The sequence below is a fragment of the Mycobacterium sherrisii genome (genome assembly GCF_002102355.1).
Taxonomy (GTDB): Bacteria; Actinomycetota; Actinomycetes; order Mycobacteriales; family Mycobacteriaceae; genus Mycobacterium; species Mycobacterium sherrisii.
Genome location: NZ_LQPT01000023.1, coordinates 1 through 115,343, shown reverse-complemented (window position 1 = coordinate 115,343; position 115,343 = coordinate 1). Strand labels below are relative to the sequence as shown.

The following is a 115,343-nucleotide window of genomic DNA, read 5'->3' as shown; positions in this document are numbered from 1 at the left end:
CAGCAAAGATAGGCGGGCGGAGGCCGTCGCTTGGTGTACTTAGAGCGTTGCTGGGGGTCGGCATTCCGGGTACCGTGGGCGAGCAGCCATCGCGATCGGCGCCCGTTCGAACACAAGGATGACGATGCTCGCCACTGACAGGGCACCCGCCGCGGCGACGGCGGTGTCGAGGGCCTGGCGGCTTCCGCGACGCACCCTCGTCCGGTCGGCACTGCTCACCGCGCTCTTCATCGCCCCCGCGGTCGTCGTGCGGATCATGGGGTTGCACCCGGACCCGGTGGCCGCCCTGTTGATCTTCGGCGCCGCCGTCGTATCCGCCAGCTTCCTGCTGGCCTGGGCGGCCGAGGCCGCGCAGATCGACGTCTCGGGTGGCCTGGCCATTGCGGCCCTCGCATTGGTGGCGGTGCTGCCGGAATACGCCGTCGACCTGTATTACGCATACGTCTCCGGCCACAACCCGAGTTACACGCAGTACGCGGCGGCCAACATGACCGGCTCAAACCGGCTGCTGATGGGGTTGGGCTGGCCGGTCGTGGTGCTGGTGAGCATCCTCGCCGCACGCAGGTTCGGCACCGCGAAACTCACCGGCCTGCGGCTCGAGCCGGCAAACCGCGTCGAACTCGGCTTCCTGCTGATCGCCGGTGTCGTCGCGTTCGTGCTACCGGTCACCGACGAAATCCACCTCACGATGGGGTTGGCGTTGCTGGCCTGGTTCGGTTTTTACCTCTACAAGGTCAGCCACGGCGACGTGGAGGAGCCCGACCTGGTCGGCACCGCCGCCGCGCTGGGTGAGCTCTCCGACCGGACCCGCCGTCTCGTCGTCGGCAGCCTGTTCGTGGTCGCCGGCGCAGTGATCCTGCTGTGCGCCAAACCGTTTGCCGACAATCTCGTCGCCGCCGGCACCGAGCTGGGTATCGATCGGTTCCTGCTGGTGCAGTGGCTGGCGCCACTGGCTTCAGAGGCGCCCGAGTTCATCATCGCGATCATTTTCGCCACGCGCGGTAAGGGCACCGCGGCCATCGCCACGCTGATCTCGTCCAAGGTCAACCAGTGGACCCTGCTGATCGGCTCGCTGCCGCTGGCCCATCTGCTGGGCGGCGGCGGCCTCTCGCTGGCGCTCGACGCGCGCCAGACCGAAGAGGTGTTGTTGACGGCGTGCCAGACCCTGATGGGCATCGCGGTCATCTTGGCGCTGCGCTTCAGCCGGATCTCCGCCTGGACGTTGTTGGCGCTGTTCGCCATTCAGTTCCCGATCACCTCGACCACCGGGCGCCTGGTGCTCTGCGGCAGCTATCTAGTGATCGCGGTCGGCGCGCTGATCTTCAACCGTCGTCACGTGGTCGCGACGCTGCGGGCGCCCTTCGTGGGGACCGCCGTCCGACACTCGGGCCACCCGCACCACGAGCCCGCACTGCCGGTGTGATTCGCCGCCCCCGTGGGCCGCAATTAATTTCGCACCGGTGACCCCACCACGATGCTGCCTACGCTGCACTCCTGCAGCTCGTCGACGCCGGTGGCGGCAGCAAATGCGGCGGTGTCGCTGTATCCCTGGGCGCAGGCCCCTAGCTTCATCGCCGTTGCGGCCAGATAGATCGTCTGCATCAACACCCCAACATCCTTGAGAATCGTTGCGTAACAGATCTGTTGGTAAGTCCAGGTGATCCGGCCGGAGCGCGCGGCAATGACGACGAGCACTTGCGGCTCGGCCCCACCAGCCAGCGTCGCCGACGCCGCCTTGATCAGCTGCGACACCGGCCGCGAATCCGCGGTGGCCACCGGGCGCAGCACGTGGTCGAACGAGTCGTAGTGGTACATGGCCGGCCGCAGTCCGGCGACATTGCGCACCACTGGATAGAGCTCGAGCTCGTACAGCCCGCCGCTCGAAGGGTAGGGACGGGAGAGCAGGTGCTCGCCGTCGCCGACCGGGACGATTCCGCGGGTGCGTGCCGTGCGGTAGAGCAACTCGGACAGCTGCTGCACCGTCATCGGACGGCTGTCGTCGAATGCCCGGGTCGAGATCCGGTCTTCCAGCACCGCCGTCAATGTGGGGTCCTGCGCCCGCGTGGTGGTGAGGTCCGGGGTGGACAGGACTATCGGTTCGCTGGGGTAATTCATCCGGCGTGCGGGAGGTTGCGGGAATCGGCCCCTTGCCCACCTGGTCGGACCGAAGTCCTCCCAGGCGACCGTGCGCTGCCCCAGCGTGCTGCGGCGATGGAACCACAAATCGGGCGCACTCCAGGCAATCGTGTCGAACTCGGCCTCGTCGGCGCCGGCCGAAACAAGGATTGCACTCCAGCGCAGATCCCGCAGGAACTGTGCCGCGACGGCCCCCGTCACGCCGTGCCGGTCTGGTATCGAACCGTCAAGTAGCGCAAGAAGATTCGCATCATGGATGCGTACATCGCACCAGCCCAGCGGATGCTCGAGGACGAAACCCGCCGAGTCACGGTGCAGCACAGCGAACTTCGACATCACCAGCGGCTGCACCGATTGCGCGGGCGGCCCCCCGGGTGGCCGGGATGCCGGTCGGGCGAAGGGTACTACCGAGTAGAGATCCCGGCCCTGGTCGCGCACCGTAATCGTCAGCCACCCTGCCGCGGCGAGGCGATCGAGCAGGGCGCCCACCTCATCGAGTTCAGCCGACGTGGACATCTCCGACAGCGTCGCCGGCCCGGAATTCAACGTCTTGAGTGCCTGCAGCCCGCCGGGCGCCAGTTTCGCCAGCTTCTCACTGTGCGGCGGGTCGAGCAACACCGCTCCCGTGGACGTCGTCACGCAGGTCACGCCCGTGCGGAACGCGAACCTCGTCTGCACCGGATACGGGGCTCCGGCCGTCAGCGCACCAATCCGATCCATCGCACGCCTTTCCATGCCGTGTCTATGCCAGGCCGCGAGCGATCGCGGTGATGCTGCGCCGCCAGCAGTGCGTCAGCCGGTCGATGTCGGACGCCGTGAACAGGGCATCGCCCCAGAGCAGGCTGGTCACCAGTTGCGGCCCCCGCGACGTGCGACGCACATGCGCGCTGATGTACACCGCGAAGCGCAGCGGCAGGTCCGGTTCGGCCGCCACCGGCAGCCCCTCGATGTCAGATCCCGTGAGCAGCGTCCAGGGCTGGTCGGTGGTGCTCGCCAGATCCAGGCGCCCCAGGTAGCTGAACATGATCTGAGGTTCGGGCGCGTTGCACAGCTCCGGAACCCGGTTCACATAACGCAGCAACCCGTAATCGAGGCCTTCGTGGGGGATCGCCGCCAGCTGCCCGACCACCGATTCGAGCAGCGCGCGCGCCGCTGCCGGGTCGACCTCGTCCCGCCCGGCCGCCGGGGTCGTGGGGCCCGCCGGAAGCCGCACCGGATAGGCCGTGGTGAACCAACCGACGGTGTTGGTGGCGTCGGTGCCCAGTACATCATCGCGGCGGCCGTGACCGTCGAGCGTGATCAACGTTCCCGTGGTTGCATCTTGGCCGCGTTCGCGCCGCCAGGCGGTCACCGCCAAGGTCAGTGCGGCCAGCAGGAATTCGTGCAGTCCGGCTTCCCGGGTCAGGCTGGCGAGCACCCGCTCGGTCTCGGCGACCGGTGTCGCCACCTCCCCCACCTGCAAACTCGACCAGGTGTCCCGGGTGGGGTCCGGATACCGGACTCCCAACGCCGGATCGGGGTCACGCACCTGGCCGGCCCAGTAGTCGCGCTGCACCAACACTTCCGGAGCCGACGCTCGCGCCCACATCAATTGCGACCAACGCCGGTAGGAAGTGAACTCGGGCAACGTCTTCGGCGCCGCGCCCATTTGCAAGGAGTTCCACGCCGCGGTGATATCGCCGAGGATGGTATGCCAGGAGACGACGTCGACCGCCAGGTGGTGGATCGTGAGCAGCAGCGCCGCACCGCTGGCGGCGCCGGTGAACCACACCGCCTGCAGCAGGGTGCCGGCACGCGGATCGATCTTGTCCATGATGCGCGGGGCGGCCTCGGAAAGGGCCGGCCCCAGTTCGCAATCGCCGGATAGCTCGACACGGGTGAGAACGTCCGCGGCAGAGACCACACCGGGTTCACGGGTGAGCAGCCGCGGCCCTTCGGCCGTGTCGGTCAGCACCGCCCGCAGCACGTCGTGACCGTCGAGCAGCGTCTGCAATATGCCTTCGATTGCCCCAAGGTCGACCTCGTCCGGCAGCCGAAGCACAGCGGTATTGGTGAACCGCCGGTAGTTCCCGTACTCGAACAACCAGGACACGATCGGCAGCGGGGGTACCACGCCGTATTCGGCGTCCGCATGCGCCGGTTGCGCCCCGGCCGCATCGATCGCACCCGCGAGCTGACGAATTGTCGTTGCTTCCAACACCATTCGGGGACTCACCGGCCATCCGTGCCGGCGCAGCTCGTGCACCAGCGAAATCGCGAGGATGCTGTCCAATCCGAGGGCGTACAAGTCGTCATCGACATGTGGCACCGCACCGGAAAACTGTTCCTTGAAGACCTCGCACAGCGTCCGCTCGGTGTCGGTGGACGCGCCGGTTCCCGGTGTGACGCGGACGAGTGCATCTTCGGCCAGCCGGTCCAGCGCGGCGAGATCGAGCTTGCCGTTGGTAGTCATCGGAAGACGCGGCAGCGCCACGATGCGCGCCGGAACCATATGCGGCGGCAGCTGATCCCGCAGCGCCGCCAGGTGGTCATCGGTATCCGGTTGTGCGACGACGAAGCCCACCAACACGGCACCGCCGGCACGACGCAGCACGGACACGGCCGCCGCTCGCACCCCGCGTTGGGCGGTCAGTGCGGCCTCGACCTCGCCCAGCTCGACGCGATAGCCGCGAATCTTGACCTGGCTGTCGTCCCGCCCCAGGAAGGCCAACCCGCCATGCGGTAGCCGACGCACCAGATCGCCCGTGCGATACATCCGCCATCCCCGGCGAAACGGATCCGCCACGAACCGACTGGCAGTCATCGCGGGACTGCCGAGATAGCCGCGGGCCAGCTGCAGGCCGGACAGATACAGCTCGCCGACAGCGCCGCCGGGAACCGCTCGCAACGCCGGATCCAGTACATAGCAATATGTTCCGGCGTTGGCGATGCCAATTGTCGGTGTTTCGTACTCCGCTACGGGTGCCACTACCGCCTCGACGGTGGCTTCGGTGGGCCCGTAACAGTTGAAGACCGCGCCGGCGGACGACGATCGCAGCTGCTCCCACAGCGTGGTGTTGATCGCTTCGCCGCCCAGGGCCAAGACCGGCAGGGCCCGCCGCAGCAGCCCGGCGGCGCGAAGTTGCACGAACATCGACGGGGTGGTGTCGATCATGTCGATCTGGTGATCGGCCATCCCGCGGACCAGTCGATCCGCGTCACGCATCTCCTCTGCGTCGAACAGATGCACCCGGTGACCATCGAGCAGACCGATCATCGGCTGCCAGGAGGCGTCGAAGCTCAACGACCACGTGTGGGCGATCCGCAGCGCGCGGCCCAGCCGCGCCGATACCGGACGGTAAACGCGCTCGCGGTGGTCGGCGAAGTAGGTCAATACCGCACCGTTGGTGCCGACGACGCCCTTCGGTTCGCCGGTCGAGCCCGAGGTGAATATCACATAGCAGCTGTGGTCCGGGTCGCGGTGGACCACCGGTGCAGCCGCGGGCAGCCGCGAAAGACGTTCGGCCACTTCCCGATCGTCGAGGATCAGGGCCGGTGCGCGGGCACCGACCAGTTCCGCGTAGGCCTGCTCGGTGATCGCCAGGACCGGTTCGGCCCGCCGGAAAATGGCCTCGATGCGGGCGGCGGGGAGCGTGACGTCGACCGGCACATACGCCGCGCCGGCCCCGAGCACCGCCAGGATCGCCACGATCGATCGCGCCGCGCGCGGAAGCACTAGCGCCACCACCGATTCCGGACCCACGCCGCGGTGTGCCAATTCCCCCGCCAGCCGGCAGGCGCGCGCGTGCAGTTCCGCGTAGGTGTACCGCTCGGAAGCGCCGGCCGACAGGGCGACCGCGTCGGGTACCGCGCGGGCCTGTCCTTCGAACATCTCCCACACCGAGTTGGCGACGGGGATCGGTTGGGCTGCACAATCTGTCAGTTGCGCATGCTCGGCCGGGGTGAGCACGTCGAACAGGGCGGGGGTGCCCTCGCCGATGTCGGGGAGTTGGCGCAGCACCGCAACCATCCGGGCGCAGATCTGCGCGGCGGGAAAAGTTGGCAACGCTTCCTGAATCGCCTCGACGACCACCACCAGTGCGTCGCCGGCCAGGTGCGACACCCCGGTCAACGGGTAGTGTGTCAGGCTCTCCATCTGCACCGGGCAGAACCGGGCACCGTCGGGCGTGGTGATCGGTTGGATCGCCTGATCGATCGGCGCGTTTTCGAATACGAACAGGGTGTCGAAAAGCGGCCCGCCGCCCTGGGGACGCTGCAGTTCGGACAGGCCCACATAACCGATGTCACGCATCACCGACAGCTCACGCTGCAGCTGTGCACACTGCTCGACCACGGGAGTCTGGTCGCTCACGCGGTGCACCACCGGCACGGTGTTGATGAACAGCCCCACCATGGTCTCGACCCCGGGCAGGTCTTCGGGGCGACCGGAGACGATGGTGCCGAACACCACATCGGGACGGCCGCTGAGGCGGGCGAGCACGACGGACCACGCGAACAGCACCGCGGTATTGAGGGTGAGGCCGTTTCGGCCCGCCCACCCGCGCAGCCGGGTTGTGTCGGCGGGCGACAGCACCAGTCCGGTCTGCTGGGGCACCACGGTGCCCGCCGCGACCGCCTTTTCGGCCATGATCAATGGTCCGGAGACACTCGACAGATACTCACGCCACCTGGCCAGCACGGCCCCGCGGTCCTGTTGGGCCAACCAGACGATGTAGTCGCGGTAGGGCCGGGCGGGCGGCAGCGCCGACAACGATCCCCCGGCACGATAGACGGCCAGCATCTCGGTGAAGAACACGGCGAGTGCCCAGCCGTCGACCAGGATGTGATGCGCGGTGAGGATCATCCGGCGTCGTGTCTGGCCGGGCACGGTCAGCATGACGATGCGCATGGCCGGCCCGCGGCTCAAGTCGAACGGGCGGTGTCGTTCCGATCGGGCGATGCGGGCGAATTCGGTTGCCGTCGCGGTCCTTTCGAACCAGGGAAACTCGGCCGCGGTCGGGATGATCTGCACGGGCTTCGGCACGCCGTGATCCCAGAACGCGGCACGCAAATTCGGGTGCCGTTCCAGCATGGCCTGCGCGCTGCGGCGCAGCAGTTGAAGGTCCACCTGTCCGTCAACGTCGAACTCGAACTGCATCGTGTAGAGGTCGACGCTGTCCTCGGCGAGCCGGTACAGCGCGAAGAGCCCTTCCTGCAGCGGGCTGAGGGCAAGGACATCCTCGATCGACGGCGGGGCCTGCGTCACGCGCGCCTCATTGACGATTCTCCCAGGCCGCGGTGAGGTCCGCCAACGCGTCGGTGCTCAGGCCCGACGCACTCATCGGCGTGTAATCACGTTCCGGTGTCGAATCGGCTGCCGCGGCAGGGGAATCGGTGGCCGCGTCGACGGCCGCGGCCAACTCGCCGATCGTTGCGTGCTCGAACACCATTGCGGGGGTCAGGGCCAATCCCCGCTCGATGACTCGTGCCGACCACTTGATCGAGATGATGCTGTCTCCGCCGAGGGCGAAGAAGTTGTCGGTCGCCGCCACACCGCCGATTTCCAGCAGTTCTTCGAGCACCTCGATCAGGACTTGCTGGGTTTGTGCGGCCGCCGCGGTGAGCGGTTGTGACCGCCCGCCGACGTTGGGCGTCGGCGCGCGGCGCAGCCGGTCCAGTGCGGCTTCCGGCAACAGCTCCAGCGTTGACACGGCGGCGTCGGGTGTCGTGGCGAAGGCCTCGATGACGGCGGTCAACGCGTCGGCGATGAGGGCGACGGTTGTGGGCTGGTAGAGGTCCGCGTTGCCGACGACCCGCACCTCGAGGCCCCCATCGGGGGTCACGTTGATTCCGACGTCCAGATCCAACAGCGAGACGTCGAACTCTGACCGCAGGGGCACAATCTTGGTTCCGCCCGCCTCGGTGAGGTCACGCTGCGCCAGTGCCCAGTCGTCGCCGTGGAAGTGAAGCATGTTCTGGAACAACGGGTTACGTGATCGTGTGCGGGGCGGATTGATCTCCTCGACCAGCCGCGCGATGGGCACTTCCTGGTGCGCGAACGCGTCGAGCACCACGTCGCGGCTGCGTGTGATGACGTCGCGCAGCGAGGGCGTGCCGGATAGGTCGGTGCGCAGCACCACCACGTTGGCGAGCAAGCCGATCACGTTGACCGTGCCGGGGTCGACCCGGGCAGCCACCGGAGTGCCGATGGCGATGTCGTTGCCGCCGCCGAGCTTGTGCAACACCACCGCAAGCGCGGCCTGATAGACCATGAACTCGGTGGCGCTGCTGTGCTCGGCGAGTTCGGCAAGTGCCGCCCGGCGCGCAGCCGGCACCAGCACGCTGGACACCGCGGCGTGACGGCCCAGCACCGGCGGTCGGACGTGGTCGAGCGCGACCGAGGTCTCCTCGGGCAGCCCGGCCAACGCTTCGCGCCAGTATGCCAGTTCGGCGTGACCCCATTCGCTGGACGCGTCGAAGGCGCGGTGCTGCCAAAGGACGTAGTCGGCGTAGTCGATGGGTAACCGATCCCACTCTGGCGCCGTCGATTTCAGCCGCGCACGGTATGCGACGGTGAGGTCGTGCAGCACGATTCTCAGGGAGGCGTGGTCGATGATGATGTGGTGCGCCAGCAACAGCAGCACATGCCGATTCGGGTCCTGCGCCAACAACGTTGCCCGGATCAAAGGTTCGGACTCCAGCTTGAACGCGTACCGGCACAGCTCGGTCACCGCCCCGTCGACTCCGGTCGAATCGACCGTGGTGACGGGCAGCTGCAGTTCCCGCGTCGGGGATGCCGATTGGTACGGCATGCCCTGGTGCTCCCGAATGTGCATGCGCAGTGACTCGTGCCGGCGCACCACGTCGTTGAGCGCGGCGTTGAGTGCGGCGGCGTCCAGCGGGCCCTCGATCCGGAGTCCGATCGCAATGTTCACACCCGCGCTCGGGCCCTCCATTCGGTACTGAAACCACATCGCAAGCTGGGAGTACGACAACGGAAGGCGTTCCGGCCGAGCGCATTCGACGAGCGCCGGGCGCTGCGACCGGGGCTCGGCGGCGATGTCGTCGTCGTCGAGCTCGTCCAGGTCAATGTCGTAGTCGGCGAGAAACTGTGCGACGAGTCTTTCCGCTAGCCCGGCCGGGGTCGGGGAATCGAACACGGCACGGACGCTGAGCTCGATACCGAACTCGGCGCGGATCTGCGCGACGAGCCGGGCCGCCAGCAGTGAATGACCGCCCAACTGAAAGAACGAGTCCTGCGCACCGACGCGCTCGCAGTCGAACAGCCGGGCGAAGATGGCACAGACCCGACGTTCGGTCGGTGTCGCCGGTGCACGATAGCTCGACGCAGCGATGGGCATGGGTGCGGGCAGCGCCCGCTTATCCAGTTTCCCACTATTGGTCAACGGGATGTCGGTGATTACCCCGAAGGCGCTGGGCACCATGTATTCCGGCAATGCCGATGCCGCAAAAGCGCGTATCTCGCCGAGATCGACGTCCGCGTGGGTGCGCGCGGGCTCCTCCGCCGCCGCGGCCGGCACCACGTAAGCCACGAGCGTGCGGCCCGCCACCGTGTCTTCGACGACGACCAGGCAATGCCGCACGGCCGGGTGCCCCGCAATCACGGACTCGATTTCGCCGGGTTCGATCCGGTACCCCCGGATCTTGACCTGTTCGTCCGCCCGGCCAAGAAACTCGAGGACACCAGAACTGTTGCGGCGTACTAGATCTCCCGTCCGGTACATCCGCGTGCCGGGGTTGAACGGGTCCGCGACAAACCGCTCCGCGGTCAACACCGGCTGGTTCAGATACCCACGCGCCAGCTGCACTCCACCGAGGTAGAGTTCACCGATCACGCCCGCGGGCACCAGCTGCAGATCCATGTCCAGGACATAGGCGAAGACATTGCGATTGGGAACACCGATCGGAACCACGCCAACGCCCTGCGGCCCGTCGACCGGCATATGGGTGGCGCAGACGACGGCCTCGGTGGGGCCGTAGTGATTGCGCAGCTCCGCGTCGAAATGCCGGGTGAACGTGTCGGCCACCTCGCCGGACAGCGGCTCGCCACCGACTGCCATGTGCCGCAGGCTGTTCCACTGTGCCGGCTCCGGGAGCAGCAGCAGCACGTTCAGCATCGAGGGCACCATCTGCAACACGGTGATGTGGTGGCGGTTCATCAGTTCGGCAACGTAGGCCATGTCCCCGAACGCATCCGGCTTGGGCACGACCAGCTTTGCGCCGAAGGCGAGCGCGCCGAAGATCTCCGCTAGCGACGCATCAAAGCTCACCGAAATCCATTGCAAAGCAATATCTTCGGGAGTCAATGTCCACTCGGTGAAGAAACTGTACAGATGCTCGGCCAGGGCGCGGTGCGACACCGCCACGCCCTTGGGCAGGCCGGTGGACCCGGAAGTGTAGATCACGTAGGCCAGGTGCTCGGGATGTAGTGGATGGAGCCGTTCGGCGTCGGTGAGATCCGAATCCGGCATCGGAGCGGCGGCGCGTTCTGCGGCGTCGAATTCCTCGCGCCCGAAGACCAGGCGCGGCGCGGCGTCACTGACGAAGTACTCGATGCGATCGGCCGGATTAGCCGGGTCGATCGGCAGATACGCGGCACCGGCCTTCAACGTCGCCAACACGGCGACCATGAACTCGACCGAAGTTGTCATCCGCAGTCCGATGACGTCGTCGGCGCCGATCCCCTGCGCAACCAGCCAGCGTGCCAACCGATTCGCCCGGCTGTGCAGCTGTTCGTAGGTCAGTTCCGCATCGTCGGAGATCAGCGCGACCGCCGTCGGCGCGGCGGTCGCCGCAGCTTCGAGTAGCGCCACCATGGTGCTTGCGGGTGGGTCGACACGCTCGCCCCGGGATTGCGTGAGGATGGCGGCCAATTCGTCCGACCCGAAAAACTGCAGACTCGCCAGACGTCGGTCCGGCTCGCACAGCGCGTTGTCCAGCAGTCGAAGGTAGTGGTCCTGCATCCGCTCGACGAGCTCGGCCGCCAGGACGTCGGTTTGGTATTCGAACTCGACGTAAACGCCGCCGGTGTCGAGCACCACCGCGACGGCAAGTGGAACCTGCGTGGTCACCGCGGGCACCTGCAGTTGCCGCACGGCGATCCCGTCGAGCGCCAGTGCGTCCGCGCTTTTGCGCAGGCTGAAACCCAACCGGACCAGTTGATCGGTGCCTCCGCCGCCGAACGTCCGTTCCGGGTTGAGCTCGCGGACCAACTGTTCGATGCCCACCGACTGGTGGGCAAATCCGCTCAGGCAGGTTTCCCGGACGGCGCCGACCAGCGATGCGAACGTGTCCGACGGCTCCGGCGCGATCCGCAGCAACAGGGTGTTCCCGAAATAGCCGATGGCCTGCTCGGCCGCGGCGCTGCGTTCGGTTACCGGCACCGAGACGACGAAGTCCGAGGCGCCGGTGTAGCGCCGCACCAGCGCACCGAAGGCCGCCAGCAACACCATGAATGGGGTGGCGGAGTGGTTGCGGCCGAAGTCTTCGACCCGGGTGAACAACTCCACGGGCAGCATGCGGGTTCGACTGGCGGCGCGTTTGGACGGCTGTGCCGCCGGCGGGCTGCTCGCTGTGCCCGGCAGCTCCAGCGGTTCGGGCAGCGGCCGTAGTGTTTTGCGCCAGTAATCGAGATCGTCATCGGACGGTGCGGCTGAATTGCCGAGAACTTCGACGGCGACAAACTGGGTCGCCGGCAAGGCCAGCCGACGATCTTCGTAGGCCACGCCCAGCTCGTGCAGGAAGACCGCCCACGAGTCGTCGTCCCAACAGATGTGGTGCACGACGAGCACCAGTGCGAACTCGCGCTCGGCCAGACGTCCCAGGGTGATCCGCAGCGGCAGTTCGTTGGCCAGGTCGAAGGGCCGGGCGAATTCGCGTCGCGCCGCCTCGACGAGGTCCGTGCCGGCCCGGCCGGTCCAATCGCGTACTTGCCACGGGGTCTCGACGTGATCGGCAAAGGTTTGGTACGGCTCGCCGTCGGCGTCCACTCCGTAGGTGGTGCGCAGGATGGCGTGGCGTGCAACGACATTGCTCACCGCGGCCCGCAGCCGCGCTTCGTCCACAGCGCCCGCCAGCCGGTAGGCAACGCCGATATTGAGGGCGGTCTCGGCGGGGTCCATGGCCTGCAGGAACCACATCCGCAGCTGACCCGACGACAGTGGGTAGCGTTCACCCGGCACAAGTTGCCGAGGTTGAGCGGGGGCCGTCGCAGCCAAGCCATTCTCGGCGATCCGCCGCCGCAGGAGTTCGAGTTGTTTCTCCTGCAGCGTTTTGGCGTCGTCCGCCACGACTTAACTCACTCTCCGTTCATCGGCGAGACCGCCGCCGGCCCGCCTGGGCGACCGCGCGATTCGGTTGGCACGACGCTTCATCGGCGCTCATCCGAGCGACAACTGGTCGCGGCTGAAGTTATGTTAGCCTTCGCTACGTTATCGTCTCGCGGACGCCCGCGGTACCCGGACGCCCCGGTGCATGCACGCGCGGGGGCGGTGCGGCCGGTGGGCACACGGTCCGTACGCCGCCGGGCGGGTTGACAGGATCGAGGTGGTTGCATGCCGCGCGGGCTGGGATGGATGCGGCAGTTCCACCCTGCGGAACCGGCGAAGGGCACCTCGCTGCTCGCTTTTCCCCATGCCGGGGCCGGTGCCTCCGCCTACCGTGAATTCTCCAAGCTTTGCAGTGCGCAGTTCGACGTCATCGTTTTCCAGTACCCCGGACGTCAAGACCGCGCGAACGAACCATTGCTCGGCTCACTGGAAGACATGGCGGCGGGGGCATTCCAGGAATTCTCGGCGTCCCAGCACGCCGGGCGCCCGGTCGTCGCGTTCGGCCACAGCATGGGCGCCATCGTGGCGTTCGAATTCGTGCGGCTCGCCGAAGCCAGCGGGATGGAGGTGCGGCGTCTCAACGTTTCGGCCGCGGTCGCCCCGTGCCGGGTGGCCGACAAGCCGCCCCATCCCGTCGACGATGACGATCTGCTCGACCATCTGGCAGCGCTGCAGGGCACCGACGCCGCCGTGCTCGCCAACCGGGAGATCATGAGGCTGGCGCTGCCGGTGGTCAAGGCCGACTATGCGGCGTTCGATGCGTACCGCTGCGCGCCGGGCGCCAGGGTCGCCGTACCGGTTCACGCCCTGGCCGGGGATCGAGACCCGAACGTCACGCTGGGCGATCTCTACGACTGGGGTAAGCACGCCGACGCGGTGGCGGTCACCATGTTCGACGGCGGACACTTCTACCTGGAATCCCACCTCGAAGCGGTCTCGAAGCTGTTGCTATGAGCGTCGTCATTTCCGGCATGGCCGTCGAGGCACCCGGCGGGATCGACACCCTGGGTGGCCTGTGGGCCGCGCTTGCCGAAGCGCGGGAACTCGTCGGCGCCCTTCCGCGCGACCGCGGTTGGCCCATCGACGATCTGCTGACCGTGTCACGGCTCGACGGCTGGGGGCAGGTGTGTGATGCGGGCGGATTTTTGGACAACGCAGCGACTTTCGACCCGTCCTTGTTCGGCGTCACGCACCGCGAGGCTGTGGCGATGCATCCCCAGCAGCGGGTTGCACTGCGGGTGGCCTGGAAGGCGCTGGAAAACGCGGGAATCAATCCCGATGCGCTGGACGGCGAGGACGGCGGCTGCTTCGTCGGCATGTCGCCGTATGCGTACGGGCCGCCCGGCACCGCCGCCGACGCGGTCAGTGGACATCGGGTCGTCAGTCTCGGGCAACTCGGGGCGGCGGCCCGCATTTCGCACTGCCTCGGCCTGACCGGCCCGTCGCTGTGCGTCGACTCCGCCTGCGCCTCGTCGTTGGCCGCACTTCAGTTGGCGGCCAACGCCGTTCGGAGCGGCGAATGCGAATGGGCGCTGGCCGGTGCGGTGTGCGTGATGGGATCGCCGCTGGCCTTCTACGAGTTCGCCCGCCTCAACGCCCTTTCCGAGGACGGGCATTGCCGCGCCTACGCCGACGATGCCACCGGCACGGTGTGGAGCGAGGGCGCGGGAATGCTGCTCGTCGAGACCGAAGCACGCGCGCGCCGGCTGGGCCACCGGATCTACGGGCGCATTCTCGCCGTGCGCACCAACCACAACGGAAAAGGCCAGCCGATCCTGGTTCCCCGTGCGCACGCGCAACAGCAGGTGATCCGAAAGACACTGGACGCGGCGGAAGTCGAAGCGACCGATGTGGGCATGATCGAGGGCCACGGCACCGCGACTCGCGCCGGCGACCCGGTGGAGTTGACCGCCCTGTTCGAGACCTACGGCGCGTTGGGATCGCAGGCTTTCCTGGGCTCGATCAAATCGAACGCCGGGCACGCCCAGGCGGCGGCGGGGATACTCGGGCTGATCAAGGTGCTGCTGGCCGGCCAACACGGTCACATACCGCCGACCCTGTTCTCGGACAATCCCACCACAAAGGTTGACTGGACCCGCACGGGTGTGCAGCTGGCCACGAAACTGCACCGCTGGCAACCGAAGAACGGCATCCGATACGGGGCGGTGTCGTCGTTCGGCGCCGGCGGCGCCAATGCCCACGCGCTCATCGCCATGCCTGCTGGTTCGCCGGGTGAGTAAGTGACCGTTTGCACCTACCGACTCCCGGACGGCACGATCCCCGTCCTGCTGTCGGCGAACACCCGGGAACTGTTGCGCGACGAAGCTGCCGCGCTATTGTCTTATGCCACAAACCATCCCGAGGTCGAGCCACAGGCCATTGCCGCGATGTTGTTTCGCACCCGCACCGCCCGCCCACACCGTGCTCTGGTGCTGGCCGGCGTCCGGGCCGACCTGCTGGCCGCGCTGCGCGCGATCGCCGGGGAGTTCGACCATCCTTCGGTGGTCCGTGCCGAAACACCCGCCACCCACCGACGACTCGCCTACGTCTTCCCCGGGCAGGGAATACAACATCCGGGCATGGGACGACTGTTCTATGACTCGGTCCCCGCCTTCCGTTCGGAAGCGGAGCACTGCGCCCAGGCATTCGAGGCCCGACTGGGCCGGTCGCCGCTGAATTACCTTATCGATCAACATATCCCGGATGACGGGAACGCGCTCACCATCCAGGCGGCGCTGTTCACCCAGATGGCCGGGCTGGCGGCGATGTGGCGGTCGTTCGGGATCACACCGGACATCACGATCGGGCACAGCCAAGGAGAGATTGCCGCGGCCTACGTAGCGGGCGGAGTTTCGCTGGCCGACGCCGTCACGGTGGTGGGCCTACGCGCGCGGGCGGCCGAGGAGTTCGCCCCCGGCGACTACGCCATGGCGGTCGTCGCCACCGACCGCCACACCTGCGCAGACCTGCTGGCACGCTGCTCGGGCTGGGCGGAGTTATCGGTCATCAATTCGCCTGGCATGCTGGGGATCTCGGGCGAACGCGCCACGATCCAGGGTGTCGTGGACACGTTGACCGAGCGCGGCGTCTTCGCCCGGGTCATCGACGTCCGGTTCCCCGCGCACACGAGCCGAATCGACACTGTCGGCGACACGCTGCTCGCCGACCTGCAACGACAACTGCAAGACCGCAGTTTTCCGCAGACCAGCACCGAGTGTTTCGGCTCCACGTTCGGCGCCGCCCTCACGGCGGGCACACCCACCGGACAGTACTGGTTTTCCAACCTGCGCAACATCGTTCGGTTCGACAAGGCAATCGCGGCCGCGATATCCCGTGGCGCCGATACCTTCGTCGAACTCGCCGAACACCCGACGTTGCAACTGCCCATGCAGGACAACATCGCAGCGGCCAGGACGAACGGTAACCCCCTGGTGGTGGGTACGTCGCAGCGCACGGTCACCGACTTGACCGCGTTCACCCGCAGTCTTGCGGTGCTGGCAGTTCATCACGCCGACTACCCGTGGTCGTGCCTGCGCACCGACACCGACGGGCCCACACCACTTCCGTTGCTCGACTTCCCCAACACCCGGATGAGCGAGACCCGGCTGTGGCTGGCCGGCGGCGAGCAGGTCACCGGCACATCGCCGGACCCCAACCCGGCCGCGCCGATCGCACGACCCCAACTGTTCGCCGAGGAATGGGTCCGGCTGTCGCGCCGCTCCTTGGTGCCGCCGCGCACCATCGGTTTCGTCGACTACACCCGGGCGCAGCCGGACTTAATTGCCGCTCTGTGCGCTGCGGCGACCGATATGGGCGCCACCGCTCACCCGATCGACGGTGAAGACACCGGTGCACGAGCAGATCTCGATACCCTGGTGATCTTGCTTCCCCGGTCGGCCCGCACGGACTACCGTGCCGCCGCCGAGGAGGTCACCGCGCTTTTCTCCGACCGCACCTGGCTACCCCGACTCGCCGGTGCCGGCGCCGACTGCTGGCTGGTGACGGTGGCCGGTGAGGTGGTGCTGGCCGACGACGCACCACCGAACCCGGTGCATGCCGCCGCGAGTGCGGGTTTTCGCAGCATCGGGGCCGAATACCCGGGCGTCGGTTTCAAGCATCTCGATCTGCCCGCCGATTTGACGACGCCGGAGTCGGCGAACGCGATCCTGGCCGCGATACATACCCGGGACGAGCCGGAGTTGGCCCGCCGCGGCGATGCCCTCTATGCAAAGCGGTTGGCGCACCGCGATATTCCCGTCGACTCCGCTGGTGTGCCGCCCGATCATGTGCTCATCATCGGCGGCACCGGGCACCTCGGCCTGAAGTTCTGTGAGCACTACCTGCGGCGCGGAGCGCGTCTGATCACGTTGGTCAGCAGATCAGGCGCGACGGCCGCGGTCGAGGCCGGACTGCGCCAGATCGGTTCGGCCCACGCGAACCGGACGCAGGTGCGGGTGACGCCCTGCGATGTGCGCGACCCGGCTGCGGTGGCCCAACTCGCTCGCGCGCACCACGACACCCCAGCGGATCTGATAATCCATGCCGCCGTGGACTATTCGGCCGCCGACTCCCCGGACCTCACCGCCGAACAGCTGGACCGGGCGCTGGGCGCCAAGGTGGTCGGAATCGCTCAGGTGCTGGAAGCCTACCCGCGGTCGGCGGGCTGCCGGCTGCTGTTTTGCTCTTCGGTGGCGGCGACGATCGGCGGTCGCGGACAGATCAGCTACGCGGCGAGCAACCGCATGCTGGACGCCATGGCGCACGAGCTCCGCGCCGGGGGCCTGGATTGTGTTTCCCTGCAGTGGGGTCAGTGGCAGGTACACCTCGACCTCGACGCCGACGTCATCGCCCAGCTGGCCGCCATCGGCGTCATCCCCATGCCGCCCGCCGACGCACTCGCGGTGGGGTTGGCCCCGCTGCGTCACAATGCCATCGTCATGGCCCTCGAGCTGGATCGCGCCCGGCTGATGCTCGAGCCGTACGGCTACGGGCCGCTGCTTTCGCAACTGACCTCACCCGCCCACCGGGCGGTCGTCGCCGGTGGGCCGACCGACGTCGCCAGCACGGTGCGCGGCATCCTGCTGGACACTTTCGGTGTGGCCAACCAGGATCCGGTCGACACCGACCTGCCGCTGGTTGCGATGGGCCTGGATTCGTTGCAGGCACTCGAGTTCCGGCGTCGGGTCAAGATCGCGCTGGACCACGAACTGGATGTCGCGGACTTGCTCGGCGGGGCGTCATTGACGGACGTCGTGTCCCGGCTGGCTCAGACCACGCAAGACCCTCCGTGACGCAAGCTGCTGCCTCGAGGAACTCGGTCCCGGCGCCCCGCTGCCGATGACGAAATCCTGGGCGGGTTGGGGGAACCCGCCTCGCTTCACCATCAGTCGGCGAAGCACGGGGGCGGAGATGAGCTCGATGCGCCCGGGTATTGGCCACGCGCGGCTGGACGCGGGGCGAGGGCCGGCACCGGGCTTCAGGTTGACCCGCGACGGTCCACAATCGCGCTGCGTATACCGTCCAGGTATGAATCGAGTGTCGGTAATCACCGGCGGCGCGGGCGGCATGGGCGTCGCCACAGCGAAGGTCGTCGGCCGCGACCACACCGTGGTGCTGTGCGACGTGCGGCAAGACCGATTGGCCGCCGCGGTCACAACACTGCAAGACCTCGGGATAAAGCCGACTGCCGTCCACTGTGACGTTACCGACCGGGATGCGGTTGCAGACGTGCTCGACACCGCCCGCGCACTCGGCCCGCTGGCTTCGGTCATCCACACCGCCGGGGTCAGCCCGAGCATGGGACCGGCCGACTATGTGCTGCGGACCAACGCCATCGGCACCCTCAATGTCGACGAGGCGTTCTACGCGGCGGCCGGCGAGGGCGCCGCGGTGGTCAACGTCGCCTCGATGGCGGCGCACCTGCTGCCCGCGGAGGTCACGCCGACGACACAGTTTCGGCTGGCGCTGCGGGATCGCGACGCATTCATCGACGCCATGCTGGCAGCGTGCGAAATCGCGCCGCAGGAGGCGCGATCGGGTCTCGCGTATGCGGTGAGCAAGAGTTTCGTCAAGTGGTACAGCCAGTCCCAGGCCGAGCGGTTCAGCGCGCGCGGCTTGCGTATCGTCTCGGTCTCACCGGGCTCGATCGACACCGAGATGGGCCGGCTGGAAGAACAGGCCGGGGCCGGCGCGATGGTGACCAACGCCGCCATCCCACGCTGGGGCACGCCCGCGGAGATGGGCGAGCTGCTGGCGTTCTGTGCCAGCGACAAGGCCGGCTACCTCACCGGCACCGACATCCTCAACGACGGTGGCGTGGTCGCCTCGATGACCGAGCGTGCCGGGGTAGCGGCCGGCGACCAGACCGGGTAGGTGCCTACCGGCTGCCGACAAGACCGTTCGGCTGTGCCCGCCACGCCGGCCCGGCGCCGGTGTAATGCAACCAATCTCGGGGCCGCAGGCGCCATGTGCGGCGGGCGTATTCCAGCTCGGTGTACGGCCACTGGGTGACGATGCGCCCCGTCGGCGAACGGAAGTAACTGTCGCAGCGCGTCCAGATCGTCCGTTCCAGATCCCGTGAGAGTCGGTCGTTGTAGCGTCTTTCCGCCTCGGGCCGCACCTCGAGGTAGCCGCCTCGACGGGCCAGTCGGGTCACCGCGCTGGCCACCAGCCGCGCACCCGCCTCCAGGATGTAGACGATCGAGTTTCCGCCCTGGTTCGTGTTGGGCCCGTACAGCATGAAGAAGTTAGGGAACCCGCCGACCGCGACGCCCAGATACGCGCGGGGATCATCGCCCCAGTGCTCGTGCAGCTGGCGGCCACCGCGCCCCACCACGTCGATGCCCGACAGGTAGCGCGCCGTCTCGAATCCGGTGGCCAGCACGATCACGTCGACGTCGACGGCACCGGTGCCGGCGAGCACCGACGTCGGGGTGATCCGTTCGATGGGGTCGGTGACGAGAGCGACGTTATCCTGTTGCAGCGCAAGGTAATATTCGTCGCCGAGCAGCACGCGTTTGCAGCGGAACGGGTAGTCCGGCGTCAAGGCGGCGCGCAGGCTGGCGTCGGCCACGGTGCGCTCCAAAAACGACGTGGCGACTTGGCTGCGTGCGGTGACAACCGGGTCGTCGGCGAAGGTCGCGGTGTTGTCGTGCTGGAACTTCCAGATCTGGCAGCGGGTGCGTGGCACCGCAAAGGGATTACGCCGGAACCGCGCCAATTCCGTTGCGCTGTAAGGTCGGTCGTCTTTGGGAACCATCCACGGCGGGGTGCGCTGGAAGACCACTACCCGGCCGGCGGTCTTCGCCAACTCGGGGACCAGTTGCACTGCGCTGGCTCCGGTTCCGATCACCGCCACCGTCCGGTCGGCAAGTTCGATGTCGTGATCCCACTGCGCGGTGTGCATGACGGGACCGGCGAAATCGCGCAGGCCCGTGAGGTCGGGAAATTTCACCGAACCGAACAGGCCGACGGCGCAGACCACCACGTCGACGCTCAATGTGCTGGCGTGCCCGTGATGTTCCAGCTGCGCATCCCAGCCGCAAGCATCGGCATTCCATGCCACGGAACGCACCCGCGTGCCGAGCCGCAAGTGGCGGCGCAGGTCGAAATCGTCGGCCACCGCCTCCAGGTAGGCCAGGATCTCGGGCTGGCGCGCATAGGTGCGGCTCCAATATTTGTTGGGGGCGAAGGAGAACGAGTACAGGTGGCTCTGGATATCGCAAGCGGCGCCGGGATAGGTGTTGCGCCGCCAGGTACCGCCGACGCCGTCGTCGGCCTCGACAATCACCAGGTCGTCAATGCCGGCGCGCCGCAACGCCACCGCCGCGGCCAACCCGCCGAAACCGGCGCCGATGATGGCCACCTTCGGCGGGCGCCGGTGTCGCGTCGCCGCCCGGACGCGCCCCAGCAGGTATGTCACGGCTCGGCCTCGGCGCCGCGAACCTCGAGACCGACCAGACCGCCGCCCCCCCGCCAGTCCCGCAGGATGTCGGCGTATTCGGTTGGCGCGCCGAAAAAGAAGCTGCCCTGCCGCGTCTTGGCGTCGGCCCGGCCTTCCCGGTTGTAATAGCCCGGTGTGCAGGTCTCGGCCCGCTCGGCGGAGGCGGCGGATCGGGCAACCACCGTGTCGACCCACGCGGCCTCGGCGGCCGGTGTCGCTTCGATCTCGGTGGCCTTGTGTTGCAGGGCCCAGGCGATGATCCAGGCCGCGTGGCGGGCCTGCACGTCGAGCAGGTACGGGAAGTTCACCGTCAACCCGGCCTGGGCGATGCTTTCGATGAAGCAGTTCGGAAAACCGTTGGTGCACAAGCCCTGGAAGGTTCGGACGCCGTCGCGCCACCGCTCGGTGAGGGTGACGCCGTCGCGACCGATCAGTTCGAACCCGGTGCGCCGACAGTAGTCGGTGCCCACCTCGAAGCCGGTGGCGAAGATCAAGCAGTCCAGCTCGTAGCTCAGCCCGTCGACCACCACCCCGGCCTCGGTGATCCGTTGCACACCACGACCGCGGGTGTCGACCAGGGTTACGTTGTCGCGGTTGAAGGTTTGCAGGTACTCGTCGTGAAAGCAGGGGCGTTTGCAAAAGTACCCGTACCACGGTTTGAGCGCCTCGGCGGTGGCCCGGTCGGTCACGATGGCATCGACCCGGGCCCGGATCTCCTCCATCTTGGCGAAGTCCGCGAGCTCGACGTCGCGGCTGCGCTGCGCCCCGTCCGCCGTCCCGTCGCTGTCGTGCCGCATCACCGGCAGTTTGCGGGTGATGCTCGTCCAGGCGTCGGCGACGAGATCCTCGGGCGCCTGGCCGCCCGCGGTCAAAATCTGGAAGTTCTCGATGCGCCGGCGTTGCCAACCGGGCCGTAACGTGCTGGCCCACTGGGGATCCGTGGCCCGATTGGCGCGCACATCGACCGACGACGGCGTGCGCTGGAAGACGTAGAGGTGCCCGGCGGCGGCCCCTACATGCGGCACACACTGGATCGCGGTGGCACCGGTGCCGATGATGCCGACCCGCAGGCCGCCCAGCTTCTGCAGCTTGTCGCCGGTGTAGCCGTAGTCCCACCGGCTGGTGTGAAAGGCGTGGCCGCCGAACGATCCGAGGCCGGGGATGCCGGGCAATTTGGGTTTCGCCTGATAGCCGTTGGCCATCGAGACGAACTTGGCGCGCATCACGTCGCCGCGGTCGGTGCGGACAATCCAGCGCGATTGGGTTGCATCCCAGCGGATTTCGCGTACCTCTGTGCTCAGGCATGCGTCGCGGTACAGGTCGTAGCGCCGGGCGATGCGCTGGCAGTGCGCGAAAATCTCCGCGCCCTTGGCGTATTTTTCGGTGGGCAGGTAGCCGAGTTCCTCCAGCAGGGGCATGTACACGTAAGACTCGACATCGCAGGCGATGCCCGGGTAACGGTTCCAGTACCAGGTGCCGCCGACGTCGGCGGCGCGGTCGATCAAGCGCACCTTCTCGACGCCGAGTTCGCGTAGCCGCGCACCGGTCAGCAGCCCACCGAAGCCGGCGCCGACGATCGCCACGTCGACTTCGTCGGTGCGCGGTTGGCGACTGAATTTCGCGTCGGCCCACGGGTCTTCGGCGAATGCGGCGAATTCGCCGGCGATCTCCACATATTGGTCGATGCCGTCGGGACGCAGGCGTCGGGCGCGCTCCTGCGCATACTTGCGCCGCAGCGCGTCGACGTCGAATGCGCTCCCAACAATTTCGGTCAAGTCCCCACTCCGCTTCGTCGGGATCAACTCTATAATCAATCGCTTGATCGTATCAAGGAAATCAACCGCTTGATCGCATCAAGGAGGAGGTTTGCCGGTCCCCAGCAGGGTGCCCCGGACCAGTACTTTTGCCGCGCCCAGCGCGGCGTGGTAGTCCTCGGCGGGCAGCGTGGCGGCCAGCTCCGTCAGGCCGTAGACGAGTGCATAAATCGCCGCGACTACGCCCGCCGGATCGGATTGAGCATCGAGCTCGCCGCGCTCGCGCGCCTGTCTGACCACCCCGTCGATAAGGGCGCGAAACGCCTCGAACCCCCGATCTTCGGGTTTGCCTCGAGGCTTCGGCTTCCGCGGCAACGACGCCTCGGCTCGGATCGCGAACTCGAACGCCGCCAGGTCCGGGTACTCGCGCATCAGCCGGCCGCATTCGTCGAGCACCGCTTCGAACCGCGCGACAATATTGCCGGGGTGGCCGGGATGGCCGGGGTCGCCCGGGTCACCGGGGCCATCAGCGGCACGGCGCAGCCGCGGCATCGCGGTGTCGGTCCTGGCCGCGACGGCCGCCTCGATCAACGCGGACTTGTTCGGGAAGTAGTTGTACAGCGTCGAGCTGGTCACCCCCGCCGTGCGGGCGATCTCACGGATCGTGGCCCGGGCATACCCCACCTCGGCCACGCATTTCATGGTCGCGGCGGTGATGCGCCGGCGGGTCTCGTCTCCGTCGGCACCAACGGGACGACCCCGTCGGTTGCTCGGTCGCATGGTTGCCCACCCTTCGACCCTGGGCGTAGTTCCGCAGTCGAATATATTTGATCCACCGATTGATTCCCGGAGGTGCGCGGTGGGTGAGCGTCCGTGAACCCCGCATTGGGCGAGCTTTCCCGGGCCATCGACCTGTCGGGTGTGTTCGTCAATGCGGTGCTCGGTGGCGTGGTGGCCCGCGAATTCCGCATGGACCCCGTGGGATTCGTCGCGCTCGCGATTCTGTCGGGACTCGGCGGCGGCGTGATCCGCGATACGCTGCTGCAGCACGGACCGCCGGTGGCCTTGACCGACACGCGTTACGTGGTGATCGCCCTGCTGGGAGCGGCCGTCGCGTTTCTGATACCGCTGCGCGCCCGACTCTGGTCACTGACCTATCCGGTCATCGATGCGCTGGCCTTGGGTACCTGGGCCGTGGCCGGTGCCGAGAAGACGCTTGCAGCCGGATTGTCTTGGCTCCCAGCTGTTTTACTCGGCACGGTCAGCGCCGTCGGCGGTGGGGCATTGCGCGATCTGGCGGTGCATCGCACCCCGGCGATCTTCGGCGGCAACACCCTTTATGCGACGCCGGCGGTGGCGGCCAGCGCCGCGGTGGTACTGCTGGCCCGCCACGGCCTGGCGCCCTACGGCGAGCTGGCCGGGATCGCGGTCGGCGCGGGGCTGTGTCTGCTGGCCAGGTGGCGCGGTTGGCGCCTCGGCGAAAGCCTCACGGCGGACTACTTCTTGACGCGGCGCAAGCGTATCTGGCGAATTCGTCGCGACAACGGCGTGCATCGCCCGGACGAGACATGACCACGCTGGGTCGCCCCGTGGGAGCGGATAGCGAGCAGACCCGGCGACGGATCATCACCGCCGCCATGCGCTGCGTGGCCGAGGTCGGCTACTCCCAGGCGACGATCCGCGAGATCGCGCGGGCCGCGGGCATGACCAGCGGCAGCCTGTACCACTACTTCCCGACGAAGTCGGCGCTGCTGACGGCGACCGGCGAGGAGATCGAGGCGATCGTGGCGCCCCGGCTGCGGTCGGCCGGTCAGCAGCACGACCATGTCGCCGACCGGATCGACGCGGTACTTGACGAGTCCGCCCGGTTGATCCGTGACTATCCCTACCTGACCGGTTTCCTGCGCGCGCTGCGCGCCGAGAGCACGGCCCAATCCCGTTGCGGCGCCGCAGAATACCCCGGATCCAGGGCCTTACACGACGTCGTCACCGAAATCGTCGGCGAGGCGCGCAGCAGTGGCACGCTCTGTGCCGAGACCGACACCCGGTCGGCGGCCGAGGCTATCTGCGCGTTGGTGCGGGGACTGTCCGAGCAGGCCGACAGCCTACGGCCGCAGGCCTACCGGGCCGCGCTGACCTCAGCCAAGCGGATGATCCGCGGAACGCTGTTTGCGCAGCGCCTCACCGAGCGTCCACACCGCGACGCCGATCAGCACCAGGTCCTTGAGCAGGAATTGCCCCGGCAGCGCCGAGAGCACCGGTAACCCGGCGGCGTGGTAGGCAACCACCCCCGGGGTGGTGAACAGAAAGCTCAGCGTGCCCAAAAACAGTACGATCGCCAGAGCGCTACCCAGCGCGGACACCCGCGGCCAGATCGGGTACAGCGCGATGAGAAGGGCCGCAACGATTTCCATCGTCCCCAGCGCGCGTGCAACCGCGGTGAAACTGAGAAAGTCGTAGATCCAGCTCATCAGGGGACTGTGCTGGATCAGGACACGGGATTCCATCTTGATGTACTTGCCGAACCCGATCCAGGCCAAGACGATCACCAGGCCGTAACGGCTGATCAGATGACCCGCCCGGGTCAGTGAATCCGACAAGTGGGGTGTGAGTGCGACGGTCCGGCTAGCGGTCATCGATAGACGTCCTTTCGACGGGGCAGGGGCTTAATGCCTACGACGCTTACGATTCCCCGCCGCGCCGCGTTCAGTTCGCCGGGTAACGATCCCGCAACCTGGCCAGCGTCGCCTCGATGCCCGACGCATTGGCCTTGGCGAATCCCATTCGCTCGTAGTACTTCAACTTTTTCTTCAGGGTGCCCGCGTCACGGAAGTCGAAGGTCTCGGTGACCCTGGTCAGGTTCGGGCCGAGCGGCTCGAACTTCCACCGCCAGCGGTGCCCCAGGGGATGGCGCCATTCGATCAGTTCGTGCGGTTTGAGCGCGGTCACCGTGCTGGTGATGCGATACGGCACGCCCAGCATCTTCATGCTGGTGGAGAATTTGGCGCCCTTTGTCAGCACCTCGGGTGCGGTGATGTTGCCGCGAACCGTGCCCGACCCATCCAGCTCCGGATGCCGCCGGGGGTCGGCCACCAATTCGTATAGCTGGGCGGCCGGCGCGGCCACGTCGACCGACCTACTCACTTGATGCGGTCCTGCTTCGACGATCAGGACGGTCATGAGAATCTCCTTCCGCTACCCGGCAGCGTAGACCCGCGCGGGGGTTGCAAACGTTGCGGTTCGGGCTCACCGGCGCGACTGCACCGGCGGGCGCGGCAAACCCGACGAGGGTGGCGCCGGTCGACCTTCACCCGTAGTACCGGGGCGCCGAATGCGCCGCCGGCTGGGTCCGATACCTGGGGCCCGACGGTGGGCGCCCGGCGCCCACCCGTGTCGTCCGGCGGGCAGAATCGTTTCGGTATCCGGCGGAGCGACTCTTCGACGCTGCCGCCCCGAGGGGTGTATAAGAGAGCTAGAGAAATTACCCCCTGGGGGTATTGGAAAGGAGCGCCATGGTGACGCGAGCGGTGGGCAACGTGGAGCTGAACATCAGCGGCATGTCGTGCGCCTCCTGCGCGGCCCGGCTGGAAAAGGCGCTCAACAGCCTCGACGGCGTGACGGCCGCCGTGAACTTCGCGACCGAACGGGCCACCGTCGCCGTGCCGCCCGGCTACGACCCGCAGGTGCTGGTCGACGAGGTCAAAAAGGCTGGATACTCCGCAGTGCTGCCGCGACTGCGCCAGGAGGCCGGCCGCGCCGACGACCGCGAGCTGGCGTCGCTGCGCAATCGGCTGCTTGCCGCGGTCGTGCTCGCGACGCCGGTGATCGCCATGGCGATGGTCCCCGCGCTGCAGTTCCGGTACTGGCAGTGGGTGTCGCTGGCGCTCGCCGCACCGGTGGTCGGCTGGGCCGGCTGGTCGTTTCACGCCGCCGCCTGGGCCAACCTCAAGCACCGCGCGGCCACCATGGACACCTTGATCTCGGTCGGCACGCTGTCGGCGTTCGGGTGGTCGCTTTACGCGCTGCTGTTCGGGACGGCCGGCCACCGGCACCTGCACCACGGCTTCGTGCTGACGGCCGCCCGCGGTGACGCGACGGGCAACATCTACCTCGAAGTCGCGGCCGGGGTGACGTTGTTCGTGCTCGCCGGGCGCTATTTCGAGAAGCGTGCAAAGCGCCGCGCCGGTGCCGCGCTGCACGCGCTGCTCGAGCTCGGCGCCAAGGACGTCGCGGTGCTGCGTCCCGACATGGACGGCGCCGAAAGTCGCATTCCAATCGAGCAGCTTCGGGTCGGCGACCTGTTCGTGGTACGTCCCGGCGAGAAGATCGCGACCGATGGGATCGTCGTGTCCGGCTCCTCGGCCGTAGACGCCGCGCTGCTGACGGGCGAGTCCGTCCCGACCGAGGTCGGCGAGGGCGACGCGGTCACCGGCGCCACCGTCAACGCGGGTGGACGTCTGGTCGTGCGGGCCACCCGCATCGGAGCCGACACCCAGCTGGCGCAGATGGCCAGGATGGTCGAAGCGGCGCAATCAGGGAAGGCCAGCGTGCAACGGCTCGCCGACCGCATCTCCGGCGTCTTCGTCCCGATCGTCGTCGGGATCGCCGGGGCCACCCTGGTGGCGTGGCTGGTGGCGGGGTTCGGTGCCGCCGCGGCGTTCTCGTCGGCGGTGGCGGTGCTGATCATCGCCTGCCCGTGCGCGTTGGGGCTGGCCACGCCGACCGCGCTGTTGGTCGGCACGGGTCGCGCGGCGCAACTCGGCGTCCTGATCAAGGGACCCGAGGTGCTGGAATCCACCCGCGCGGTCGACACCATCGTGCTGGACAAGACCGGCACCGTGACCACCGGCAGGATGAATCTCGTCGAGGTCATCACCGCGCCCGGCGTCGACCGCGCGACGGTGTTGCGCTACGCCGGAGCACTCGAGGACGCCTCCGAGCACCCCATCGGCCGGGCGATCACAAAAGCCGCCGCCGCCGAACTCGGCGCGCTGCCCGCGGCCGAAGGCTTCACCAATGTGCAGGGCAAGGGCGTGCACGGCGTCGTCGAGGGCCACACCGTCGTCGTCGGACGGGAGAATCTGCTGGCCGACCGGTCTGGGTGCCTGGACCCGGCACTGACGCCGGAGCTGGTCACCGCCAAGGCTCGCGCCGAGAGCGAAGGCAAGACCGCGGTCGCCGTCGGCTGGGACGGGAGCGCCCGCGGGGTGCTCGTGATCGCCGACACCGTCAAGCCCACCAGCGCCGCGGCCGTCCGGCAGTTCAAGCGGCTCGGCCTCACCCCAATCCTGCTGACGGGCGACAACGAGATCGTGGCCGACCGCATCGCCGGCGAGCTGCGGATCGCCCAGGTCGTCGCCGAGGTCCTGCCCGCTGACAAGGTCGCCGTGATTGCGCGCCTGCAGTCCGAGGGCAAGGTTGTCGCAATGGTCGGCGACGGGGTCAACGACGCCGCCGCGCTGGCGACCGCCGATCTGGGCCTGGCGATGGGCACCGGGACGGATGTGGCCATCGAGGCCGCCGATCTGACCCTGGTACGCGGCGATTTACGTGCCGCCGCCGACGCGATCCTGCTCTCCCGCAAGACGCTGGCCGTCATCAAGATGAACCTGTTCTGGGCGTTCGGCTACAACGTGGCCGCGATCCCGCTCGCCGCGGCGGGCCTGCTGAACCCCATGCTGGCCGGCGCGGCGATGGCATTCTCCAGTGTCTTCGTCGTCGCAAACAGCTTGCGGCTGCGCTCCTTCGCGAGCACGATCCGTTCCGGCGATATGGGATAGTTGGTCTGGCCTACCGGGTTTCACAGCTTCTGAGGTCTGCTCGCTTGCCCCAATTCGTCGGACAACTGTCCCTGCTGCACGGCTGGTCGCCGCTCGCCGCACAAGCACTGGCGCTGTTAGTTGCCGTGATCGTCATCGACTGGCGCCGGCGCGGCTGGTGGCAGCGCGCCCTGCCGGTGGCGCTGATCGCCGGGGCGGCCGTTGCGGCCCTGGCGTATTGGTACATCGTCTCGCTCGGGGTCGCCGGCGATCCGGCGCCGAAGACCCTGTGGCTGTGGATCGCGATGAGCGGAGTGACCGCCGCGGTCCTGCTGCTGGGCTGGAAGGGCGCGCGCTGGTGGCGCCGGGCGCTCGCCGTGGTGTCGGTTCCGCTGTGCGTGCTGTGCGCGGGCATGTCCCTGAACCTCTGGGTTGGCTATTTCCCCACCGTGTTCGCGGCATGGAACCACGTGACGAGCGGGCCGCTGCCCGATCAGATTGACCGGCTGCAGGTCACCGCCATGCAGGTCGCGGGGACCAAGCCGGACAAGGGCGTCGTGGTGCCGGTGAACATCGACTCCGACAAATCCCACTTCCCGCATCGGCAGGAACTCGTCTACCTGCCCCCCGCATGGTTCAACACCAACCCCCCGCCCCGGCTCCCGACGGTCATGATGATCGGCTCGGCGTTCAACCTTCCGTCCGACTGGCTCGGGCCCGGCGGCGCCTTCACCGCCATCGACGGATTCGCCGCCCGCCATCACGGTTTCGCGCCGGTCTTCGTCTTCCCCGATCCCACGGGCGCATTCGACAACGACACCGAATGCGTCAACGGACGCCGCGGCAACGCCGCCGACCACCTGACCAAGGAGGTGATCCCGTTCGTCGTGTCCAACTTCGGCGTCAGCGCCGAGCGGGCGAACTGGGGTGTCGCCGGCTGGTCGATGGGCGGCACCTGCGCCGTCACCCTGGCCGTCATGCATCCGGAGCTGTTCAGCGCATTCGTCGATATCGCCGGCGATTTGCGGCCCAACATCGGCGGCAAGGACCAGACCATCGCCCAACTGTTCGGCGGCGACACCGCCGCCTGGATCGAGTTCGACCCGCTCACCGTCATGACCCGGCACGGCCGCTACACCGGGCTGTCCGGATGGTTCGACATCCCCACCCCACCGGGCGCGCACAACGTCGCCCAGGCGGCCGACCTGAGCCTGGCAAGTACGGCCGCGGCCAACCCGGAAGGTCAAGACGCGGCCGCCCACGCGCTGTGCACGATCGCCAAGGCCAACGGAATCAGTTGTGCGGTGGTGACCCAGCCGGGCAAACACGACTGGCCGTTCGCCGCCCAGGCATTCGACGCATCATTGCCATGGCTCGCCTCGACACTGGGGACGCCCGGTGTCGAGCCGACGCGGTTGCCGCAACGAGCTACCGGCGAGCCGCACTGATCCGTGACCGGTTCGAGACCACACCGTGACCATCGCAGCTCGGCGCCGCTTCTCGCCAAGAATTCACAGCTGACCCTCCCGTAACGAAACCGACATATCCAGGGTGGCGGTGATACGGTTCGCTGCTGTGGCTGCGAAGTTTGGCAAGGTAGGCGATCCGCAGGCGGACCCGCCCGAGCACCGCCGCCCCGCAAACAAGGCCGTGCCATGGACGAGATGAGGCGCCGTCGTTTCCTGGGCTCGCTGGCCGCGGCCGCCGTCGCCAGCGTCGGCCTGGCCCGCCTCATCGTCGATCCGCAACCGCGCACCTACGCGCAAGCCCCGCTCGGGTCGACCGCGACCTCCGGTCCGGCGGCGCCCTCGCCGGCCGGCCTGTTACCGCCGCCCCCGCTCAGTGCCCGCATTCCGCTGCCCGGCGGCGGTGCGTTGATGAAGCTCCCCGGCGACGGCGATCTGCTCGCACTGACCCTGGACGACGGCGTCAATAGCGACGTCGTGCGGGCCTACACCCAGCTGGCCAAGGACACCGGCCTGCGGATGACGTTCTTCGTCAACGGCATCTACAGCTCCTGGACCGAGAATCTGGATCTGCTGCGGCCGCTGGTCGAGTCGGGGCAGATTCAGCTGGGCAACCACACGTGGTCGCATCCGGACCTGACTTCCGTGCCCGAAACCAAGGTCGCCGAGGAACTCAAACGCAACGACGACTTTCTGAAGAAGACCTACGGCGTCGGCGCGAAGCCGTATTACCGGCCGCCCTACGCCAAGCGCAACGCCACCGTTGACGCCGTCGCGTCCTACCTCGGGTACACCGTCCCCACGCTGTGGTCGGGTTCGCTGTCGGATTCCACGCTGATCACCGAGGAGTACATCCTCAAGATGGCCGACGAGTACTTCACCCCCCAGTCGATCGTGATCGGTCACCTCAACCATCTGCCGGTCACCCACGTGTATCCGCAACTGGTCGACACCATCCGCGATCGGAATCTGCGGACGGTCACGCTCAACGACGTGTTCCTCAGAACGCCCTAACCACAGTCGACTCGTGCACCTTTTTCAGCGTCTTTCAGCGTCGCCCTTGATCGTGCGCAGCGTGGCACGCATGATGTGTGCGACGAACGGACGAATCAGCCACCAGTACCTCAGGAACTTTTGACGGCTGCCCGGATCGGTTGTGACAGTTCGGCATTGGTAGCTCAGCAGGGTGTGACGTTCACCGTAGGGCACTACCGAGAAGTTCGCGGCGATCTTTCCCCAACCGGGTTCGGCGAAACCCCGGAAATCCGCGGACGCCACGTCACGCCATTCGATGACGGGCTGCCAGAACTTGCCCACCGCGCCGAAGGCGAGCTCACGGTCGGGGAGTTCGCCCAGCAGTAGCCAGCCCGGCAGTCCGGCGTTGTCGGCTATCACCAGTCGCGGTGGCGCCGGGGCGGCCTTGCCCCGCAATCGCGCCGGCACGACGCGGATCCACATCGATGCGGCTAGCAGCGGCGTACGCACGGTGAGCAGGTCCAGGCCCCGTGCGGCCCGAAAAACGGTCGCCGGGTCAGCGGCGACCACCACGTGTTCGGCGATCATCGCGTCGAACGTCGGAACGGCCTCTTCGATGAGCATGCGTTCGCCACCAACTGTTGACATGGTGCGATTGTCGATTCGAGTGCCGCCCACGCCTAGGGTCACTGGTCCTCTGTCCCAGGGCTCCCGCACGGCCACGACGCACTGCGTCGCGTTCGCGGACCAGCAACCGAGTGCCGCTTTCACCCAGCAGTATGAGCGCCCAGGGGGCCGGTCTGAACTCAACGTGTCGGGTCGTGCAGCATGCCGTCGATCAACCGGTGCAGTACTTGGCGGGTGTCGCGCCGGGCCCGCTTCGGATCATCGGAAGTGGCGATGAACATGGCCGCCTCATCGAGTGCACCGATCAGCACCTGCGCCAGCGGTCGCACCGGTTGCCGCGCCAGTTGGCCCGCCTTGATCGCTTCGCTGAGCATCTGCTCGGTCATGCCCAGGCTGTAACGCTGGGCGACGTCGCGGAATCCGGCCCACCCCAGCACGCTGGGTGCGTCGAGCAGGATCAGCTGGCGCACCTCGGGATCGGCGGAGACGTCGAGCCACGCGTCGAGCGCGGCGCGGAGCACGTCAGCCGGTGTCGCCGCGTTCGATTCGGCCACCACGCCGGCCATCCGCGCCATCACGTCCTGTTCGACGACTTCGACGACATCCTTGAATAGCGCTGCCTTGTCGGCGAATTGGTGATACATCGCCCCGCGGGTAACGCCGGCGGTCAGCGCGATCTCGGGCGTGCCTACCTCCGCGTAGCCCCGCTCGCCCCACAGGCGACGGGCAGCCGCAATCAGCGCGTCGCGGGTCGCCGCGGAGCGCTCTACCTGAGTCCGTCTCTTGCTTTCCATACAACCTGTTGGTAACTTACGAACAGACAGCCTGTTTGTAACTATATATCCCGACGAAGGAGCCTTTCATGTCGACGATCGACATTAGTGCCGGAACCATCCATTACGAAGCAACCGGACCCGAAGACGGCAGGCCGGTCGTGTTCGTCCACGGCTACATGATGGGCGGACAATTGTGGCGCCCGGTCAGCGAACGCCTGGCCGACCGCGGCCTGCGATGCATCGCCCCCACCTGGCCGCTCGGTGCCCACCCACAACCGCTGCGCCCCGGCGCCGACCGCACCGTCGGCGGTGTCGCGCGCATCGTCGCCGACACGCTGGCCGCCCTGCGCCTCGATGATGTGGTGCTGGTCGGCAACGACACCGGCGGTGTGGTAACCCAACTGGTCGCGGTGCATCACCCGCAGCGCCTCGGTGCGCTCGTACTGACGAGTTGCGATGCGTTCGAACACTTTCCGCCGCCGATCCTCAAGCCGGTCATCCTGGCCGCCAAGGCGAAGACCACGTTCCGGGCCGTCGCCCAGGCCATGCGGGTGCCCGCGGCGCGCAAGCGCGCCTACGACGGACTCGCGCATCGCAACATCGACGACCTCACCGAGGCGTGGGTGCGTCCCGGTCTCGCCGACCGCGCCATCGCCGAGGACCTACGTCAACTGACCCTGTCGCTGCGTCCCGAGGTGACCCTGGACGTCGCCGCCCGGCTCCCTGAATTCGACAAGCCGGCACTCATCGCCTGGTCGCGCGACGACGTGTTCTTCGACCTCGCCTACGGTGAACGGCTGGCCGCGACCATTCCGCACGCCAAGCTCGAAGTCATCGACGGGGCGCGGACCTTCTCGATGCTGGACCGGCCGGACGCGCTCGCCGATCTGCTCTCGACGATCGCGGTGCACACCTAGCCAGCTTGTCCCGGGATAGTGAGCGTTGTGCCGGCCGTATACCGTTTCGGCCATGTCAGACGTGACGCAGCCGCTCGACGGTCGGCGAATCCTGGTGACCGGCGGCGCAACCGGAATCGGTGCGGCCGCCGTCGAAGTGCTCGCCGCAGCGGGCGCCGGGGTGGCCGCGACGTATCACCGGACGCCGCCGCCGGATGGCCTCGCGGCCACCTGGATCCAGTGCGACGTCCGTGACGCCGACGCCGTCACGGCCATGGTCCAGCACGCCGCCGCGCAGCTCGGCGGGCTCGACGTCCTGGTGAACGCGGCCGGGCTGTGGCAGGCGGGCATACCGGGATACGTCGGTGCCGAGGATATTTCGTTCCTGCTGGACACCAACGTCAAGGCCACCATCCTGACCAATCAGGCGGCCTACGCGGTCATGAAGGACCAAGAACCCAGGGGCGGCAGGATCATCAATTTCGGCTCCTCCGAAGCCGTTATGGGCAGCCCCATTTCGGCGGTCTACGCCGCGACCAAGGGCGCGGTGCAGGCGTGGACACGTTCGGCGGCCAAGGCCTGGGCGTCCGACGACATCACCGTCAACGCGCTGGCACCGGCCGTGCAGACACCGGGCGCCGACCGGCTGCGCGAGTTCCTCGGCCCGGACGCCGCCGCGCTCATCGACCAGCAGATGAAGATGATGATCCCGCTGGGCGGGACATTGGGCGAACCGGCCCGCGATGTCGGGCCGATGCTGGTCTTCCTGGCCGGACCGGGATCGGGCTTCATTACCGGCCAACTGCTGGCCGTCGACGGCGGCCTGATGATGGTGGGCGGCTAGCCACCCGGGCTTCCTCAACTCCGGCATGGCGACATCCGGATTTCCCGGCGGCGCCGACCGCTAAGATAAGACGGACCGTCTCGTCTCGTAGGTAACGCAGGGTGAAGGTGGATCTCGATGACTGACGACACCATGCAGGCGTTCCTGCGCCGCCGCCGGTCGGATCCGGCCGTCGCGGTGAAGCACCGTGACCTGCAATGGAGTTGGCGTCAGCACCTGGACCAGGCCGCGACCCGGGCCGCCGCCCTGATCGGCGCCGCGGACCCGGGGCGTCCCATGCACGTCGGCACGCTGCTCGGTAACTCACCCGAGATGCTCACCCAGATGGCGGCGGCCGGGTTGGGTGGCTACGTGTTGTGCGGGCTGAACACCACCCGCCGCGGTGCGGCACTGGCCGCCGACATCCGCCGGGCCGACTGCCAGTTCGTGGTGACCGACGCCGAACATCGTGAGCTGCTGGTGGGTCTGGACCTCGGCACTGCGCGGATCCTGGACACCTCCACGCCGCAGTGGCCCGAATTCCTCGCTGCCGCAGGGGAACTGGTGCCGTATCGTGAGGTTGCCGCCACGGACCCGTTCATGATGATCTTCACCTCGGGAACCAGCGGAAACCCCAAAGCGGTTCAGGTGTCGCACCTGATGGCCATGTTCGCCGGCACCAGCCTGGTGCAGCGGTTCGGCCTCACCGCCCGGGACACCTGCTATGTGTCGATGCCGCTGTTTCACTCCAACGCGGTCGTCGCGGGGTGGGCACCCGCGGTGTGTTCCGGCGCCGCGATGGTGCCGGCGAAGTTCTCGGCGACGAACTTCCTCGACGACGTCCGACGCTACGGTGCGACCTACATGAACTACGTCGGCAAGCCGCTCGCCTACATCCTGGCCACACCCGAACGCGACGACGACGCGGACAACCCGCTGCGGGTCGCATTCGGCAACGAGGCCAACGACAAGGACATCGAGGAGTTCGGTCGTCGATTCGGCGTGCGGGTGGAAGACGGCTTCGGCTCGACGGAGAACGCGGTGATCGTGATCCGCGAAGAGGGCACCCCCAAGGGCTCGATCGGCAGAGGCGTCGACGGCGTCGCGATCTATCACAGCGACACGGTCACCGAGTGCGCGGTGGCCCGCTTCGACGCCAGCGGTGCCCTGATCAACGCCGACGAGGCCGTCGGCGAGCTGGTCAACACGGCGGGATCGGGATTCTTCACCGGGTACTACAACGACCCCGCGGCCAACGCCGAGCGGATGCGCCACGGCATGTACTGGTCCGGCGACCTCGCCTACCGCGACGCGCAGGGCTGGATCTACTTGGCCGGGCGCACCGCCGACTGGATGCGGGTAGACGGCGAGAACATGGCGGCGGCACCGATCGAGCGAATTCTTTTGCGCCACAACGCGGTTAACCGCGTCGCGGTGTACGCCGTCCCGGACGGCCGGGTGGGCGATCAGGTGATGGCGGCCATCGTCGTCAACGACGGCCATACCCTCGAGCCCGCCGAGTTCGAAGCCTTCCTGAGCGCGCAGCCCGACCTGTCCCCCAAGGCGTGGCCCCGCTATGTGCGCCTGGCCGCCGACTTGCCCAGCACGGCCACCCACAAAGTGCTCAAGCGGCAGTTGATCGCCGAGGCCACGACGATCGGCGCCGGCGAACGCCTCTGGGTGCGAGAGCCGCGCGGCACCGCCTATGCCGCTAACCCCGGTGTTTACGACGGCGCATCTGTCCCTTCGTCCGGGGCACCCGTCTGACCGGGTCTCGGCTGGTGCCGCCGGCGATCTCGTCGCGCAGCTGTGCGATATTGGAGATCTCCGCGTACAACCCGCGGATGGCGTAGTCCAACACGGCAAACGAAAAGCGTTGTCCGGGTTCCTCGGTGATGCCGAGTTCGCGGGAACGCTGCCGCGACCAGAGCGCCTCGTCGAGCCGCGCCCGCGTCGCGTCGAGATGGCGGTCCAGGGTGTCGACGATGCGTTCCGGATCCTCGCCCCGTGCCAGCCAGGTGCGCAGAATCACGGGGTGCTTGATAACGACCTGTTCATCGCCCGGAAAGTGCTGCACCCACCGGCGCAGCGCATCCAGTCCGGGTTCGGTGGTTTCGTACAACGTGATCGCGCGCCTGCCGGACTGGGCACCGATCTCGCTGACCAGGCCGCGCGCCAACAGCCGATTCAGTTCGCGTCGCACATGACTGACCGACGGCGACCAGTAGAAGTGGCCGACCGACAGCTCGGCCCGCATCTTGATCTCCCCGGCGGTCAATTGTTCATCGTTGGCGGCCAGCACGCCCAGCACCAGGTAGGCCGTCGCCGGTAGGCCGTCGGTACTACGCCGAGGACTCACGGTGGACTACCTCGCGCTGGTGAAGCAGGGCAGCGTCAGATCCGGGCCGACGACGTGGAACCGTACCCGCACGCGCATACCGATCGCCAGCTCGTCGGCCGCCACGCCGACGATGTTGGTGAGCATCTGATACCCCTCGTCCAGGGTGATGATCGCCGGGGCGTAGGGCGGTTCGAATTCGGGCGTGACCGGCCGGTAAACCACTGTCCAGCTGTAGATTTCGCCGAGTCCGGCGCTGCGCGCCCAGTGCAGCCGGGTGGACAGACAGCCGCGGCAGTGCTCGGTCGGGGGGAAGTTGGCCTGCCCACACGCGCCGCAGTGTTGGTAGCGCAGTTCTTGCGCCTGACACCCTTGCCAGAACGGCACACTGAGCGGGCTGCTCGCGTGCGGCAGTGGACCGGTCTGCGGTCGCAAGAGCGTCACCGCGGCTCGTCTCCGAGCAGCAGCACGGTGGTGAACAGGGCACCGGCTCCCCCGTTGCTGCACAGCGCGATGTGTGCATCCCGGACCTGAAGCGGCCCCGCCTCACCGCGCAATTGCTGAACAGCCCGCACGGCCCGTTGCATCATCTGCGGGTTGGACCCGGCATGACTGAACGACATGGTTCCTCCATCGGTGGTGATCGGGTGGCTGCCACCGATCGCGATGTGACCGTCGGCGACGAACGGCCCGCCTTCGCCGTCGCCGCAGAACCCGAAAGCCTCCAGCTGACGAATGATCTCGAACGAGAACGGGTCGTAGAGTTCCAGCACGTCGACATCGTCGGGCCGAATTCCGGCGTGCCGGAACGCGCGTGCGGCCGCCCGTCTGCCGACGACGCCGTTCACATGGTCGCCCCGGCGGCCGGTGAGGTCCCAGGCAGGTGGGTGCTGATACGACGGGCCGTGGAAATCGGCGCCACTGCCCAGCACGTAGATGGGGCGGCGTGCCACGTCCCCCTTGTCCAAGACTTTGTCGATGTTGGCGACCACCAGCGCGCAACCGCCTTCGGAGGTGGTGGCGCAGTCGAGCAGGTGGAACGGATCGGCAATCGGGCGCGAGGCGGTGATGTCGTCGGGGGTGAACGGACCGCGTTGGTAGTACACCGCTTCGGGGTTCTGTGATCCGTTGTTGCGGATGGTCGCCGCCACCATGGACAACTGTTCGCGGGTGGTGCCATAGACGTGCATGTGCCGCCGCGCGATCAGTGCGAACTCCGCGGTGGTGAACATGCCCCAGGGCGCGACGAACTCGTTCTCGGGGCGGGTCCACGGCGCGGTGGCCTCGTGATCACGGTATTCGCCGGCTTGGGCGGCGACGAGCACCACGACGTCGGCCATCCCGTGTTCGATCGCGGTGACCGCCTCGGTGATCATCCCGACGCCGAAGGCCAGTCCCTGCCACGCCGGGCCGAGGCGCAGGTCATAGATCAACGCCGTCGAGTGTGGGCTTGCGCTGATCCCGTCGACGTCGTCGAGGGTGAGCCCGGCATCGTCGAGGGCACCCCGGATCGCCTGGACGGCCAGGCTTCGCGACGTCTCACCGTCCAGGCGCCGGCCCTGGCGGGTGTTGTGCACGCCGACGATCGCGGCGGTGCGGGTCGCGCTCACCCGTGCGGCTCTTCAGTTTTCATCTGCTACTACCCCTAGATAGGTGCCGAGTACCTCATAGTCCTTTCTGTCGCGAACGACGGTGCCGATCATCCTGGTGCGCGTGTCGGTGGCACGGGTTCCGGCGATGACCACGTCGATGCGCACGTCGACGGGCCGCGACGTTTGCGGGTCGGTGATCTCGACGACCATCGCCACCGCGCGCTCGCCCTCATCCCACTCGACGCGGGTGATGCGGTGCCGCGCGGTCAGTTCCATCACGACCGACTCGCGGCGCACCAGAAACCGCACCGGCGCGCACAATTCGCCGGCGCGCGGCGGTACGCACAGCGTGACCGCCATGTCACAAGCCTGCCGGTCGGTCACTGGTCGCGCCCGCCGCCCGCAACCGGGCCAGTTCGTCCGGGCCACGTCCCAGCACCTCGGCCAACACCTCGCGGGTGTGCTGCCCGTACCTCGGTGAGGCTCGGCGGATCCACCGTCGCGGCTTCCCGGCGAAGGTGAAAGGCATTCCGGTGCATAGGAATTCACCGACGACCGGATGGTCGACGGATTCCCAGAATCCCCGGGCGAGCAGGTGCGGGTCGCTCAGCAACGACGACGCGTCGGTCACCCGCGCGGCGGCCAGCTGTGCCGCCCGCAGGGCGCGAACCGCCTCGGCCGCCGGGCGGCGTGCGGTCCAGGCCGAGATCAGCTTGTCGATTTCGTCGACACGTTCGGCCCACCTCGCCGCGTCGCCGCCAATGTCTGGCTGGTTGAGGAGCCCGGCCAGGCCAGTGCGCGCGGCGTCGGTCAGCGCGGCCAGGGCGATCCACTCGTCTTCGCCCTGGCAGCGGTACAAACCCTGGGGCATTGCCCCCGGGCCTCGATTGCCCCGTCGGCACATGCGAATCCCGTTGCGGGAGTACTCCAGCAGCATTTCGGCCGCGACGTTGAGGGCCGACTCCACCATCGTGGACTCGACGTGCAGCCCGATGCCCTCCCGATCCCGGATGACCAGCGCCGCGATGGCCGCGAAGGCCGCGTGCAACCCGGCGAGGGGATCGCATACTCCGCGCGGAATGACCGGTGGGCCGTCGGCATGTCCGGTCATCCACGCCATACCGGTCGCCTGTTCCATCGTCTGTGCGAAACCCACTCGGTCTCGCCATGGACCGTCCAGGCCGAAGGCCGGCATCCGGACCATGACGGCGCGCGGATTCGCGGCGTGCACCGCGTCCCACTGCAACCCGAAATGCCGCATCACCCTGGGGGAAAAGTTCTCGATGACCAGATCGCTGGCACCGATCAGGTCTAGCGCGAGCGCGCGCCCGGCGTCGGTGCTGAGCTCGACGCTGATGCCGCGCTTGTTGTTGTTGCTGCACAAGAAGACCGGGCCCCATTCCCACCACTGGTCCCAGTCCGGAGGCCGGCCCGCGGAGAATCGCATGCCGTCGGGGCGGCGAACCCCTTCCAGCTTGATCACGTCGGCGCCGAGTGCGCCGAGAAATTGGGTGGCCACCGGGCCCGCCCAGAATGCGGTGAAGTCGGTGACCCTGATGTCGGAGAGCGGAAGTGCATCCGGGTCGGCGAGTTTCGGACCCTGCGGCCGTGCCGGCCACTGGACGCGACCGTTGTCGGCACCCGGCAGCGGTGGCCGTCCGGGCGCCCGGGTCACAATGGCCGCGCTGCGGTAGGGTACGCGCGGCTGCAGGACCCCGAGCTCGGACTCGACGAACACGCCGCGCTCGACGAAGTGGTCGACGGTGGGCAGGGTCGCGGGCATTCCGATGGGCGCCACCGGGATTCGGAAGGCCACCGCGAGATCGACGATCTCCTGTGTGGTCCTGGCTTCGGTCCACTGGGTGACCATGCTTAGGAACTCGTCGCGACGCTCGACGCGGCCGGTGAACGAGGCCAGGTCGGCATCGTCGATCAGGTCGGCACGGTCGATCATGACCAGGAAGTCCTGGAACTGCTGGGCGGTGATCGTGCAGAAACCCACCAGGCCGTCGGCCGTCGGGACGATCGACGGTAGTTCCAAACTGCGTTGCCGCAGCAGCGAATCCGCGCCCAGGACGCTGGCCGACATGGCGGACAGCCCGCCCATCGCGATCGCCATCGCCTCGTAGGTGGAGACGTCGATGACCTCGCCCGGACCGCCGCGGACGCTGTGCCGGGCCGCGGCCACAGCGACGGCTGCGGCGAACGAGCCCGCCAGCCACTCCCCGAGCTGACCGCCCGCCTGCACCGGCTCGTCGCCCGGCCAGCCGCGCCCGGCCGTCGAGCCGCACATCGCTTGCAGGATGAACTCATTGGCGACGACGCGGTCGTCGACATAGGGTCCCGCGGTCCCGAACGGGGTGACGCTGACGACCACCGCCGACGGGCCGGTGTGCGCCGTGATGTCGCCGAGCGTCCAGCCGTCGGTCAGGTCGGTGAGCACGATGTCGGCGCCGGCCAGCAGCGCGGCCGCTGCCGCGGGATCGTTGACCGATCTCTTGCCCGCGGCCAGGTATTCGAACAGGGCCCCGGGCGGCCCGCCGGCCGATCGGGATCGCAGTGAATCGCCTTGCGCGGATTCAAATTTCACCACCTCGGCGCCGCCGTCGGCGAACATCTTCGCGGCGTAGGACACGGCGATCCCGTTGGACAGCTCCAGCACCCGCCAGGTGTCGAACGGTGCGTGCGCCACGCTCAGTTGCCCAGCGTCGTCGCGCGGCCGGCGATCCCGGACGCCTCGGCGGTCACCGGCGTCTGCGCCGCGGCCTGGGCCTGCAGGGCAAATTGCGTCATCCGGGTCCACGCGTCGCGGTCGCGCTGGCTGGCTTGCCGGCCGACGTGGGTGACCACGTCGACGTCGGTGGCCTGCGCGCGCAGCCGGCCGACCCGGGCGTGTTCCTTCGGTATGTGCCGGAAGGGGTCGAATGAGTATGCCGCCATGGCATTTTCGTGGGTGATCTTGTTGATGGTCGCGTCGTCGAGGTGGCCCATGTTGGCGATGATGTCCTCGGGCGCGAACGGCCAGTTGCTGTCGGAATGCGGAAAGTCCGATTCCCAGCACAGCATGTCCTCGTTGAACCACTCCATGTTGCGCACACCGACTTTGTCGCTGATGAAGCAGGTGAAGAAATGCCGCTTGAACACGTCCGCGGGACCGTCATAGCCCGGCGGAAAGGTCGCGAGCGTCCACCCCGAGTGCCGGTGGTAGACATGCTCGGCCCGCCACAGGAAATAAGGGATCCAGCCGACGTCGCCCTCGGTCAGCGAGAATTTCAGGTCGGGGAAGTCGGCCCAGAACTCGGCCCAGATCAGCTCGGTGAAGGTGAACATGCTCATCATCGACGATGCCGTCATCTGCACGCTGGGTGGCGCGTCGGTGGACACCTGCGGGGATCGGGATGCCGACCCGACATGCGTACACAACACCGTCTTGTTCTCGCAGACCGCCTCGAACAGCGGATACCAATACTTGGTGTGAATGCTGGGCATTTGCAATGCTTCCGGATTCTCCGAGAACGTCACGGCATGACAGCCCTTGTCGGCCAGCCGCTTGACTTCCCTGGCCGCCTCGGCGACGTCGAACAACGGCAGAATGCCGCACGGAATGAACCGGCCCGGGTAGGCGGCACACCATTCGTCGACGTGCCAATCGTTGTATGCCTTGATCATCACCAGGTTGACGTCGCGGTCGGGACCCTGGTTGAGGACTTGCCCGGAGAACCCGGTGAAGTTCGGGAAATTCAGGCCCGCCAATTGTCCGCCGGCATTCATGTCCCGGACACGCTCGTCGACGTTGAAGCAGCCCGGCCGCATCTCGTCGTAGCGCGAGGCGTCGATGTTGTACATCTCGCGCGGCTTGCCCGCGACCGCGTTGAGGCCCATGTTCCGCCCCCGCAGCTGGCCGTAGTACCACTGCTGGATACCGTCCGGTTCGAGGACCACCTGGGGGGCGAGGTGCTTGTACTTGGCGGGCACGTGCGCATCGAACATGTCCGCCGGTTCGGCGATGTGGTCATCCACACTGATCAGGATCAGATCGTCTTTGTCCATGCCACACTTCCCTCGCTACAGCGACTAGTAGACAATGATCTTCCCGCACCCGTCAATGCCGTCCGGCGGACCGAATCCGTAATCACCGCCCAATTTGCCGGCCGCGATTCAATTGATGCTGTGGACTATTAGTCCATAGAAATGGGCGGTGCAATCCGGGCGGATATTTGCCGGATCTCGCGTAATCGGTCGTCGCCGCGTGCCACCATGAGGCATGACCGGCCCGGAAGGTGACGCGATGACCGCGGATAAGCCGGCGCGGCCCACCAACGCCGATGTTGCGCGGTTGGCCAGCGTGTCAACGGCGACGGTCAGTTATGTATTGAACAACGCCGAGGGTCGTCGCATCTCGGCCCGCACCCGCGAGGCGGTCCACCGTGCCGCCGACCTGCTTGGCTACCGACCCAATCTCGCCGCGCGCAACCTCGCGCGGGGGCGCAGTGGTGTGGTCCTCTACGTGGTGCCCCAGGTCGCGGTGGGCGAGCTGCCGATGCTGGCCGGCAGCCGGATGACCACCGAACTGGCCCGACGCGGTCTGCTACAGGTGCAGGTCTTCGAGACCGACGACGATCAGCATGTCGTCGACGCGATCGAGAACCTCGATCCGGTGGCGGTGATCAGCCTGTTTCCGCTGAGCGTCGCCGCCTCGAACGTGGTGCGGTCCGCGGGCATCCCGACCATCGAGATAGGCACCCTGCCCGCCCTCGGCGATCCGCGCCGGTCCATCGGAGAGCTACGGATCGCGCACCTGGTCTCCCGCGGCCACCGACGGATCGCGTTCGCCTACACCGCGATTCAGCGATGGCGGCAATTGGGCGACTACTGGTACCACGGCCTGTTGCGCGCCGCGAAAGCGCGCGACCTGCCGCCGTTGGCCGTGGGCGAGGTGACGGTGGACAACGCCGCAGACATGGTGCGGGAGTGGGTGGGCGCCGGGGTGACGGCGGTGTGCGCCCAAAGCGACGACATCGCCTGCCTTGTGCTGCACGGGATTCACGAAGCGGGACTGCGCTGCCCGCGCGATCTTGCGGTCATCGGCGTGGACGCCAGCCCCATGGGGTTGGTGAGCAGTCCGCCGTTGACCACGGTGCAGTTCGACCCGCGCGCCGTCGCCGACATCGCCCTTGCGGCACTCTTCGAACGGATCGGGTATCGCGGCGCGCCATGCGGCGAACCGACGGATATCGGTCGCCTGATCGTGCGGGCCTCGACCTGACCAACAGCTAGTCGACGGTGATTGCCGCCAATCCGCGGCGCACCCGATCGGGTAACGATCCCCCGTCGCGCAACCAGTCGTCGAGCGCGAGGCGCACCGCCGCCATGGCCAGCGCCCCGATCAATCGTGGCCGCGGATCATGTTGTGCCACACCGAGCATTCGCGGCGCAATGAGCTCAGCGATCGCCGCCTCGTAGCGCACATAGATGCGTAGCGTCCACGCGTCGAGGGTCTCCGAGGAGCGAGTCAGGGTGGCCAACTCGCGCACCTGTTGCTCGATCTCGCCGAACTCCCGCCCGAGGTCACCGAAAGCGCCCGCGACGGCTTCCACCGCGCTCAATCCCGGGGGTTGGGCAGCCAGCGCGGCGGTGATCCGGTCCAGCCAGTGCTTGTTCATCCCCTCGGCGACGGCGTCTTCCTTCGAATTGAAGTAACGAAAGAACGTCGCCCGGCTGATCGCGGCCGTTTCTGCGATGTGATCCACGGTCGCACCGGCCAGGCCGCGACTGAGCACCAGCTGAGCGGCGGCCTGCGCGATGCGTTGTCGCGTCGCGGTCCGTTTTCGTCCCGCGACGGACATCGACGTGGCTGACACAGACATCTGCCCACCATATCCGTGCCGGCCGGACCCGCACCCGAGTCCGCGAATTCGGCTCGCCGCCGGCCGAACTCGAATGTAATGTGCGCCACCATCAGGAAATCGAATGGCGCTCATCACGAATTCCTATTGGCTCTGCCGATTCATGACTGCAAGGCTCCGTGGAGCACGCCGAGTGATTGGACAAGCCGGAGATCGTCAATGGACCAGAGTTTTGCACAGAGCGCACACGACACCGTCGTCGCGGGAGTCGGCCGGCCCGATTTCGACCATGCCGTTGCGGCCCTGCGTCGCGGCGTCGGCGTGGTCGGTGAAGCCGGGCCAGCGGTGGCCGGTTCGGGTGCCGTCCGGGTATTGCAGCCGGGCCAGGGAACGATCGCGGGGCAGCATTATTTGCAGTCCACCCCGGACCAGGTGCTGTGGGGTTACGTCCCGAACGTGCATGCCACCCCGGTACTGCAGATGAAGTCCGGCGAAACCATCACCATCGACGCGGTTTCCCATGAGGGCATCCTCGAGGATCAGGGCCGCGATCCCGTCGCGTACTTCGGCGCAAAGGGTGTGCCGCAGACCGACGTCCTGGCCGACGCCATCGCTATCGCAGGCGAATATCGGCGCACGCTAAGGGATTTTGACAGAGACGGGCCCCACGTGGTGACCGGTCCAGTGTTCGTCGAGAGTGCCCAACCCGGAGATGTGCTCAAGATCGAGACCCTGGAGGCGACACCGCGGGTGCCCTACGGTGTCGTCTCGAGTCGGCACGGTAAGGGTGCTTTGGCCCAGACCGCCGAGGGCAGGGCCCCCGCGGGCATCACCCTCGACGAGGTCATGCCCCCGGTGAGTCAGGACCATCGCCCCAACCCGGACCCCGCGAACTACGGCCACGTCTGCACCTTCACCGCCATCGAAAACGGTCGTGGCGTCATGCGCTACCGGAACACCGCAGTCCGATTCCCGCTCAATCCGTTCATGGGCATGATGGGTGTCGCGTTCTCACAGGATTCCGATCTCACTGCGGCGAGCGCCAATTCGGTGCCGCCCACGCTGGGCGGCGGCAACATCGACATTCGATTGCTCAACGTCGGCTCGACCTTCTACCTTCCCGTGTTCGCCGAGGGCGCGCTGTTCTATGTCGGCGACCCGCACCACGCGATGGGCGACGGTGAGGTCGCTCTGACGGCGATGGAGGGATCGCTGCGCGGCACCTTCCGGCTCACCGTGTGCAAGCCGGGATCCGGCGATGCCCCGTCGGTGGCCTATCGCTACCCCTTCGGCGAAACCGCCGATCTCTGGGTGCCGATCGGGCTCTCCAGCCCCGACGCCGGGCGGGACGGGCAGCCCGCCGATCTCGACGTGGCGATGCGCCGAGCGGTCGTCAATGCGCTGGACTTCCTGGAGACCGACAAGGGCATGGATCGCGCGACGGCATATGCGTACCTGTCCGCCGCCGCGGACTTCACCGTCTCCCAGGTCGTCGACCGCACGGTCGGTGTGCACGGGCAGATCGCCAAGTCACACTTCGAGTGATCGCAAGCCCCGACGGGATTCGATCAAAACGACGTGTGCGGACCGCCCCGGCCCTAGCATGAGACTATGTCTCAAAATCTGGCGGCGGCATCCTCGGGTGACCTAGCGCCGCAGTCGCGCGCCGCCTGGCAGTTTTTCCAGCAGATGATCAGCGACGTCACCAAGATCGTGACCGAGGATGCCGAATCCGAGCGTGAGCTGCTCGAGGGCCTGCGGGTGATCGCCCGGGTCTCGTCGCTGTGTTCCCAGATGGCCGTGGAGGCCGACACCGCCCGGCCGGCGTTTTTCGACATGTGCTCGGACACCAGGATGATCGGGGGGCCCAACCCCGACGGCAATTACTTCCTGGCGATGATCCGCGGTGACCGCCGCTACCGGATCACCGGGACCCGCGGCACGACCGCCTATCTCGGGTTTCAGATCCTGGCCGGCACCGGTCTGACTCCCCGGCGGATGTCGAACTATGTCGGCGACGCCAACCTCGAGCTGGACTCCGGCCGATTCGCGCTGGTGCTCTCGCCCGACGAACCGGTCGATCGCCCGGATCTGCAAGGCGCGCAATGGGTCCAGATTCCCGACGACGCGTCCTCGGTCGTGGTTCGCGAGTACATCGGCGATCGCGACACCGAACATCCGGCCACCCTGCGGATCGAGGCACTCGATCCCGACCCGGTCGTGGTGCTCGGCGACGGCGAGCTTGCCGAGCAGTTCACCGCAATGGCGTGGTCCCTGATGAAACTCACCACGCTGCACCGCTGGATCAAGCCCGAATTGCTGCAGACACCCAACACGTTGCTCACCGCCGAGGCGGCCGATCTCGGGGCGGCCGACACCACACCGGACAATCTGTACATGTTGGGCACATTTCGGCTCGAGCCCCATCAAGCGCTGGTCCTCGACATTGCGCCGCCGGACACCCGGTACTGGAACGTCACGCTGGAAAGCATCTGGCACGAGTGTCTGGAGCCGCGCCGGCGACACAGCTCGGTGACCAATCGCGCCGTACGGCCGGACGCCGACGGTCGCGTGCAGATCGCGATCTCCGCGCAGGACTTCGGGTTTGGGCACTGGTTGGACACCGGCGGTCGGCACCGCGGGTTTGTGGTGGTGCGCTGGCTGGACAACCCCAGCCCGCCCGATGTCGCGGTCACGGTGCGCAGCGCCCGCGTGGGCGGCGCACCCGCATGACCCTCGAGCAACGATTCGACCCGGACGCCCTCGTGGCGCTCGCCTGCGAGCAGGCCGACAGCGACGACTTCGGCGAGCCGGGGTGGCGGCCCGGACTGGAGCGGGTGGCCGACGGTTTGATCAACGAGGCGCGGCTGTCGCCGATCGGTGTGGAGATCGCGCATCTGGATCTCCTCCGCGCCTTGGCGAACCGGCTCGGGGTGATCGCGTGGCGCAAGGAGCATCCCGAGATCGCGGCCAAGCCAATCACATCGCCGATCTTCATCGTCGGTCAGCCCCGCACCGGGACGACGATCCTCTACGACCTGCTGGCCCAGGACCCCGACCTGCGCGCCCCGCTGACGTGGGAGGTCGACGCGCCCTGTCCGGTGCCGCAGCCCGAGACTTATCACACCGATCCACGCATTGCGCAGGCCCAGGCCAGCATCGAGATGTCCGAGCAGATCATCCCCGGATTCTTGAAGTTTCATCCGATGGGAGCTCTGGTGGGCCAGGAGTGTGTCCGCATCACGGCCAGCGAATTCACCAGCATGATCTTCTCGGTGCAGTACCGGCTGCCGAGCTACTATCGCTGGCTGCTGTACGACGCGGACCACACCGGCGCCTACTGTTTCCATCGGATCTTTTTGCAGCACTTGCAATCCGGTGTTCCGGGGCAATGGCTGCTGAAATCACCGGCACATCTATGGCAGCTCGACAAACTGATCGCCGAATACCCGGACGCGTTGATCGTGCAGACGCATCGCGATCCGCTCAACGTCATCTCGTCGATCGCCGCCCTGACCCATCACTTGCGGCGGATGGGCAGCGACGAGTCGAACATCGCCGAATGCGCGGCGCAGTCCTATGAGGAGATCGTCGTGGGGCTGGAACGCGGAATGGCGTGGCGCGACAGCGCGGTGGTGCCCGCCGACCGGATGATCGACGTTCAGTTCGCTGATTTCATGCAGAACCCGTGGACCACGATCGGTGGGATCTACCGCAAGCTGGGCCGCGAGTTGCGTCCGGAAACGGAGCAGAAGATGCGCGACTTTCTGGCCGCCCACCCCGGCGACGGCGGACGCGGGCGCTACACCTGGTCGGACACCGGCCTGGATGCCGGTGAGGTACGCGAGCGAGTGCGCGCCTACCAGGAGCGCTACGGGGTGCCGACCGAGGAGTTGCGGTAGCCGCCGGCCCGGTGATCGTTACCGGGCGGGCGCGTAGCGCAGCATCGTCACGTCGTGTTCGGGATAGTCGAAGAACACCGGGCGTACCCGCATGCCGACACGAAGGTCGTCCGGGTCGACGTTGACCATCTCGGTGGAAAACCTTGGCCCCTCGTCCCATTCGACGATCGCCAACAGCTGGGGAACGGCGTTGGCGAAGTGCGGGCTGACCGGCCGGCGCGCCACCGTGAACGAATACAGCGTTCCCAGCCCCGATATTTCGCGCCACTGCAGGTCGTCGGCCAACGTGCGCGGGGCGCGTACCCGGGGATAGAAGACGTAGGAGTCCGACGACGGCGAATACTGGATGACGATGCGATGCTGCGCCAGCGCATCCCAAAACGGCGCGGTGGTAGGCGTTTTGACGGGCATCGGGCGCTCGAAGTTCATCGGTCAGTCTCCCTGCAGGATGAGGGCCGTCTGCTCGGACAGGATGCCACCGTTGCCGGACACAAAGGCACGGTTGCAGTCGGCAACCTGCGCCGCGCCGGCGCGGCCCATGATCTGGCGGGTGGCATCACACACGTGGTGCATCCCGCCCGCGAGTCCCGCTTGACCGAAACCCAGCTGACCGCCGGCGGTGTTGAGGGGAAAGTCGCCCCGGAAGGTCAGGTCGTGGTTGGCGACGAATTCCATACCGGTGCCCTTCTCGCAGAACCCGGCGTCCTCCAGCGACAGCAGCACGGTGATCGTGTAGCAGTCGTAGATCGAGACCATGTCCATCTGGTCACGGGTCAGCCCGGTCATGGCGAAGGCGGTGTCGGCGGCGGCCGCGATGGGTGTGGCCAGCAGGTCTTCGGCATAGGTGGGTGTCTTGAACGGGACGTGTTCGCCAAAACCCTTGATCCACACCGGCCGATGGCGGGATCGGCCGGCCAGCTCGGCGTTGGCGACCACCACCGCGGCGCCGCCGACGCACGGCATGACGATCTCCAGCATGTGCAGCGGGTCGGCGATCACCGGGCTGTCCAGCACGTCCTCGACGCGCAGCGGCTTGTCTTTCCAGATCGCGCCGTCGGTGTGGTTTGCGTTGGTACGCGTATCGACGACCATCTTGGCCATCGCCCGTTCGTCGTACCCGTAGATCGCCGCATACCGCTGCGCCACCTGGCCGTACGGCCCATTCTGGCCGAGGTTGCCGTAAGGGATTTCGAATTCTGCTTGCGGCGAACCATATTGGTTGCTCGACGAACCGAAGAACATCGCGTCGACCATCGGGCGTGGCTTCTTCTTCGACGACGGTGTGATGTAGCGGGCCGGCAACGCGCACAGCACGGCGTCACAGATCCCGAGCTCGACCGCCGCGGCCGCCCGCCACACCATCGCCGCGGCGCTGGCTCCGCCGAGATCCACATGCTCAGCGAATCTCGCCCCCACGCCCAGGTATTCGGCGATGGTGGACGGAACGAAAATCTCCGACTCGGCCAGGTGCGAGGCGACGATGCCGTTGACGACATCGCCCGGCAGCCCGGCATCGTCCAGCGCGGCCGCGGACAGCTCGGCCCATTGTTCGAGGACGAAGGGCGCCGGCGAGGCCTTGCTCAGCGGTTCCGGCGGCAGCTCGACATATCCGACGATTGCGGCCTCTCCGCGTAATCCCATGGCGCGTCCTTAGGTTCGTTGATCACTTGCGCGGCAGCCCCAGGATCATCTGAGCGATGATGTTGAGCTGGATCTCTCTGGTGCCGCCACCGAGCAGCTCGGCGGGGAGGTGCAGATAGGGCTCCACGACGGCAGGGTCGGCGTCGGCCTCCATGGCCACCCGGCCGGTCAACTGCAGGGTGGCCCGAAACGTCCGCCGCAGCAGCACATTCATCGCCACCTTGGCAATGCTGGACGTGGGTCCGGCGGCTTGCCCGTCCAGCAGTCGGATGGTTTCACGCACCCCGAGCGCCCGGATGGCGCTGGTGTACGCGTCGAGCTCACCGAGCTCGCGTAGCGCGTCGTCGCGGTCGGGCCCGGGCTCGGCCGCGAGCCGCCGGATCGCGACCGCCCGGTCGAACTTGACGTAGCCGCTGATGGCGGACCGCTCCTCGGCCATCGTGGCGATCGCCAGCGTCCAGCCGTCGGTGGGGGCGCCCAGCAGCATCGAGTCGGGAATGAAGACGTCGTTGAGGAAGACCTCGTTGAAGTGCGCGTCACCGGTCGCGGTCTTGATCGGTTCGATCTCGATGCCCGGAGTTTGCATGTCGAGGATGAAGTAGCCGATGCCGCGATGCTTGCTAGCCTGCGGATCGGTACGCGCGAGCAACGCCCCGAAGTCCGCGCGGTGCGCCATGGACGTCCAGATTTTGTGGCCGTTGATTTTCCAGCCCCCCTCGACCCTGCTCGCTCTGGTCGCCAACGACGCGAGGTCTGAACCGGCGCCCGGCTCGCTGAACAACTGGCACCAGGCCAGCTCGCCACGCTGGGTGGGCTGAATAAGCCGTTCCTGCAATTCCTTTGACCCTGCCCTCAGTATCGACGGCAGGATCCATTCGGCGATGCCCAACGACGGCCGGACCAGTGCGGGTCGTTTGGCGAACTCCTCGTCGATGATGAGTTGCTTCAACGGGCCGGCGTCTACCCCCCACGGTGCCGGCCAGTGCGGCGCAATGAGTCCGGCCTCGGCGAGCAGCGTACGTTGCGGGCCCGACTCGAAGTATTCGTAGTCGCCCTGGCGTCCGGGCTTATCATTGCGCAATTCGAGTGCCGCATCCAGGGTTTCGCCGACCCAGGACCGGAACTGCGCTTCCGCGTCACCGAGATTGACCGACATGTCCCGGGTCTGGGTGCAGGTCAATGCCCCCAATCGTCGGGCCCAGCGGTTGGCCGGGCCGATGGAGGCCGCCAGGCTGATCGCCCGCCGCCAGTACAGGTGCAGCTCGTGCTCCCAGGTGAAGCCGATCGCGCCGAACATCGTCAACGCGTCCAGCACCAGGTCTGGCATCGGTGAAACCGTCAGCACGGCCGCGCCGGCGGCCGCCAACCGGTGCTGATCGATCGACTCGTCGACGGCCCGGACCGCATCCCAGGCCGCCGCGGTGGCCAACTCACTGTTGACCAAGAGCATGGCGGCGCTGTGCTGTAGGGCCTGGAAAGTGCCGATCACCTTGCCGAACTGTTCACGGATCCGCAGGTGCGCGGTGACCGCCTCGACGCACCACTGCGCGATACCGGCGGCGGCGCTGGCCACCAGGCTCACCGCCACGCACTCGGCGCGTTCGGCGTCGATCCCGGTGAGGATATCCGACTCGTCGGCGACGTACTCGTCAAGTCGCAGTATGCCGACATCGGTGACCAGGTCGGTGCCGGCAACGGATTCGATCCTGGCGTTGGGCTTTTCGGTGCGCACCAGCACCCAGATCACGTCGTCGTGTTCGTCGCGGGCGCCCACCAGGATCACCGCCGCCGCCCCCACCCCGGCGCTGACCTCCGAAGCGCCCGACACCCGCCATCGCCGGCCGTCGGTTTGCACCCGCAAATCGCCGTCGTCCGGCAGGACCAGCGCGGCCGGAGACCCGGCGGCGAGTTCGGTCAGCAGCGCCTCGGCAGCCGGCGTCGGATCTGCGAGCAGCGCGACGGCGCCCGTCTGCACGGTGGGCAATAGCGGCCCGGGCAGCAGCGCCTTGGCGGCGGATTCGATCACGCACCCGGCGTCCAACAGCCGGCCACCCTGACCGCCGATCCGCTCGGGCAGGTGCACCGCGTGAAAGCCGTTGGCGGTCAGCGCATCCCACCATACGGGTAGGTCACCGCCCGCCAGCGCGTCGAAAGTGTCGCGCGTCGCCGCGATCGGAGCGTGGCGCCCGGCGAATTGTCCGACGGCCGTGCTGAGTTCTTGCTGCTCGGGGGTCAGTCCCAGCGTCATGACCGGGACCGCGCAGCAGCGGTCATGGGCTTCGGCCGCACCGGCTGATATCCTTTCGTCTTACAAGACGAACCGTCTCGTCTTGCGGAAGATTACCGGCGCGGGTCAGGCGTCGCAAAGTGGCCCCCTCCCCGGGGCCGACCGGGGCCGCTGGGGGCCGACCGATGGCGAGGGACCCGATGGACGAGGATCAGTAGATGACAACCGATCTCGGTCAGGCGAACCCGCGGTCCGGGTCGCCACGGCGCCGCAGCGAGAAGTCGCGGACGGCGATCGTCACCGCCACACGCGAACTGCTCCTCGAGCGCGGCTTCGATGGACTGACGATCGAGGCGGTCGCCGCACGCGCCGGGGTGGGAAAGCAGACGATCTACCGCTGGTGGCCCAGCCGTCCGGCATTGGTGGCCGACGTGATGCTGCAAGACGCCGACAAGATTTTGTCGTCGGTGGAGCACACCGACGATCTGGTGTCCGACCTGATCGGCTGGGTCCGGAGGTTGGCCACCACCCTGACGACGGAACGCGGTTCGGCCATGCTGCGCACGTTGACGGTGGCCGGCATGGAACACGAGGAGACCGCCGTCAAGTTGCGCGCCGGCTTCAGCGTGCCGCTGCACGAGAGCGTGCGCACCCGGTTGCTGGCCGACGGTATCGACGCGCACACGGCCACGTCGGCCGCGGACGCCATTGTGGGCGCGGTGGTATATCCGATTCTTTCGGACGCGAAGCAATACTCGCGCCGGCGGGCCGAGCTAACCACGCGACTCATCGTTGAGTCTTTGGCGCGCAAACTCTGAACTGCTCCGTACTGCGCGATCAAATGCACGATGGGTGAGTCATTCTCGTACTCCGGGCGTAAATTGACGGCCCCGCAAGGCATCACGCCTGTCGACGTCTTTGACGCGCGCGAAAATTACTGAGCTACAGCATCATCAATCCCGATTGCCGCCATCACAAATTCGGATTGGACCTCGTCGAGGACGAATGTAAAGATCCGATCAATGCGTCAACCGGACGGCAATCCAGGAGTCCAGCAATGGATCTATCTATTGGTCAAGCGTGGAATTCACACGCCACCACGCGGGATTGGACCCCAATGCGCGTCGGCAATTACCTTCGCGCCGAAGGTGGTAGTGCCACGACCTCCCACGCGCGTCGGCAACCGAAATAGGCTCCGGCATATGATGAATCGGCCGGCCTCGTGGGGAAGTGAGCGAGGGAGACTCGCGCATCAACTGGACATGCGCGGCGAAGTCCTCGGCCGCCGGCGGGCGCGAAAATTGTGTGCCCGCTTCGCGCGCGTCGGCGTCCAAACCTCCCCGGATCGGCTCCGCGCGATGTTGGCCGGCGCCCCGGTCGCGGCGAGTGAAGAAGCGGACGTCAGATTTGCGTTGATCGCGGCCCAAATCGACCGGGACGCCCGCAGCGCGAAGTACCGCGAGATGAGGCGGGAGGGTGTGCGCTCGTTGTTGATCGCCGGGATGACGCTGCTCGCGTTGAACTTTCTGCTGTGTGCGGCCTACGCGCTGCTGAACCTGGCCCAGCAGACCTCACCGTACTAGTCGCGATCGCGCACGGCGCCGCAAATCATGGCGTGGGACAGATGGATTGGCGCAGCGATCGGCGCTGCCCCGCGTTGCGTAACACGTCGTCGAGATGGTCGAGGTCGGTGGCCGTCGCCACCAGCTCGGCGAAGGGGTAGCGGTCATGGTGTGCGGCCAAAAAGTCGACGGCCGCGCGCAGATGCCCGGGACGGTAGTTGTGCACCCCGGTGATCGTCGTCAGGTTGCGCACGACGCGCTCGGGATCGATCGTGATGGGCGGGCCGGTGGCCACCGATCCGGCGAGCACGGCCCGACCCCCGACGTCCAGGTGCGTGATGCAGGCCTGCACGGCGGCGGGGTGGCCCGACAGTTCCAGGGCCACGTCCACCAGCGGCACCTCCGTGTGGTTGCCGACCACAAGGTCGGCGCCGAACCGGGTTGCCGTTTCCTGACGCGCCGGGTCCGGATCACAGACCGCAACCCAGGCGCCGAGCGCATCGGCCATCGCGGCCGCGGTCACCCCCAACATCCCGGCGCCGGTGATCAGGACGCGGGCGGGATCGCGGTGCCGATCGAGTTCGGCGGCGTCGAGCACGGCCGTGACCGTCGCGGTCGCGCACGAGGCCGGAGCCGCCACCGGGTCGGGGACGCGGTCGGGCACCGCAACGATGGTGGTGCCGGGCAACAGCACGCAGTGGCTGGCGAAGCCGCCATTGAGCGGCCAGCTGCTGTCCAGCGCCTCGTGCCCGTATTTCTTCAGGTGCAGGCACTTCTGTTCCAAGCCCCACGCGCAGTTGCGGCATTGCCCGCAGGACGCAGTGATCGACCACACCACCCGGTCGCCGACTGCCACGTCCACACCGTTCGGATAATGGGGCCGCGGCCCGGATCCGATCGCCACCACATGGCCGACTTGTTCGTGGCCCAGGATGCCCGGGTGCGGTGAATTCCGGCGTCCATGCACCGTGTGCAGGTCACTGCCGCAGACGGTGGCCAGGTCGATGGCGACGAGGACGCGGCCGGGGCCGGGATCGGTCGCCGCGCTGGTCGATACCACGGTGATCGGCTCGCCCACCCCGTCCCACCGCGCGTACCGGGCTTGCACCGCGCCGCTGACCGCTGTCATGCCGACACCGGCTGCGAGCTCGACGACGTGATCTCGTTGCCGGCGCGCCGCGTCGGGTCCTCGGTCCCGGCGCTGTCCAGCGCGACACCCCTCGGTTCGGGAAGCAACATCGTGGCGACGATGCCCAGCACAAAGCTTGTGCCGGCGATCAGAAGAGTGGGCCGTAACCCGAGGTGGGCGAGGGCGACCGGGGTGATCAGGGCGCCGAGGAACGCGCCGAGTTTGGCAGTGCCGGCCGAAATCCCGTGTGCCGTGCTGCGGATCGCGGTCGGAAAGGACTCCGCGGCCAGCAGCATGGTCGTGTAGTTCGGTCCCACGGCGATACCGAACAGCGACAAGCCGAAGATCACCGCAAACGGGGCGACCGTCGACGTCAGCCCCGGTATCGCCGCGATCAACCCCATCGACAGCGCCGAGAGACCAAAGCCAAACATTTGCAAGGGCTTACGGCCGACCCGGTCCAACAACGCCAAACCGACCAGCGCGGCGACCAGACTGAAGCATACGACCAGCGCGGCATTGATCGCCATGTTCGCCACGATGCCGGTGGCCGGCGCGATGCTCTTGATCAGCAGCGGCTGGCTCACCGAGTTCCCGTACACGGCGACGTTGAAGAAGAACCAACCGCCGGCGGTGCCCAGCAGCGTGAGTCGAAAAGAGCTCGAGCGCACCGCGTTCCGCAACGTGACCGCCGGCGGGGCGTGGTCGGCATCGCCGGCCTGGACGGCTTGGCCGGAAAAGGCGCTGAGATCCTGGGCAGCCTTGCCGACGTCGCCGGCGACCACCAGCGTCCAGCGCGGCGATTCTGGCATATGCCGGCGATTCCACAACACCAGCAGCGACGGGATCGCCCCGAACCCGAGGATCAGACGCCAGGCCAGTCCGGGCGAGGTGCCCGCGGCCACCACGGCCAGCGCGACCAGGTACGCCGCAACCTGGCCGAGAACGTAGAACAGGAAGGTCAATCCGACCAGGCGACCGCGGTTACGCCGGTTGGCGTACTCGGTCATGATGACCCCGGAGGCGGGGTAGTCGCCGCCGATGCCGATCCCCAGGACGACGCGGGCAAGGAGCAGGCCGGTGAACGTCGGGGCGAACGCCGAGGCGAGTGCACCAAAGATCATCAGCACCGCTTCCAACCCGTAGACCCGCCGGCGCCCCAGCAGGTCACCCAGGCGGCCGAACAGGAACGCCCCCACCGCGACCGCCAGCAGGGTCGAGCTGGTCAGCGCGCCGACTTGGCCTGCCGACAAATGGAATTCGGGTTTGACGAGCAGGGTCACCGTGCCGATGACGTTGAGATCGTAGGAGTCGGTGAAAAATCCCATGCCCGCGGTCACCGCGGCCTTGAGGTGAAACCGGCTCACCGGCGCATCGTCGAGCCGAGCCCGGACCCCGCGGGTAGTGTGCGTCGTCATCGCGACGCCCCCTGATTGTGCGCGTCGATACAGGCGACCAGGTCGGCGACGGAGTCCAGCACGTGGGTGTGCGGCACGGTGGCGAAGTCGGTGTCGGAGTGCGCGCCCGTGCGAACCCCGGCCACGATCGCCGCGCCCGCCCGGCTGCCGGCCAACAGGTCGCTCGTGGTGTCGCCGGCGACCGCGATCTGGTCGACGGCCTCAATGCCGGTGCGCAGCAATGCGGTGAGCACCATGTCGGGAAACGGGCGGCCCCGTCCGGCGTCCACCGGGCACAGCGCCAGCGTGATCAGCTCGCCCCACCCGAGCGCCTCGATGATGTAGTCGCGAGTGGTCGGCGAGAACCCCGTCGAGAGTACGACGGCGCAGCCCGAGGCGCGCAGCTTCTCGACGGTTTCGGCGGCCTGCGGGATAGCTGCCACGCGGTCGTTTCGGATGGCCTCGAGATAGGCCGCCTCGAACGCGGCGTTGGCCGTGTCGGCGCGACCCACGTCGCCGGGGAAGATCTTCCGGAAGACCTCGATCTTCGACTGCCCCATCGTCTCGTGGACATAGCGGACGGCGGCCTGGTGGGCGGGGGTCCCGGCGCGCAGACCCGCCGCAGAGAGCGAAGCGTCGAACGCATCTGCAACGGCCCCGTCGTCGAGCACCGTGGTCCCCGCCATGTCCAGGCAGGCCAATTTGATCATGTCTGTCCCCTGTCGTCCGTACGCTGCTCAACCGTCTGGCCAGGTGCTAGCGCGTTGGCTTCGTGCAGGTGGATCAAAGGTGAATATTGACAGCCGATCTCATCGCAGTTGTCCGAACAACTTGGCGGGCCTGGCGATGGGGCCCGTCGTCGATCAATCGGCCAGTGCCGAGAGCTGCTGAACCACTGCCTCAGTGGTGAGAATGGAGCTGGCGTAGTTCGGGATGTTGACTTCCAGCGCGGCACGCATCTCGACCTCGGAATAACTTGCCGTCGCGTCCTTGACCATTGTGATGTCGTAGCCGAGCTCGGCGCCGAATCGCACGGTCGCCTCGACGCAGGTGTGGGCGATCAGGCCGACGACGATCAGCCGCTGGATGCCGTGTCTCTTGAGAAGTAGGTCGAGGTCGGTGTTCGCGAATCCGCTGGAACACCAATGCTCTTGGGCGACAATGTCTCCCGGTTCCGGCTCGAAGTCCGGATGAAGCTCACCGCCCCACGTTCCGTACTCGAAAGTCTTGCGGGACCATGGCGCCCGCTGAATCGGCGCCACATAAGTCCAGGTCTCGTAGTGGCCCGGCCGGTATCGGCGATGCAGGGCGTAGCAGACCCGGATCCCTGCGCTGCGTGCGGCGGCCAGGGTTTGACGCATATGCGGCACACACCCGTTTGCCTCCGCGACGGCCCGCAACCGATCCCAGACCTTGCCGCCTTCGCTGATGAAGTCGTTGTAGGGATCGATGACCAGAAGGCCGGTGCGGCCCTTGTCCTGCGACATGCTCACATGCTGACATGCCGGCCCGGGCGCCGCCTAGCCCGAATGCACGGTGATCAGCATTTCCGCGGCGCGCCGGTGCGTCAGAGCGACGGCCGCGGCTCGACAAGGGTGGACAGCAATCGGAGCCTGTCCTCGGTGGTACTGCCGGGTTCGGCATAGTAGGTCACCAGCACCTGCCCGTTCTCGGGCAATACGAATGTGCGGTATCGCATTTCGAGCAGCCCCACTTGCGGGTGGTCGCCGATGGCCGGGCCGCTGGTCTTCTGCCGTACATCCTGACGGGCCCACAAGGTGCGGAACCGTTGGCTGGCGATGCTGAGCTCACCGATCAACGCCTGAAGCTCGGGATCGTTGGAATTGTCTTCGGCAATGTTGAACCGTAACGACGACACCAGGATCGCGGTGACCTCTTCCCAATTGACGATCCAGTTGCGCAACGAGGGCTCCAAGAAAACCGCCCGCAGATGGTTGACGCCCCGGGCGAAAAACGGCGTCAGCGCGCACGCCATCGCGTTGGACGCCACGATGGTCAGATTCCGGTTGTGCACATACGCCGGGGTCAAATGCCAGTTGTCGATCAACGTCTGCAGACCGGGATCGACCTTCTCGGCCGACGGCGCGGCCCGGCGCCGCCGCCGGGGCGCGGGCCGGGCCAAGTTGCGCATGTATTGGGTGGCATCGTCATTGAGCTGTAGGGCACTGGCCAAGCTCTCCAGTACCTGATCGGATGGTTGACGTTCCCGGCCTTGCTCAAGCCTCAGGTAATACTCGGCGCTGATGCCGGCCAGCATCGCCACCTCCTCGCGGCGCAGCCCCGCCACCCGGCGGCGTTCTCCTTCGGCCAGACCGACATCGGCCGGCTTCAGCAAATCGCGGCGGGCCCGCAAAAACGTTGCCAGCGACTGACCCTCGGGCATACAGCGACGATAGCGCGAGCCTTGTTGCACTGGGTAGCCGCGACGCTACCAGGAAGGACGCTGCCCAAGTCTCGCCGACCGTCGTTCACGCACCGTTCAAGTTTTCGTCATCTCGCGGGCCACTGAATCGACTGGGCCACAGTGCCATTCGATCGAGCAATCGGTCCCGCAACACGAGGGTGTGGAACAGGACGGCCAACATGTGCGCGGTGAACGCCGCGAACAACAGGAAGGCGAAGACACCGTGGCATTCCCGCAACACCGCGTAGAGGTCGACATTGCGCGGCGCGATGGCGGGCAGGCGAATCGGACCGACCAGGGTGACCGGCAGCCCGGCGGCTGACAGTGTGGCCCAACCGATTACGGGCTGGGTCAGCAGCAGCGCGTACAACGAATATTCCGACAGCGTCGCGATCTTGCGCTCGGCTCGGCTCATGGTCGCCAGGAACGCGGGCGGGCGGTGGGTGAGCCGATTCGCCAGCCGCACCACGGCGAAGAGCAGAATCGCGACGCCCAGTGGACGGTGAATCGCCAACAGCAACGGGTAGTAGGCCAGCGACGCGATCATGATCACACCGATCAGCAGCTGCGCAATGACCATGGGTGCCATCGTCCAGTGCAGGATACGGGAAGGGATCGTGAATCGTGTTGCGGTGGAGGCGGTCTCAAGCTTTTCTTCGGTCATGACAGCACCTGGCCGACGTTGACTTCGCTGGGCGACTTGGACTCTTCGGCACGGCGGGTGTACGACCGCGCGTACACCGCCGAGCGCGCAGCCAGCAACGGGTCGTCGGAGACGGTGATGCCGTCGGGAAGCACCGTCGGGTCGAAGTTGACGTCGCGCGCGTTGCCGGCCGCCTCCGTCTGCACCGCGCTGATGTTGATGGTGCCGGCTTCGATCGTCCGCCGTGATTGCGGCCAAGGCTTGGTGGCGTCGTTGGTCGGGTCACCCGGTTCACCGATGGTGAGAACGAGCTTCCACGCCAGTGGCCGCTGCGCGACGGCGCGGATGAGGTCGTCGAACAAGTAATCGTTGCCCTTCGACGCCGGCTGGCTGGTCTGCTGCGGCACGGCCGTCCAGCGCACCGGAACCGTCTCACCGGCACTATTGGTGAAGTGGAACGCGTTCAGGCCGTGAAACGTGCTGTCCGCGAACCCGATGCTGGGCGGTGTCTGCTTGATGATCTTCAACGCCGCGGCTGTCTCCGGGTGCTGTTGCAGGAATGCGGCCATCTTCTGCGGATCCGGTTTGCCCGTGCCCGCAACGGGTTTCGATGCAAGCAGCCGCTCATAGAAGCCGTGCGGGGTGCGGTCGGTGAACACCGGGAAGTTGACCATCGCGGTGCGCCACTGCTGACCGTCGGAGGTCTGAAACATCAGCCCCAGACCGCGGACCGTGTCCGGCTTGTCGGCCTGATTGGGCAAACCGCCGCCCAGCGAGAACCGCCCGACCACCGGGACGGTGCCCGGCCGAAAGACCGCGGCCCGGCAGATGGCTGCGCCCGCACCGGTACTAGCAAACGAACCGGTCGCGCTGAGGCCCTTCGCGTGGTTGCGACGAAACCCCTCATGCCGGCCGAAGACCTGTTCGAAACGGTCGGCGAAGCGCGGCGGTGTCAGGTCGTCGGGCCGCAGCCATCCGCCCGCGTAGGCGAATCCGCCGACGTCGACGGCGGCCACACCGGCGACCGCCCCCATGCCCAACAGTGCGCCACGGCGGGTCAGCCAGAAGCGGCGCTGCTCGGGTGCTGCTTCGCCGGGCCCCTCGGCCGGCTCGTGATCGCGATCAGCGGGCCCCATGCCCACCGTCCTTTCCATTGCGCCGCACAGCGTGGAACTCAGTGGCTGTGGGCAATTCATCCATGCACTTGGTGAGGGCGCAACCGGTACAGGGCTGTCGGCGCATCCATCGGCGACCACGATGCGGTGGCCGGATTGGTTCAACTCGTGCGCAGATCTTCACTATTTACGCAACGAGGCGTAGCGTAATGAGCTGACCGAGACCGGGCGCACCCCGGTCTCGCGTCCACCAACTCCGGCCTGCCAGCCCGTGGCGACCCCGAACAGACTCGGAGGAGACTCGTGTTCGACCTCAAGATCACCGGTGGGACCGTCGTGGACGGAACCGGTGCCGAGCGCTACCGCGCCGACATCGCCATCAAGGACGGCCGAATCGTCGACGTCGTCCGCCGCGGGCCCGGCCCCGAGACGGGCGGACTGGACGGTGCGCAGGCCGCCGAAACCATCGACGCGACAGGGCATCTGGTCGCCCCGGGGTTCGTCGACATCCACACTCATTACGACGGGCAGGTGAGCTGGGACAGCTTGCTCGAACCGTCCAGCGGCCACGGCGTCACGACGATCGTGACCGGCAACTGCGGCGTCGGCTTTGCGCCGGTGCGGCCCGGCAGCGAGCAGTGGCTGATCGAGTTGATGGAGGGCGTCGAAGACATCCCCGGCACCGCGTTGACCGAGGGCATCACCTGGGGATGGGAGACCTACCCGGAGTACCTGGACGCGGTCGGCAAGCAGCAGTTCTCGATCGACGTGGGCAGCCAGGTCGCGCACGGCGCCATTCGCGCCTACGCGATGGGCGAACGGGGCGCGCGCAACGAGCCGGCGACACCGGAGGACATCGAGGCGATGGGCCGGTTGGTTCGGGAGGCGATCGAGGCCGGCGCGCTCGGCTTCTCGACGTCACGGACGATGGGGCACCGCGCGATGGACGGCGAGCCGGTTCCGGGCACGTTTGCCGCCGAGGACGAATTGTTCGGGCTGGGCCGGGCCATGGCCGCGGGCGGACAGGCGGTCTTCGAGCTCGCCCCGCAGGGGTCTGCCGGCGAGGACATCGTCGCGCCCAAAAAAGAACTGGACTGGATGCGGCGGCTCAGCGGCGAGATCGACCGGCCGGTGTCGTTCGCGCTGATCCAGGTCGACGCCGACCCCAATCTGTGGCGCGAGATGCTGGACATTTCCGCGGACGCGCACGCCGCCGGCAGCCGGCTGTACCCACAAGTCGCCGCGCGCCCGTTCGGCATGATGATCGGCTTCCAAGGCCACCACGGGTTCAGCCACCGGCCCACCTATCGCCGGCTGCAGGCCGAATGCGGGCGCGAGGAGCTGGCGCAGCGCCTCGCCGACCCCGCGGTGAAATCCGCCATTCTGGCCGAGGACGACCTGCCCGCCGACCCGACCCTGCTGTTCGACGGCATGTTCGCGCTGGTGCAGCACTCCCTGGGGCGGCTCTTCGCCCTCGGCGATCCGCCCGACTACGAGCCCACACCCGACCGCACCGTCGCGGCCATCGCCAAGGCGCGCGGGGAGGATCCGCTGTCGACGCTGTATGACCTGATGCTGGAGCGCGACGCGACCGCGATGCTGATGCTGCCGCTGTTCAACTACGCGGACGGCAACCACGACGCGATCCGGGAGATGCTGCTGCACCCCGCCGGGGTGCTGGGTCTTTCCGATGGCGGCGCCCACTGCGGCATGATCTGCGACGCCTCCTATCCGACCTTCCTGCTCACCCATTGGGCGCGCGACCGGCGCCGTGGCGACAAGCTGGCGCTGGAATACGTGATCCGCAAGCAGTGCCGGGATACGGCCCACCTGTTCGGGCTGACCGACCGCGGCACCATCGAACCCGGCAAGAAGGCCGACATCAACGTCATAGATTTGGACGCGCTGACGCTGCACCCCGCGGCGATGGCCTTCGACCTGCCGGCGGGCGGTCACCGGATCCTGCAGGGCGCAACCGGTTACGCGGCGACCGTCGTCAGCGGCATCGTGACCCGGCGCAACGACGTCGACACCGGGGCCCGGCCCGGCCGGTTGGTGCGCGGAGCACGCTGAGGGTCGGGCCGGTGACCGCGGCGGCCGGCAATTCGGCACGCACCCGCTTTCCCGCCGGGGAGGATGCGATCGGCACCCCGCCCGCGAGTCCGACCCTGGTCCCGGCCGAGCGCTACTACTCACCCGCCTTCGCCAAACTCGAGACCGAACGCATGTGGCCCAAGGTGTGGCAGCTCGCCTGCATGGTCGACCACGTCGCAAAGCCGGGTGACTACTTCGAGTACCGCTGCGGCCCGTACGCGGTGCTGATCGTGTGCGATCCGGAGGCCCCGGGCGCCGGGCTGCGCGCATTTCAGAATGTCTGCCGCCATCGCGGCAACTCGCTGTGGGTGGGGTCGGGGTCGGGACTGCGCGAAATCAAATGCGGCTATCACGGGTGGACCTGGGACCTGGGCGGCACGCTCAAGCGGGTGCCCAACCGCAAGGGTTTCGGCGCGTTGCGCTTGTCCGACTTCCCACTGGTGCCGGTGCGGGTCGAGGCCTGGGCGGGGCCTGGTCTTCGTCAACCTCGATGCCGACGCGATGCCGTTGCTTGACTATCTGGAAGCGGTGCCCGACGACATCGCCTGGTGTCGGCTGGAGGACTTCCGCTGCTACGCGACGCTTACCGTCGAGGTCGAGGCGAATTGGAAGACGATCGCCGACGGCTACAGCGAGACCTACCACATTCAGACCTTGCACCCGGAGTTGCTGCGCTGCGTCGACGACATCCATGCACCGCAACAGATCTGGGGCCATACGGGTAAGTCCGATCAGCCCTACGGTGTGCCAAGCCCGCGCTTCAACGGTGCGTTGTCCGACGAAGAGGTATGGGAAGCATACGTTTACACGCAAGGGGCGCTGATGGGCGCGACCGAAGGGACACCCTTCCCGGCCCACCAGCGCCGGACCGGTCAAACGGTCCCGGATCTGATTGCCGAGCACACCCGGGCATTTGCCGCCAGCCGCGGGGTGAACCTCGACTGGGCCGACACCGACCGCATCACCAGACTGCACCAGTACAACGTGTTCCCCAAAATGACCCTGCTGGCCAACGCCGATCACCTGACGGTCATGTGCTCGCGCCCCGACAACCTCAATCCCGACGACCTCAATCCCGACAGAGGGGAGTTGGTCGTGTTCTTGATGACCCGCATGCCGCCCGGTGCGGCGCGCATTAAGCCGACGGACGTCCGGGTGCCCGCCGAACAGTCCGAGCCCGGGGTGGTGCTGACCCAGGACATCCGCGTCCTCGCCGGCGTGCAGCGTGGCATGCATCAGCCCGGATTCACCCACCTCGTGCTCTCCAGCGAGGAGCGTCGGGTGATCAACATGCACCGCAATCTGGAGCGCTATCTGGACCTGCCGGAGGCCGACCGGATGCGTGGCGGCATACCATAACCCGGCGAATTCACCCGGCTGAATTAATCGGCGAGCGGGCCGCGAAAAGTCACGATCGGGTCTAGACTTCCGGCTTGTGACGACCGCGTCGAATCCCTGTGGTAACGGACGAGGACAGCTGCCGCATCGGTTGCATATGCGATATCAGATTGTTGGCGAGCGCCGGGCGCGGCGCATGTGCCGGTCTTTCGCGGACGTCGGTGTGGACACCGGACCCGTTCGCCTGCAGCAGATGCTCGCGGGCATGCCGGTGAGCGACGAGGAAGTCACGGATGTCAATTTCGCCCTGATCGCGACCCGGATTAAGCGCGACGAGCGCAACGCGAAGCTGCGGCAACTGCAACGCCAAGGCACCCGCTCCCTGATGTTCGCCGGGATGATCCTGCTGGTGCTGAACTTTCTGTTCTGCCTCGCCTACGTGATACTCAACCTCACCGATCAGGCGCCGCTGTAACGCACCAGCGAAATGATCGGGCGTTTCACCGGTCATGCTGTGCTGCTTTGAAAACGCACCACGGTGTGCCAACGACTGCCGCTCGCCCCAACGAACTCGAACCCCTCGGGCTCGGCCAGCTTGCGCAGATTTGGAACACTCATCCGGTCCGGATCCGACAGTGTCTCGGCGAAGACCAGCGCCTTGCCCGGCTTCAGCACTCGGCGCAGCGAGCGGATGCAGGCCGACCTGTCGGGCACCTCGCCGATCACCGCGGCCAGGAAGGCGACATCGAAAGTGTGGTCTGGGTAAGGGAATCCGTGGCTCGCCTCGCCCGTCGTGAAACCGACGTCGTGGAAGCCGGCCCGCTCCAGTCGCCGCCGGGCCTTGTCCAGCATCTCGGGTTGCAGGTCGAACAGGTCGAGGCGGCCGTAGGTGAGCCTCTTGGCGATCTGCACGCTGTAGAAGCCCGGGCCGGGGCCCACCTCCAGCACGTGTTCGGTCCCGATGAGGCCGATGGCGTCGACCCTGCGCGCCGGATTGGCCCACGCCCGGCGGATCGGATTGTTCAGCAGGAAGGCCGCTTGGTGAGGGAAAGCGGCAGGTGCCTTCTGACGATGCTTGTGCAGCAAGGCATCCACCCAGGTTGTGGACATCGGATCTCCTGCAGCGCTGCTCATTTCGATCATGCCCAGTCGGCGGGACCACGACCGTCACCTGCCAGCTGCAACAGCAGCCGCGTCCCGCCCAGCGGGCTGGCATGCAAAGATGCCGTCCCGCCGTGCAATTCGGCTTGTTGGGCTACCAGCGCCAACCCCAACCCTGAACCCGAACGCGACGCCGTGGAGCCTCGAGAGAACCGCGCGAACACCGCGGTGCGTTCGTCCTCCGGAACGCCGGTGCCGTCGTCGTCGATCGCGATTTCCACGCCCCGGCTGGAGCTGCTCACGGCGAGTTGGATTTTGGACGCACCCCCGTGCTTGACGGCGTTGGCAATCGCGTTGTCGATCACCAGCCGCAGACCCGTGGGCAGGCCCACCATCAACACGGTGGGCGACGGCACCAGCGACACCTCCACGTCGGGGTAGATGCGCAGGGCGTCGTGCGCGGCGCGATCCAACAGCTCGGTGATGTCGAACGGGACGAAGTCGTCGACGGTCGTCAGCTCGCCCTGCGCCAGGCGTTCCAGTGCCGTCAACGTGGCCTCGATACGGCTCTGGGTACGAATGACGTCGCCGATGACCTCCTGGCGCTGCTCGGCTCCCAGCTCGAGCGTGGAAAGCACCTCCAAGTTGGTGCGCATCGCCGTCAGGGGGGTGCGCAATTCGTGCGAGGCGACGGCGGCGAAGTCGCGCGCCGACTCCAGCGCCGCCCGGGTGCGCTGTTGCTCGTTGCCGATGCGGGCCAGCATCTGTTCGACCGCCTCGGCGATCTCGACGGCCTCCCGCACGCCACGCACCTGGACCTCGTCCGGACTCGATTGGGCGTTGATCGCGCGGGCTTGCCGGGCGAGCAGCACAAAAGGATTCACCATGATCAACGAGATGACCCAGCCGACCAAGAACGTCCCACCGATGACGCCGGCACAGATCAACAGGACACGTAAATGCAATTCGTTGATGCGATGCTGGGCTTCGGCCAGGGGTGCGGCCAGCGCGATCGAGGCCGGCCCGGCCTCGAACGTCCGGACGCGGTACTGCACGCCGTTGATGGTGGTGTTGGCGTACCCGTTGGCGAGTTTGGGCAGGACGATGTTGCTGGGCAACGACACCGTCATGGGCCCGACACGCGCCGTGCGCACCAGGTTGCCGTCCGGCGTGGGCCGATCGGGGCTGGATGGCTGCGGACTGTTGAGCAGCGAGTCGATATCGCCGAGGCTGCTGACGGAGTCCAGCCGGCGATCGAGCTGGCTGTATTGGTCATTGGTGACCCCGACCCAGACCCAGACGCCCAGCGTGACGACCAGGGCGATCACACCCAACTGCGCGACGATGACAATCGTGCGCAACGACAGCACACGCATCGGCAGCCGGATCTTCTTCAACGCGCGGATGTTGGGCTCCCTTGCTGATCGACGGCCATCACGGCCATTATCGTTGTTGCGTCCCAGCGACTCTCGTTTCATTCCAGCGTCAACTCGCTGGGCAGCCCGTCGCCCAGAGCAGCTTGCGCGAGCAGTTCGCCCAGCACTGGCCCGAACTTCATCAGGTTGCTACCGACGAAGCCGACCACTCGGCCGCGGCGAACCGTCAGCCATCCGTCCCCTCCCGCGTCGAGCCACGGGGCGCGGACCGTGACGCAGTCCACCTGCCCCACCGGGGACAGCGACGGGAACAGCGCGCGCACCCCGGCCGGGTCCGGCGACTCTTGTCCGAACGCCCAACGGCCGGTGCTGCCCAACGGCAGCCCGTATCCCTCGGGCGCCGACAGGCAGGCCGCGCCCACAGCGTCGCCGCCCTGGTAGGTGAATCGCGTGTGCGGTGCGAACTCGACGTCGAGCGGCCCGAGCAGTTCCGTGGTGTGGGCGCCCGCGCAGACCACAACCCCATCGCCGCGGGTGACCGTGCCATCGGCCAGGCGCACCGAGCCGTCATCGCCGAGCGAGACGACGCGGCCGCGCCGGATCTCGACCCGGGCGGCCAGCGCCGTCAGGGCGCGGCGGATGCGCAGGCTGCCACCCAGCGGATCGAAAATCCCGGTCTGCCAGGCGGGCGCCACGAACGGGATGCGGGCCTGGATGCCACGGCCGTCGAGCCAGGAGAATTCGGCGCCCGCCTCCGTCATCGCGGTCACCGTCGCCGCGGGCGGGGCGGCCGCGATGAAACCTTCGGAGCCAAGTAGCCGCCCGGTGTCCAGCTCGCTTTCCCAGCGCCGCCAACCGTCGCGCGCCCGCAGCGCGAGCCTGCACAGCGCGGCACGGCGGTGGGCGATCCGAAAGATGCGCGCCAGTCCCGCGGACTGCTCGGCGAAGGGCTCGCCCCGCTCGAAGACGACGACGTTTTCCCCGCGCCGGGACAGTTCGTAGGCGGTGGACAGCCCGCATATCCCCGCCCCGACGATGACGATCATCCGGCGGCCTCGCTGCTAATCCGCAGGGCGACAAGCAAACTCAAACTCATCGCACCACCTCGCGGTGGCCGGCGTCCAACCGCCGGGTCCAGCCCCGCGCGTCGAGGTGTTCCAGCAGCGGAATCGCCACCCGCCGAGTGGTGCCCAGCGCCTGCCGGGCCTGGCTGGTGGTGAACGGTTGCTCGAGGCGGGCCAGCTCCCGCATCGCCAGCGCGGGCGCGGTGGGCAGCAATACCACTCCGTCGCGCAGGCGCAGCACCCGTCCCGCCCGCTCGGCCGCCGCCAATTCGCGGGCGGACAGCCGCCAGGCCGCCAGGTCGTCGGCCTCCGGTGCGTGGAAGGGATTGACACCCAGCCGCTGCTCCAACTTCCGCACCGCTGCTTCGGCGGCGCCGAGATCGCCGGGCGCACCGGCCGCCCGGATGTGGCCGCCTTGCTGTTCGAGCCCGGCGTCGCGGATGACGGCATCGAGCAGCGACGCGTCCGGCAGGGCCAGCAGATCGCGGGCCGCGCCGCGAGAAACCCCTTCCGCCAACGGGTCTCGAGCGTGCAGCTCCTCGACTGCGCCGCGCAAGCGCTGCTGCCAGGCTTCGTACGTCGCGCCGTGCACCCACCAGCCGTCCAGAATCCGTACCCCCGCGGGCGTCGTGCCCCGCGACGCCAGCAACCCCAACCGGCGCAGATGGCTCGCCCGCACCGCACCGCGGCGGGCCACTTCGGCCGCGAGGTCGCCGGCGGCGTCCATCCCGCTCAGGGCCACCGCCCGGCGGGTGCCGTCACCGCGTCGGCGCAACGCCGGGGGGTCGGCGTCGAGCACTTGGGCACCGCCGAGGATCCGATGGCCGCCCGGGTCGCGCAGCACCAACCGGTCGCCAAGCACCAGCGGCAATTGCCGGCCGAACGTGAGCCGGCCGTGGTCCGCGTCGAACGGCCGCAGCCGTGCGGGCACGGCCGCGGTCCCGACGTGCATGACGAGCTGCGCCGGCGCCTCGGTAAGCGGGCCGCCGGTGGTGCGGCGGACGTCGAGCGTGCCGGTGCTCGGCCAGGCGTCCGGGGTGACCAGCGCGTGCCCCCGCTGGACGACCTCGCGCGGTACGCCCCGCAGGTTCAGCGCGACCCGCGCCACCGGGCCCAGCGCGGGACGAGGCTCGCCGAGGCATTGCAGGCCCCGAATCACCACCGACTGGCCCTGCTCGGCGCCGAGCAGATCGAGCCGGTCGCCGCGGGCGACGGTGCCGGCCGTGAGCGTTCCGGTCACGACGGTGCCCGCGCCGGTGATGGTGAAGGATCGGTCCACCCACAACCGCACCCGCGCGGTGGCCTCCGGCGCGGGCAGCCGCGCGAGCACCCCGTCGAGGGCCTCACGCAATTCGGTCAGCCCGGTCCCGGTGACGGCCGACACCACGACGCCGGGCGCGTCGCGCAGTCCGGTGCCGGCCAGCTCGTCGCGGGCCTGGGCCAGCACCGGGGCGGCGCGGTCGGGGGCCCGGTCCGCGCGGGTGACCGCGATCAGGCCGTGCTGGATGCCCAGGGCGGCGAGCGCGTCGCGGTGGTCGCTGGACTGTGCCTGCCAACCCTCGTCCGCGGCGACGACGAAGCAGACCACCGGTGTCGCCCCGAGGCCGGCCAGGGTGTTGGCCAGGAAGCGTTGGTGGCCTGGCACATCGACAAAGGCCACCTGTCGGCCGGACGGCAAGGTGGTCCACGCGAAGCCCAGGTCGATGGTCAGGCCGCGGCGCTGCTCCTCTTCCCACCGATCCGGCTCCATGCCGGTCAGCGCGCGCAGCAGGGTGCTCTTGCCGTGATCGACGTGCCCGGCGGTGGCCACGACACGGGAGACGGGCGGGAGAGGAGAAGCCGTCGTGCTCAGCGGTCCGCCTCGGCTATCCCGGCCAGCGCGGCGGACACCGCGGCCAGCAGGCGGTCGTCGTCGGACTCGGGGATGCAGCGCAGATCGACCAGGCATGCGCCGTCGTGCACGCGCGGCAGCACCGCGGGCTCGCCGGCGCGCAGAGCGGCCGCCGCGGCCGCGGGGAGGCGGACCGCCCAGCCGGGCAGCGGGACGCCGGGAGCGCCGCCGCCCCCGACCCGTCCGTCATGTGCGACGACGGAGGCCCCGACCGCCGCGGCCAGTCGCTGCGCCCGGGCGCGAAGCTGTCCGGGATCGGCGTGCAGCGCCCGCGTGACCGGCGACGCGCCGGCCCGGACCGTGGCCTCCAGCGCGGCCAGGGTGAGTTTGTCGGCGCGGACGGCCCGCGCCAGCGGATGCCGGGCCAGCCGCTGCAGCACCTCGGCGCGGCCCAGCACGATGCCCGCCTGCGGCCCGCCCAGCAGCTTGTCCCCGCTGGCGGTGACGATGTCGGCGCCGTCGGCCAGCGCGGTGGCGGCGTCCGGCTCGCCGGGCAGCAGCGGCTCGGGTGCGAGCAGCCCGCTGCCCAGGTCGACAACCAGCGGCAGCTGTTTCGCGGCGGTCAGCGCCCGCAGCTCGGACACCGAAACGGCGCAGGTGAATCCTTCCACCCGGAAGTTGCTTTGATGCACCTTGAGCACGCATCCGGTCTGCGGGCCGATCGCCTCGGCATAGTCCTTCAGGTGGGTGCGGTTGGTGGTGCCGACTTCGCGCAGCCGGGCGCCGGTGGATGCGATCAGGTCGGGCAGCCGAAACCCGGCGCCGATCTCGATCAGTTCGCCGCGACTCACGACGACCTCGCGGACGTCGAACTCGGCCTGGCCAGCACCGGCCAGCGCGGTGGTCGCCAGCACCAGCGCCGCGGCGCCGTTGTTGACCACCAGCGTATCCTCGGCCGCCGGGCAGGCCTGCAGCAGCGCCTCACGCAGGGCGACCCCCCGCTTCGACCGGGTGCCGCTGGCCAGGTCCAGTTCGACGTCGACGTAGCCACTCGCCGAAACCAGCGCCTCGACCGCGGCGGCGGCCAACGGCGCCCGCCCCAAATTGGTGTGCACGACGACGCCGGTGGCGTTGAGCACGGGCCGCAACCTCGTGCTGCGCCGGGCCGCCAGCGCCGCCACCACCGCGTCAGGCACCTGGTCCGGTGGCAGGGCCCCACCGCGAGCCCGGTCCTGAATTTCGCGCACCACGGCCCGGACGGCGTCCTCGCCCAGCCGGACTCGCGCCTCCCGCACCGGCGGGAGCGCCAGCAATCGATCGGTGCGCGGGATCAGACGGCGCGGGTCGACCTGTGTCACTTACCTCCCGACCTCCTCGGTCTGCGTGTGGCGGAGGCGGACGGGAATCGAACCCGCCAGACCGAGATACTCGACCTCACCGGTTTTGAAGACCGGGGGGACCACCAGGAACCCAAACGCCTCCATGGACAACGTAGCTGGTCAGTAGTAATACCGAGCCGTCCCGTAGCGGTCTTGTCAGATCCGCCACATCCGCGGGGTGGGGTGATCCCGCACTCGTAGGCTCGAGCCATGGCTCAGATCGATACCCCGACCCGGTTGACCGGCTACGCGCACGGCGGTGGCTGTGCCTGCAAGATCCCGCCGGGCGATCTGGAGGAGGCCGTTCGCGGCCTGACCGGCCAAGCCGGGGAGCACGTGCTGGTCGGGCTGGACGACGGCGACGACGCCGCCGCGGTGTTGGTCGGCGATCTGGCGGTGCTGTCCACCGCGGACTTCTTCACCCCCGTTGTCGACGACGCCTACGACTGGGGACGGATCGCGGCGGCCAACGCCCTTTCGGATGTGTACGCCATGGGCGGCCGCCCGGTGGTCGCGATCAACCTGGTCGGCTGGCCGCGGGACGTGTTGCCGCTGGAATTGATGACCGAGGTGCTGCGCGGCGGCCTGGCGGTGGCGGCGGAGGCGAACTGCCCGGTGATCGGCGGCCACTCCATCGACGACCCGGAGCCGAAGTACGGCATGGCGGTGACCGGCGTGGCGGACCCGACTCGCTTGCTGCGCAACGACGCCGCCGAGCCGGGCCTGCCGCTGACGTTGACCAAACCCCTCGGGGTCGGGCTGCTCAACAATCGCCACAAGCAGACCGGTGAGGTGTTCGCCGAGGCGATCGCCACGATGACTCGGCTCAACCGGGCGGCCGCCGAGGCCGCGCTGGCCCACGGTGTGCGTGCCGCGACGGATGTCACCGGCTTCGGGTTGCTCGGCCACCTGTACAAGATGTGCCGGGCGTCGAAGGTGGGCGCCGTGATCGACCGCGCGGCGGTGCCGGTGATCGACGCGGCTCGGGTGGCGCTGCGCGACGGGTTCGTCTCCGGCGGGACGAAGCGAAATCTCGATTGGGTCCGCCCGCACCTGCGGCCCGGTTCGGGGGTGACCGAAAACGATCTGCTGCTGCTCGCCGACGCGCAGACCTCGGGCGGCTTGCTGGTGGTGGGTGAGCTTCCCGGTCACCCGGTGATCGGGCACACCACCGCGGCGGCGGGCGTCGAGATCCGCTGAGCTCAGCGGGCGGTGGTGATCGAGTCGTCGGTGATGCCGGCCGCGCGCCGAGCGGCCAGCCGCCGCTTCTGCGGTTCGATCGTGTAGCGCGGGTCCCGGGCCGATTCCTTGCCGGCCTCGAACACGCCGAAGCGGGTCAGGGCCGACGCGGTCAGCAACGCCAGACCCGACGCCGCCGCCACGCCGCGGTGCCGGCCGGCCAGCAGTGTGCCCAGTCCCCCCGCGACGGCGAGGCGTTCGCTCCAGCGCAGCATCCGCCCGGGCTCGCCGTGATGCAGCGGCTCCGCGGCGACCGGGTCCATCCGGCGTTCCATCAGTTTGGTGGCGACGAGGTCACCGGCGACACCGAGCACCGCCAGCGTGCGCGCCGGCCCGGCCTCGGCGACCGGGGTGGTGATCATCGCCAACCCCGAGGCGGCCAGGCTCGCCGAGCTGACGAATACGAACGGCAGGTCCTTATGCATGGCATTCCAGGTCGGAGTCGCGGTGTCGCCCAACAGCACCGCGGTGTAGACCGCCAGCGGGGCGGCGAAGGCACCCGCCGCGACCCCGGCCGGCGCCTCGACGGTACGCAGCACCGGACGCAACGGGCCCAATGGGATTCGCTCGCCGGTCATCTTGTCGATTTCCGCGACGGCCGCCACCCCGATGCCGCCGCTGAACAGGCTGAGGATCCACGAGCCGATGCTCATCGGCGACGTGAGCTTGATGGTGCGCAGCATGTTGACGAACCGCTCGGGCCGACCCAGATCCAGCACCAGGGCGACCGCGCCGAGGGCCACCGCGATCAGCGCGGACAGTCTGGTGTTGCGGCGCAACGTGTTTCGGCCGGTGAACTGCGCACCGGCTGCCAGCAGGCCGGATCCGCCGGCCACGCCGCCCAGGAACAGGTAGGCCGCCACCTCGTGGCCCCAGGGCGCGGGCTTGACCACCGGACGCCCGTAGTAGGAGGTGAACTCGGCGTCGGGCACCATCGGCATCTCGCGGGAGCCGTCATTAACGCCGCGTCTGTTGCCGCGCTTCCCTTTTCGGCGCTTGCCGCCCGTGGGCTGCGGCGGCCGGAAGCTGTCGAATTCGGAGGTGCTCACCGATTCCTCCAGAAGGCCAACGCGGCCGCACCGATCATGCCGGCCGCCGCGATGCCGGCCCGCCTGAACATGGTTGGCAGGTCGGCCGTGCACACCCGGGGGTCGGGGGGCAGGCCGTAAATCTCGGGCTCGTCGAGCAACAAGAACACCGACCCGGTGCCACCGACGCCGTCGTCCTCGTTGGCGCCGTAAAGCCTTGCCTCCGTGCGTCCCTCGGCGTGCAGTTGGGCGACCCGCTGCCGCGCTTGGACCACCAACTCGTCGTGATTGCCGAATTTGATCGACGTGGTCGGGCAGGTCTGCGCGCAAGCGGGCGTCTGGTCTTCGACCAGCCGGTCGTAGCACAGCGTGCATTTTTGGGCGACCCCGGTGACGAATTCCTCCTTGGGCCGGCCGGGGCGTTCCACGGGCGTCGCGTAGGTGCCGTCGCTGCGCCGCTCCACCACGCCGAACGGGCAGCCCGCCACGCAGGTGCCGCAGCCGTTGCAGACGTCGTGCTGCACCACGACCGTGCCGAACTCGGTGCGGAACAGTGCCCCGGTGGGGCACACGTCGAGGCAACCGGCGTGCGTGCAGTGCTTGCACACGTCCGAGGACATCAGCCAGCGAAACTCCGGGGTGTCCGGCGGCCTGAGATCGGGCTCGCTGTCGACCTGTCCGGCCGAACCGGGCATTGCCGGCATCCCCAAACCGATGAGCGCACGGCCGGATTCGCGCGCCTCCTTGATGCGGTCTCGTCCCTGTTCGATGAAGGCCACGTGCCGCCAGGTGCTCGCACCGAGCGCGCCGGTGTTGTCGTAGGACGAGCCCAGCAGTTCCAGCTCGCCGTCGCGCGGGTTGCGGTTCCACTCCTTGCACGCCACTTCGCAGGCTTTGCAACCGATACAGATCGAGGTGTCGGTGAAAAAACCCTTGCGCGGCTTGGCATCTGACCAACCAGCAGCCACGGCCGGGTCACTCGGTCCGGTCAGCTGGCCCATCGGCGTCCTTCCTGTGCTGGCCACCCGCGGATTCGAGGGCGTCCCAAACCTGCGGCGTGACTCGTACATTGTCCGTCTCGACCGTGGCGCCGGCGCGGGACTGGTATTCGGCCACCAGCCGCAGCAGCGCCTCGCCCTGCGGCCGCCGGCCGGGCCGGATGTCGCAGGACCCCGCCTTGGACTCCTGGATTTGCACATTCGGGTCGAGGGTGATGCCCAGCAAGTCGTTCGCCGCGTCCCCGCTGACCACCGCGTCGTTGCCCACGCCCCAGTGGTAGGGCAGCCCGATCTGGTGCACGGTGTGGCCCCCGATGCGCAGCGGGGTCATCCGCTCGGTGATCAACACTCGCGCCTCGATCGCCGCACGCGGCGAGACGATGGTGGCCCACCCGTAGGGCTGCAGACCGCGTTCGTCGGCCAGCTCCGGTGAGACCTCACAGAACATCTCCGGCTGCAATTCGGACAAGTAGGGCAACCATCGGCTCATCCCTCCCGCGGTGTGGTGCTCGGTGAGCCGGTAGGTGGTGAACACGTACGGGTACACGTCGACGCCGGGGTCCCCCGCGCTCGGCGCACTCAGATTGTCCTTGCGCGGGAACATGATTCGCGAGGGACTTTGCTGTTGCGGGTAGAGCGCGTTGGCGACCGGCGACTCCTGCGGCTCGTAGTGTGTGGGCAGCGGACCGTCGACGACGCCCTTCGGGGCGAACAGCCACGCCTTGCCGTCGGCCTGCATCACGAACGCGTCGTCGCCGGCCAGCGCGTCCGGTCCGCCGACGTCGGGGTCGGGGCGACTGCCCGGTGCGCGGTCCACGACGAAGTCGGGCTGGTCGTAGCCGACCCAGCGGCCGCTGCCGCCGGCGGCCTCGGGATCCCACCAGACGTACTTCTTGCGCTCACTCCACGGGCGGCCGTCGGGGTCGGCGGAGGCGCGGTTGTACAGGATTCGCCGGTCCTCCGGCCAGGCCCAACCCCACTCCGCCTGGTTCGGGCTGGTGCCGCCGTGCGGCACCCGGCGGGCCGACTGGTTGGCGCCGCCGGCGTATACCCCCGCGTAGATCCAGCAACCGCACGCCGTCGTCCCGTCCGCGCGCAACTCGTTGAACGAGGAGACCGGCCGGCCGGCGTCCGGCCCGGTGAGGTGATGGCCGTTGTATTCGGCCAGCACCGCCTCGCTGTCGATCTCGCCGTGCTCATCGGTCGGGTAGTCCCACGTCAGGTCCAGCAGCGGCCGGTCGCGTTCGTCGGTCGAACCCGCCAACCGCTCCTTGATCCTCCTGCCGAGCTCGTAGAAGAACTCGAGCTCGCTTTGGCATTGGCCGGGCGGATTGACGGCCTTGTGCCGCCATTGCAACAGCCGTTGCGTCTGGGTGAACGACCCGGCCTTCTCGACGTGGGTGGCCGCCGGAAAGAAGAACACTTCGGTCTCGATGTCCTCGGTCTTCAACTCGCCGGACGCGATCTCGGGGCCGTCCTTCCACCAGGTGGCCGACTCGATGAGGTTAAGGTCGCGCACCACAAGCCATTTCAGGTGCGCCATGCCCAGCCGCTGCATCCGGCCGTGGGCCGATCCGACGGCCGGGTTCTGGCCCAACAGGAAGTAGCCCTCGACCTCGTCGTCAAGCATCCCCACCACGGTCTGGTAGGTACCGTGCGGTCCGGACAGCCGCGGCAGGTAGTCGTAGGCCCAGTCGTTGTCCGCGGTCGCCGCGTCCCCCCACCACGCCTTGAGCAGGCTGACCAGGTAGGCGTCGGCGTTGGCCCAGAAGCCTTTCTGGTCCTTGGAGCCCACCCCGTCCAGGTAGTCGGCGAGGGTGTTGTGCGCGCCCGCCGACGGCATCGGCAGATACCCGGGCAGCAAGTTGAACAGCGTCGGGATATCCGTGGAACCCTGGATGCTGGCGTGGCCGCGCAACGCCATGATGCCGCTGCCGGGGCGGCCGACGTTCCCCATGAGCAGCTGCAAGATCGTTGCGGTGCGGATGAATTGGGCGCCGAGGGTGTGTTGAGTCCACCCGACGGCATAGGCGAAGCAGGTGGTGCGCTCGCGGCCGGAGTTCTCGACGATGCTGCGGGCGAGGTAGTCGAAATCCTCGCGGCTGATGCCGCACAGGCTGGTGACCATCTCCGGGGTGTAGCGGGCGTAGTGCCGCTTGAGGATCTGGAACACCGTCCGCGGATGCTGCAGGGTCTCGTCGCGCAGCACCCGGGCGTGCGCCAGCGCGGGGCCGCCCATGCCGTGCTGGTCGCCCGCCGCGCGCGCCGAGGCCGACGAGCCGTGCTCGTGCCGGTCGTCCGGGCCGGCGATGCCGTGTTCGGCGCCGTCACCGTCGGCGGTGGCATACGCCCACGTCGACGGGTCGTACTGCCCGGTCGCGGGATCGAAGCCGGAGAACAAGCCGCCGAGGTCCTCGGCGTCCCGGAAGTCCTCGTTGATCAGGGTGGCCGCGTTGGTGTAGGCGACCACGTACTCCTTGAACCACAGGTCGTTGCGCAGGACATGGTTGATCAGCGCCCCAAGCAGCACCACGTCGGAGCCCGCCCGGATCGGTATGTGCTTGTCCGACACCGCCGAGGTGCGAGTGAAGCGCGGGTCGACATGAATCAGCTTCGCGCCGCGCGCCTTGGCTTCCTCAACCCATTGGAATCCCACCGGATGGCACTCGGCCATGTTGGAACCCTGGATGATGATGCAATCGGCGTTGGCCATGTCTTGCAGTGGTTGGGTGGCGCCACCGCGCCCGAACGAGGCTCCCAGACCGGGAACCGTGGAGCTGTGTCAAATACGAGCTTGGTTCTCGATCTGAATCGCGCCGGCCGCGGTGAAGAGTTTCTTGATCAGGTAGTTCTCTTCGTTGTCCAGCGTCGCTCCGCCGAGGGCGGCGATCCCCATGGTGCGCCGCAGCAGGTTGCCCTTCTTGTCGATGTCCTGCCAGGTGTGGCGGCGGGACTCGAGGAAGCGATCGGCGACCATGTCGATCGCGGTGTCGAGGTCCATGCGCTGCCATTCGGTCGCCCGCGGCGCCCGGTAGAGCACCTCCAGCTGGCGCCCCGGCGAGTTGACCAGCTGCTCACTGGCCGACCCCTTGGGGCAGAGCCGGCCGCGCGAGATCGGCGAGTCGGGGTCGCCCTCGATCTGCACGACCTTTTCGTCCTTGACGAACACCTTCTGGCCGCACCCCACCGCGCAGTAGGGGCACACGCTCTGCACGACCCGGTCGGCCGTCGTGGTGCGCGGCGTCAGCGCGCGGGTGTGCTTGGAGGTGACCGCCGGGCCGCGACCGAACACGTCGCCCGACCGGAACTGACGCAGCGCGGGCCATTCCAAAACGATCTTCGGCGAGGGCAGCTTTCTAGGCATGACCAGCAGCCTAACGGTCGAACCTAAGTGATGGACGCCACGTAGATGTCCTCGATATTGGATGCGAGTTTGGCGTCGAATTCGGCGTCGCTCTGCTGGGCGGTCAGCCCCTCCGTCAGGGCCCGCGAGAAGCTGGCGATCAGGTCGTGGTTACGGCTGAGCACCTGGCAGCTCTCGGCCAGACTGTAGCCGCCGGACAGCGCGACCACCCGCAGCACCCGCGGATGAGCGATCAGCGGCGCGTACAGATTGTCCTCGTCGGGCAGGGTCAGCTTGAGCATGACCTGCCTGTCGTCGGGCAGCGTGTCGAGCCGGGTGTGCAGCGCGGCGACCAGCAGATCGTCCGCTTTGGGCTTGTCGGGACTGTGGATGCTGACCTCGGGTTCGATGATGGGCATCAGGCCGCGGGCGGCGATCTTGTCGGCGTACTCGAATTGCTGTTCGACGACGGCGTCGATGCCCTTCTCGTTGGGTTCGTGAATGAACGAGCGCATCTTGGTGCCGAAAATGCCCTTGCCGACGGCGCGCTCGAGCAGCGAGTCGAGCTTCGTCATCGGCTTCATCAGCTGGACGCCGTCGATGACGTTGTCGGCCTCGCTGAGCCCCTGGTCCACCTTCACGAACGGCACGATGTGCTTTTGCTTCCACAGGTACGCGGCGGAGTCCTCACCGTTGATGGTGCGGTCCATGGTCTGCTCGAACAGGATCGTCGCGATCACCTTGTCGCCGGAGAAGCTCGGGCTGGCGATCAGCCGGCTGCGCATCTGATGGATCAAGTCGAACATCTGCTCGTCGCCGTCGTAGGCGTCCTCGCCAATCCCGTACAGCTTGAGCGCTTTCGGTGTGCTCCCGCCGCTTTGATCCAGAGCGGCGATGAAGCCCCGTCCCGACGCCATCGCGTTGCGCTGCTCTTCGTTCATTGCGATGTTCATTGCGATCCCTCCGTCGTCGCTCGGCGCGGGCCGGGTGCCGGACCGTGCGCCCACGCCCCAGCATTGCGCACCGCCGGCCGTTCCGGCTACCGCCGGTCGGTACGGCCGCCGCCGGGGACGGGTTTGCCAACCCCATGGTGAGTGAGTACTCTCTCACCATGGCTGATTCGGGACGCGATCGCCTGCTGGCCGAGGCGCTGAAGCTGTTCGCCGCCAAGGGTTACGCGGCCACCTCGGTCGCCGACATCCAGCGGGCGTCGGGGCTGGCTCCGGGATCGGGCGCGTTGTACAAGCACTTTTCCTCCAAGCGGAAGCTGCTCGAGGCCGCGGTGACGCACCGGATCGACAGCATCGTCGCGGCCCGCGAGCAGTACGACGCCGGTCAGCCGGGCAGCGTCGAGCAGGCAGTGCGCACGGCGGGCCAACTGATCTGGAGCAATTTGATGCACAGCGAGGATTTGCTCAAGGTCATGCTGCGCGAACCCGAAGAGCTCGGCGACCTCGACGAGAAAACCTGGCAGGTCATCACCGACAACGCCTATCAACGGTTCGCGGACGAACTGACGGCGACCAATCGCGCCGGCCGCACCAGCATTCCCGATCCCGAGGCCGCGGCGGCCGTGGCGATCGCGTCCCTGTCGTATGCGGCCACGCTGCGGGCACTGTCGGGCCGCCTGCCGGGCAACGTCGACGAGGACCGCTACTTCGAGGCGTGGGTCGACCAGACGGTCAGCGTCCTCGCCCAGCACACCAATACCGAAACCACCGACCGCAACCGCCTTTAGGAGCCAACCGTGACTTTCTCCCTGCAATTGAGCGACGACGTGATCGCGGTGCGGGACTGGGTGCACCAATTCGCCGCCGAGACGATCCGGCCCGCCGCGGCCGAATGGGACGAACGCGAGGAGACCCCCTGGCCGGTGATCCAGGAGGCCGCGAAGGTTGGCCTCTACTCCCCCGATTTCTTCGCGCAGCAGGCGGCCGAGCCCACCGGGCTGGGCTTTCTCACCGCCTTCGAGGAGATGTTCTGGGGTGACGCCGGGATCGCGCTTTCCATCATGGGCACCGGGCTGGCCGCGGCGGCGTTGGCGGGCAACGGAACTCCCGAACAGCTGGGTGGTTGGCTGCCCGAGATGTTCGGCACCACCGGCGACCCCAAGCTCGGCGCATTCTGTTCATCGGAACCCGACGCGGGGTCGGACGTCGGCGCCATCCGCACCCGAGCCCGCTACGACGAGGCCAGCCGGGAGTGGGTGCTCAACGGCACCAAAACCTGGGCGACCAACGGCGGTATCGCCAACGTGCACATCGTGGTCGCGTCGGTGTATCCCGAACTCGGCGCGCGTGGTCAGGCGTCCTTCGTCATTCCGCCGGGCACCAAGGGTTTGAGCCAGGGCCAGAAATTCAAAAAGCACGGGATCCGGGCTTCGCACACCGCCGAGGTGGTCCTCGACAATGTCCGGTTGCCCGAAGATTGCATCCTCGGCGGGCGGGAGAAGTTCGAGGCCCACATCGCGCGGGTCAAGTCTGGCGCGTCGACGGGTGGGCAAGCCGCGATGAAGACGTTCGAACGGACCCGGCCTACCGTCGGCGCCATGGCCGTCGGGGTGGCCCGAGCGGCCTACGAGTACGCGCTCGACTACGCCTGCCAGCGTGAGCAATTCGGCCGCAAGATCGGCGAGTTTCAGGCGGTGGCGTTCAAGCTGGCGGACATGAAGAGCCGGGTCGACGCCGCGCGGCTGCTGGTGTGGCGGGCCGGATGGATGGCCCGCAACAACCAGAACTTCGACTCCGCCGAGGGCTCGATGGCCAAGCTCGTGGCCAGCGAGGCCGCGGTCTACGTGACCGACGAGGCCATTCAGATCCTCGGTGGCAACGGCTACACCCGGGACTATCCGGTGGAGCGGATGCACCGCGACGCGAAGATCTTCACGATCTTCGAGGGCACCAGCGAGATTCAGCGCCTGGTGATCTCGCGGGCCCTGACCGGGCTGCCCATCCGCTAGTTTGAGCATCATGAAGGGTGCGCTCGTCGCGGCAACCGGGATCATCGTGGCGGGCTGCTGGATCGCCAGCTTGACCACCGAGCCCACGGCCGCGGCGGACAATCCGGCCTGCACGGCCTCGACGTGTGCGTTCCTGTCCCCGTCACGCACCATCAGCTGCGAGATCGACTACCAGCGTGAGCCCGCGGTGGGCGACGAGGCCTACTGCCAGACGAGTGATCCGCCGCAGTCGGCGCGGCTGTCCGCGGCCGGCGTCGTCACCAGCTGCACGGGGGTGTCCTGCCTGGGCAACGCGGGCGAAGGCACACCCACCCTGGCCTATGACCAAACCGCCGGTCTCGGCCCGTTCAGTTGCACGTCGAAGCCCGACGGAGTCACCTGCACCGTGTCCTCGGGCCACGGCTTCACAATCGCAGCGGCGGGTATCAAGACCCTCGGATAGGGTTGCGCGCCAACCGGATCCATCCCCCGCCGCAAATGTGAAACGCGGTAGCGCACCGGCACTTCGCTTTTTGTCTTTTCTGACGACGTAAACCGTCCCGGCCCCAATAGTCCCGCGCGCCCGCTCCGTATCCCTTCATGCAGGTATCCGCGTTAGAAAGGCCGATCATGCCCCGCGCCGTATCGACCAGAGTCGGGCTCTATTTCGGGTTGCTCCAGCTCGTCTTGGGGCTCGCCTGGGTGGAATACGTCATCTACCTCCCGCGCCTGGCGGCGCAGGCCGGCATCAAGCCCGGCCTGGTCGGCTGGCTGTTGGTGGTCGATCAACTCATCTTCGCGGTGTGCGATTGGGCCGCCGGTGCGGCGACCGACCGGGTGGCCCGGGTGATCGGGCGGGTCGGCCGGCTCGTCGCGGCGCTGACGGCGATCTCGGCGCTGGCGTTTTTGCTGCTTCCCTTCGTATCCCGTTCCAGCGCACCGTTATTCGTCGCCCTGATCGTGGTGTGGGCCATCACGTCCGCCGCGTTGCGCGCGCCGTCGCTGACACTGCTCGGGCGCTACACGCCGCCCGGCCGGCAACCCTGGGTGTCCGCGCTGTTCGTCGCCGGCGGGGGCCTGGCCACCGCCTCGACGCCGTTGCTCACCGAACGCATCGCGGGATACGACCCGCGGATTCTGTTCGCCGCGTCGGCCATCGCCGTGTTGGTCGTGACGCTGTCGATCGTCTGGGCCGAAAGGCGCCTCGCCCATTCGGCGCCACGTGCACCCGAGCGCACCGAGTTCTCCCCGGGCCTGCTGGTCACGTTCTTGGCGGCGGTGTGGTTGGCGCAGACCGGCTTTCAGTTGCATAACTCGGTCAACTCGCCACTGTTGTTCGCCAAGTTCGCCGGTCCGGGCCAACATCGCGGCCTGTTGTTGGTGTTCTGGATCGGCTTCGCGTTGTTCACGCCGCCGGCCTCGTTGCTGGTCGCCCGGTTCGGCGGTGCTCGCGCGACACTGGCGGGGTCCGTGGTGGCCGCCGTCGCCGCCGCTACCGCCGCACTGGCCAGCAACGTGGTCTTGCTCGCGACGGCCCAATTCATCTGCGGCGCGGCCTGGGGCGCCGTGATGGTAGGCGCGGTGGTTGCGGCGTTGGCGATCGGCCGCCGCGGCAGGGCGGGCACCGCAGCCGGGGGCCTGTTCGCGGCGGTCGCACTGGCGACGATGACGCGCATCGCGCTGGTCACCGCGCACGGTGATCGGCTGCCCGCGGTGGCCTCCGCGTTGCCCTGGCTCCCGGCGGTGGCATGGCTGACGGCAGCGCTGCTGCTCCTGCCGGTGCTGTCCGCCGGACCACGCCGCGCCCCTACCGGCGGGCCCACTCCTCGGCCAGCAGCCGGTAGGACCGCACCCTGTCCCGGTGGTCGTGGGTAATCGTGGTCACGATCAGTTCGTCGGCCTCGGTCGCGTCGCGCAGCCGCTCCAGCTGGTCGGCCACGTGCGCCGGGGATCCGACGAATTGGGTCTCGACCCGATCCGCGACCAGCGCGCGCTCGGCGTCGGTCCAGCGGTGTGCCCGCGCCGCGCGTGGCGTCGGGAACGGGATCGCCCCCGCGCCGGTGCGGATGCTATGCACCCACAGCCCGTACCCGGCGGCCAGCTCGCGAGCGGCGGCGTCGTCGTCGGCGACGACGACATCGGCCGACACCGCGACGTAGGGCCGGCCGAGCTCGGCGGAGGGCCGGAACGCGGCCCGGTAGGCGTCGACCGCGTCCAGGATCGACGAGGGGGCGACGTGGTAGTTCGCGGCGAACCGCAGCCCGCGGCGGCCGGCGACGGCGGCGCTCTCGCCGCCGCTGCTGCCCAGAACCCACACCTGCAGGTCGGCACCGCCGCCGGGCACCACATGCGCCTCCTCACCATCGGCGGAGTAGGTGTCCGCGATCAGCGCCAAAATGTCGTCGACCTGCTCGGCGTAGCCCTGCGACTGTGCGCCGGGCAGTTGCAGCAAAGCTTGCTGCAGTGCGAAGCGCGGTGAGGCCAGCAGCGGCCCCGGGTCGAACGGCGCGGGTATCTGCAATCCGGTGGAGGTGCGTCGGTTGCTCGCCGGTCGCGGTGCGATCGGCCCGGCGGATCTCGGCTCGCGCGGCTTACCGTTGGAGCGCCCGAGGCCGAGGTCGAACCGCCCGGGGTACAACGCGTCGAGCAGTCCGAATTCCTCCACCGTGGCCAGCGCGGTGCGATGTCCCATCTGCACCGCGCCCGAACCGAGCCGGATCGACGTGGTTTCGGCCGCGGTCAGCGCCAGCAGCACGGCGGGGGAGGTACCGGCGACACCGGGATTGAGATGGTGTTCGGCGAACCAATACCGAACGTAGCCAAGGCTTTCGGCGTGCTGAGCCAGGTCGATGCTGTTGCGCAGTGCCTGAGCCGCGGTCGATCCCGACGAGATAGGCACCAGGTCGAGAACCCCCAGTTGCGTGGTCACCGCGCGCGGCCCGTCATGAGGCCACCCCGGTCGAGGCATTCGAACTCCCAGACCGCCGCGGGGCCGGCAGCGGGGCCAGGCCCAGGTGCTCGCGCAGCGTGGCGCCGGTGTAGTCGGCGCGAAACACTCCCCGCTCCTGAAGCAGCGGCACCACCCGGTCGACGAATGGATCGAGTCCGCCCGGCGTGATGTGCGGGACGAGGATGAATCCGTCGCTGGCATCGGCCTGCACGAAATCGTTGATCGTCGCGGCGACGGTCTGGGGTGAGCCGATAAACGACTGGCGCCCCGTCACCTCCACGATGAGGTCGCGTGTGGTCAGGTTCTCCGCCTCGGCCTTGGCCCGCCACTCGTTGGCGATGGCGATCGGATCGCGGAACATGCGGACGCTGGCCCGGCCGCGTGAGATGGCGTGCTCGCCGACCACCGGATCGACGGTGGGCAACGGCCCGTCCGGGTCATGGTCGGACAGGTCCCGGTTCCAAAGTTGCTCGAGGAACTTGATCGCCGTTTGGGGCGACACCTGGGCAAGCCGGACCTCGTAGGCGATGTCGGCGGCTTCGGCATCGGTGTCGCCGATCACGAAGGTCGCGGCGGGCAGGATCAGGAGGTCGTCGCGTCGGCGACCGTACCGGGCGAGACGGTCCTTGACGTCTTCGTAAAACGCCTGTCCGGCACCGAGAGTGCTGTGCCTGGAAAAGATTGCATCCGCGGCGGCCGCGGCGAATTCGCGGCCCTGCTCGGAGTCGCCGGCTTGGAAGATCACCGGCCGGCCCTGGGGACTGCGCGGAACGTTGAACCGGCCCCGGATGTCGAAGTGCGCGTCGCGGTGGTCGAACGCGCCGGCCTGCGGGTCGGATAGGAACACCCCGGTCTGTTTGTTCGCGTCGATCTCGTCGCCGCGCCAGGAGTCGAACAGTTCGTGGGCGGTCTGCAAGAACGTCTTGGCCCGCTCGTATCGTTGGTCTTCGGCCAGGAAGCCGCCGCGCCGAAAGTTCTCCCCGGTGAAGGCATCCCACGAGGTGACGACGTTCCAGGCGGCCCGGCCGTTGGACAGATGGTCCAGGGAGGCGAATTGCCGAGCCACCTCGTAGGGCTCGTTGAAGGTCGAGTTGATGGTGCCGGTCAGCCCGAGCCGGTCGGTCACCGCGGCGAGCGCGGCAAGGATGGTGAACGTGTCGGGACGGCCCACCACATCGAGGTCGTAGATCTGGCCGTTCTGCTCACGCAGTCGCAGCCCCTCGGCGAGGAACAGGAAATCGAACTTGCCGCGCTCCGCGGTTCGGGCGAACTGCGCGAACGAACTGAACTCGATGTGACTTCCGGCCGCCGGGTCGCTCCACACCGTCGTGTTGTTGACGCCGGGGAAATGCGCGGCGAGGTGAATTTGCTTGATGGGCTTGGGCATTCGAAGGTCCTTCGGCTATCTCAGGCGGTCGCGTACCGGTTATCGGGCCGGGGCAATCCGAGCAGCCCGCGAAGTGTGCTCGCGCCGTAGCTGTCCCGGAACCGCCGCCGCCGGCGCAAGTGCGGTACCAACGCTTCGGTAATCTGGATAAGGTCATGGGGCAGTGCGGCGGGCCGTAGCCGGAACCCCGAGAGTCCGGCCGCGTGCCAGTCGGTCAGCAGGTCCGCCAGTTGCTCCGGCGTCCCGACGAAAGTTTCGGCGTCGCTGTGGTATTCGCTGCCGGCGCGGGCGTCGAGTCGGCCGCGCCGGGCCTGCGCCGTTGCGGCAGAGTCGTCGAGGAATACCAGCAGATCCGCGAAGACATGTACGGGGTCCGTCCGGGAGCCGCGGCCGAGCGCACCGATCTCGCCGGTGATGTCGGCCGCCTGCGTCGCGGTGCGCGGGGTGACGAAGCCGACGTCGGCGCCCTCGGCGATCAGTTGATAGGACGCGGTGCCGTGTCCCAGCGCGGCGACGATCGGCTGGCCCTGGGGTGGGCGCGGCGTGATCGAGGGGCCCTTGACCGAGAACCATCGCCCCGCAAAGTCGATGTAGTGCAACTTGTTCCGGTCGATGAACCGTCCGGTGGCGACGTCGCGGATTTCGGCGTCGTCCTCCCAGCTGTCCCACAGCCGGCGCAGCACTTCGACGTAATCGGCGGCCTCGGCCAACAATTCGTTGATTTGCCGGGCTGCCGCGGGATCGTCGACGGCACCGGCGGACACGTGACGCAGCGTGCGGCGCCCGAAATGCGCGGCCACGTCCTGGCGGCCGGACACCGCGATACTGACCCCGGCCCGTCCGGTGCTGACATAGTCCAGGGTCGCGATCGACTTCGACAGGTGGAACGGCTCGGTGTGGGTCACGATGGCCGTCGGTATGAGCCCGATTCCCTTGGTGTGCGGCGCGATTCGGGAGGCGATGAGTACCGCGTCGAGGAGGCCGCGGACCCGGTCGGTGCGGTTGTCGGGCTCCGAGGGGTCGTCGGACTGCAGTGCCAGTGCATCCTCGATCGTCACGAAGTCCAGGGTCGCGCGTTCGGCCGTCGTGATCAGGTCCGCCCAGTAGCCCGCGCTGAACAGGTCCTGGGGACGGGCGTCGTCCTCTCGCCACGCCGCCGGGTGCCAGCCGGCACCGTTCAGCGCTACGGCAAGGTGGATGAAATTCGACGAATCGGGCATCGGCGGAACCGCTTTCGTGATCGATGCGACCGGATCCCCCGGCGGGGTCGTCCGTTGGTGCTAGCTAGCCGCCGCGCACGCGGGGCGTGCCGGCGGCCGACAACACTGCGCAATCCGCATCGGTGCCTCCCGCCGTTTCGGCTTGTCGCTGCCGCTGCGCCCAACTGTAGTCAGGACGACGGGATCGCGCCGGGGGCCGCGAGCGCCGCACCCGCCCGCTACGCAGCGGCGGCGTTGAAATCATGCGGATCGCAACTGGTGCCCGGCGGGCCCCCGGGCGTGTTCCCGCTACGCCGAGGCGCGCCGGCGATCCTCTTCGGCCAGCAGCGGGCGGACACCCTCGGCGAACCAGTACGCCTCCTCCAAATGCGGGTAGCCGGAGAGGATGAATTCGTCGAAACCCAGCGAGTGGTATTCGCGGATCAGGTTGGCGACTTCTTGATGGCTACCCACCAGCGCGGTCCCGGCACCGCCACGGACCAGGCCGACTCCGGCCCACAGATTCGGATAGATCTCCAGCTTGTCGAGGCGCCCGCCGTGCAGTGCCGTCATTCGCCGCTGGCCCTCGGATTCGGATTTGGCGTGCAGCGCCGTGGCTTTGCGAATTTGCTCCGCGGTCAGGTCGGCGAGCAACTGGTCGGCGACGGCCCAGGCCGCCGCGGAGGTGTCGCGGCTGATGGTGTGCAGTCGAATCCCGAACCGGATCTTGCGGCCCCGCGCGGCGGCCTCCGCCCTGACCTTGTCGATCTTGGCCGCGGCGGCCTGCGGCGGCTCACCCCAGGTCAGATAGACATCCGCGAATTGGCCCGCGATCGGCAGGGCGGCGGGCGACGAGCCGCCAAAGTAGATCCCGGGCAGGGGATCCGGCGGGGCCGACACCCGCGCATCCTCGACGGTGTAGTACTTGCCGGTGAAGTCGACCGATTCTTGCGTCCACACCGAGGTGACGATTTCGAGGAACTCGGCGGTGCGGGCATAGCGCTCGTCGTGACCGAGGTAGTCGCCGAAGCGGCGTTGCTCGGCATCGTCGCTACCGCTGACGACGTTGAGCAACACCCTGCCCCCGGAAAACCGTTGCAGCGTCGCGGTCTGCTGCGCGGCCAGGGTCGGCGGCACCAACCCGGGTCGAAACGCAACCAGAAACTTCAGCTTCTCGGTCTCGGCCAGCAACGCGGCCGAGGTCAGCCACGCGTCCTCGCACCAGGTTCCCGTCGGCGTCAACACGCCCTCGTACCCGAGCCGGTCGGCCGCGCGAGCGACCTCGGCCAGGTAACGCCGGCTCGGTGCGCGATACCCGGTGGGGAGATCGCGGTTCGACGAAGCATGCGACCCGCCGACGATCGAACGGCTGTCGCCGGTGGTCGGCAGAAACCAGAAAAATTTCGGAGCCATCAATCGCCAAGCTAGGGGTCGGACGGGCGGAGAACAAATTGGCTCCGCGGCCGGTCCGCGGCGGCTTGCGGGGAGATCTTTGCCCGCCGTAACCCGCGCGACATGATTGCCCAATGACGATCGAGATCCGCGTTCTCGACAGCGAAGCAGACCTGGTGGCCGCAGCCAACGTGTTTCGCGCGGCGATGGTGGGCTTCCCGCCCATCTCTGATCTGCCGCCCGGCCAGATCACCAAGCTGCTGGACCCGGGCCGGACCATCGGCGCATTCGTCGACGGACAACTGGCCGGCACCGCCGACGCCGTGACGAGCACGATGACCCTGCCCGGCGGCGCCGTGGTGGAGCACGCCGCCGTGACCCACATCGGGGTGCTGCCGATGTTCACCCGCAGAGGCATCGCCACCGGCCTGATTCGCCATCAGCTTCACGACATCGCGGCACGCGGTGAGGTGGTGGCCTCGTTGCGGGCGTCGGAGGCCACGATCTACGAGCGATACGGCTACGGCGTGGCCAGTTCGGCGCAAAGCGTTGAGATTCAGACGGCGCGGGCGGTTTTTCGCCCCGGTGTCGGTTCCGGCGGTCCGGTCCGGTTGTTGTCGGGTGCCCAAGCCTGGGACCACCTGCCGCGCATCTACGACACGCATCGTCCGTCGCGGCCGGGCACCATCGCCCGCCCCGCCGCCTGGTGGGAGGGGGTTCGGCTGCGCACCGAATCATCCTCGGGCGCTTGGTACGTCGCGGTGCACGGCGCCCCCGGCGCCGAGTCGGGATTCGTCCGTTACCGCCCGGTCGACACCGAGAGATGGTTCGTCAGCGACCAGCGCACCATCGTCGTCGAGGACTTCTTCGCCCCCACCGCCGACGCGTATCTCGGTCTGCTGCGCTTCCTGCTCGGGCTGGATCTCATTGATCGGGTCAAGTTTTGGATGCTGCCAGTCGACGATCCGCTGCCTTCGTTGCTGGTCGATCGCCGCGCGGTCGCGGTAACCGCGATGCTTGACGAAACGTGGCTGCGTATCGTCGACGCCGAGCGGGCACTGGCGGCACGCACCTACGCCGGAGACGGGACCGTCACGATTGCCGTCAACGATCCGTTGCTGCCCCGGAATTCGGCGGCCTTCGCGATCAGCGGCGAGGGTGCCGAGCCGACCGCCCGGCGGGCCGATGTACGCGTCGGCATCGAGGGCCTGGGCGCCGTGCTGCTCGGCGGCGCGACCTGGCGCAGTCTCGCCTTGGCCGGGCTGGCGCGGGCCGACGACGAGCACGCGTTGGCCGTAGCCGATCGACTGTTCGCGGTGCCCGGCGCCCCCCACGCCGGGACGTTCTTCTGAACTCGATCTTGCTCGGATGCCTCAGGGCGCAGCACGCTGCATCACCAGACGCACCCCGGCGACGACCAGGTCGGGCTGGTGAATTTGGATGAAGTGGTCGCTGCCCGTCGCGATCAAATGCGGTGTCTGCGGTCGCAGTCCGATCAGCGCCGACGTGCCGCCCCGCCACGCGTCTTCCAATTGCGCGCTCTGTTCGGCCGAGACGGTGCCGGGAACCGCGAACGGCTCAGTCCGGGTCAACACCACGGTCGGGACGGGCGGGAACGGCGGTGCCGCGGCAACCTGCGCGACGCTCTTGTCGATGTCGATCACTTCGAACGTGGGCGCAGTTGCGAACTGCGGCAACGGTTCATCCAACTGCTGGCGGTAGACCGGCCAGGCCGATCCCAGCAGCCCGGGTATCTCGGCGCCGAAGGCGTCCACGAACACCACACCTCTCACCTGCTCGGGGTAGGTCTGCGCGTAGAGCCGGACGAACAGCCCGCCCAACGAATGCCCGGCCAGGACATACGGCCCGGGGATATGGGCCGCGGTCAGCAACGCATGCAGGTCTTCGACCACGTCGTGTGCGGTACGTGGCATCGGGACCGGGGAACTGCGGTCGGTGATGCTCGGGTCGGGGTAGCGCAGCGTGCCGGGCCGGTCGTAGGCGCAGACGCGATGCTTGTCGGCCAGCGCCGGCAGCACGGCCGGCCCAACCGCCGGCGCGGCGGCGTCGGACTGGCCCCAGGGATCCGACGAATTGTGATAACCCGAGTCCAAAATGACTGTCGGCGAACCTCGCCCGTGGCATTCGAGGTAGAGGTGGCGTCCGTTGCCGATCTCGATCGGGCCGGCGAAGTCACCACCACCGGAGGCCGATCCGCCGCGCTGGTATGCCGCGGAGCAGCCCACCAGCACCGCCAGCAGCACGACATACATGCCGGTCTTCCAAAGCTCCCACACTGGCCGCATCGCGCTATTGTGCGGGCAGCCGGCGTCTGTGGCGGCATAGGGACGCTATTGCGACGACGGCGAGTCGCCGCCGAGCGCACGTTTTCCGCGGGCCGGCGACGGCGGGAGATAATGCACGGATGACGGTCAAGAAGGCAGACGACGTGTTGCGGATCGGCATCTTCGAACCCACCCTGGAGCGAGAACTGTCGGCGCGCTACGAAATCGACTCGCTCCCTGCGGGTCCGGAACGGGCGCGGTTTCTCGCCGAGCACGGCGCACGATTTCGCGTGGTGGTGACCTCGGGCCTGGGCGGTGTCGACGCCCACACGATGGCCGCGCTGCCGAATCTGCGGGCCATTGTCAACAACGGGGCCGGCGTGGATTCGATCGATCTGCAGGCCGCGCGGCACCGGGGTATCGGCGTGAGCAACACTCCGGATGTGTTGTCGGACACCGTCGCCGACACCGCGCTGGGGCTGATCCTGATGACGTTGCGCCGTTTCGGGGCCGCCGATCGCTACGTGCGCGCGGGCCGCTGGGCGCGCGAGGGGCCATTCGGGTATGCCAGAGATGTCAGTGGCCTTCAGGTCGGCATCCTCGGACTGGGCCGGATCGGTTCGGCGATCGCAACTCGGTTGCTCGGATTCGACTGCGCCGTCGCCTATCACAACCGGCACCCGAAGGACGGCGTGCCCTATCGTTACGCCCCGTCACCGCTCGAGTTGGCCGAGTCGGTCGACGTGCTGGTGGTTGCCACCTCGGGTGATGCCGCGACTCGCCATCTGGTCGATCGTCGGGTACTGGAGGCATTGGGCCCCGAGGGTTATCTGATCAACATCGCGCGCGGCAGCGTGGTGGATCAGGACGCACTGGTCGAGCTGGTTGCCGGCGGCGGCCTGGGCGGGGCCGGACTGGACGTGTTCGCCGATGAACCTCGGGTGCCGGAGGCGCTGTTCGAGTTGGACAATGTCGTGCTGTTCCCGCACATCGGCAGCGCGACGGCCCGCACCCGCCGGGCGATGGCGCTGCTGACCATCCGCAACCTCGAGAATTACCTGAGCACAGGCGAATTGGTGACACCCGTACTGCGTCCCGGCAAATAGCGCCTCCGCTACCGCCGACGCAGCAGCCGCCGCTCAACCGCGCCCAGTATCACGTCGCTGAGCTTGCCCAGGCCGGCCAATAGCGTGATGGCCAGCAGCATGATGTCGGTGCGGCCGGTGTTCTGGCTGTCGATCAGCAAGAACCCGAGGCCTTTCGACGACGCGATCAGCTCGGCGGCGACCACGAACAACCAGGCATTGGCCAGGCCCAGCCGCAGGCCGTTGATCAACTCCGGGGCGGCGGCCGGCAACATCACCGTCGCCAGCAACGAGGCACCGTGCCGCCCGTAGGCCCGGCCCACCTCCAGCAGGTGCGGTTCGACATGGGCGAGCGCCGAGGCCGTCGTCGTGTAGACGGGAAAGAACGCGCCGATGGCCACCATCAGGATCTTGGGTGTCTCGTCGATACCAAACCACAAGAGCAGCAACGGGACCCACGCCAAAGACGGCACCGTGCGAAACGCCGCCACCGTCGGCGCCAGCAATCTGCGCGCGATCACCGATAACCCGACGAGCGAGCCGAGGCCCAGCGCCGCGGCCGCACCGATCAGGTAGCCGGTCAGCACCCGTGCGCCACTGGCCCGCAGATGCGTCCACAGCTCGCCCCGCCGCAACAAGCCGGCCAGCGCGGCCACCACGTCCCCGGGCGGCGGCAATTGGCTGGGTGCGAAAAATCCCGTCACCGCCGTGGTGAGCTGCCAGATCACCAACAGCAGGACCGGAACGACCAAGCCCGTCAACGTGGCCGGCAGCTTCGCCCGCCACCGCGGCGTCAGTGGGCTTGCTGGATGTACTTCGGCTCGATCAAGGTGCTCAGCGCGCTGCGGCCGGCGGCGTCGGACTTGATATCGGAGTCGGCGACCGCCAGCGGTTCCACCCGGGTGAGCACCTCCCACTGCGGCGCGCCCGGTACCGGGTCGATGTCCACCAAGGTGCGGGTCAGCTCCTCCTGGGCCACGCTCAACGCGATGTTCGCTTGCGAGGCCAGCAACGCCGCCAGCGCGTCGGGATGTGTCTTCGCCCATTTGCGGGCCTCCTCATAGCTGTCGACCACCGCCTGGACGGCTTCGGGGTTGTTGGCGATGAAATCCTCGCGAGCGTTCAAGAAGCCATACGTGTTGAAGCTGGGATTGCGGTAGATGAACCGGGAACCGGATTGCTGGATGGTTTGCGCAATGAACGGGTCCAGCCCGGACCAGGCATCGACGTCGCCGCGCTCCAGGGCGGTCTTGCCGTCGGCATGCTGCAGATTGACGATTTCGATGTCGCTGGGCGACAGGCCGGCGGTCGAAAGTGATTGCAACAGAAAGAAGTACGGATCCGTCCCCTTGGTGACGGCGACCTTTTTCCCCTTCAGATCGGCGACCGAGTTGATCGGCGAATTCTTGGCGACCAGCAGCGCCGTCCACTCGCCGCCGGCGTACAGGTCGATGGCCTTGATCGGCGCGCCGTTGGCCCGCGCCACCAGGGCGGCGGAACCCGCGGTCGACCCGACATCTAGGGCCTTGGACCGCAACCCCTCGTTGGCCTTGTTAGAGCCGGCCGAAAGCACCCAGGTGACGTGGTAGCCGCGGTTCTCCAGTAGGTGCTGATCGCGCACCACCAGGCTCAGCGGACTGTAGTACGCGTAATCCACGCGAAGATCCTTCGACGCCGCGCCGCCGGTCGAACCGCAACCGGACGCGATGACGGTTCCGGCGACCGCCAAAAGAATTGTCAGATAACGGGATTTCATAGACCTTTCGTCTCCTCTGTGTTTGCGGCCCGCGAGCCGGAACCGCGTCGGGCGACGCCGAGTTCGCCGAGTAATTCGTCACGGAGCGCGGTGATGCGCGGATCACCTCGATCGCGTGGTTTGGGGAGCGCGATGTCGTGCGCCGCGGCGATGCGGGCGCCGCCACCGGCGTCGGTGCGCAGGATCAACACCCGGTCACCGAGGATCACCGCCTCATCGACGTCGTGAGTCACCAATACCGTTGTGGTGCCTGCCTCTTGCTGGACCGCATCGAGCAGGTCCTGCATTCGTAGCCGGGTCAGGGCGTCCAGCGCGGCCAGCGGCTCATCCAGCAAAAGAACGCGGGGTTGTCGCGCCAAGGCCCGCGCCAGGCCGGCCCGCTGGGCCATGCCGCCGGAGACCTGCCGGGGGTAATGGTCGGCGAACTCTGCCAATCCGACGACCTCGAGCCAGTGCCGCACGGTGGCGGCACCGTTGGTCCGCGCCGTCCCGGGCGGCAAGCCGTATGCGACGTTTGCCGACAGCGACCGCCAGGGCAGCAGGCGAGGCTCCTGAAAGACCATGGCGCACCGCGGATCGACACCGACAACCGCTTCGCCGTCGATGTCGATTCGCCCCCCGGTGGGGCGGTCAAGGCCGGCGATGAGCCGCAGCAGTGTGGACTTGCCGCTGCCCGAGGAACCAAGCAAGACCACGAGCTGACCGGGCTCGATTTCCAGGTCGACGTCGTGAAGCACGGTGTGCGTTCCGAAGGTGCGGTCGACACCATGCACAGACACCCGGGCCGGCGCCGGGTTGGTCGACATCACCCGGGGCAGCCTAGGAACGGTGTCGGCAACCCACTAGGTTTGTCTCGGTCGTGATTCAAACCCGCTCCGGCTGGGCAGACTTCGATCTGACAATCGGTGTTGCATCCCACACGGGAATAAGCATTTGAGCCGCGCCGCTCTGCACGCAGGACGGATGCCCGCGAAAGTCCCTGTGGCGATGGACTTCGAGGAACCGGCGCTGTGGCCGACATCACCGCAACTTGCAGTTTCGACCGTTCTGGCGTGCGAATAGGGGAGGAAGCAGTGTGCAGGGCCAACGTGGCGGTGGTGCATGGGGTGGACCCGCAACCGGTCACCCCGCACCAAGGTGACGGACATGAGGGGTCGGGGCTGCTGTTCGGCTCGGTGTTGGCGGTCCTCCTGGCGACCGGGTGGGTGGCCAATCACTTCGTCGGGTTGATTCCCGTCCTCAGTGCCCGCGAGCATCTCGGTCGCTCCACTCTGGATGCCATCTTCGCGATCTACGCCGTCGGACTGCTTCCCGGGCTGATCATCGGCGGCCGCGCCTCGGATCTGCTGGGCCGCCCGTCGGTGGCATGGGCGGGGTCGATCACGTCACTGGCCGGCACGGTCGCCATGTTGGTCTCCCAGCATGCCGACGTTCTGCTCGCCGGCCGGCTCGTGGTGGGAACCGGTGTGGGACTGGTGATTAGCTCGTGCACCGCATGGGCTTCGGACATGAGAGGCCCGGCCGGGGCGGGTGTCGCGGGGGCGGTCTTGACGACGGGCTTCGCCGTCGGCCCCTTCGTTGCCGGCGTGTTCGCCTCGGCAGGACGGTCGGGACTGTGGCAGTCGTTTGTGATCGCCGCCGCACTGATCGTCCTGGCAACCATCGCCGCGGTGGTTGCGGCCCACCGCGCACCCGCGTTGACGGTAGCTACCCGGTCCCGCGTCGAGCCGGCCGCCCAGCGGCGCGGGATCGGCCAGGCGCTGAGTTGGGCACTGCCGCTGGCGCCTTGGGTCTTTTCCTCGGTGACGCTGGCCTTCGTCACCATCCCCGCACACGTGCACACCGGGCTGGCCGCGCCGCTGGCCGCGGGCACCGCAGCGCTGATTGCCAACGGTGTCAGCGGCGCGACTCAGCTGGTCGCCCGCGCGCGCCGGTGGGGACCGCACACCGGCGTCGTCGGCGCCGTATTGGCCGCGATCGGCTACGGGGCTACCGCGGTGGCGTTGCCGACGATGTCCCTGGCGGTCGCGGTGCCGTTGCTGGTGATCCTGGGGTGCGCCTCGGGTCTGCTGTTGCGCGAGGGCCTGATCGACCTGGAAGCCGCTGCGCCGCAACGCCTGCGCGGCGCCCTCACCGGAGCCTTCTACACGGTGAGCTATCTCGGTTTCGGCCTGCCGATGCTGTTGAGCACCGTCGGGTCCGCACGACCCGACGCCACCATTCTCGCTGTGCTGGCGGTGCTGGCATTGGCGGCGGCCGCCGGCCGGGCCACCCGCCTGCAACGAGACAGCCACCGGCGCAGCTGATCTCGCCGCGTCGCAGACGCTACACGGCAAGCGCTTGACGCAGCACCGCCAGCTTCTCGGCCTGCTCGCGCTTCGAGATCGCGGCGTCCTGGATCATCGCAGAGCCGTGGAAAGTGCCTGGAAATAAATGCAATTCGACGCTGACACCGGCGGCGAGCATGGCGAGCGCATAGGCGACGCCTTCGTCCCGAAGTGGGTCGAAATGCATGACTGACACGTACGCCGGTGGCAAGCCGGCCAGATCGGTGGCTCGGGCGGGTGCGGCATAGATCGGCACGTCCGCGGTGCCGGCCCGCCCCGGTCCCAGATAACAGTCCCAGCTCACGACGGCCCGGGGTCGGCTCCACAGCGGCGTATCGACGAAGGCGGTCATGCTGGCCGTGCCGAGCCGATCATCGAGTTCGGGGACCGAGAGGAATTGAAACGCGATGTGCGGTCCACCCCGATCGCGCGCCAGCAGCGCCAACGCCGCGCACAGTCCCCCGCCGGCGCTGGTGCCCTGGATGGCGATGCGTTGCGGGTCGATGCCCAATTCGTCCGCGTGGGTCGCGGTCCACACCAGGCCGGCATAGACGTCTTCCAGCCCGCCGGGGTACGGAGTTTCGGGCGCCAGCCGATAATCGACGGAGACCACGACGATGCCCAGTTGTCGGCTCAATTCCACGTTGAAGGCATGTTCGGTCTCCAGGTCGCCGGCGATGAATCCGCCCCCGTGCACGTGGTAGGCCGCCGCGGGGGCGCCGCGCCGCTCGGGCCGGTAGATGCGAATGGGTATTTCGGGATCGCCGGGGCGACCCGGTATTTGCCGGTTCTCGATCTGCAGTCCGGTGGTGTCCGGCGGCGGAAACTGGGCGATCATCTCCGACAACGACGCTCGCATGGCTACCGGGTCGCCGCCCGGCAGGCCGGGCAGGTACGGGACCACCGCACCGATTTCCGGGTCGAATGCGTAAGTCGTCATGCGGCACTCCTGAATCGCTCGGCGGCAACGTTGCCCAGTATCTTGCCGCCGGCCTAGCCGTCTGGCTAGGGCCCGCCTCGGTCGCGGGAATGCGGCGCCCGGCGGCTCGGTTGGCTTCGGTAAGACGTCACGGTGGAGTGGAGGCGGGCGTGCGGATGGCCGAGCGCTACAGCTGCCCAGTGCGGGTACAGTCGCGGCTACCAGCGCCACGGAGCAGCGGGAGCAGCGGCTGGTGCCCGGTCGAACAGCCGCCCACCGGTGAGGATTTCGGATGAAGTTCTTGTTGATCACGTTGATCACCCATGTCCCGGATCCCATTTCGGGACAGAAGATGAGCCCGGCGCAACGACTGCGCGATGTGCTGGACAAGGCGGTGCTCGCCGAGGAGCTGGGGTTCGACGGATTCGCCGTCGGCGAGCGCCATGAGGATCCGTTCATCTCGTCGTCGCCGCCGGTGGTGCTGAGCAACATCGCCGCGCGCACCTCGAAAATCAGTCTTTTCACCGGTGTTACGACGCTCAGCCTGCTCGATCCGGTCCGTGCGTTCGAGGATTATTCAACCCTCGACAACCTCTCGGGCGGCCGTCTCGAGTTGATCATCGGAAAGGGTAACGGCGCGGCGCAGGCCCAGCTGTTCAACGTGACAACCGAGGACCAATGGGACCGCAACCGTGAGGGCTACGAGCTGTTTCGGTTGCTGTGGGAGAGTGAGGATGTGACGTGGTCGGGGCGGTTCCGCCCGCCGCTGGATCATGTCAAAGCGCTGCCCCGGCCGCTGCAGCAGCGGATTCGCATCTGGCACGGCAGCGCGACGAGTAAGGACTCCGTCGATCTGGCGGCGGGGCACGGTGATCCGCTCTTCTCCGCCAACGTCATCCAGCCCGTCGAGCCGTACGCCGAGCTGGTGCGCCACTACCGCCAGCGCTGGGAGTTCTACGGTCGTCGACCCGAGGACGCCCTGGTCGGCGCCGGCACTGCGGGCTTCTACATCACGCGTAAGTCCCAGGAAGCGATCGACACCTACCGGCCGATGTTCGAGGCGCGCCTGCAGTTTGCGCGCCGCGCCGGACTGCCGGTCGTGTTCGAGTCGATGGAAGATTTCGTCGAGCGCAGTTCGGCGCTGGTCGGCAGTCCCGAGCAGGTGATCGACAAGGTGGGCCGGCACCATGAGCAGCTCGGGCACGAAGTGATGCACCTGTCCGCCGACGCGGACGGGGTGTCCCCCGGCCAGCAGCGTCGCAGCTTCGAACTCTTTCAGTCCGACGTGGCCCCCGTGCTCCGTCAGCGCATTCCCAGTCGCCCGCTCGTCGCGCAGCAAATCCCGGAAGTGCCGGAAGTGCCTGTCGGATAACTATTTCCAGGCGAAGACGGGCTGCTCGAGTTGGTCCACGGGGTCGGATCGGCCTTCCAGACCCAGCCAGCGCAGTTGCAGCAGCACCGCGCCGGTCGGGGCGTGGATGAGGTCGTTTCCCAACGGAATCTGCACGACCGGTCGCGGACTCTCGGCGATGGTGATGAATCGCGGCGAGTCGGCGCGCTGCAGCTGGTGCACTCCGACTCGGTACACCGCCACCACCTCGTCGGGGGCCGGATGAAGGTCGAGCCGCCCGCCGCCCCAGACCACCACCGGGGTGATCACGTAGCCCGAGCGGGTCGGGTAATCGTCGAGCAGACCGAGCACGGGCGAGGCGGGCAGATCCACGCCGACCTCTTCGCGTAGTTCACGCAGCGCCGCTTCGGCCGCCGTCTCACCCGGATCGACGCCGCCACCCGGAAGCGCCCACTGGGCGGCGTGTGAAGTGAGGCGGGAAGCCCTGCGGCACAGCAGAAACGCCGCACCGCCGGAGACGTCGACCATGCGGCCGTCCAAGTGGGTCGCCGGCATGGGCCGGCCCGCGTTCCACTCGTCCACCGCCACCGGATCGACCCGGTCCTCACCCACCTCCGAGTCGACCAGCACCACCGCGACGGCGGCGTGCCGCTTGGTCGGGTCGGTCACGACGCGGCGTTGGTGGCGGGCCAGGTGCTCGCGGATCCGTTTTCGCAGCGCGTCGTCATAGGGGATGGGCACGGCTCGAGCCTAGGCCGAGACACTTCTCACAACGTCGGCCCGGGTACCTCCAGGTATAGTTAGCAATACTCAGCGTTCGGCGGCGGATGCGCTCGCCGACCGATCAGCAACCATCCTGGTGAGGCAACCTTGGCAACGACGGCGCCGATATCGGCCGCCCGCGCAACGGCGACCGTCCTCGTGGTCTCCGCCGCGGCGTTTTTGGCCAGCCTGGACCTGTTCATCGTCAACATCGCTTTCCCGGACATCCGGCGCGCGTTCCACACCGCCGACCTGGGCGCGATGTCGTGGATTCTGAACGGTTACACGCTGGTGTTCGCGGCGTTTCTGACTCCGGCCGGAAGCCTGGGCGACCGTTACGGCCATCGCCGGGTGTTCCAAGGCGGGTTGGCCGTCTTCACGCTCGGATCCGCCGCCTGCGGGTTGGCCGAATCGTTTGATCTGTTGCTGGCATCCCGCGTCGTTCAGGCGTTCGGCGCGGCCATGTTGATGCCGAGTTCGCTGGCGCTGTTGCTGGCCGCGGTGCCCGCTGCGCGGCGCGCGCTCGCCGTCAGCACCTGGTCCGCGGTGGCCGCGATGGCCGCCGCCCTGGGGCCGCCGGTCGGTTGGTTTCTCGTCGAATTGTTTTGGCGCTGGATCTTTTTCGTCAACCTGCCGGTCGCGGTGCTGGCGTTGGTGGCCGGCCGCTACGTACTGGCCCGGACCGTGGGCAGCGGTGTCGGGATTCCGGATCTGTTCGGTGCGCTTGCCCTGGTGCTGGGCGTCGGGGCGCTGGTGTGGGTGCTGATCGAACTGCCCGTGGCGAGCGTCGGCAGGATTGTCGCCGCCCTCGTCGGCGCGGCATGCGCTCTGGCCCTGACCATCTGGCGTTCGCTACGCCATCCGTCGCCGGCATTGGATCTCGTTGCGGTGCGGGTGGTGCCGATCTGGTCCAGTTGCCTGGCCCTGCTGCTGTTCGCTGCGGCGTTCGGCGCGATGCTGCTGGGCAGCGTCATGCTGTTGACGTCGGTGTGGGGAAAGCCGCCGGCCGCCGCCGGCTGGTGCCTCTCGCCCGGTCCGGTGGTCGTCGTGATCGTCTCGCTGACGCTCGCCCACCGGCTGATCGGAAAGTTCCGGATCGGCGCGGTCGCCGCGACCGGGGCGACGCTGTACGCGGCCGGGATCGTGATCTGGCTGTGTCGGGTCGGCCCCGAGCCGCACTACCTGACGGATTTCCTTCCCGGCCAACTGTTTACCGGCGCCGGGGTGAGGTTGGTGATGCCCAGCCTGTCCGCGGTCAGCGGCCTGGTGCTGCCGGCACACCGGTGGGGCGCCGGTTCGGCGCTGACCAACACCGCCCGCCAGTTGGGGACGGTGTTCGGCACCGCGATCCTGACGATGATCTACCAACCGGGCATCGACTTGACCACGATCCGGTGGGGCTGGGTGTTCATCGTCGCGGCGGCCGCAGCGTCGGCACTGATCGCCGTGGCGCTGGCAGTCTGGTGGAAGACCGCGGGCAGCGGGTTGACTGTGCCCGCGGGTGTCGGCCACGATGACCACAGGGCGCAGGAGGCGGGGAGGTGCAATGCCTGACATCACCGCGTTGATCCTCGCCGACCACGATTGGTTTCGCGAACAGTTCGCCCGGCTGGACGATCTGCAAGCCCAGACACCCCTGAACATCCGGGCGCTCGAGCGAGTGTGGCGTCCCCTTGCCGACAAGCTCGATGTGCACGCCTACATCGAGGAGAAGATCTTCTACCCGCAGCTGCTGCGGCGCGGCTCCGACGATCCCGAAGGCGAAACCCTGGATGCCATCGGCGATCACAACGACATCCGCGACGGCGTGCGCGACGCGAACGCCGTCGGGATCGGGACCGAACCGTGGTGGGAGGCGGTCGGCCGCACCCGGGTGGCCAACGACGACCACATGGGCGAGGAAGAACGCGAGGGCCTGGCCGACTTCCGCCGCAACGCGCCGATCGGCCTGCGCGAAGCTCTGGGCCGGCAATACCGGGAATTCATGGCCCAGCACCCGACCACCAAGGGACTCGAGATCGTCGACCGCGACCCCGAGACCTACGTCGAAGAGGCGGAGCAGCCGGCCCGCAAGGCCACGGACTACTCGCTAGGGATCGGCAGCCTCAAGGGCGTGTGAGGCGCCCTCGGCGGCGGTGTCATCAGTTCTGCCGACCCGCGAGCTCAGTGACGAACCGGTCGATGAAACCGTCCACCGGTCCCCCACCGGCGGGGCGGATCACGAATTTCGTCAATCCGGCCTCCAGGTAGCCGTCGAGCTGCCGGTGCAGCTGGTCCCAATCGACGGCGATCAGCTCGGCGGGATCGACGTCGGGCCGGCGTCGCCGGGCTGCGGCGACCAGCTCCGCCGACAGCTCGCCGTCGGCGACGGCCAGCGAGATGCCGAAGTGGTCCGGCTCGATCCGGCGGCCGGCGTGCTCGGCGGCCCGCTCGATCGCCGCGCGCCCGGCACGTGCCTCGGCCGGGGTGAGGAAGCTGCCCAACCAGCCATCCGCCAACGCGCCGATCCGCCGAAATGCCGCCGGCGCCGACCCGCCCAACCAAATATCCAGTGGCGGTGCGGGTTTCGGCGTGATCACCGCGCCGTTGACGGTGAAGTAGCGGCCGCGATAGGTGGCAGAATCTTCGACCAGCGCGGCACGTAACACCCGCAGCGATTCGTCGAACACCGCCGCGCGCGCTCCGTCGGGAACCGGGAAGATCTCCCGCTCGGCGGGTATCGCCGAACGCAGTCCGAAGACCGGGAGCACCCGTTTGGGCGCGACGGCCGCCAACGACGCCAATTGTTTGGCCACCAACACGGGATGGCGACCCGGCAGCACCGCCACCGAGGTGCCCACCTTCAGGCGAGCCGTGCGGGCCAGGGCGTAGGCCATCCCGACGACGGGGTCCACCGCGGGGGCATAGACCAGCTCGGAGAACCACAGCGAGTCCACGCCGTTGGCCTCCAGATGATCGACAACGGCTGCCAGTTGGTCGGGTGCGCTGTCCGCACCTAGGCTCACCCCGAAGCGAATTTTCACCGGCGTCTCCGTTGATTCGTGGTCGACATACTTACGCCAACACACCGCAGGGCCCGTTTGTGCCGGCGTTGCTCGTTACTGCGCCGCGAACCTTGCGGCCAGCTCCACCGCCTCGGCCTGGATGCGGTCGAATTGCGCGCTCATCGCGTCGGACAGCACCGTCGCCCCCGACAGCGGGCGCACCATGACCATGAAGTCGTCGATCAGGCCGTCCTCGTCGAAGTGCAGAAAATCGCAGCCGTTGATCTTCTTGCCCGACACGACGGTCTCGAACACCAGGGCATGGTCGCGGCCGTCGGCGCCGGCGATCTCCCGGACATAGCGAAAGTCCTCGAAGATCCGCAGCACCCCCCGCAGAATGGCCGCGGTGATCGGCTTGCCGACGTACGGCTTGAACGCCACCGGGCTGGTGAACACGACATCGTCGGCCAGCAATGCCTGCATGGCGGCCTCATCGCGGTCCTCGACCGCCTTGCGGAACGGGTGCATCAGTTCATGGTGCCGGATCGGTGAGGTAATGCACGAACACTGGTCGCAGCCACTCGACGAGGCGGGCGTCGGTCATGTCGACCAGGGGCGGGAGGCCAAGGATGTAGCGAGCCGTCGCCAGGCCCAGGATCTGCGAGCCCACCAGGGCGGCCCGCTCGGCAGCCCGATCCGGGACCACGGCGGCCAGGGCCGGAGCCACCTGATCGACGAACACCGCCAGCAACGCGTCAGCGGCGGTTTTGTTGGTCGCCGCCGCCCGCAGCATCGGCAACAACGGGCCGTGCGGTCCCCAGACGGCAATGAACATCGGCAACACCAAGTCGGCCACGCGGTCGGGGGCCACGCCGGACAGATCGGGAAACGTGACGTCGAAGCGAGACGCCGCCGCGAAAAGCTCGGCCTTACTGCCGAAGTAGTGCATGACCAGCGCCGGATCGACGCCCGCGGCCGCGGCCACCGAACGAATGGTGGTGCGCTCGAAGCCGTGATTGCCGAACTGCGCCCGCGCAGTGCGCAGAATCGTCGACCGGGTGGCCTCCCCATCGCGGACCTTGGACGGCATGCCTGCAGTGTATTCAACAACTGTTGACACCCCGCCGCCGGGGGGTCTATCGTTTGAGTTCAACAACTGTTGAACTCATCGAGGGGGCGCGCCATGACCGTCACAGCCATCCAGATCGGACTCGACCCCGAGGTGATCGATTACTCCGCGCCGGACTTCGCGCAATTTGCCGGACTGTCGAAAGAGACGCTGCGCACCGCCAACAACGACAACGTCGCCGCGTTGCGCGCCGCCGGCTACGAGGTCGACAACTGCCTGATCGACTTCGGCGACGCGGGCGCCGACAAGGCCCGGCGGTGCCTGCAGGCCAAGCGGTACGACGCGGTGCTCATCGGGGCCGGGGTGCGCCTGGTTGCCAGCAACACACTGTTGTTCGAATCGATCGTCAACACCGCCCACCTCACCCAGCCCCGGTGCCGCTTCGTCTTCAACCGCGCGGCCGTCGCGACCCCCGACGACATCCGCCGCTGGTACCCGCACCCCCAGGCGGCGGATCGATGACCACTCACCACGTCGACGTCGTGATCGTCGGCGCCGGACCGACCGGGCTGACCGCCGCGGGCGACCTTGCACGCGCCGGGCGTTCGGTCACCGTGCTGGAGCGCCGGCCCACGATCAACCCGTCCAGCCGCGCGTTCGCGACCATGGCCCGCACGCTCGAGGTGCTCGACGCGCGCGGGCTTGCCGACGACCTGCTGGCCCGATCGCACCGGGCGTCGGGCGTCACGATCTTCGGCGGTGCCCGCATCGATCTCACGCACCTGGACTCGCCGTATCAATTCGTGATGATCACACCGCAGACCAACGTCGATCGGGCGCTGGCCGAGTACGCCGTCGCGCAGGGCGCCGATCTGCGGCGCGGCGTCGAGGTCGTCGGGCTCGCCGCCGACGCGGACGGGGTCACCGTGACCGCGCGCTGCCACGATGGTACCGGCGCCGACGAAAACTATTGGCGTGCAAAGTATCTGATCGGTGCCGATGGGGCCCACAGCACGGTGCGTGCACTGGTGGGCGCGGATTTTCCCGGCCGGACGATGCTGTCGTCGATCGTGCTGGCCGACGTCCGGCTCGCGCGCGGCCCGAGCGGACAGGGCCTGACGGTGAGCAGCACGCGAAACGAGTTCGCGTTCCTGGCGCCCTACGGCGGGCGGGACGCCGCCGGTGCCTGGTACCGCGCGATGGTATGGGACCGCAACAATCAGCTGCCCGACAGCGCACCGGCGGGATACCAGGAGATCGCCGGCATCCTGGCACGGTCGATGGGCGCCGACCCCGGCCTGCTGCAGGTGGGCTGGAAATCCCGATTCCATTGTGACGAGCGGCAAGTCGCGCAGTATCGGCATGGCCAGGTCTTTTTGGCCGGCGATGCCGCACATGTGCACTCACCGATGGGCGGGCAGGGCATGAACACCGGCATTGGGGATGCGGTGAACCTCGCCTGGAAGATCGACGCCGTGCTCGGCGGTGCCGATGACGCCGTGCTGGACAGCTACCACGACGAACGTCATCCGATCGCGCGCCGGGTGCTGCTGCAATCCGGTCTGATGGCCCGCGGCATCACGTTGCGCCCGCGGATCGCTCGTGGCGTGCGAAACCTGCTGGCGCCCCGCCTGCTTCGCATCCCGAAGGTCCGCGACGCGATCGCCGGCAGCTTCGCCGGGACGACCCTGCGTTATCCCCACCACAGCGGCGAGGCAGCTGTGGTGGGGACTCGCGCGTCGCGGATCCCGTTGCGGCACGGGCAACTAACCGCGTTGCAACGAAACGCTGGCTTTGTGTTCATCCGCGAACACGGCGCACCCACCGTCGCAGCGGGCCGCCTGCCGCAGGCCGAACGGGCCGACACCGGTCCGGCGCTGCTGGTGCGCCCGGACGGCTACATCGCGTGGGCCGGCGATTCCGCCGACCGCGGCGCATGGGCCGCGACGCTTGCGCGGTGGACGGGGCAGTCCGGCGCTGAACGCCTCAGCTGCGGGACGCGCTGACCTCGTTGACGCCCAGCAGATCCGCCAACTCGGCGGCCGTGTAGCGCCCCGGCCCGCGGCCGTCTCGCACCGTTGCGCGCGCCGCACGAGCCAACGCGGCATTCACCGGTGCGGTCAAGCCGTGCCGGTGGGCGATGCACACGATCTCGCCGTTGAGGAAGTCGGTCTCGAGGTTGCCGGTCTGGCGGCTCAACGACTGCCACGTGGAGTTGCTGGGTCCGTTATCCGACCCGGGCACCGGACGTATCGTCGGCCCGTCGGCCCGCGCCGCCGTGGAGACCTCGAACGAGGTGAACTCGATTCCCGCTCGCCGCAATATCTCCTCGCCTTCGCGCCGCACCCCAGCCACGACGTCACCGGCATCATCGGCGGTCAGCGCGCCCACGGCGTTGCCGAGGTTGCTCAGCAACTTGTTGTACTTCCACGGGGCGACGTCGTCGGGGGTTCGCACCAGCACACCCGCCGGGCTCCACGTCCGGGCCAGCGCCGCCAGCAGCTCGTTATCCTCCGGCGTACGCAGCGCCGCGGGCCAACGGGCGATGTGGAACTGGCCGACCACGGGCCACGACCGCACGATCACCCGACCCGGCTCGAGATGTACGGCCGGCAGCCACACGCAGACGCCATACACGCGCCGGAAATACCGCAACGCTTTGTCCTCAGCAGCAACGCCATTGGTGGCCGTCATCGCCGGCAACCGGTCGCCCGCGGTCCCGACGACACCCGAGGGACCGTGGACGGGTCGGTCCACCCAGTCCTGCAGCGCCGCATCGAGTTGCTGAGTCTTGGTCGCAAACACCAGCACGTCGCGCTCGTCCAACCGGACATCCTCGGGCCGCGCTGCGGCGGCAACCGCGGTTTGGTAGGTGCCGTCGGGGGTCTGCAACGTGATGCCGTCGCTGGCCAGCACCTCGGCATGGCGGCCGCGGGCCACCAGCACCGCCGGGACACCGGCGCGGGTCAGCACTCCGCCTACGGTGCCACCGATCGCGCCGGCCCCGACGATCACGTAGCGGCGCTCGTCCCGTGCAGCCAAGTGTTCCCGCCCCCTATCGCTGCGCATCTTCTCCTGCGCGAGATTACGGCTATGCGGGGGCCAGTGCAGTGCCGGGCGGTATCCGTACACGCCGCCCGGGCACACGCGGAAGCGGGTCTCGTTTCCCAGGGCTGCTAGTACCCCGCGACCAGCAACCCCGAAGAAGACCCGCTTCCGCCTGTTCCGTCAGGTCTGTAGTCGTTCGACTACAGTGCTAGTGTAGACACATGACTACACGCAGCGCAAGCCTGACCGGGGCGCGAGAGGCTACTCCGACCGGCCGCGACGAGGTGGTCGCCGCAATCCTGGACAGCGCCGCGGACATGTTTGCCGAACGCGGGCCGGCGGCCGCTTCGATTCGCGACATCGCCGCCCGGGCGCACGTCAACCACGGCCTGGTCTTTCGCCACTTCGGCACCAAGGAGCAGCTCGTGGCCGCGGTGCTCGATCATCTGGCCGCCAACACGAGCGCGCTGGCCGAAGCGGAGGCGTCGCCCGCCGAGATCGACGCGGCCACCGCCCGCCATTTGCGCGTGATCGCGCGGGCGCTGCTCGACGGATACGCGGTCGGGCAGCTGCAGTCCAGCTTTCCCGCCGCCGCCAGATTGCTCGACGGGCTGCGGCCCCAGCATGACAACGAGGAGAGTGCCCGGTTGGGTGCGGCGAATGCGATCGCGTTGCTGCTGGGTTGGCAGCTGTTCGAACCGTTCGTCCGGTCGGCGACCGGGCTGACCGACCTGCCCCGAGAAAAGCTGCGCCAGACCATTTTTGCCGAGATGGGTCGGCTCGCGCAGCCGCACTGATCCTGCGCGATCCTCAACTCCTCGACATTCGGAAACGGCCGATGCTCGGTAGTGTGGGTGAGCGTCGAAGTCCCGAGGAGGCGCTGATGTCCCACACCGGTTGGGCGAGCTGACATGAATCCGGCGATGCCCGCCGTGGCCGATCGGCTGGCGCAGCTCCCGCTCCCGCCCGGTCCGCGACTGCCCGGTGTCTTGCAGACCGCGCTGTTCTCCCACCGGGATCGCGTCACCCCCTGGCTGCGCAGGCACTACGGCGACGTCATCGCCGTCTCGGTGTTGGGCCGGCCGTCGGTGCTGGTGTGCAGTCCCGAGCTCAACCGTGCGGTGCTCGGTGGCGAGCCGACCACGTTCCACGCGGGCGAGGGACGAATCCAAGGGATCCGCAATGTGATGGGCGAGCGCTCGGTGGTGACCACCGACGAAGCCGACCACCAGCGGCTGCGCAAACTCCTGGTTCCGCCGTTCAACGGGGCGGCGCTGCGCGGCTACCGGGACATGATGAACGAGCTCGCCACCAAAGAGGTTGGCCGCTGGCCGCTCGGCACCCCGTTCGCCGCGCAACCGCGGATGAACGCAGTGACGCTGGAGATGATGTTGCGGGTGGTCTTGGGCCTGCGGGCGGGACCGCAGCTCGACGCGCTGCGGGTCCCGTTCTCCCGACTCGTTTCGGCGCCCATGGCGGTGCACGCCGGCGAGGTCGTGGCGCCGCTGCAGCGGTTCGGCCCGTGGAAGCGTTTTCGCCAATTGCTCACGGGCATCGACGATTTGCTGTATGCGGAGATCCACCGCCGCCGCGGTGCCGCGGACACCGAGGAACGCAACGATGTGCTGTCCCGGCTGATCACGACCGAAGTCGATGAGGACCGGCTCAGCGATGCCGAGTTGCGCGATCAGATGGTCACCCTGCTGTTGGCCGGTCACGAGACCACCGCGATCACGCTGTCGTGGACCCTGCATGACCTGGCGCACGATCCGGCGTTGCAGGACAAGACGATCGCTGCGGTCGACACCGGCGACGACAAATTTCTCGAGGCGGTCGTGAAGGAGTCGATGCGGCTACACCCCGTGTTCTACGCCGTGGCACGGCGACTGACCCACGACGTCGAACTGGGCGGCTATCGGGTCCCGGCCGGCTACACCGTTTTCGCCGGCATCCAACCCGTGCAGACCGACCCGGGGCAGCATCCGGAGCCGCACCTGTTCCGTCCGGAGCGGTTTCTCGACGGCTCCGCCACCGCCGCCAACTGGCTGCCCTTCGGCGCGGGCGTACGCCGTTGTCTCGGTGGGGGATTCGCCATGATGGAAGCGACTGCGATCCTTCGGGAGGTGCTGCGAAACTACCGCCTCACCGCCGCCCGGGCCCGGCCGGAGAAGCCCCGCGCGCGTCACGTCGTCTACATTCCCGCCCACGGCGCACGCATCATCGCCCACCGTCGCGCCGGCTAATTCTTCAGAGCATCGACGCGATCATCGCCCCACCGTCGTTGACAGCCTGGGAGGTCGCGTTGTGGTTCTGCCGGTAGTAGACAAAGGCCGTCTGCCGACTCGTGGTGTTCCACAGCTCGCTGAAGGTCCCGAGCACGGGAACCGGGCCCTGCGGCGCACCCGCGGTCGCGGTGTAGTCAACGAAGGCTTCCTGCTGGAAGTTGTTGCCCTGCAATGCCTTCGTCTTGGGTGCGGTCAGGGGCTGCACGTTGGTCAGGTCGGCCCCCGCCGTCGCACTCAACTGATCGATGTCGGCCTGCAGGGTGGCCACGGCATCCGGTGCGCTCGTGGGTTTGACCGCGACCTGCAGTTGGGCGCTGGAATCGGCGTTGGATAGCGCCACCCAGTTGGGACCCCGGTCCGCGGCAGTCCAGCCCGGCGCCGGGATGATCGCGACACCGGGCACGATGTCGATCGAGTCGTCCGACGCCCGCGCGATTGCCGGGTGGTGGGCGGCGGCGATCATGAGCATTGCAGCCGTGACGGTGCTGGCGACGGCGAGCGACCACCGCCGCCTCAAGCCGCGACCCTGGTACTGCACTGTCGGTGACAAGGTGGTCATCGCCCGGCTCCTGACGCTCATCGATCGTGTTTGCCCATCGCCTAATAGAGTCGCTCCGCCTGCGCGTTTTGTCCAAGACTAAGTTGCGATGGATCGATAAACTTCGCCTATTGCGGCCTCCGCTACGGCGTCAGGACGCTTCGGCGGCCATCCGTTCCTGTCGGAGGCGATCGCTGCTGCGCACCAGCCGCAGCAGCGTGACGAAGAACAACCCGCCGACCACGTTGCCGACCACCGTGTAGCCGAACCAGCCCAGCCAGTCGAGGTAGCCGAACGGCGCCCGCCCGGCCACCAGCGCACCGAAAATCAGCAGCGAATCCAGGATCGAGTGGAACAGCCGCAGCCCCGCGAGCAGGAAGGCGACGGCGACCGCGGCCGCGATCTTGGCCGGCACCGAATCGGTCCCGTGCTGCATCCGGGTCATCAGCGTGATCGCCATGCCGCCGAGCACGGTGAGCGCGACGGTCTGCGCCGACACCGGCGCGCTGACGAAGTGCGCGGCCGATTCGACCGTCTGTCCGCGTAGCTCGGGGAATCCCGTCATGATCAGCCACATGATCATCCAGCCACCGACCAGGTTGGCGAACAGCGTGCCGCCCCACAGTTTGAACAGCTGGCGCAGGCTGGCCCGCTTGGCCGCCACCGTGGTGACGGGCACCAGGAATCCTTCGGTGAAAAGCTCGCTATGGCCCAGCAATAACGCAAGGAAACCGATCGAGAACGCGACCCCGGCCAGCAGCGGTCGGTGGGTCGCGTCCAGCACCGCCAGGTAGGCCAGCACGCCCAGCGCGACCTCGGTGCCGCCGAAAAAGCCGGTCACCAAGATGCCTCGCCAGCCGCGGTGCAGGCGTTGGGTGCCCTCGCTCAGCATGCTGATGAAGGCGTCTTCCAGCTTGTCTTCGATGGGGCTGTCGGACGCGCCGAGCTCGCGCTGCGTCGTCTCACTCATCGGATAGATGAAATCTGCTGCCGGGCAAGATGTTAACGCGACAGCCTAGGCAGCCGCGGCGTCGGGAGCCGAAACCGGGGTGACTTCGGAGTGTAGGTGACCGCATGTCCCGCAACGCACTTGATATTCCAGCAGGCGTTCGCCGAGTTCCCCGCCCAGTTCGAAAAACCGGTACTCGGCCCACGCCGCGCACCGCGGGCAACGCGCGCGACCTTGCCCAACTGCCGTCATCTGTAGGCCCCCTACTCAAACCGTGCGAGGAAAATACCCGCTGCAGGGCTGGTCAAACCATCACGTAAGCGCCGGATGGTCGCACACCGGCTAACACGTCGGCCCGGTACCGTGTCGAGGCGAGCACGGTCGCGGGCGGATCCTCGAAATCACGTTGGCAGGGACCGGTGCGCCCTACGACCGGGCGCCGCTCACGTGACGCCGCTCGAGAATGCGAATGCGTCGCCGCACGCGCCCCGCGTCGCGGCAATGTGCTGTGCGGTAACCGATTACCTGTTCAGAATCGGCCGCAGATCGTCGAGGCGGTCGAACAGGTGCCAGATGTATTTCGCCGATCCGTTCTCGCGGTGCGGATGCAGGTCGGCGAGTCCCGGGTCGTTGCAGTAGTTGTCGAAGGCTTCGCGCGACTCCCACTCGACGAGTATGAGCACTTGACGCGGCTCGATGTCGCCGAGCATCGCATCCTGAAAACTGCCGAGCGCCACCACGCGGCCACCGTGCCTGGCCACCTCGGCGGGCGATCGTCTGGAATAGGCGCGGTACTCGTCGGCATCGGCGACATCGAAAAGATTCAAGGCATACACGCTCATGCCTGCCGACGTTACGGTCCCGCCGCGGGCCATGACCAGCGGGCGCTACTGCAGGCTCACGAGTTGTTCGACCGAGTCCCGCGGTAGTTCACCATCGACCACTGCCGTCACCGTCATGTTCTGCAAGGTGATGGCGCCGCCGTGGTTGTCCAGGAAGGCGGTGTCGGCGGCGTCGCGGCCGGTGGCGATGCGGACCATCGACTGCCGGGGAGCCAGACAGGTGGCGTCGACGACCCGCCAGACCCCGTCGATCAACGCCTCGGCCACGGCGTGAAAGTCCATCGGCTGGCAGCCGGGCGCATACACCGCGGCCAGCCGGGCCGGGACGTTCAGCGCGCGCAGCAGCGCGATGACGAGGTGGGCATAGTCTCGGCACACGCCGGCACCGGCGAGCAAGGTATCGGCGGCCCCGTCGATCGGATCGCTGGAGCCCGGCACGTAGTCGAGCCGGGTGCCGACCCACGAGGACACCTTCTCGAGCAACGTGACCGAGGTGCCGTACTGCTGAAACTCCGTGGCGGCGAAGCCGAAGAACTTGTCGGCTTCGGCGTACCTGCTCGGGCGCAGATAGGTCATCGCGTCGATATCGCTCACCGGCGTGGGATCCGCCTGACCGGCGACCGTCGCGGCGTAGGACAAGGTCACGGTCCCTTTGTCGGACGGCACCACGTGGATCCGGGTCTGATGCGGACCGACGACCTCGCGGGGCTGCACCACTTTGCCGTTTCGCTTGATCGTGAGCGTTTCGCTCACCTCGATGCCCGGCTGACGGCTGACCGCGACCTGGAAGTCCAGCACCGTCGGTTCGGTGACCTCGAGTTCTATTTCGGCACCAACACTGCGGCCGACCTCGGCCGTGCTGCCGTCGTCGGCCGCACCGCGGCGTCGCCATCCGGGCATACGATGGCCCCTCTCGTCTCAGCCAATCGAATCCCGCTCGCTGCTTCGCAGGGCTTTCGTGTACGCACTGTTCTACAGCACAACCCGTGCGGGCGCGCGGGTTAGACGCCCAGTCGCCCGGAGAGCCGGTTGAGACGTTCGAGGCTGGCTCCGTCCAGACCGCTGATGCGTACGGTCTTGCCGCGGAGCCGGTATTTGTTTCGGATCGCGTCGAGGGTGGCCACCGCGGAGGCATCCCACACGTCGGTGCCGGACATGTCGATCAGGACGTCGTCCGGGTCGTTCACATAGTCGAATTGATGCACGAGGTCGTTGCTGGACGCGAAGAAGAGTTCACCTCGGACACGGTAGGTGCGGGTTCCGGAGGCATCGGCGCCGCGCGGTCCGTCAGATTCCACGATCGTCAGGTGGGCGACGCGCCGGGCGAACGCCACCATGGCGGCGAGCACGCCCAGGGTGACCCCGATGGCCAGGTTTCCGGTGGCCACGGTAGCCACAACGGTGATGATCATGATGGCGGTTTCGCTGCGCGGCAACACTTTCAGTGTCCGTGGCGCGACACTGTGCCAGTCGAAGGTCGCGGCGGAGACCACGATCATGACGGCGGCCAGCGCCACCATCGGGATCCGCCCGACCAGGTCGCCGAGCGACATGATCAACAGCAGCAGGAATGCTCCGGTGGCAAAGGTCGACATCCGGGTGCGTCCGCCGGCGACCTTGACGTTCATCATGGTCTGCCCGACCACCGCGCAGCCGCCCATGCCGCCGAAGATGCCGGTGATGATGTTGGCCAGGCCTTGACCGCAAGCTTCGCGGGTCTTGTTGGACGGGGTCTCGGTGATGTCGTCGATGAGCTTGGCCGTCATCAGCGATTCCAGCAGTCCGACCAGGGCGACGCCTATCGCATACGGAGCGATGATCTGCAGCGTCGTCCACGTCGGCGGCACGTGTGGGATCGACGGCGACGGCAGCGAATGCGGCAGTGCGCCCTGGGCTCCCACGTCAGGGATGCGCCAGCCGAAGACCACCACCGCGGCCGTCAAGGTCACCACCACCACCAGGGGCGCCGGGACGGCGGTGGTGAGCTTGGGCAGCGCGACCATGATCCCGATGCCGGCCGCGGCGAGCGGATACACCAGCCACGGGACGTCCACCAAGTGCCGCAACTGTGAGACGAACACCAGGATGGCCAGCGCGTTGACGAACCCGATCATCACGCTGCGCGGGATGAAGCGCATGAGTTTCGCGACTCCGGCCAGCCCGAGGAGTACCTGAAAGACGCCGGCCAGCACGATCGTTGCGACCAGGTAGTTGACCCCGTATTCATGGCCGATCGGTGCCACGACGAGGGCGACGGCGGCGGTTGCCGCGGAAATCAACGCCGGCCGGCCACCAGCCACCGCGATCGTGAGCGCCATGGTGACCGAGGAGAAGAGGCCGACTCGCGGATCGACCCCGGCGATGACCGAGAAGGCGATGGCCTCCGGGATCAACGCCAGCGCGACGACCAATCCGGCGAGGACTTCGGTGCGCAACCGGGCGGGACTGCGGAACACGCCGCGCACGGAGTTGTCGGGACTGATCCCAGGCGTGCGGGTACTCGGCATGGTAAGGCTCATGGTGTTCGGGTCTGTCCTAGGTGATCGAAGATCTGTCTCAGCGTCGGTGCTCGTCGCGGACGAATCCCGTTGGCGGTGTGCTTATTTCGACGGTCGCGGACTGGCCGAACCTTTTCTCGAGGGCCTCGAGCAGTCGGCGGACTTCTTTCATGCGTGCCTGCAACTGCAGCAACTGCTCGGCCGAGGGTCGGTCCTCGGGCCGCTGAGCCCGCACGACGGCGCCAAGTTCGGCATGTTCGGCGCGGAGCATGTCGGCGAACAGCGTTGCCTGAACCACATCGGCGTGGTTCGCCGGTGCCGAGACGCAGTGCCGGCATGCCGCGCCGGTTGGGTCAAGTACCTTGCTCCCAGCGGCGCTCGGTTCGCGGACGTACCCCAGATAGGGGCGGCCGCGCGGAGGCCGCAGGTCGCTTTCGATCGTCATCGCTGGGCACCCCCCGCGGCGCAGTTCACTGCCGGAGCATGTCCCAGAAACTGCAGGATCTCGTAGCGGCTGCGCCGATAGGCGTCGGTGAATTGCGCCTCGGGCGAGCGGGGTTCGTCGATCGTGATGATGTCGGCGACCGTTGCCGGCCGATGGCTCAGCAAGACCACCCGGTCGGCGAGCAACAGCGCCTCATCGACGTCGTGGGTGACAAACAGGATGGTCATCTTTTGTTGCGCCCACACCGCCAGCAGCAGTTGCTGCATCTCCAGCCGGGTCTGCGCGTCCAGCGCGCCGAACGGTTCATCCATCAGCATTACCTTCGGCTCGCACGCCAGGGTGCGAGCCAGCTGGACGCGCTGCCGCATGCCGCCGGAGAGGTGGCCGGGCAGATGACCGCCATAGCTTCCGAGACCGACTTGTTCGAGGCGCTCCTGCGCGGCGGCCTTGGCCTCCTTCTTGCCGACCCCGCGCAGCCGAATGGGGTACATCACGTTTTTCAGCGCGGTGCGCCACGGGAACAACGCATCCTCCTGAAACACCATGGCGCACTGGGCAGTACTACCGGCGGCGGCGCCGTCGACGGTGGCATGTCCGCCCATCGGCGCAAGCAACCCGGCCAGGGCGCGCAGAATTGTCGACTTGCCGCACCCGGACGGACCGAGGAAGACCACGACCTCGCCGGGGTTGACGTCCAGGGTGATGTCGGCGGCGAGGGCGCCGTTGAAGCCCAGTTTCAAGCCGTCCAGGTGGACGGCGCCGGCGCTCATCGGGCGGCCCTGGGCAACCAGTGGTTGACGCGACGGCCGACGCGCTCCACCGCCCACGCGGTGATCAGTCCGAGCGCCCCAATCGAGATCATGCCGACGACGACACCGGCGTAATCGAGCAGACCGTAGGACTGCCAGGTGTAGTAGCCGATGCCGAACTGTCCGGAGATCATTTCCGCGCTGACCACGCAGATCCACGCCACTCCCATTGCAACGGACAGGCCGGCGAAGATTCCGGGCATAGCACCGGGCACGATCACGTGCATCAGCAACGAAACACGGCTCGCCCCCATGGTTTTGGCGGCTTCCTCCCACACCCTGGGTAGCGAATCCATGGCGTGGATGGTGCTGACGACGACGGGAAAGAACGCCGCGAAGAACGTGATGAAGACGATCCCTTGCTCGCTGGTGGGAAACAGCAGGATGGTCAGCGGAACCAGGGCGATCGCGGGAATGGGCCGCAGTATCTCGATGAAGGGGCGCAGCATCATTCGCGCGGTTTGGGAACGACCGATCAGAATTCCCAGCGCGATGCCCACTACGGCCGCCAACCCGAACCCCAGCAGGATCCGCTGCACGCTGGCCAGCAGGTCGTCGTAGTACCCGCCGGAGCTGATCCGCGACGCAAAGGAATCGACGACGCTCATCGGGGTGGGCATCCGATTGAAGCGCAGCCAAGCGACCACGTTGTGTGCGGTCAGCATCTGCCACAACGCGACGAACGCGACGATCGGGACGAGCGGCAGGAGCAGTCCGGCGGCGCGGCGCTGCACAACGGAAAGGATGCGGTCACCAATCCGTCGGCGAGGCCGGAGCGGGCGGGCCGGGGAGGCGGGTCCGAGCCCCGCTTGGCCGCGGGTCAGTGTGGTGGTCACTGGGTTCCTTCCTGTCAATGGGTTTCTGGTCGGCTATCCCGACGGACGCAGCTGGGCAACAGCCGCCGGATAGGTAAGCGGGATGACCGCCGGGTGGCTGGCGCGATACGCCTCGGCGCCGGCCTCGGTGGCGAATGGCTTGAACCGCTGCATGGGGGAAGCGGTCGGGTCATCAAGCCAGACAGCATGATTCGCGAAGAGCTTGATGCCGGTGACGGCGTCGGGGACGTACGCGGCGCGCACCGAGGAGGTGGTGGCCACCCGCCGCAGCAGGCAGGTTGGCGTCGCCGCGGCGACGGTGGTGTCGGCGCCCTGCTGCCATAACTCCGAGGCCTGGGCCGGATCGCCGACGGGCAGGCCGCACAGGTCGTCATAGCCGGTCAGCGTGATCGGATTGGTGACGTCGGCTCGGCGGCGTTGATAGTCGGCGCCGAACAGTTGCTGCAGGTAGCGGTCATTGATGAAAGTCGCGATGCTGAAGGTCCGGCTCACCGCGCCCCGGGCGACCAGGAAGTCCTTGATCTTGTCGAGGGTCAGCTCGAACTGACGCTTGAGGGTCATGTCGAAGGACACCAGTCCGTCGGGGCCGTTATACAGGTAGACGACCTCGGGTTCGATGCCGGTCAGCTTGCTCACCCGCAGCGCCGCCTGCAGCGGATTGGCGACGATGTAGTCGGTGGTCGATTTCATCGCCTGCATGAACGCCGTCATCACGTCGCCGTTGGCGTCGGCAAATTGCTTCCGGACCAAAACGCCGTGGAAGGTGGGCACGTTGTTGTCCCCGCCGTCGTAGAGCAGCCTGCCCTGATTGCGGAAGATCACCAGCTGCGGCCACGGCACGAACTGGGCGAACGCGTCCACTTGTCCGCCCTGGATGGCCGACGCGCCGATCGACGGATCCTGGTTGACCTTGCGTACGCCCGCCGCGTCGATTCCATTGCGCTGCAAAGCGGTTGAGAACATGCCGTCGCCGGCCGACCCGAGACTGGTGGAGACTCGTTTGCCGACGAGGTCGGTGAGGGTGCGAGCGGTGGAACCGGTGGGGATGACGACCTGGTTCAACGAGCCCCGCAAGCTGTAGCCGGTGGTGGCGATCAGCTCGGTCTGGGCGTCGCTGTACTTTTTGGTTTTCGAGCCGTTGGTGAGCAGCGGGTAGTCGCCCATCGATCCAATGTCGACGTGGGTGGCGATCATCTGCGCGGTCAACGGTGCGCCCGAGGCAAAGTCCTGCCAGACGACGCGGTACTTCTTGCCGGTAGACACGCCGAGCCGGCTTAGTGCCTTCTCGAAGTCGCCGCGGTCGCGTAGCAGCGTGCCGGCATTGACGGTGTTGATGGTCTTGGACTGGTAGCCGACGTTGACCACGACGGTGCTTTCGGTGAGCAGACCGCACCCGGTGAGCAGCTGCGCCGCGGGCACCAGTACCGTGGTCGCGGCGACTGCGGCCCGCGCGCGCCACCGTCGGGCGTAGCCGGCACGGGCGAGGTGTCTTCTGTCGTACACGCAATCCAGAGTCGGGGTTGTCTATTACCGCTCGGTCACTGCACGTTGCACCACAGTTACGCCATCTGATCTCAACGTGCGCCGGAGGTCGGCGGCCCTACCGCAGTGCGGGTTGGTGAAGTTCGCCACGGCGGGACTGGAATCGACTGTGGTGCAGGTGAATCCTGGGTTACGCCACTACCAAGAAGGTAGCGTGCCGCCGTATTTCGCGGGAGACTGTATGATTGTGGAGATCACAAGGCCCTCAGCCACTTTCGGAAAACACGAGGCCGCGCCGACCACTCCGGCCGAACCTGACTACCGGTTCACCCTGGCCAACGAGCGCACCTTTTTGGCCTGGCAACGCACCGCGCTTGGTTTGCTTGCTGCGGCGGTCGGGGTCGTGCAATTCCTGCCGGAGTTGGCGATTCCGGGGCTGCGGCACATCCTGGGTGGGGCAATAGGCGTTGTCGCGGTGCTGACCTCGGTTGCCGGATTGCATCGCTGGAGTCAGGTCGATCACGCGATTCGCCGTAATTTGCCGCTGCCCCGGCCGGCCACCCCGATCTATTTGGCGGTGGCCCTGATCGTAGTCGGTCTGCTGACGGTGACCCTGACGCTGGCAACGACCACCGCGGTCCGATGAGCCGCGCGCAAGTCTTTCCGCCCGACCGGGGCCTGCAGGCGGAGCGGACGGCGTTGGCGTGGACGCGGACATCGCTGTCGGTGGTGGTATCCGGTGGGCTGATTCTGCTCAAGGACCGTGACATCGCCGGTCTGGATGGGCGATCCGCACGGCTCGGAATTGCCGGTGTCGCAGCCGTTGTCGCGCTGGCGGTGTTCACCGTGGGTATGCTGCGCCGTCGCGCCCTGGCGGTGCGGCCGCTGCCCCGGCCGGACCGCGCGCGGCGTGCGGTGCTGCCCGCGGGTGTCTCGGTCGCCGCGTTGTCCCTGCTGGTGCTGGTCTACTTGGTGCTGGGCGCCTGAGGCGTTAGACGTCTTTGAAGACGTCTTTGAAGACGTCTTTGAGACGTTTTTTCGACGTTTTTAGACATCGAGGAAGCGGACGTCTTTGGCGTTGCGGGTGATGAAGCTGCGGCGGGCGTCGACGTCATCG

Annotated in this window: 97 protein-coding genes, 1 tRNA gene and 2 pseudogenes; 39 read left to right on the top strand and 61 right to left on the bottom strand. The window is 67.8% G+C overall.

Going from position 1 to position 115,343, the window contains the following annotated elements:
* The first annotated feature begins 118 nt into the window (after positions 1-118).
* On the top strand, positions 119-1,423 hold the full coding sequence (locus tag AWC25_RS04400) for a sodium:proton exchanger (protein ID WP_084229196.1): 1,305 nt from the start codon (positions 119-121) through the stop codon (positions 1,421-1,423).
* 23 nt (positions 1,424-1,446) lie between these two features.
* On the opposite strand, the gene AWC25_RS04395 is transcribed toward AWC25_RS04400, so the two are convergent.
* Genes AWC25_RS04395 through AWC25_RS04385 form a run of 3 tightly spaced genes read right to left on the bottom strand, consistent with a single transcriptional unit; the run spans position 1,447 to position 12,425 of the window.
* Complete coding sequence (locus tag AWC25_RS04395; protein WP_142278687.1) at positions 1,447-2,856, bottom strand: SagB family peptide dehydrogenase; 1,410 nt, start codon at positions 2,854-2,856, stop codon at positions 1,447-1,449.
* A gap of 22 nt (positions 2,857-2,878) precedes the next feature.
* Positions 2,879-7,381 carry a non-ribosomal peptide synthetase gene (locus AWC25_RS04390; RefSeq protein WP_085166409.1) on the bottom strand — a complete coding sequence of 1,501 codons (4,503 nt, stop codon included), beginning with the start codon at positions 7,379-7,381 and terminating at the stop codon, positions 2,879-2,881.
* A 7-nt stretch (positions 7,382-7,388) separates the two neighbouring features.
* Complete coding sequence (locus AWC25_RS04385) at positions 7,389-12,425, bottom strand: non-ribosomal peptide synthetase (protein ID WP_085166408.1); 5,037 nt, start codon at positions 12,423-12,425, stop codon at positions 7,389-7,391.
* Between the two features lie 264 nt (positions 12,426-12,689).
* On the opposite strand from AWC25_RS04385, the gene AWC25_RS04380 reads away from it, so the two are divergent.
* The 4 genes from AWC25_RS04380 to AWC25_RS04365 all read left to right on the top strand — a co-directional run bounded on the left by AWC25_RS04380 (position 12,690) and on the right by AWC25_RS04365 (position 18,836).
* Positions 12,690-13,418 carry a thioesterase II family protein gene (locus AWC25_RS04380; RefSeq protein WP_069399403.1) on the top strand — a complete coding sequence of 243 codons (729 nt, stop codon included), beginning with the start codon at positions 12,690-12,692 and terminating at the stop codon, positions 13,416-13,418.
* Complete coding sequence (locus AWC25_RS04375; RefSeq protein ID WP_085166407.1) at positions 13,415-14,704, top strand: beta-ketoacyl [acyl carrier protein] synthase domain-containing protein; 1,290 nt, start codon at positions 13,415-13,417, stop codon at positions 14,702-14,704. Before AWC25_RS04380 ends, AWC25_RS04375 begins: the two co-directional genes overlap by 4 nt.
* A complete protein-coding gene (gene nbtC / locus AWC25_RS04370; protein WP_085166406.1) occupies positions 14,705-17,755 on the top strand; it encodes a nocobactin polyketide synthase NbtC in 3,051 nt (1,016 codons plus the stop codon).
* A 235-nt stretch (positions 17,756-17,990) separates the two neighbouring features.
* Complete coding sequence (locus tag AWC25_RS04365) at positions 17,991-18,836, top strand: SDR family oxidoreductase (RefSeq protein WP_085166405.1); 846 nt, start codon at positions 17,991-17,993, stop codon at positions 18,834-18,836.
* A gap of 4 nt (positions 18,837-18,840) precedes the next feature.
* Here the strand turns inward: AWC25_RS04365 and AWC25_RS04360 are convergent, their stop codons facing one another.
* The 3 genes from AWC25_RS04360 to AWC25_RS04350 all read right to left on the bottom strand — a co-directional run bounded on the left by AWC25_RS04360 (position 18,841) and on the right by AWC25_RS04350 (position 22,940).
* Positions 18,841-20,385: a flavin-containing monooxygenase gene (locus tag AWC25_RS04360; protein ID WP_069399400.1), complete on the bottom strand. Its 1,545-nt coding sequence runs from the start codon at positions 20,383-20,385 to the stop codon at positions 18,841-18,843.
* Entirely contained in the window at positions 20,382-22,181 is a 1,800-nt protein-coding gene (locus AWC25_RS04355; protein ID WP_085166404.1) for a flavin-containing monooxygenase, read from the bottom strand. Before AWC25_RS04355 ends, AWC25_RS04360 begins: the two co-directional genes overlap by 4 nt.
* Positions 22,182-22,259: 78 nt before the next feature.
* Positions 22,260-22,940: a TetR/AcrR family transcriptional regulator gene (locus tag AWC25_RS04350; RefSeq protein ID WP_069399398.1), complete on the bottom strand. Its 681-nt coding sequence runs from the start codon at positions 22,938-22,940 to the stop codon at positions 22,260-22,262.
* Positions 22,941-23,033: 93 nt separating this feature from the next.
* On the opposite strand from AWC25_RS04350, the gene AWC25_RS04345 reads away from it, so the two are divergent.
* Positions 23,034-23,732: a trimeric intracellular cation channel family protein gene (locus AWC25_RS04345; RefSeq protein ID WP_069399397.1), complete on the top strand. Its 699-nt coding sequence runs from the start codon at positions 23,034-23,036 to the stop codon at positions 23,730-23,732.
* A pseudogene (locus AWC25_RS04340) lies at positions 23,729-24,361 on the top strand (TetR/AcrR family transcriptional regulator); the annotation flags it as partial. The gene AWC25_RS04345 and the pseudogene AWC25_RS04340, both read left to right, overlap by 4 nt.
* Here the strand turns inward: AWC25_RS04340 and AWC25_RS04335 are convergent.
* Together AWC25_RS04335 and AWC25_RS04330 are read right to left on the bottom strand one after the other, a co-directional pair.
* The gene (locus AWC25_RS04335) at positions 24,299-24,796 is read right to left on the bottom strand and encodes a DUF417 family protein (protein ID WP_084229194.1); all 498 of its coding nucleotides are present in this window, start codon (positions 24,794-24,796) and stop codon (positions 24,299-24,301) included. The pseudogene AWC25_RS04340 and the gene AWC25_RS04335 sit on opposite strands and share 63 nt — an antisense overlap.
* Before the next feature lie 70 nt (positions 24,797-24,866).
* Positions 24,867-25,340 carry an SRPBCC family protein gene (locus AWC25_RS04330; RefSeq protein ID WP_069399395.1) on the bottom strand — a complete coding sequence of 158 codons (474 nt, stop codon included), beginning with the start codon at positions 25,338-25,340 and terminating at the stop codon, positions 24,867-24,869.
* A gap of 332 nt (positions 25,341-25,672) precedes the next feature.
* Between AWC25_RS04330 and AWC25_RS04325 the strand changes: the two genes are divergently transcribed.
* From AWC25_RS04325 to AWC25_RS04315, 3 genes are all read left to right on the top strand, one after another.
* Positions 25,673-27,940, top strand: coding sequence for a heavy metal translocating P-type ATPase (locus AWC25_RS04325; protein WP_069399394.1), 2,268 nt, complete (start codon positions 25,673-25,675; stop codon positions 27,938-27,940).
* Positions 27,941-27,984: 44 nt separating this feature from the next.
* The gene (locus AWC25_RS04320) at positions 27,985-29,367 is read left to right on the top strand and encodes an alpha/beta hydrolase (protein ID WP_085166403.1); all 1,383 of its coding nucleotides are present in this window, start codon (positions 27,985-27,987) and stop codon (positions 29,365-29,367) included.
* A 216-nt stretch (positions 29,368-29,583) separates the two neighbouring features.
* Positions 29,584-30,399: a polysaccharide deacetylase family protein gene (locus AWC25_RS04315; protein ID WP_069399446.1), complete on the top strand. Its 816-nt coding sequence runs from the start codon at positions 29,584-29,586 to the stop codon at positions 30,397-30,399.
* 24 nt (positions 30,400-30,423) lie between these two features.
* Here AWC25_RS04315 and AWC25_RS04310 read toward each other — a convergent pair whose 3' ends face one another.
* Positions 30,424-31,008, bottom strand: coding sequence for a hypothetical protein (locus tag AWC25_RS04310; protein WP_142278686.1), 585 nt, complete (start codon positions 31,006-31,008; stop codon positions 30,424-30,426).
* Positions 31,009-31,166: 158 nt separating this feature from the next.
* Complete coding sequence (locus AWC25_RS04305) at positions 31,167-31,781, bottom strand: TetR/AcrR family transcriptional regulator (protein WP_085166402.1); 615 nt, start codon at positions 31,779-31,781, stop codon at positions 31,167-31,169.
* Between the two features lie 68 nt (positions 31,782-31,849).
* Here AWC25_RS04305 and AWC25_RS04300 point away from each other — a divergent pair, with 68 nt between their 5' ends.
* The 3 genes from AWC25_RS04300 (at position 31,850) to fadD1 (ending at position 35,249) form a co-directional block, all read left to right on the top strand.
* On the top strand, positions 31,850-32,680 hold the full coding sequence (locus AWC25_RS04300) for an alpha/beta fold hydrolase (RefSeq protein WP_085166401.1): 831 nt from the start codon (positions 31,850-31,852) through the stop codon (positions 32,678-32,680).
* Positions 32,681-32,741: 61 nt separating this feature from the next.
* Entirely contained in the window at positions 32,742-33,503 is a 762-nt protein-coding gene (locus AWC25_RS04295; protein WP_142278690.1) for an SDR family NAD(P)-dependent oxidoreductase, read from the top strand.
* Positions 33,504-33,620: 117 nt separating this feature from the next.
* Positions 33,621-35,249: a fatty-acid--CoA ligase FadD1 gene (gene fadD1, locus AWC25_RS04290; protein WP_069399388.1), complete on the top strand. Its 1,629-nt coding sequence runs from the start codon at positions 33,621-33,623 to the stop codon at positions 35,247-35,249.
* On the opposite strand, the gene AWC25_RS04285 is transcribed toward fadD1, so the two are convergent.
* The 6 genes from AWC25_RS04285 to AWC25_RS04260 are packed head-to-tail and all read right to left on the bottom strand — an operon-like array spanning position 35,194 to position 41,462.
* Positions 35,194-35,841 (bottom strand): PadR family transcriptional regulator, encoded by a 648-nt coding sequence (locus AWC25_RS04285; RefSeq protein WP_069399387.1) that lies wholly within the window; start codon positions 35,839-35,841, stop codon positions 35,194-35,196. The two genes, fadD1 and AWC25_RS04285, sit on opposite strands and share 56 nt — an antisense overlap.
* A 6-nt stretch (positions 35,842-35,847) precedes the next feature.
* Positions 35,848-36,264, bottom strand: a complete 417-nt coding sequence (locus tag AWC25_RS04280; protein ID WP_244899456.1) for a Zn-ribbon domain-containing OB-fold protein — start codon at positions 36,262-36,264, stop codon at positions 35,848-35,850.
* A complete protein-coding gene (locus AWC25_RS04275; protein ID WP_069399385.1) occupies positions 36,261-37,430 on the bottom strand; it encodes a thiolase family protein in 1,170 nt (389 codons plus the stop codon). Before AWC25_RS04275 ends, AWC25_RS04280 begins: the two co-directional genes overlap by 4 nt.
* A gap of 12 nt (positions 37,431-37,442) precedes the next feature.
* Positions 37,443-37,772, bottom strand: a complete 330-nt coding sequence (locus tag AWC25_RS04270; RefSeq protein ID WP_069399384.1) for a hypothetical protein — start codon at positions 37,770-37,772, stop codon at positions 37,443-37,445.
* Between the two features lies 1 nt (position 37,773).
* The gene (locus AWC25_RS04265) at positions 37,774-40,104 is read right to left on the bottom strand and encodes a CoA transferase (protein ID WP_142278685.1); all 2,331 of its coding nucleotides are present in this window, start codon (positions 40,102-40,104) and stop codon (positions 37,774-37,776) included.
* A gap of 2 nt (positions 40,105-40,106) precedes the next feature.
* Entirely contained in the window at positions 40,107-41,462 is a 1,356-nt protein-coding gene (locus tag AWC25_RS04260) for an amidohydrolase family protein (protein WP_069399382.1), read from the bottom strand.
* Positions 41,463-41,676: 214 nt separating this feature from the next.
* Here AWC25_RS04260 and AWC25_RS04255 point away from each other — a divergent pair, with 214 nt between their 5' ends.
* A complete protein-coding gene (locus AWC25_RS04255; RefSeq protein WP_142278684.1) occupies positions 41,677-42,678 on the top strand; it encodes a LacI family DNA-binding transcriptional regulator in 1,002 nt (333 codons plus the stop codon).
* A 7-nt stretch (positions 42,679-42,685) separates the two neighbouring features.
* On the opposite strand, the gene AWC25_RS04250 is transcribed toward AWC25_RS04255, so the two are convergent.
* Entirely contained in the window at positions 42,686-43,279 is a 594-nt protein-coding gene (locus tag AWC25_RS04250; RefSeq protein WP_069399381.1) for a TetR family transcriptional regulator, read from the bottom strand.
* A 198-nt stretch (positions 43,280-43,477) separates the two neighbouring features.
* Between AWC25_RS04250 and AWC25_RS04245 the strand changes: the two genes are divergently transcribed.
* The 3 genes from AWC25_RS04245 to AWC25_RS04235 all read left to right on the top strand — a co-directional run bounded on the left by AWC25_RS04245 (position 43,478) and on the right by AWC25_RS04235 (position 47,160).
* Entirely contained in the window at positions 43,478-44,803 is a 1,326-nt protein-coding gene (locus AWC25_RS04245) for an acetamidase/formamidase family protein (RefSeq protein ID WP_069399380.1), read from the top strand.
* 66 nt (positions 44,804-44,869) lie between these two features.
* The gene (locus AWC25_RS04240; RefSeq protein ID WP_069399379.1) at positions 44,870-45,991 is read left to right on the top strand and encodes a DUF1214 domain-containing protein; all 1,122 of its coding nucleotides are present in this window, start codon (positions 44,870-44,872) and stop codon (positions 45,989-45,991) included.
* Complete coding sequence (locus AWC25_RS04235; RefSeq protein ID WP_069399378.1) at positions 45,988-47,160, top strand: sulfotransferase family protein; 1,173 nt, start codon at positions 45,988-45,990, stop codon at positions 47,158-47,160. The genes AWC25_RS04240 and AWC25_RS04235 overlap by 4 nt, the downstream gene beginning before the upstream one ends.
* A gap of 18 nt (positions 47,161-47,178) precedes the next feature.
* On the opposite strand, the gene AWC25_RS04230 is transcribed toward AWC25_RS04235, so the two are convergent.
* Genes AWC25_RS04230 through AWC25_RS04220 form a run of 3 tightly spaced genes read right to left on the bottom strand, consistent with a single transcriptional unit; the run spans position 47,179 to position 51,049 of the window.
* Positions 47,179-47,589 carry a Zn-ribbon domain-containing OB-fold protein gene (locus AWC25_RS04230; RefSeq protein ID WP_069399377.1) on the bottom strand — a complete coding sequence of 137 codons (411 nt, stop codon included), beginning with the start codon at positions 47,587-47,589 and terminating at the stop codon, positions 47,179-47,181.
* Between the two features lie 3 nt (positions 47,590-47,592).
* On the bottom strand, positions 47,593-48,801 hold the full coding sequence (locus tag AWC25_RS04225) for a thiolase family protein (RefSeq protein ID WP_069399376.1): 1,209 nt from the start codon (positions 48,799-48,801) through the stop codon (positions 47,593-47,595).
* Between the two features lie 22 nt (positions 48,802-48,823).
* Entirely contained in the window at positions 48,824-51,049 is a 2,226-nt protein-coding gene (locus tag AWC25_RS04220) for an acyl-CoA dehydrogenase family protein (protein WP_069399375.1), read from the bottom strand.
* A gap of 197 nt (positions 51,050-51,246) precedes the next feature.
* On the opposite strand from AWC25_RS04220, the gene AWC25_RS04215 reads away from it, so the two are divergent.
* Positions 51,247-51,846, top strand: coding sequence for a TetR/AcrR family transcriptional regulator (locus AWC25_RS04215; protein ID WP_069399374.1), 600 nt, complete (start codon positions 51,247-51,249; stop codon positions 51,844-51,846).
* A gap of 444 nt (positions 51,847-52,290) precedes the next feature.
* Positions 52,291-52,611 (top strand): hypothetical protein, encoded by a 321-nt coding sequence (locus tag AWC25_RS04210; protein ID WP_069399373.1) that lies wholly within the window; start codon positions 52,291-52,293, stop codon positions 52,609-52,611.
* A gap of 25 nt (positions 52,612-52,636) precedes the next feature.
* Here the strand turns inward: AWC25_RS04210 and AWC25_RS04205 are convergent, their stop codons facing one another.
* The 7 genes from AWC25_RS04205 to AWC25_RS04175 form a co-directional block, all read right to left on the bottom strand.
* Positions 52,637-53,719: a zinc-binding dehydrogenase gene (locus tag AWC25_RS04205; protein ID WP_085166399.1), complete on the bottom strand. Its 1,083-nt coding sequence runs from the start codon at positions 53,717-53,719 to the stop codon at positions 52,637-52,639.
* Complete coding sequence (locus AWC25_RS04200; protein ID WP_085166398.1) at positions 53,716-55,137, bottom strand: MFS transporter; 1,422 nt, start codon at positions 55,135-55,137, stop codon at positions 53,716-53,718. The genes AWC25_RS04205 and AWC25_RS04200 overlap by 4 nt, the downstream gene beginning before the upstream one ends.
* Positions 55,134-55,826 (bottom strand): HAD family hydrolase, encoded by a 693-nt coding sequence (locus AWC25_RS04195; RefSeq protein ID WP_069399370.1) that lies wholly within the window; start codon positions 55,824-55,826, stop codon positions 55,134-55,136. The genes AWC25_RS04200 and AWC25_RS04195 overlap by 4 nt, the downstream gene beginning before the upstream one ends.
* 153 nt (positions 55,827-55,979) lie before the next feature.
* Positions 55,980-56,603: a cysteine hydrolase family protein gene (locus tag AWC25_RS04190; RefSeq protein WP_085166397.1), complete on the bottom strand. Its 624-nt coding sequence runs from the start codon at positions 56,601-56,603 to the stop codon at positions 55,980-55,982.
* An 80-nt stretch (positions 56,604-56,683) separates the two neighbouring features.
* Entirely contained in the window at positions 56,684-57,520 is an 837-nt protein-coding gene (locus tag AWC25_RS04185) for a helix-turn-helix domain-containing protein (RefSeq protein ID WP_069399368.1), read from the bottom strand.
* 85 nt (positions 57,521-57,605) lie between these two features.
* Positions 57,606-58,205 (bottom strand): cytochrome b, encoded by a 600-nt coding sequence (locus tag AWC25_RS04180; protein WP_069399367.1) that lies wholly within the window; start codon positions 58,203-58,205, stop codon positions 57,606-57,608.
* On the bottom strand, positions 58,202-59,320 hold the full coding sequence (locus AWC25_RS04175; protein WP_372513449.1) for a catalase family peroxidase: 1,119 nt from the start codon (positions 59,318-59,320) through the stop codon (positions 58,202-58,204). The genes AWC25_RS04180 and AWC25_RS04175 overlap by 4 nt, the downstream gene beginning before the upstream one ends.
* Before the next feature lie 282 nt (positions 59,321-59,602).
* Between AWC25_RS04175 and AWC25_RS04170 the strand changes: the two genes are divergently transcribed.
* The 3 genes and pseudogenes from AWC25_RS04170 (at position 59,603) to AWC25_RS04160 (ending at position 63,206) form a co-directional block, all read left to right on the top strand.
* Positions 59,603-61,372, top strand: coding sequence for an N-acyl-D-amino-acid deacylase family protein (locus tag AWC25_RS04170; RefSeq protein ID WP_085166396.1), 1,770 nt, complete (start codon positions 59,603-59,605; stop codon positions 61,370-61,372).
* 11 nt (positions 61,373-61,383) lie between these two features.
* Positions 61,384-62,752, top strand: a pseudogene (locus AWC25_RS04165) (aromatic ring-hydroxylating oxygenase subunit alpha).
* A gap of 76 nt (positions 62,753-62,828) precedes the next feature.
* Positions 62,829-63,206: a hypothetical protein gene (locus AWC25_RS04160; protein WP_142278683.1), complete on the top strand. Its 378-nt coding sequence runs from the start codon at positions 62,829-62,831 to the stop codon at positions 63,204-63,206.
* 32 nt (positions 63,207-63,238) lie between these two features.
* On the opposite strand, the gene AWC25_RS04155 is transcribed toward AWC25_RS04160, so the two are convergent.
* The 6 genes from AWC25_RS04155 to AWC25_RS04130 all read right to left on the bottom strand — a co-directional run bounded on the left by AWC25_RS04155 (position 63,239) and on the right by AWC25_RS04130 (position 69,585).
* Positions 63,239-63,826 carry a class I SAM-dependent methyltransferase gene (locus AWC25_RS04155; protein WP_069399443.1) on the bottom strand — a complete coding sequence of 196 codons (588 nt, stop codon included), beginning with the start codon at positions 63,824-63,826 and terminating at the stop codon, positions 63,239-63,241.
* A 44-nt stretch (positions 63,827-63,870) separates the two neighbouring features.
* The gene (locus AWC25_RS04150) at positions 63,871-65,208 is read right to left on the bottom strand and encodes a sensor histidine kinase (protein ID WP_069399442.1); all 1,338 of its coding nucleotides are present in this window, start codon (positions 65,206-65,208) and stop codon (positions 63,871-63,873) included.
* Positions 65,209-65,306: 98 nt separating this feature from the next.
* Positions 65,307-66,254 carry an NAD(P)/FAD-dependent oxidoreductase gene (locus AWC25_RS04145; protein ID WP_069399364.1) on the bottom strand — a complete coding sequence of 316 codons (948 nt, stop codon included), beginning with the start codon at positions 66,252-66,254 and terminating at the stop codon, positions 65,307-65,309.
* Between the two features lie 46 nt (positions 66,255-66,300).
* Entirely contained in the window at positions 66,301-68,082 is a 1,782-nt protein-coding gene (selB, locus tag AWC25_RS04140) for a selenocysteine-specific translation elongation factor (RefSeq protein WP_232326922.1), read from the bottom strand.
* Between the two features lie 38 nt (positions 68,083-68,120).
* Complete coding sequence (gene selA / locus AWC25_RS04135; protein ID WP_069399440.1) at positions 68,121-69,461, bottom strand: L-seryl-tRNA(Sec) selenium transferase; 1,341 nt, start codon at positions 69,459-69,461, stop codon at positions 68,121-68,123.
* Positions 69,462-69,489: 28 nt separating this feature from the next.
* Positions 69,490-69,585, bottom strand: a tRNA-Sec gene (locus AWC25_RS04130).
* 107 nt (positions 69,586-69,692) lie between these two features.
* Between AWC25_RS04130 and selD the strand changes: the two genes are divergently transcribed.
* A complete protein-coding gene (selD, locus tag AWC25_RS04125) occupies positions 69,693-70,682 on the top strand; it encodes a selenide, water dikinase SelD (protein ID WP_069399363.1) in 990 nt (329 codons plus the stop codon).
* A 2-nt stretch (positions 70,683-70,684) separates the two neighbouring features.
* Here the strand turns inward: selD and nrfD are convergent, their stop codons facing one another.
* Genes nrfD through AWC25_RS04100 form a run of 4 tightly spaced genes read right to left on the bottom strand, consistent with a single transcriptional unit; the run spans position 70,685 to position 77,031 of the window.
* Complete coding sequence (nrfD, locus tag AWC25_RS04120; RefSeq protein WP_069399362.1) at positions 70,685-71,770, bottom strand: NrfD/PsrC family molybdoenzyme membrane anchor subunit; 1,086 nt, start codon at positions 71,768-71,770, stop codon at positions 70,685-70,687.
* Positions 71,767-72,750, bottom strand: coding sequence for a 4Fe-4S dicluster domain-containing protein (locus tag AWC25_RS04115; protein WP_069399439.1), 984 nt, complete (start codon positions 72,748-72,750; stop codon positions 71,767-71,769). The genes nrfD and AWC25_RS04115 overlap by 4 nt, the downstream gene beginning before the upstream one ends.
* Entirely contained in the window at positions 72,725-76,111 is a 3,387-nt protein-coding gene (fdh, locus tag AWC25_RS04110) for a formate dehydrogenase (protein WP_232326921.1), read from the bottom strand. Before fdh ends, AWC25_RS04115 begins: the two co-directional genes overlap by 26 nt.
* A 23-nt stretch (positions 76,112-76,134) precedes the next feature.
* Complete coding sequence (locus tag AWC25_RS04100) at positions 76,135-77,031, bottom strand: fructose bisphosphate aldolase (protein WP_069399438.1); 897 nt, start codon at positions 77,029-77,031, stop codon at positions 76,135-76,137.
* A 170-nt stretch (positions 77,032-77,201) separates the two neighbouring features.
* Here AWC25_RS04100 and AWC25_RS04095 point away from each other — a divergent pair, with 170 nt between their 5' ends.
* From AWC25_RS04095 to AWC25_RS04080, 4 genes are all read left to right on the top strand, one after another.
* Complete coding sequence (locus AWC25_RS04095; RefSeq protein WP_069399437.1) at positions 77,202-77,828, top strand: TetR/AcrR family transcriptional regulator; 627 nt, start codon at positions 77,202-77,204, stop codon at positions 77,826-77,828.
* A gap of 9 nt (positions 77,829-77,837) precedes the next feature.
* A complete protein-coding gene (locus AWC25_RS04090; protein ID WP_085166395.1) occupies positions 77,838-79,049 on the top strand; it encodes an acyl-CoA dehydrogenase family protein in 1,212 nt (403 codons plus the stop codon).
* A 10-nt stretch (positions 79,050-79,059) separates the two neighbouring features.
* Positions 79,060-79,491 carry a hypothetical protein gene (locus tag AWC25_RS04085; RefSeq protein WP_069399436.1) on the top strand — a complete coding sequence of 144 codons (432 nt, stop codon included), beginning with the start codon at positions 79,060-79,062 and terminating at the stop codon, positions 79,489-79,491.
* Between the two features lie 167 nt (positions 79,492-79,658).
* Positions 79,659-80,903 (top strand): MFS transporter, encoded by a 1,245-nt coding sequence (locus tag AWC25_RS04080; protein WP_085166394.1) that lies wholly within the window; start codon positions 79,659-79,661, stop codon positions 80,901-80,903.
* Here AWC25_RS04080 and AWC25_RS04075 read toward each other — a convergent pair.
* From AWC25_RS04075 to AWC25_RS04060, 4 genes are all read right to left on the bottom strand, one after another.
* Positions 80,836-81,957, bottom strand: coding sequence for an LLM class flavin-dependent oxidoreductase (locus AWC25_RS04075; RefSeq protein WP_211281017.1), 1,122 nt, complete (start codon positions 81,955-81,957; stop codon positions 80,836-80,838). The two genes, AWC25_RS04080 and AWC25_RS04075, sit on opposite strands and share 68 nt — an antisense overlap.
* 13 nt (positions 81,958-81,970) lie before the next feature.
* Complete coding sequence (locus AWC25_RS04070; RefSeq protein ID WP_069399357.1) at positions 81,971-83,365, bottom strand: NtaA/DmoA family FMN-dependent monooxygenase; 1,395 nt, start codon at positions 83,363-83,365, stop codon at positions 81,971-81,973.
* A 20-nt stretch (positions 83,366-83,385) separates the two neighbouring features.
* Positions 83,386-84,585 (bottom strand): LLM class flavin-dependent oxidoreductase, encoded by a 1,200-nt coding sequence (locus AWC25_RS04065; RefSeq protein WP_069399356.1) that lies wholly within the window; start codon positions 84,583-84,585, stop codon positions 83,386-83,388.
* A gap of 288 nt (positions 84,586-84,873) precedes the next feature.
* Positions 84,874-85,977: an LLM class flavin-dependent oxidoreductase gene (locus AWC25_RS04060; protein WP_085166392.1), complete on the bottom strand. Its 1,104-nt coding sequence runs from the start codon at positions 85,975-85,977 to the stop codon at positions 84,874-84,876.
* Between the two features lie 113 nt (positions 85,978-86,090).
* Here AWC25_RS04060 and AWC25_RS04055 point away from each other — a divergent pair, with 113 nt between their 5' ends.
* Positions 86,091-87,308 (top strand): GNAT family N-acetyltransferase, encoded by a 1,218-nt coding sequence (locus AWC25_RS04055; protein WP_085166391.1) that lies wholly within the window; start codon positions 86,091-86,093, stop codon positions 87,306-87,308.
* 21 nt (positions 87,309-87,329) lie between these two features.
* Here the strand turns inward: AWC25_RS04055 and AWC25_RS04050 are convergent, their stop codons facing one another.
* Positions 87,330-88,262, bottom strand: coding sequence for an alpha/beta fold hydrolase (locus AWC25_RS04050; protein WP_085166390.1), 933 nt, complete (start codon positions 88,260-88,262; stop codon positions 87,330-87,332).
* A 119-nt stretch (positions 88,263-88,381) separates the two neighbouring features.
* Here AWC25_RS04050 and AWC25_RS04045 point away from each other — a divergent pair, with 119 nt between their 5' ends.
* Positions 88,382-89,347 carry a 2-hydroxyacid dehydrogenase gene (locus AWC25_RS04045; protein ID WP_085166389.1) on the top strand — a complete coding sequence of 322 codons (966 nt, stop codon included), beginning with the start codon at positions 88,382-88,384 and terminating at the stop codon, positions 89,345-89,347.
* Positions 89,348-89,355: 8 nt separating this feature from the next.
* Here AWC25_RS04045 and AWC25_RS04040 read toward each other — a convergent pair whose 3' ends face one another.
* The 3 genes from AWC25_RS04040 to AWC25_RS04030 all read right to left on the bottom strand — a co-directional run bounded on the left by AWC25_RS04040 (position 89,356) and on the right by AWC25_RS04030 (position 91,888).
* Entirely contained in the window at positions 89,356-90,054 is a 699-nt protein-coding gene (locus tag AWC25_RS04040) for an ABC transporter permease (RefSeq protein WP_085166417.1), read from the bottom strand.
* A 65-nt stretch (positions 90,055-90,119) separates the two neighbouring features.
* The gene (locus AWC25_RS04035) at positions 90,120-91,082 is read right to left on the bottom strand and encodes an aliphatic sulfonate ABC transporter substrate-binding protein (RefSeq protein ID WP_069399351.1); all 963 of its coding nucleotides are present in this window, start codon (positions 91,080-91,082) and stop codon (positions 90,120-90,122) included.
* A complete protein-coding gene (locus AWC25_RS04030) occupies positions 91,079-91,888 on the bottom strand; it encodes an ABC transporter ATP-binding protein (protein WP_276048752.1) in 810 nt (269 codons plus the stop codon). Before AWC25_RS04030 ends, AWC25_RS04035 begins: the two co-directional genes overlap by 4 nt.
* A gap of 300 nt (positions 91,889-92,188) precedes the next feature.
* Between AWC25_RS04030 and AWC25_RS04025 the strand changes: the two genes are divergently transcribed.
* Positions 92,189-93,388, top strand: coding sequence for an MFS transporter (locus AWC25_RS04025; protein WP_244899457.1), 1,200 nt, complete (start codon positions 92,189-92,191; stop codon positions 93,386-93,388).
* A gap of 19 nt (positions 93,389-93,407) precedes the next feature.
* On the opposite strand, the gene AWC25_RS04020 is transcribed toward AWC25_RS04025, so the two are convergent.
* Positions 93,408-94,349, bottom strand: a complete 942-nt coding sequence (locus AWC25_RS04020) for an alpha/beta hydrolase (RefSeq protein ID WP_069399349.1) — start codon at positions 94,347-94,349, stop codon at positions 93,408-93,410.
* Positions 94,350-94,620: 271 nt separating this feature from the next.
* Between AWC25_RS04020 and AWC25_RS04015 the strand changes: the two genes are divergently transcribed.
* Positions 94,621-95,700 (top strand): LLM class flavin-dependent oxidoreductase, encoded by a 1,080-nt coding sequence (locus AWC25_RS04015; RefSeq protein WP_069399348.1) that lies wholly within the window; start codon positions 94,621-94,623, stop codon positions 95,698-95,700.
* Here AWC25_RS04015 and AWC25_RS04010 read toward each other — a convergent pair whose 3' ends face one another.
* Complete coding sequence (locus AWC25_RS04010; protein WP_069399347.1) at positions 95,701-96,420, bottom strand: NUDIX hydrolase; 720 nt, start codon at positions 96,418-96,420, stop codon at positions 95,701-95,703.
* Positions 96,421-96,549: 129 nt separating this feature from the next.
* Here AWC25_RS04010 and AWC25_RS04005 point away from each other — a divergent pair, with 129 nt between their 5' ends.
* Both AWC25_RS04005 and AWC25_RS04000 read left to right on the top strand, forming a co-directional pair.
* Entirely contained in the window at positions 96,550-97,995 is a 1,446-nt protein-coding gene (locus AWC25_RS04005) for an MFS transporter (RefSeq protein WP_084229190.1), read from the top strand.
* Positions 97,988-98,560, top strand: coding sequence for a hemerythrin domain-containing protein (locus tag AWC25_RS04000; protein WP_069399345.1), 573 nt, complete (start codon positions 97,988-97,990; stop codon positions 98,558-98,560). The genes AWC25_RS04005 and AWC25_RS04000 overlap by 8 nt, the downstream gene beginning before the upstream one ends.
* Positions 98,561-98,582: 22 nt before the next feature.
* Here the strand turns inward: AWC25_RS04000 and AWC25_RS03995 are convergent, their stop codons facing one another.
* The 3 genes from AWC25_RS03995 to AWC25_RS03985 all read right to left on the bottom strand — a co-directional run bounded on the left by AWC25_RS03995 (position 98,583) and on the right by AWC25_RS03985 (position 100,515).
* Positions 98,583-99,464 (bottom strand): TIGR03854 family LLM class F420-dependent oxidoreductase, encoded by an 882-nt coding sequence (locus tag AWC25_RS03995; protein WP_069399344.1) that lies wholly within the window; start codon positions 99,462-99,464, stop codon positions 98,583-98,585.
* Positions 99,465-99,539: 75 nt separating this feature from the next.
* Positions 99,540-99,953: a nuclear transport factor 2 family protein gene (locus tag AWC25_RS03990; RefSeq protein ID WP_069399343.1), complete on the bottom strand. Its 414-nt coding sequence runs from the start codon at positions 99,951-99,953 to the stop codon at positions 99,540-99,542.
* Positions 99,954-99,957: 4 nt separating this feature from the next.
* A complete protein-coding gene (locus AWC25_RS03985; protein WP_069399342.1) occupies positions 99,958-100,515 on the bottom strand; it encodes a TetR/AcrR family transcriptional regulator in 558 nt (185 codons plus the stop codon).
* Between the two features lie 93 nt (positions 100,516-100,608).
* Here AWC25_RS03985 and AWC25_RS03980 point away from each other — a divergent pair, with 93 nt between their 5' ends.
* Together AWC25_RS03980 and AWC25_RS03975 are read left to right on the top strand one after the other, a co-directional pair.
* The gene (locus tag AWC25_RS03980) at positions 100,609-101,016 is read left to right on the top strand and encodes a hypothetical protein (protein WP_085166388.1); all 408 of its coding nucleotides are present in this window, start codon (positions 100,609-100,611) and stop codon (positions 101,014-101,016) included.
* Positions 101,013-102,500: an FAD-dependent oxidoreductase gene (locus AWC25_RS03975; protein WP_085166387.1), complete on the top strand. Its 1,488-nt coding sequence runs from the start codon at positions 101,013-101,015 to the stop codon at positions 102,498-102,500. Before AWC25_RS03980 ends, AWC25_RS03975 begins: the two co-directional genes overlap by 4 nt.
* Here the strand turns inward: AWC25_RS03975 and AWC25_RS03970 are convergent.
* Positions 102,481-103,536 (bottom strand): ketopantoate reductase family protein, encoded by a 1,056-nt coding sequence (locus AWC25_RS03970; protein WP_244899455.1) that lies wholly within the window; start codon positions 103,534-103,536, stop codon positions 102,481-102,483. The two genes, AWC25_RS03975 and AWC25_RS03970, sit on opposite strands and share 20 nt — an antisense overlap.
* A 227-nt stretch (positions 103,537-103,763) precedes the next feature.
* On the opposite strand from AWC25_RS03970, the gene AWC25_RS03965 reads away from it, so the two are divergent.
* Positions 103,764-104,339: a TetR/AcrR family transcriptional regulator gene (locus tag AWC25_RS03965; protein WP_069399338.1), complete on the top strand. Its 576-nt coding sequence runs from the start codon at positions 103,764-103,766 to the stop codon at positions 104,337-104,339.
* Between the two features lie 114 nt (positions 104,340-104,453).
* Positions 104,454-105,785 carry a cytochrome P450 gene (locus AWC25_RS03960; protein ID WP_211281016.1) on the top strand — a complete coding sequence of 444 codons (1,332 nt, stop codon included), beginning with the start codon at positions 104,454-104,456 and terminating at the stop codon, positions 105,783-105,785.
* Between the two features lie 4 nt (positions 105,786-105,789).
* Here the strand turns inward: AWC25_RS03960 and AWC25_RS03955 are convergent, their stop codons facing one another.
* The 9 genes from AWC25_RS03955 to AWC25_RS03915 form a co-directional block, all read right to left on the bottom strand.
* Positions 105,790-106,386 carry a hypothetical protein gene (locus AWC25_RS03955; protein ID WP_232326918.1) on the bottom strand — a complete coding sequence of 199 codons (597 nt, stop codon included), beginning with the start codon at positions 106,384-106,386 and terminating at the stop codon, positions 105,790-105,792.
* A 130-nt stretch (positions 106,387-106,516) separates the two neighbouring features.
* Positions 106,517-107,335: a formate/nitrite transporter family protein gene (locus AWC25_RS03950; protein WP_069399337.1), complete on the bottom strand. Its 819-nt coding sequence runs from the start codon at positions 107,333-107,335 to the stop codon at positions 106,517-106,519.
* A gap of 500 nt (positions 107,336-107,835) precedes the next feature.
* Positions 107,836-108,156 carry a DUF1330 domain-containing protein gene (locus AWC25_RS03945; RefSeq protein ID WP_069399336.1) on the bottom strand — a complete coding sequence of 107 codons (321 nt, stop codon included), beginning with the start codon at positions 108,154-108,156 and terminating at the stop codon, positions 107,836-107,838.
* Between the two features lie 45 nt (positions 108,157-108,201).
* The gene (locus AWC25_RS03940) at positions 108,202-109,056 is read right to left on the bottom strand and encodes a transglutaminase-like domain-containing protein (RefSeq protein ID WP_069399335.1); all 855 of its coding nucleotides are present in this window, start codon (positions 109,054-109,056) and stop codon (positions 108,202-108,204) included.
* A 101-nt stretch (positions 109,057-109,157) separates the two neighbouring features.
* Positions 109,158-110,675, bottom strand: coding sequence for a SulP family inorganic anion transporter (locus tag AWC25_RS03935; RefSeq protein WP_069399334.1), 1,518 nt, complete (start codon positions 110,673-110,675; stop codon positions 109,158-109,160).
* A gap of 37 nt (positions 110,676-110,712) precedes the next feature.
* A complete protein-coding gene (locus tag AWC25_RS03930; protein WP_085166385.1) occupies positions 110,713-111,099 on the bottom strand; it encodes a hypothetical protein in 387 nt (128 codons plus the stop codon).
* Positions 111,096-111,869 carry an ABC transporter ATP-binding protein gene (locus AWC25_RS03925; protein ID WP_069399332.1) on the bottom strand — a complete coding sequence of 258 codons (774 nt, stop codon included), beginning with the start codon at positions 111,867-111,869 and terminating at the stop codon, positions 111,096-111,098. Before AWC25_RS03925 ends, AWC25_RS03930 begins: the two co-directional genes overlap by 4 nt.
* Positions 111,866-112,744 (bottom strand): ABC transporter permease, encoded by an 879-nt coding sequence (locus tag AWC25_RS03920; RefSeq protein ID WP_232326916.1) that lies wholly within the window; start codon positions 112,742-112,744, stop codon positions 111,866-111,868. The genes AWC25_RS03925 and AWC25_RS03920 overlap by 4 nt, the downstream gene beginning before the upstream one ends.
* Positions 112,745-112,777: 33 nt before the next feature.
* Entirely contained in the window at positions 112,778-114,247 is a 1,470-nt protein-coding gene (locus AWC25_RS03915; RefSeq protein WP_085166384.1) for an ABC transporter substrate-binding protein, read from the bottom strand.
* Positions 114,248-114,479: 232 nt separating this feature from the next.
* Here AWC25_RS03915 and AWC25_RS03910 point away from each other — a divergent pair, with 232 nt between their 5' ends.
* Together AWC25_RS03910 and AWC25_RS03905 are read left to right on the top strand one after the other, a co-directional pair.
* On the top strand, positions 114,480-114,872 hold the full coding sequence (locus AWC25_RS03910) for a YidH family protein (RefSeq protein WP_232326925.1): 393 nt from the start codon (positions 114,480-114,482) through the stop codon (positions 114,870-114,872).
* Entirely contained in the window at positions 114,869-115,213 is a 345-nt protein-coding gene (locus AWC25_RS03905; protein WP_069399329.1) for a DUF202 domain-containing protein, read from the top strand. Before AWC25_RS03910 ends, AWC25_RS03905 begins: the two co-directional genes overlap by 4 nt.
* Before the next feature lie 60 nt (positions 115,214-115,273).
* On the opposite strand, the gene AWC25_RS27795 is transcribed toward AWC25_RS03905, so the two are convergent.
* The coding region (locus AWC25_RS27795) for a hypothetical protein (RefSeq protein WP_425320226.1) at positions 115,274-115,343 on the bottom strand (70 nt) is incomplete at its 5' end.

Bases quoted from the DNA above. Each gene is read 5' to 3' on its own strand.
- AWC25_RS04240 (WP_069399379.1), top strand. From the start codon at position 44,870: ATGTCTCAAAATCTGGCGGCGGCATCCTCGGGTGACCTAGCGCCGCAG.
- AWC25_RS04185 (WP_069399368.1), bottom strand. From the start codon at position 57,520: ATGCCCGAGGGTCAGTCGCTGGCAACGTTTTTGCGGGCCCGCCGCGAT.
- AWC25_RS04400 (WP_084229196.1), top strand. From the start codon at position 119: ATGACGATGCTCGCCACTGACAGGGCACCCGCCGCGGCGACGGCGGTG.
- AWC25_RS03925 (WP_069399332.1), bottom strand. From the start codon at position 111,869: ATGAGCGCCGGCGCCGTCCACCTGGACGGCTTGAAACTGGGCTTCAAC.
- AWC25_RS04235 (WP_069399378.1), top strand. From the start codon at position 45,988: ATGACCCTCGAGCAACGATTCGACCCGGACGCCCTCGTGGCGCTCGCC.
- AWC25_RS04115 (WP_069399439.1), bottom strand. From the start codon at position 72,750: ATGGGCCAGCTGACCGGACCGAGTGACCCGGCCGTGGCTGCTGGTTGG.
- AWC25_RS04055 (WP_085166391.1), top strand. From the start codon at position 86,091: ATGACGATCGAGATCCGCGTTCTCGACAGCGAAGCAGACCTGGTGGCC.
- AWC25_RS04310 (WP_142278686.1), bottom strand. From the start codon at position 31,008: ATGTCAACAGTTGGTGGCGAACGCATGCTCATCGAAGAGGCCGTTCCG.
- AWC25_RS03955 (WP_232326918.1), bottom strand. From the start codon at position 106,386: ATGACCACCTTGTCACCGACAGTGCAGTACCAGGGTCGCGGCTTGAGG.
- AWC25_RS04095 (WP_069399437.1), top strand. From the start codon at position 77,202: ATGGCTGATTCGGGACGCGATCGCCTGCTGGCCGAGGCGCTGAAGCTG.
- AWC25_RS04315 (WP_069399446.1), top strand. From the start codon at position 29,584: ATGAGGCGCCGTCGTTTCCTGGGCTCGCTGGCCGCGGCCGCCGTCGCC.
- AWC25_RS04145 (WP_069399364.1), bottom strand. From the start codon at position 66,254: ATGATCGTCATCGTCGGGGCGGGGATATGCGGGCTGTCCACCGCCTAC.
- AWC25_RS03960 (WP_211281016.1), top strand. From the start codon at position 104,454: ATGAATCCGGCGATGCCCGCCGTGGCCGATCGGCTGGCGCAGCTCCCG.
- AWC25_RS04020 (WP_069399349.1), bottom strand. From the start codon at position 94,349: ATGACGACTTACGCATTCGACCCGGAAATCGGTGCGGTGGTCCCGTAC.
- AWC25_RS04300 (WP_085166401.1), top strand. From the start codon at position 31,850: ATGTCGACGATCGACATTAGTGCCGGAACCATCCATTACGAAGCAACC.
- AWC25_RS04375 (WP_085166407.1), top strand. From the start codon at position 13,415: ATGAGCGTCGTCATTTCCGGCATGGCCGTCGAGGCACCCGGCGGGATC.
- AWC25_RS04225 (WP_069399376.1), bottom strand. From the start codon at position 48,801: ATGGGATTACGCGGAGAGGCCGCAATCGTCGGATATGTCGAGCTGCCG.
- AWC25_RS04195 (WP_069399370.1), bottom strand. From the start codon at position 55,826: ATGATCAAATTGGCCTGCCTGGACATGGCGGGGACCACGGTGCTCGAC.
- AWC25_RS04085 (WP_069399436.1), top strand. From the start codon at position 79,060: ATGAAGGGTGCGCTCGTCGCGGCAACCGGGATCATCGTGGCGGGCTGC.
- AWC25_RS04230 (WP_069399377.1), bottom strand. From the start codon at position 47,589: ATGAACTTCGAGCGCCCGATGCCCGTCAAAACGCCTACCACCGCGCCG.
- AWC25_RS04015 (WP_069399348.1), top strand. From the start codon at position 94,621: ATGAAGTTCTTGTTGATCACGTTGATCACCCATGTCCCGGATCCCATT.
- AWC25_RS03980 (WP_085166388.1), top strand. From the start codon at position 100,609: ATGACCGTCACAGCCATCCAGATCGGACTCGACCCCGAGGTGATCGAT.
- AWC25_RS04060 (WP_085166392.1), bottom strand. From the start codon at position 85,977: ATGGCTCCGAAATTTTTCTGGTTTCTGCCGACCACCGGCGACAGCCGT.
- AWC25_RS04175 (WP_372513449.1), bottom strand. From the start codon at position 59,320: ATGGGGCCCGCTGATCGCGATCACGAGCCGGCCGAGGGGCCCGGCGAA.
- AWC25_RS03935 (WP_069399334.1), bottom strand. From the start codon at position 110,675: ATGAGCCTTACCATGCCGAGTACCCGCACGCCTGGGATCAGTCCCGAC.
- AWC25_RS04255 (WP_142278684.1), top strand. From the start codon at position 41,677: ATGACCGGCCCGGAAGGTGACGCGATGACCGCGGATAAGCCGGCGCGG.
- AWC25_RS04180 (WP_069399367.1), bottom strand. From the start codon at position 58,205: ATGACCGAAGAAAAGCTTGAGACCGCCTCCACCGCAACACGATTCACG.
- AWC25_RS03945 (WP_069399336.1), bottom strand. From the start codon at position 108,156: ATGAGCGTGTATGCCTTGAATCTTTTCGATGTCGCCGATGCCGACGAG.
- AWC25_RS03990 (WP_069399343.1), bottom strand. From the start codon at position 99,953: ATGCACCCGTTCCGCAAGGCGGTCGAGGACCGCGATGAGGCCGCCATG.
- AWC25_RS04200 (WP_085166398.1), bottom strand. From the start codon at position 55,137: ATGACGACGCACACTACCCGCGGGGTCCGGGCTCGGCTCGACGATGCG.
- AWC25_RS04080 (WP_085166394.1), top strand. From the start codon at position 79,659: ATGCCCCGCGCCGTATCGACCAGAGTCGGGCTCTATTTCGGGTTGCTC.
- AWC25_RS04380 (WP_069399403.1), top strand. From the start codon at position 12,690: ATGCCGCGCGGGCTGGGATGGATGCGGCAGTTCCACCCTGCGGAACCG.
- AWC25_RS04045 (WP_085166389.1), top strand. From the start codon at position 88,382: ATGACGGTCAAGAAGGCAGACGACGTGTTGCGGATCGGCATCTTCGAA.
- AWC25_RS04350 (WP_069399398.1), bottom strand. From the start codon at position 22,940: ATGCGACCGAGCAACCGACGGGGTCGTCCCGTTGGTGCCGACGGAGAC.
- AWC25_RS04245 (WP_069399380.1), top strand. From the start codon at position 43,478: ATGGACCAGAGTTTTGCACAGAGCGCACACGACACCGTCGTCGCGGGA.
- AWC25_RS04270 (WP_069399384.1), bottom strand. From the start codon at position 37,772: ATGGCGGTCACGCTGTGCGTACCGCCGCGCGCCGGCGAATTGTGCGCG.
- AWC25_RS04150 (WP_069399442.1), bottom strand. From the start codon at position 65,208: ATGCGTGTGCTGTCGTTGCGCACGATTGTCATCGTCGCGCAGTTGGGT.
- AWC25_RS04000 (WP_069399345.1), top strand. From the start codon at position 97,988: ATGCCTGACATCACCGCGTTGATCCTCGCCGACCACGATTGGTTTCGC.
- AWC25_RS04030 (WP_276048752.1), bottom strand. From the start codon at position 91,888: ATGTCGACCAACCCGGCGCCGGCCCGGGTGTCTGTGCATGGTGTCGAC.
- AWC25_RS04050 (WP_085166390.1), bottom strand. From the start codon at position 88,262: ATGCGGCCAGTGTGGGAGCTTTGGAAGACCGGCATGTATGTCGTGCTG.
- AWC25_RS04220 (WP_069399375.1), bottom strand. From the start codon at position 51,049: ATGACGCTGGGACTGACCCCCGAGCAGCAAGAACTCAGCACGGCCGTC.
- AWC25_RS03985 (WP_069399342.1), bottom strand. From the start codon at position 100,515: ATGCCGTCCAAGGTCCGCGATGGGGAGGCCACCCGGTCGACGATTCTG.
- AWC25_RS04205 (WP_085166399.1), bottom strand. From the start codon at position 53,719: ATGACAGCGGTCAGCGGCGCGGTGCAAGCCCGGTACGCGCGGTGGGAC.
- AWC25_RS04395 (WP_142278687.1), bottom strand. From the start codon at position 2,856: ATGGATCGGATTGGTGCGCTGACGGCCGGAGCCCCGTATCCGGTGCAG.
- AWC25_RS04070 (WP_069399357.1), bottom strand. From the start codon at position 83,365: ATGCCCAAGCCCATCAAGCAAATTCACCTCGCCGCGCATTTCCCCGGC.
- AWC25_RS04335 (WP_084229194.1), bottom strand. From the start codon at position 24,796: ATGACCGCTAGCCGGACCGTCGCACTCACACCCCACTTGTCGGATTCA.
- selD (WP_069399363.1), top strand. From the start codon at position 69,693: ATGGCTCAGATCGATACCCCGACCCGGTTGACCGGCTACGCGCACGGC.
- AWC25_RS03965 (WP_069399338.1), top strand. From the start codon at position 103,764: ATGACTACACGCAGCGCAAGCCTGACCGGGGCGCGAGAGGCTACTCCG.
- AWC25_RS04100 (WP_069399438.1), bottom strand. From the start codon at position 77,031: ATGAACGAAGAGCAGCGCAACGCGATGGCGTCGGGACGGGGCTTCATC.
- AWC25_RS04035 (WP_069399351.1), bottom strand. From the start codon at position 91,082: ATGAAATCCCGTTATCTGACAATTCTTTTGGCGGTCGCCGGAACCGTC.
- AWC25_RS04330 (WP_069399395.1), bottom strand. From the start codon at position 25,340: ATGACCGTCCTGATCGTCGAAGCAGGACCGCATCAAGTGAGTAGGTCG.
- AWC25_RS03975 (WP_085166387.1), top strand. From the start codon at position 101,013: ATGACCACTCACCACGTCGACGTCGTGATCGTCGGCGCCGGACCGACC.
- AWC25_RS03930 (WP_085166385.1), bottom strand. From the start codon at position 111,099: ATGACGATCGAAAGCGACCTGCGGCCTCCGCGCGGCCGCCCCTATCTG.
- AWC25_RS04365 (WP_085166405.1), top strand. From the start codon at position 17,991: ATGAATCGAGTGTCGGTAATCACCGGCGGCGCGGGCGGCATGGGCGTC.
- AWC25_RS04250 (WP_069399381.1), bottom strand. From the start codon at position 43,279: ATGTCTGTGTCAGCCACGTCGATGTCCGTCGCGGGACGAAAACGGACC.
- AWC25_RS04305 (WP_085166402.1), bottom strand. From the start codon at position 31,781: ATGGAAAGCAAGAGACGGACTCAGGTAGAGCGCTCCGCGGCGACCCGC.
- AWC25_RS03940 (WP_069399335.1), bottom strand. From the start codon at position 109,056: ATGCCCGGATGGCGACGCCGCGGTGCGGCCGACGACGGCAGCACGGCC.
- AWC25_RS04210 (WP_069399373.1), top strand. From the start codon at position 52,291: ATGCGCGGCGAAGTCCTCGGCCGCCGGCGGGCGCGAAAATTGTGTGCC.
- AWC25_RS03950 (WP_069399337.1), bottom strand. From the start codon at position 107,335: ATGAGTGAGACGACGCAGCGCGAGCTCGGCGCGTCCGACAGCCCCATC.
- fadD1 (WP_069399388.1), top strand. From the start codon at position 33,621: ATGACTGACGACACCATGCAGGCGTTCCTGCGCCGCCGCCGGTCGGAT.
- AWC25_RS04215 (WP_069399374.1), top strand. From the start codon at position 51,247: ATGACAACCGATCTCGGTCAGGCGAACCCGCGGTCCGGGTCGCCACGG.
- AWC25_RS04190 (WP_085166397.1), bottom strand. From the start codon at position 56,603: ATGTCGCAGGACAAGGGCCGCACCGGCCTTCTGGTCATCGATCCCTAC.
- AWC25_RS03905 (WP_069399329.1), top strand. From the start codon at position 114,869: ATGAGCCGCGCGCAAGTCTTTCCGCCCGACCGGGGCCTGCAGGCGGAG.
- AWC25_RS04325 (WP_069399394.1), top strand. From the start codon at position 25,673: ATGGTGACGCGAGCGGTGGGCAACGTGGAGCTGAACATCAGCGGCATG.
- AWC25_RS04260 (WP_069399382.1), bottom strand. From the start codon at position 41,462: ATGGACAAAGACGATCTGATCCTGATCAGTGTGGATGACCACATCGCC.
- AWC25_RS04065 (WP_069399356.1), bottom strand. From the start codon at position 84,585: ATGCCCGATTCGTCGAATTTCATCCACCTTGCCGTAGCGCTGAACGGT.